Genomic DNA, 109,086 nt, shown 5'->3' with positions numbered 1-109,086 from the left:
ACGCACGTCGAGCAGGCGCAGCATCGCGGCGACGGTGCTGGGCTGGGAGTTGGTCTGGTCGTCGCCGATGGCCAACGGGCCGTCCTCGGCCGCACGGTGGCGCTCCCGCTCGGGCAGGAAGCCGGACCGCGGGGTGCGGGCGAAGGCCTGCTCGACGCGCTCGCTCACCTCGTCCATGGGGCCATCCTCGCCGTCGGACCACGCACCCGCAAGAGATTCTCCTACTCACGAGTAACCCTGTGTGGCATCGTGTCCGCCATGGACTCCGGACTGATCACCGTCGGCCTGCCGATCGCCCTGGCCATCATCATGTTCGGCCTCGGCCTGTCGCTGACCGTCGGCGACTTCGCCCGCATCGGCCGGGAGCCCAGGGCCGTCGTGCTCGCCCTGGCCGTGCAGGTGCTGGCCCTGCCGGTCGTGGCCTTCGGCCTGGTGAAGGCGTTCGGCCTGCCACCGCTGCTCGCGGTCGGCGTCATGCTGCTCGCGGCCTCCCCGGGCGGGACGACGGCGAGTCTCTTCAGCCACCTCTTCCGTGGTGACATCGCGCTGAACATCACGCTCACCGCCATCAACTCGGTGCTGGCGGCCTTCACGATCCCGCTCATCACGAACTTCGCGATCCGCCACTTCGGCGCGGAGGGCGAGCTCGGCCTGCAGTTCGGCAAGGTCGCCGGCGTCGTCGCCCTGGTGCTCGTGCCCGTCGCGATCGGCATGGCGGTGCGCGGCCGCCGGGCCGAGCTCGCCGCGCGGGCGGACAGGCCCGTGCGGATCTTCTCGATCGTCGTGCTCGTCCTGATCATCATCGGCGCGGTCCTGCAGGAGCGCGAGAACATCCTCGACTACCTCTCCCAGGTCGGACTGGTCACCGGGCTCTTCTGCCTGCTGAGCCTGACGATCGGTTACGGGTCGGCGCTCCTGCTTCGCCTGTCGCACGAGCAGGCCATCGCCGCCTCCATGGAGATCGGCATCCACAACACGACCATCGCCCTCACCATCGCCATCAGCATCCTCGGCAGCACGACGGTCGCGATGCCGAGCGCGGTCTACTCGCTGCTGATGTACCTGCTGGCCACCGCCTTCGGCTTCGCGATCACCCGCGGGAGGAAGGGTCCCGGCGCGGCGTCCACGCCGGCGCCGCTTCGCGCCTGACCCACCGTCGGTAGGATCACGACCATGTCGCGAGCGGGATCGGGGGCCACGTGACGAAGTGGTTCCTGCTCGCCGCCGCGATCGTGTGCGAGGTGACGGCCTCCCTCTCGCTGAAGGGCGCGCTCGAGCAGCCCCTGCTGTACGTCGTCGTCGCCGTGGGGTTCACCGCCGCCTTCGTGCTGCTGGCCGCCGTCCTGCGCCGCGGGATGGGCATCGGGGTGGCGTACGGGATCTGGTCGGCCACCGGTGTGGTGCTGACGACGGTCCTGTCGGCCCTGGTCTACGACGAGACCGTGACCGGCCTCATGGGCGCGGGGATCGTCCTGATCATCGGAGGCGTGCTGCTCGTGGAGCTCGGGTCGCACGAGGACGGCAGCGCACCCGGGGCGACCCCGTGACCGCGTGGCTCCTCCTCGTCGTGGCCGTCGTCGCGGAGGTCGCCGGGACGCTCTCCCTCCGCCTCGCCGCCACGGGTCGCCCGGTCTGGTACACGGCGGTCGGCGCCGGTTACCTCGTCGCCTTCACCGGGCTGGCCGCGACCCTGGGCCAGGGCATGCCGCTGGGGGTCGCGTACGGGATCTGGGCGGCCGCGGGCGTGGCGCTCACCGCGATCGGCTCACGGGTGTTCTTCGGCGAGCCACTCACCCGGGTCATGGTCCTGGGCATCGCGCTGATCATGGCCGGTGTCCTCCTCGTCGAGCTCGGCTCGGTGCGCTGAGGCCGCGACGACGACGACCGCCCGCCGGTCCGATTTCCGTGCACGTGGGCGCCGTCCTCCGCTAGCGTGACTGCTCCCGGCACCCTCGCCGGGTCGACCAGGAGGCACTCATGGCGAACAGGACGTACAACATCACCGAGATCGTCGGCACCTCGCCGGACGGTATCGACGCAGCGGTCGAGAACGCCATCGGCGAGGCGTCGCAGACGCTGCGCAACCTCGACTGGTTCGAGGTGCAGTCGATCCGTGGCCATGTCGACGGCGACGCCGTCGCGGACTGGCAGGTCACGATCAAGCTCGGCTTCCGGCACGAGGGCTGACCGGCCCCGGGCACGGATCGAGGGTCGGACACCGCTGCGGAGTCCGACCCTCGTGGTGCGCCCGGTCAGGCCGGGTTGAGCACACGGCCCCAGGTCGACTTGTTGCCCCAGATGTTCTGCCGCAGGCCTTCCAGCTGGAGAATCTGGCTGTGGTCGACGAAGAGGTTGACCTCGTTGCCGTAGTTCTTGATGTACCACTCGAAGACCGGACCGTCAGCCGCCTCGAACATGACGTTCTCGATACCCAGGCCGTTCATGATCGATGCTGCGGCGCCGGTGTTCCAGGTGCTCACGTTCTCCGTGATGCCCTCGGACTCGATCATGATGATCTCGGCGCCGGCCTCCAGGGTCTTCCTCCCCCGGTCGATGAGGTCGCCGATGTCCTTGGCGCCCTCGGCTGCGAGCTCGGCCTGCGAGGAGTCCCCGCCGGAGCCGATCTGGATGCCCAGCTCCGGCTTGGCCTTCAGGCCCGCCCGGGTGACCTTCTCGACGAGGCGCTGGAGTCCGGAGGTCGGCAGCATGATGAAGCCGGTCGAGATCTCGATGACGTCGAAGCCGACGTCCTTGGCCTCCCGGAGGTACTGGTCGACCGCGTCGTCGCCGTACCGCAGAACGGTCTCGATCCACCCTCCCGAGGAGACGTAGGCATCGTGCTCGTGGGCGATGTCGCTGAAGGCGCGCACCTGCTTCGGCGGGACCAGGGCGAAGGAACCCCCGGCCCACTTGATGCCGTCGACCCACTGGCCGGCGACGTCCATGACGTCCGCCAGGTGCCGGGTGCCGAAGCTGGAGTAGTACGGCGCGCGGATCTCGGTGATGCCGTGGGTGCGCGGCTTGGTCGGTCGCGCCGCTCGCGGCACGAAGTTGAACGCGGTGTCGAAGGGAATCTCGTTGCTCATGGCTCTTTCTCCTTCTCGTGCACGAGGGTCAGGCGGCGGAGTCCGCCGCCTCGGCGCGGGTCGTGCTCACCCGCGCGAGGGCCGCGGTGAGGTCCGCGACGGTGTGGGACTCGAGGTCGTGGACGATGCCGGCGACCTCGTCGCGCAGCCGCGTCCCGGCGAAGGGGGCGGCGAGCCCGTCGAACTTGCGTCGGGCTCCGTCCCAGTCGAGTGGGTCGGTGTGGAAGCCCCGGTAGGAGTCACGCGAGGCACGGAAGGTCGTGCCGTCGACGAGGGTGACCTCGAGGTCGGCCGGCATGGCCTGCGGGAACCGCTGCGAGAACTCGTCGCTGGGGACGATCTCCACCGTGCCCATCAGGCCCTGCACGTCCTCGGCGATGATCCGCTCGTGGTGGTACTGCGCCGGGGTCAGCTCGCCGTCGCAGAGCATGACGGCCAGCATCCACGGCAGGGAGTGATCAGCTTCCTCCTTGCTGCGGACGGTGCGCTTGTCGCCCTCCTCGCCGCCACCGATGATCGAGTGGGCCACGTCGAAGGTCGTCAGCCGCACCGAGGCGATGGCCTCGACGTTGAAGCCGTCCTGGGAGCGGACCTCCTGGGCCGCGTCGAGCGCGGACTGGGAGTGGATCTCGGCGTTGTGCCGCTTGATGATCGAGCGGCGCACGGCCTCGAGGTCCTCGGTGGACCAGTCGATCGTGAAGTCACCGGCGATGGACTGCTTGAAGCCCTTGTTGCCCTCGAAGACCTCCTCGGGGCCGGTGATGCCACGGCCGGCCAGGAGCGCCGCGAAGGTGCCCTCCTTGGCGACCTGGGGGTAGGCCAGCCCCTTCCAGTGACTGAGGTTGCCGGTGCGGGTGACGCGCAGGGCGTTGTTCGCGGTGCCCGAGATCGCGATCGCGTGGGCGATCTGCTCGACGGGCAGACCGAGCGCCTTCGCCGCACCTGCGGCCGCGGCGTACGCGCCCTGGGTCGTGTGGTCGAATCCGGCGCCACGCACGGGCGCCTCGTCGGACAGGCGTGACTGCACCTGGTAGGCCACCGCGAGCGCGGTGAGGAGGTCCCGGCCGCTGCCGCCGACGGACTCACTGGCGGCGAGCACCGCGCCGAGGTTGTCGGAGGGGTGCCCGGTCTCCCCCTTCGCCAGGTAGGAGTCCATGAAATCGAGGTAGCGGGACAGGGCGCTGGTGAGGAAGGCGGCGCGGTCGGGGGCGGCGTGACCGCCGCCGATGAGCGTGGCGGAGAGCCGGGGCGCCGGCTCCCCGGGCGCGCCGGCTCGAGAGGCGCCGAGGTCGTCCACGAGGCCGCGGACGGCCCGGATCGGCTCGGCGTCGAGCGCTCCGATGGCGACCCCGAGGGTGTCGAGCACGCGGATCTTCAGCTGCTCGAGGGCCTCGGGACCGATGTCCTCGAAGGCCGCCCGGTCGACGAACTCGGCGAGCTGCTGCACCTCGGTGCGCGGCGCGGTGTCGGAGACGGAGGTGGAGCTGGCGGTGGAGAGGGAGGTGGTCATGGGATCGTCCTTTCCTTGCGGTCCGTGACTAACCAAGCTGTAGGTAAGGGTTGCCTTACCTGACTCCGACACTACACCCATTTATCTTGATGTCAAGAGATTCTGCCGACGCGGCCGGCGCCCCTCCCCCTTCGCGCGGTGCCGGGTCAGCGTCGGTGGGCGGTCTCCCTGATGAAGAAGGAGCCGACGATCCCGACGACGCCCAGGACCCCGGCGACGACGAAGGAGACGTTCGCGCCGTGGATGAGGCCCGCCCTCCCGTAGATCTCGGGGTCGCGGACGGCCGTGGCCATGACGGTGACGAGGACGGCCGTCCCGACGGCGGCGGCGATCTGGCGCATGGTGTTGTTCAGCGCGGTGCCGTGCGGGATGAGCTTGGGCGGCAGCTGGTTCAGCGCGGCCGTGGTCACCGGCATGATGATCATGGCCGTGCCGATCATCCGCACCGTGTTGACGACCGCGATGTAGGTGAAGGTCGTGTCGACCTCCAGCCGCGCGAGCATGAAGGTCGTGATCGTCAGGAGGGTGAAGCCGGGGACGGCCAGCCACTTCGCACCGATGCGGTCGAAGATCCGCCCGGTGACCGGTGACATCAGACCCATGACCGCGGCGCCGGGCAGCAGCGCCAGACCGGACTCCATCGCCGTGTAGTCGCTCATGTTCTGCATGTAGAGCGGCAGGATCAGCATGCCGCCGATCATCACCATGAAGACACACATGCCCAGCGCGGTGTTGAGCGTGAACATCGGGTAGCGCAGGACCCGGAACTCCAGGATCGGCTCCGGCAACCACAGCTGGCGGCGGATGAAGACCACCAGCGTGCCGATGCCGATGACCAGCGGCAGGGCGACCTGCGGGCTGGTCCAGCTGGCGTTGCCGGCGGCACCGAGACCGAAGAGCAGCCCACCGAAGCCGATCGAGGACAGGACGATCGAGGCGATGTCGAGGCGCGGGTGTGTCTGCTCGGTGACGTTGCGCAGGATGAACCAGGCGACGGCCAGGTCGACCACCGCGAAGGGCAGCATCATCCAGAACAGCACGTGCCAGTCGACGTGGTCGACGATCCAGCCCGACAGGCTCGGCCCGATCGCGGGCGCGAAGGCGATGACCAGCCCGAAGGTGCCCATCGCCTGACCCCGCTTGCCCAGCGGGAAGATCGCGAAGAGGATCGTCTGCATCAGCGGGATGATGATGCCCGCGCCGCTCGCCTGGATGATCCGTCCGACGAGGAGCACGGGGAAGGTCGGGGCGATCGCGCAGGCGAGTGTCCCCACGATGAAGAGCCCCATGGCCGTGAAGAAGAGCGCGCGCGTCGTGAACTTGTTGATGAGGAACGCGGTGACCGGGATCATGATCCCGTTGACGAGCATGAAGATCGTCGTCAGCCACTGGGCCGTGCTCGCGGTGATCCCGAAGTCCGCCATGAACGCCGGCAGCGCCGTGTTCAGCAGCGTCTGGTTGAGGATCATGACGAAGGCGCCGGACACGAGCACGGCGAGCACCACGTTGCGGTTGATCGGCCGGGCGGGTACGTCACCGTCGGTGGCCTTCTCGGCGGTGGGAGCAGGGTCGGAGCGGGTGGCGTCCTTCGTCACGCGGGGCGCTCTCCTTCGGCGGGTCGTGCGCTGGCCCCGTCGGCACCCACGCCGTGCTGGAGCAGGTCGAAGCCGGCGGCGATGAGGTCGGTGGGCGACTGGGAGTCGTCGACCGTCCAGCGGCGGACGGCCACGCGCACGATCCCCAGCGCGAGTGCGGCGAGCGTCGCTGGACGCAGGTCGTCGGGTGCCAGCCCGGTGCGCTCGGCGACGCCCTCGGCGAAGGCCCGCTCGACCGTCGCGAACTGCGCCAGCTGGCGGGCGAGGAGGGCGGGATCGGACTGGATGAGGCGCTGGCGCTGCAGCATCTGCTCGCGACCCGACTCCATGCCGGCGACGAGGTCGCTGTCGATGACGGCGGCACGAAGGGAGTCGATCGGCGCCTCGTCGTGGGGTCGGCCGATGATCGCCTCACGCAGCTGCGCGCCCACGGCCGCGCCGTCGGTGACGAGCGCGTCCTCCTTGCAGGCGAAGTAGTTGAAGAAGGTCCGCGGCGCGATGTCGGCGGCCTCGCTGATCCGGGCCACCGTCAGGGCGTCGACGCCCGACTCCAGGGAGAGCGCGAGCGCGGCGTCACGGATGGCGCTGCGGGTCTCGACCTTCTTGCGCTCGCGGCGACCCGGCTGGTCGGGGGATGGCGGGGTCTGGTCAGGCACGTCGACCCACGATACGCGCCTTTTTGCAGTCAGTGCAAAAAGGCGCATATCCGTCGTCCGGGCCGCCGCCTTCCCTGGGGTCGTGCGACGTCCGGGCTACCCCTCGACGAGCTGGTAGTCACCTGCCCGGGCGAGCGTCTCGGCGATCAGGTCCCGGTCGGGGACCACGTCGTCCGTGTGCTTGATCCACAAGCGCGTCGGCTCGCCCGCCACGATCTCGAAGGTCGCCTGACCCAGGCCGTTCTCGGCAAAGATGTCGAACAGCGCTTGCAACGCCTTCTTGGTGTCGGCGTCGTCGTGGACGCCCTCCACCAGGAAGCGGGTCGAGACGATCCTCGTCACGCGTGATCAGATCCTTCCGTTGAACGCCTGCAGGGCGGAGTCCTCTCTGGTCCCGCCACGACCGTCACCGTACTCCGCGAAGTCGTGGACCCACATGATGCGCGAGACCCACTTCACGTGCTTGTAGCCGTGGTTGGACTCGACCCGCATGCGCGCGGGCGCGCCCAGGTGGTCCTCGAGCGGGAGGCCGTTGCGCTCGTAGGCGAGGATCGACTCCTCCTCCGCCATCGTCTCGAGGTCGATGGCCGCGTAGAAGGGCTCCCGCGGGCGGTTGTCGTACATCTTCTGCGCCAGGCCGTAGGACTCGGCGAGGAGGTAGCGGGCCCCCTCGGGACGCGGACCGAGCTGCTCCATCAGGTCGGTGAGGCGCACGCCGGTCCAGCGGGAGGTCGCCGACCAGCCCTGCATGCAGGTGTGCGTGGCGATGTAGGAGTGCCGGGGCAGGGCCTTGAGGTCGGCGACGGTCAGCACCTTCTCGACGTCGTTGATGTCGTCACGGAGCGTGATCGTCAGCCCCTCCCAGTCGTTGTCCCGGGCCTCGATCCACGCGGCCGACTCCTCCTGCGTCGGCGGGAGGCCGTTGGTCCAGTGGAACTCGGAGATGTCGTCGTCGGTGTAGGCCTTCTTCCGCGCACCGAGCGGCCGCATGCGATTGAGGAAGAGCTTGCGGCCGACCTCGGTGACCCCGGCGGTGAACTTCTGCGCACGGACCCGGTCGGCCAGCGACCAGTAGGACAACGCGATCCAGAAGATCGCGACCGCGACGATGGTGGCGATCATGATGACGAGGGCCTGCGCGGCCCGGGCCGTCGTGACCTCACCTCCGCCGAAGACCATGTTGATCATGTTGTGCTCGCGGTTGACGAGGAAAACGAGGGACACGTGCATCACGATGAAGCCCGAGAAGATGACCAGCCCGATGAAGTGCAGGGAACGCGCGCCCTGGTGACCGCCCCACATCTTGACGAACCACGGGTAGCGGGAGCGGATCGCCGGTGACATCGCGATGCCGGTGAGCATCTGGAAGGGGGCCAGCACGAAGATCACGAAGGTGTAGCCCAGCATCTGCAGCGAGTCGTAGGGCGTGAAGTGGCTGATGTCCGGAGCCGTGAAGTTCAGGTACATCAGCAGCGAGTCCCAGGCCTCGGGGAAGACCTCCCACGAGGTCGGCACGATGCGTCGCCACAGTCCGGTGGCGAAGAGCAGGGCGATGTAGACGACCCCGTTGAGCACCCAGAACATCACCGACAGGCCGTGCCAGTGGCGACCCAGGCCGATGTTCTCCCGACCGGGCAGTGAGAGCAGCGGATGCACGGACTTCTCGTCCATCAGTGAGGTGTAGACCCCCTCCTCCTTGGGCAGCTCACGCCTGGTGAACTTCAACCACTCCGTGCCGGGCGCGCAGTCCTTGCGCCACCACAGCCGGGGCAGGGAGGACAGCATCTCGATGCCCGATCGGATGAGCATGCCCATCAGGATGAAATTGAGGAGGTGCTGCGCCCGCAGCCACAGGGGGAAATCGACATCCATTGCCTTGCTCCACTTCTACGTGTGCCGTGACGTCCGTGCTGCGCGGGGACGTCGGGGACTGCTTGTTCGGGTCGTGCGGGTGGTCAGTCGCCGGCGGCCTCCCCCTTCGCAGCGGCCGCCGGGCGGGCACCCACCGTCGGCGAGCCCAACGCCCTGCCCGGGCGATCGAGGAAGTGGAAGATCGTCCAGTAGAGGACGCCGATCATCACGCCGCCGCCGACGATGTTGCCGAGGGTGACCGGCAGCAGGTTGTCGACGAGGAAGTTGGTCCAAGTGAGGTCGCCGTAGGCGCCCGCGTCCAGGCCCGAGGTGGCCCAGAACTCCTGGCCTGCGGTTGAACGCACGAGGATGCCGAGCGGGATCATGAACATGTTGGCGACCGAGTGCTCGAACCCGGTGGCGACGAAGAGGGCGATCGGCATCGTCACCGCGACCACCTTGTCCACGGTGGTCCGCCCGCTGTAGGCCGCCCAGATGGCGAGGCAGACCATGAGGTTGCACAGGACCCCGAGCACGAACGCGGTGAGGAAGTCGTGGTGGACCTTCTTCAACGCGACGTCCAGGACCACCGCGCCCCACCGGCCCTCCGCCTGCTCCCAGACCCGACCGAGGTGGATCAGCACGACGATGGTCAGGGCCCCGATGAAGTTGCCGACGAAGACGACCACCCAGTTGCGCAGGAGCTGCCACGTGGTGATGCGTCCACTCGCCCGGGCCGTGAGGGTCAGGGTCGAGGAGGTGAACAGCTCCGCGCCGGTGAGCACGACGAGCGCCAGTCCGGTGGCGAAGACGAGGCCACCCATGACCTTGGCGACCCCGAACGGCAGCTGCTCCGCACCCACCTGGCTCGTGGTGAAGAAGACGAAGCCGAGCGCGATGTAACCCCCTGCGGTGAGCGCGAGGAGGAAGGACTTCAGCTGGTTGCTCGTGGCCTTGCCGAAGGCGGCGTCCTCGGCGGCCCGGGCCATCTGGGAGGGGGTCGGGATCGCGCCGCTGCTGCCCCCCGGCGCCGCCTGCGCGGACACGTCGGTGTGGTCAGGCACCGGACTCGAACTCGTCGATCTCGCGGACCTTCGGCCCGTAGAAGCCGGACGGGTCGTGGCGCAGGTCGAGCCACAGGTCGACGAGCGCGCGTGCGTGGGCCGGGGCGATGACGTTCTGCCCCATGCACAGGATCTGGGCGTCGTAGTTCTCCACGGCCCCGCGCACCGTCACCAGGTCGTGCGCGGTCGCGGCCCGCGCGCCGGTGACCTTGGTCGCCGCGATCGCGGTACCGACCCCGGTCCCGCACACGAGGACGGCGCGGTCGGCGCTCCCGTCGACGACCTGCTGCGCGGCGGCGACGGAGACGGCCGGATAGGTGGTGTCCGGGCTGGAGATGTCGACGACCTCACTGACCCGGTCGTCCTTCTCGAGCAAGTCCTTGATCTCGTCCTTGAGTGCCACACCGTTGCTGGGTGCACCGACCACGATCCGCATGACTGGCAACTCCTTCATCGTCCAACCGATTTTCCACTACAAAGCATAGTAGATATTCGGGTGCCCCTCGGACGGGGGGTGGACCGACGCTCCGCCGCCTCGCGGCACGTGCACTCGCGCAGGGGTGTGATCGCGCCGTGCGACGGGGGTACCCCACAATGGGAACGATGCCTGCGTCAGAGATCTGGTACGTCAGCTACGGCTCCAACATGTCCCGCCGGCGCCTCGGGTGCTACATCGAAGGGGGCCGCCCACCCGGCTCCGCGGTGACCTACGGCGGCGCCCGCGACGCGACCATGCCGGTCGCCGACCTGGCGGTCACCCTCCCCGGGAGCCTGTACTTCGCGGGCGACTCGCCCACCTGGGGTGGTGGGGTGGCCTTCTACGACCACGACGCACCGAGCGGGACGCCGGCACGCGCGTACCGCATCACCGTCGGTCAGTTCGTCGATCTGGCGAACCAGGAGATGCACCGCATCCCCGACCCGGACGACCCGCTCGAGGAGGTGCTCCTCGCGGGCCTGCCGGACGCGCGTCACCACGCCGGCCCCGGGCACTACGAGACGCTCATCGAGGTGGGTCGTCACGAGGGCCTGCCGATGCTGACCTTCACCGCCCCCCACGGCCTGGACGCGGTGCCGCACACGCGGCCCGAGCCGGCGTACCTCGCCATGCTCGCGGAGGGCCTGCGTGAGGCGCACGGCTGGGACGAGGCGCAGGTGGCGGACTACTTCGCCTCCGTGGTCGGCCACGAGGATCTGCGGGTCGGCACGCCCATGTGACGCTGCGGACGACGGCGAAGGGGGTGCCCCCCCTTCGCCCTCACTCCGGCAGACGCATCGCGAGGGCCGCCAGGGAGTGCCCCGCTCCCGCATAGATGTTCAGGACCGCGTGCACCCCCTCCTCGGAGAGGTGGGCGACCTGGTCCGGGTGCTGCGCCACCGCGACGATCCGACCGGCGAACCCCGCGTCGTGCAGCCGCTCGAGGGCATAGGCGTTCGAGTCGTGGAAAGCCATCGCCAGGACGACGGTGGTGACGAACCCACCGGAGACCAGGCGGGTCCAGAACTCCAGATCGGTCGCGTCGCCCTCGAGCACGTTGAGCCCGTCCTCCTCCAGCCGGGTGATCACCGCGTGGTCGTTGTCGATGCCCAGGACCGCCATCTGCCCCTCGTGGGTGAGCCGCTCGTAGGCGGCCCTGCCCACACGGCCCATCCCGAGCACGACGACGTCGGATCCGCTCGTGTCGATCGGCCGGTCGGAGTGGCGCAGCCTTGCCGGGTCCTGGGCCGGGAGCAGGTCGCTCAGCGCAGTGGTGAGCCGGAGCCCGTGGGCGTTGAGCAGCGAGGAGACGACCATGCTCACCGCGACGGCGAAGGCCACGACCGTCAGCCAGCGCCCGGGCAGCAGGCCGCTGGTCACCCCGACGGCGGTGACGATGATGGAGAACTCGGAGAAGTTGCTGAGGACCAGCCCCATCCGGACCGTGGTCCGGTTGCGCAGGCCGAAGGCCCGGCCGAGGACCACGAAGCCGATGAACGTCAACGGCAACAGCACGAGGCACAGGACCACGGCCATGGTCGCGTCGGCCCAGGTCGGGGACGAGGTCATCCCGATCGTGAGGAAGAACCCGACGAGGAACAGCTCCTTGACGCTGAAGAGGGCCTTGGACATCTCGATGGCGCGAGGGTGACTCGCGAACAGCAGGCCCATCACCAGCGCTCCGAGATCACCCTTGATGCCCACGGCCTCGAACGCGAAGTAGCCGGGACCGAGCGCCATGGCGACACCGAAGAGCACGACGAGCTCGTCGTGCCCGATGCGGTCCAGGACGTGGCGCAGCAGCCACGCCAGAGGAAGGACGAGCACCAGCGCGAGGGCCCACGGGCTCAGCGGCTCGTCACCGGTGGCGGTGATGAACGCCACCGCCAGCAGGTCCTGGATCACCAGGATCGCGATCGCCGTCTGCCCGTAGAAGGACCCGTCGTCCGAGCGTTCCTCCAGGACCTTCATGCACAGCACGGTGGACGAGAAGGAAGGGCGAATCCCATCAGGACCAGGGTGCGCCATCCCTCGACGGCGGCGAAGCCCATGGCCCCCGCGGCCCCGACCGCACCGGCACCCACGAGCACGCTGAACACGAGATGCAGGGACGCGGTCCCGTACGCCTCGGGGCGCAGCAGGGACCGGACGTCGAACTTGAGCCCGATGGTGAACAGCAGGAGCGTGACACCGACCCCGGCCAGCTCCTCCAGTCCGGGGAAGGGCTCGACCGGCACGCCACCGAGCACGAAGCCCGCCGCGAGGAAGCCGACCAGCGCCGGTACGCGCAGCACGTGCGCGACCGTGCCGAACGCTGCGGCAGCGATCAGTGTCATCGCGATGTCGTTCACGGCGGCCTTCCCACGCTCCCGGGTCGACCCTATCCACCGCAGGCGGTGGGCACGGGGAGGCTCCGCACGCCGCCACCCCACGTCTCGCTGATTCGCCCCCTCCCCGCGGACCCCTCTGGGCAGTACGGTGCCATGGTGAGGACGTCACCACAGCCGACGCCCACGGGCACCAGCGTCGACCGCGCCGAGGGAGACCGGATCCGGCGCCGGGTGAAGTTGCTCGTCGACATCACCTCCCGGGTCGGCGAGTACCGCGACGGCCTGGAGCTCGCCGTCGACCGCCTCACCGACCACGAGGCGACGATCATCCAGGACCTCGAGCGGCACGGGCTCGACGTGCCACAGCTGCGCGAGGTCCTCTGGGGCGGGCACGTGCTCGTCGACGATCCCGACCTCTACGAGAGGTGGCGCTTCCCCACGTCCCGGGAGCGCCTGTCCAGCCACCACAAGACGATGGACAAGTCGCAGTACCCGGACCTGGGCATGAAGGGCCCGCTCGTGCGGGAGAAGCTGCACGGTCGCACGAGGACGGGGACGTGGCTGCAGTTCGAGAAGACCCCGGCGGCGATGGGGCACGGCTTCCGCCTGCCGACGTGGACCGACTTCCTGCACCTGTGCGACTTCGTCGTCTACCGCATCACCAAGAGCAACGTCGGCCCGTGGGGACTGTCGAAGCAGACCGAGCGGTGGCCGATGTACCTCTCCCCGGCCATCTCCTCGTCGCTCCCGGTGTCCCCGGCGGCTCTCGACGAGCTGACTGCCGCCCTGGAAAGGATCGAGGACGCGGACGACACCACGTCCGCCTCACCCGACCTCGCGCGGCACTTCCCGCCGCCGGACCGGGCGAGCACCACGGCCGAGCTCGTCTTCGATCCGGGGACGCGCAACGGGCGCGGCATGTTCGGCGCCGTCAACATCCACGTGCACACCGGGCAGGTCCAGGACGCGCGACGGGCGCTCGACCGGGCTCGTGGGGCCGGGCCGCCCCGATGGACCCTGCCGCCGGTCGCCGACACAGGAGGAACCATGACCAGCACGACGAGCTCGGCCGACATCCCGGCCGAGACCCTCGAGAACCTCGTGGACCTCGTGGGGACCGGCCCGGTCCTCCTCGGCGCCTACACCCTGGCCGAGATCGACGCCGTCGGCGCGATCGACCACCTCTTCGAGGAGAAGCCCGCCCCCGAGCTCATCGCCGAGGCCGTGCGCTCCCTCGCAGCCCGGGGCCTCATCTCGACCGACAGGGGCTCGGACACGCTGCAGGTGCGGGGCGACCTCGGCATCGGGACCGCCGTCCAGCACCGCTCACGGATCGCCATCGACGCTCGCGTCACGGGTACGGAGCCGGACCAGCCGTGGCGGTTCGTGCTCATGCCGCAGCCGGAGGGCATCACCCTCGAGGTGCTCATCGATGCGCTGGGCATCCACACCTACTCCCTGCGCGGCCACGAGGAGGCGCTGGAGCGGTTGTGGAAGCGCCTTCCCTCCGGCGGTCGTGGACCCGAGGGCGCCGATGCGGACACGCTCCTGGGCAGCAGCCCCTGCACGGCCCTGGTCACCGTCAACCGGTGGGACGACTCCGGTGGGCACACGAGCACGGACCTCGTCCTCGCGCAGGAGGGCGGCGACTGCCACGCCTTCGTCCGGGACGAGCAGGACCCCGACACCCTCGTCGCGACGGGCAAGGACGAGGACGAGTGGCGGCGGCTGATCGTGCAGGCCGCGTCCTGACTCCGAGCGGGGCCGAGGGGTGTGGGTCAGTCCCAGGCCTGCGCCAGCAGCTCGATCGAGCGCTCCCGGACGGATGGCTCGAAGGCATAGGTCACGGTGATGAGTTCGTCGGCGCCCGTACGCTCGACGAACTCCTCCAGCTGCCGCACGGCACGCGCGGGTGAGCCGATGGCCTTGACGGCAAGCATCGGGCTGTCGAGGCCCGGGGTGCCGGCGTCAACCGGAGGCCGCAGCCTGCCGCGCTCCCCACGCGCCATGCCGGCGAACATCTGGCCGACGGTGGTGAACTGCCGCTCGGCCTCGGCATCGCTGTCGGCCACCATCACGTTGACCCCGGCCATGACGTATGGCTGCTCGATCTGCGCGGTCGGCGCATCAGCGGTGAAGCTCTCCCGGTAGACCCTGATCGCATCATCGATCTGGTCCGGGGCGAAGTGCGAGGCCAGGGAGAAGGGCAGGCCCAGCTGTCCGGCGATCGAGGCTCCGTTGACGGTCGACCCGAGCACCCAGATGGGCACGTCCGTCCCGGCGGACACGACCGAGGCGATCGGCGTGCTGTGGCCGGTGCCCTCCGGGCCGAACCACCCCTGCAGGTCGTAGATGTTCTGCGCGAAGGCCTGGGGCTCCGCCGAGGAGCGGCTCAGCGCCTGGGCCGTCATCATGTCGGTGCCGGGGGCGCGGCCGAGGCCGAGGTCGATGCGGTCGCCGTGGACGTTGGCGAGGGTCCCGTACTGCTCGGCCACCATGAGCGGGGCGTGGTTGGGCAGCATGACCCCGCCGGCTCCGAGGCGAATCCGCTCGGTGGCGTGCGCCGCTTCGGCGATGACCAGTGACGTGGCGCTGGAGGCGATGCTCTCCGTGTTGTGGTGCTCGGCGTACCAGATCCGCGCATAACCGAGCCGGTCAGCGAGCCGTGCCGCCGACATGGCGTCGGCGATGGCCTCTCGGGCCGACGAGCCCTCCGAGATGGAGACGAGATCGAGGATGCTCAGGGGAACGCGCACGGCGGGTGGAACTCCTTGGTCGACGGAACGACCGGGGGCTCGATGGCTCCCGGTCCTCATCGGATGAAGCCCCTGGATGCCTGGGACTATTCCGGCCTCCACGTTGCACGGTCGCGTCGGGCCGTGGCGGCCTTGGCGTGGACCGATACGGTGGAGGACCACGTCCCCTGACAACGGAGTCCGCCATGGATCTGCTGATCACCCTTGCCATCGTCGCCGTCGTCGTGGCGGGGGTGGCGACCCTCGTTTTCGGTGGCCTGCGCACCAGCATCTTCTTCACGGTCAAGACGCAGGAGAACGTGATCGTGGAGCGCTTCGGCAAGTACAAGAAGGTCGCCAAGCCGGGCCTGAACGTCAAGACGCCCTTCATCGAGACCACGACGCGACCGATCTCGCTGCGCGTCCGCCAGCTCGAGGTCAACATCGAGACCAAGACCAAGGACAACGTCTTCGTCACCATCCCCGTGGCGGTGCAGTTCGTCATCGGCGAGGAGAACGTCGTCGACGCCTACTACAAGCTGGACAACCCGGAGGAGCAGATCCGCTCCTACGTCTTCGACACCGTCCGCTCGTCGCTGTCGTCGATGACCCTGGACACCTCCTTCGAGTCCAAGGACGACATCGCCTCGGCCGTGGAGAACCGGTTGTCGGAGTCCATGGCCCGTTACGGCTTCCAGATCGTCAACACCCTGGTCACCGACATCTCCCCCGACCAGAGGGTGCGGGACTCGATGAACTCCATCAACGCCGCCCAGCGGGACCGCGACGCCGCCCAGTCGCTGGCCGAGGCGGACAAGATCAAGCGGGTGACCCAGGCCGAGGCCGACGCCGATGCCCGGCGGCTGCAGGGTGAGGGCGTCGCCGCTCAGCGGAAGGCGATCGCCACCGGCATCGCCGAGCAGTACGAGATGCTCAAGCGAGCCGGCATCGAGGACACCGCCGAGCAGCTGCTGCTGATGAACCAGTACTTCGACACGCTGGGGGACGTGGCCCGCAACGGTAAGTCGAACGTGCTCTTCCTGCCGTCGAACCCGGGGTCGGTGGGCGACCTCTTCCAGGAGATCCGCAACTCGCTGCTGTCGGCACAGGAGGCGGGGAGGGCCTCTGACGCCGCCGACCCGGACGTCGGCTCCGGCTTCGAGGAGTACCGCCCCTGACGGCTCACCCTCGGCACCCGTCACGAGCGCGAGGGTGGGCCCGGGGGCTCACACGTTGAAGCGGAACTCCACCACGTCACCATCGGCCATGACGTAGTCCTTGCCCTCCATGCGCACCTTGCCGGCCGCCTTCGCCTCATTCATCGAGCCGAGCGTGTCCAGGTCCTCGTAGGAGACGACCTCGGCCTTGATGAACCCGCGCTCGAAGTCGGTGTGGATGACGCCGGCGGCCTGCGGCGCCTTGTCCCCGCGGTGGATCGTCCACGCGCGGGCCTCCTTGGGGCCGGCGGTGAGGTAGGTCTGCAGGCCGAGGGTGTTGAAGCCCTTGCGCGCGAGCTGGTCCAAACCCGGCTCGTCGATGCCGACGGCCTCGAGGAGCTCGCGGGCGTCCTCGTCGTCGAGCTCGGCGACCTCGGACTCGAGCTTGGCGTTGAGGAAGATCGCCTCGGCCGGCTCGACGAGGGCCTGCATGCGGTCTTGGAAGTCGGTGTCGGTCAGCTGGTCCTCGTCGACGTTGAAGACGTAGAGGAAGGGCTTGGTCGTCAGCAGGCCGAGCTGGCGGGCGATCCCGAGGTCGACGCCGGCCGCCTCCCCCTTCGCGAAGAGCGTGTCGCCGGCCTCGAGGACCTCGCGCGCGGCGAGCGCGGTGTCGAGGACCTCCTTCTCGGTCTTCTTCCCCTTGACCTCCTTCTCGAGGCGCGGGACGGCGGACTCGAGGGTCTGCAGGTCGGCGAGGACGAGCTCGGTGTTGATCGTCTCCATGTCGGAGGAGGGGTCGATCTTGCCATCGACGTGGGTGACGTCGTCGTCGACGAAGGCGCGCACCACCTGGCAGATCGCGTCCGACTCGCGGATGTTGGCGAGGAACTTGTTCCCCAGCCCCTCCCCTTCGCTCGCGCCGCGCACGATGCCGGCGATGTCGACGAAGGAGACCGTCGCCGGGAGGATCTTCTCGCTGCCGAAGATCTCGGCGAGCCGACCGAGCCGGGAGTCCGGCAACGGGACGACGCCGACGTTCGGCTCGATGGTCGCGAACGGGTAGTTCGCGGCGAGGACGCTGTTCTTGGTCAGTGCGTTGAACATCGTCGACTTGCCGACGTTGGGGAGACCGACGATTCCGATGGAGAGTGCCACGGGGACGAGAGTCTACCGGTGCGAAGGGGGGCGCTCACCCCGGTCCGTCCCCGCGGCCACCCACCGGCCCAGCACGAGACGCAGCATCAGCCAGTTCGCGACGGCGAGCACGAGGAGACCGAGCAGCGCCGGCCACGATCCACCGGAGGTGGCGAGGACCGGGACGTAGAGCAGGCACGCGAGCACGGGCACGGCAGCGACGAGCAGGACCATGTCCTTGACCGTCTCGCGTCCCCACAGGTCGAACAGCGACGGAGGCGGCCGACGGGGAGGTCGTTCGCCGGACGGGTCGCCGCTCACATGCCGTCCCGGTGTGCGGAGTTCTCGAGGAAGGCGGTGTCCTCGCGACCGTCGAGCGCAACCCCGGCGAGCATCTCGGCCGTGTACCCGGCGGTGCGCTCCTCGATCGTCTCCGCGTCCGCCCAGTGCACCGCCTTGATCTCGCGGCGCTGGAGGACCACCCGCTCGAGCGTGTCCTCGGCGACGCAGCCGAGGTCGAAGAGGCACAGCAGCGCGTCGTCCCACCCGCGGTAGGGCGGCAGCCAGTTGACAGCGAGCAGTCCCCGGACGCTCACGTCGAGGCCGAGCTCCTCACGCACCTCTCGCTCGACGCAGTCGGCCGGTGACTCGTCCGGGTCGACGATGCCGCCGGGCAGGTCCCAGTCCTTCTTGTAGACCAGCTCGCACAGGGCGATCCGCCCGTCCTCGGTCCGCAGGACACCCTGAGCGATGAGGCGCTTCTTCGGCATCCGGGCGTTGAGCACCCGGATGAACGCCCGGCGCCCCTGCTCCGACTCGAGATCGGGACGTCGGGTGGTCTCCATGACCTCGTTCTCGTTGAGCTCCTCTGACGCCATGTCACGAGGCTACCGGCCGCACCCGAGCGAGCCCGTCCGGCGCATGCCCGTTGGCTCCTCGAGGCGCCGTCGACCTCACACGTCGCGGATCCGGCCGTGCGCCAGTGCGCCCCAGAAGTCACCACGGACGTAGCGCTCCTGCGGGTGCGGGGTGAAGTCCCACGGCCGGCGTCGACCCTGCTCGAGCGCACCCGCCACGAACCGTCGCCGGGACTGGCTGGCCAGCACCTCCGCCTCGAGCAGCGCCAGGTCGTAGCGAACCTCCAGTGCCCCTCGCAGCGACTGCACGAGGTCGGCGCGCTCGGAGGCGATGTTGTGCTGCTCGTCCGGGTCGGCGCTCAGGTCGAAGAGCTGGTCGGGATCCCCGGGGCAGAGCACGTACTTGTACCGGCCGCGCACGAGGGTCAGCTGGGGCCGCAGCGTGCCCTCCGCGAGGTACTCGATGACGACATCGCGGTCCTCGGGCCCCGCCTCCCCGGCGGTTTCGCGTCGGGCGGACTCGAGCAGCGACAGGCCGCGGGGCAGCTCGTCGCGCCGTGGTGGTGCACCGGCCAGCTCGAGCAGAGTGGGCATGAGGTCCAGCAGGGAGACCGGGTTGGCATAGCGGCCCCTGGGGACGAGGTGGTCCGGCCCGTGGACGATGAGCGGCACCCGGGAGGACTGCTCGTACGGCGACATCTTGAACCACAGCCCCTTCTCCCCGAGCATGTCGCCGTGGTCGCTGGTGACGATGACGACCGTGTTCTCCCGCAGCCCGAGGCTCTCCAGCCGATCGAGGATGCGCCCCACGTGGTCGTCGATGTAGCTCACCGCGGCGTAGTACGACCGTCGGGCCCTGCGGATCTCCTCCATGGTCGGCTCGCGGCGGTCGAAGCCGCTCATGGCGCGCAGCCGGTGGCTGTGCGGGTCCTCGCTCGGGCTCGGCACCCGCGGATGCTTCGGGTCCGGGATGTCGACGTCGGCGAACCGGTCCCAGTGCTCCAGCGGCGGCTCGTACGGGTCGTGGGGGTGGATGAAGCTGGTGACCATGAGGAAGGGGACGGCCTCCCCCGCGCCCTGGTTGGCCCGGACCCGGTCGTTGAGGTGGCGCAGGGCGTGGAACCCCACCTCGTCGTCGAAGTCCTGCTGGACGGTCGCCTTGGAGACGCCGGCGGTGTAGACCGCGTCGGCGTCGTGGTACCACTGCAACCGGTCGTCCAGGGCGCGCTGCCAGTCGGGGACCATGTCCATGTCCGCCGGGTACACGTCGGTGGTGAGCCGCTCCTCGAAGCCGTGGTGCTGGTCCGGCCCGATGAAGTGCATCCGCCCGATGAGGGCCGTGTGGTACCCGGCGACGCGCAGGTGGTGGGCGAAGGTCGGGCTGGACGCCGGGAAGTCGTCACCGTTGTCGTAGCAGCCGAGCTCCGAGGGCATCTGACCGGTCATCATCGACGCGCGCGACGGGGCACACAACGGGGTGTTGCAGTAGGCGCGGTCGAAGACTGCGGACTCCTGCGCCAGAGCGTCGATGTGCGGTGTCCTGGCCGCCTCGTCCCCATAGGCTCCCAGTGCCTGCGGGGCCATCTGGTCGGCCTGGACGACGATGATGTTCGGTCTCACGATCTACGATTCCTTCCACGTGATGTCGGCTGAGGAGGAGTGCGATGGGTTCCTGCTGCGGACCGTCGCGGGCCGTCGACGCCGGGGGCGGCGAGAGCACCGGCGGCCCGGACCGCACCGGCCGGCAGGGCGCTGGGTCCACCGCTCTCGTGGAGCGGCTTGCCGCCCGAGCCCCCGGACAGCTGCCGTTCATCGGCCTTCCCGGCGGGGAGTTCCGCATGGGCAGCGACGCACCCGGGGCCTACCCCGAGGACGGTGAGGGGCCGGTTCGTGCGGTGGGGGTCGCCCCCTTCGCCATCGGTGCGACGACGGTGACCGTGGCCGAGTTCGCCGCGTTCGTGCTCGAGACCGGGCACCGCACCGACGCCGAGCTGCACGGCAACTCGTTGGTCTTCGCCGGCCTGCTCCCCCCGGAGGCGCGCGCTCGCTGCCCCGCCGTCCCGGAGACCCCCTGGTGGCGGCAGGTCGAGGGCGCCACGTGGTGCCACCCCGAGGGACCGGCCTCGTCCGCCGGGGACCGCGGGGACCATCCGGTCACCCACGTCTCGCACCGGGACGCGCTCGCCTACGCCGGCTGGGTGGGCGCGCGACTCCCGACCGAGGCGGAGTGGGAGTACGCCGCACGGGGCGGCCTGGACCAGCAGCCCTACCCCTGGGGGAGGTGATGGAGCCCGAGGGAGTGCCCCGGATGCAGACCTTCCACGGCACCTTCCCCCACGAGCCCACGGCTCCCGTGGGGACGGTCCCGGCGGATGCGTTCCCGGCCAATGCCTTCGGCCTGCACAACATGACCGGCAACGTGTGGGAGTGGACGGCCGCTCCGGGCGCCGCCGCGGACGACCCGCCCGCTCTCCGCGGGGGGTCGTACCTGTGCCACGCCTCCTACTGCCGGCGGTACCGCACGTCGGCCCGCACCATTGCCACCTCGGACACGTCCCTGGGACACACCGGGTTCCGCCTGGCGGTCGCGGGCCACTAGCGTCCTCCGTCGCCCTTCGGGTCGTCCTCTGCCGCGGGCCCCGGCACGTCCGTCCGCGACCGGCTCGACGCGCCGTTCTCGCCGCTCTCCTCCGTCTCCGGCTCCCAGCCGTCGGCCCACTCGCCGGTCTCGAAGTCGTACCCGACCGGCTCGCCGTGCTCGTCGGTGCGCTGGTACCAGCCGGTGTAGTCCTCGTGCATCGAGTCCACGCCCGCACCGGCCCCCTCGCCGGGGTCGGTCCTGACGACGTGGATGCGGAAGTCGTCGTTGTACCTGTCGACGCCGTCGACCACGGCGTTGCTCACGGCCGTCTCGGCGTACTGCTGCCGCAGGGTGTGCGGGTCGGTGCGCAGCTCCCGGACCCAGGCGACGATGATCAGGAGCATCACGAAGGCGAAGGGCACCGCGGTGATGATCACCAGCGACTGCAGTCCGGTGAGCGCCGACTCGTCACCGAGCAGGAGCATGACCACGGCGATCCCGGCCATGACCAGGCCCCAGAAGACCACGATCGGCTTGGGCGGGTCCTGGCTGCCCCGCGTGGTGAGGATCCCCATGACGACCGATGCGGAGTCGGCGGCCGTGATGAAGAAGATCGCCAGGATGACCATGATCAGCACCGGCAGCCACCCGGCGAAGGGGAGGTTCTCCACGATGGAGAACAGCACCTCGGGCGGGTTGATCTCCGAGCTGAACCCGGGCTTGTCGTCGCGGTACATCGAGATGGCCGTGCCGCCCATGATCCCGTAGGCGACGAAGAGCAGCGACGAGGGGATCAGGATGACCCCGAGCAGGAACTGGCGGATGGTCCGACCGCGGGAGATGCGGGCGATGAACGTCCCGACGAACGGGGACCAGGAGATCCACCAGGCCCAGTAGTAGACCGTCCACGCGGACTGGAACTCCAGCGTCTCCGGCCCCCAGGAGGCCGACCGGGCCATGAGGTCGAAGAGCGAGCCGACGTACTGGATGGTCGCCGAGGGCAGGAGGTTGAGCAGGAAGAGGCTCGGCCCCAGCAGGAAGACGAGTCCGGCGAAACCGATCGTGAGGACGATGTTGATGTTCGACAGGTAGCGGATGCCCCGGGAGATCCCGGACACGGCGGAGATCACGAAGCCGACCGACAGCACCGCGATGATGACCAGCAGCATCGTGTTGGTCAGGTCCGAGGCGCCGGAGACGATGACCGCGCCCTCACCGATCTGCAGCGCGGCGATCCCCAGTGCCGCGGCCGTGCCGAACAGGGTCGCGATGATGGCGAAGATGTCGACGAGGCGGCCGGCCCAGCCCTCGGTGTGCTTCTTGCCGAAGAGCCGCTCGAAGATCGAGGACATCAGCAGCGAGCGACCCCGTCGGTACGCGGCGTAGGCGACCGCACCGCCGATGAGCGCGTACATCGCCCAGGCGTGGATGCCCCAGTGGTAGTACGTCTGGGCCATGGCGTGGTGCAGGGCCTCCGTGGACTCCGCCTCGTTGGTCATCGGCGGCGGGTTGACGAAGTAGGTCAGCGGCTCGGAGGGGCCCCAGAACATCACGCCGATGCCGAGCCCGGCGGCGAAGAGCATCGCCACCCAGGCGAAGGTGCTGAACTCCGGCTCCTCGCCGTCCTTGCCGAGCGGGATGCGCCCGTAGCGCGAGAGGCTCAGCCAGATCAGGGAGACGAGCACCACGGTCGCCACGGCGTTGAAGAGCCACCCCAGGTGGCTCATCGTCCAGTCGTAGGCCACCCCGGACACCTCGCCCACGCTGGCCGGGGAGGCCAGGCCCCAGATGACGAAGGCGACCGTCAGCGCACCGGCGATGCCGAAGACGAACTTGTCCACGCTGTAGAGGCGCCGTTGCTCGTCGATGCCGATGCCCGGCACCAGTGCCGGATGGATGTTGTGCGGGTAACGGGGCCGTTGGTAGTCGAGGGTGGCCAGCGAGTCGCCCTTCCGTCGCTCTGCGGTGGTGGTCCTCTTCTCCCGGCCCGGCGGGTGCTCCTCGGACATGACGCGTGTCTCCCATGATCGACGGCTGTCCCTCGCACCAGTCGGTCACGACCCGTCGGGACCACTGGAGGAACCGAGCGTGGCGATGTCGTGACGCCCGGGCGACGGACGCGGAAATGTCGACCAGCGTACTCACGTGCCCATCGCGACCACCCGACCGCTGCCCGTCGCGGCCACGTCCCCGACGTTGTCGGCCGTCGCTGGTTGGCTGGAGCCATGGACATCGCGACCCTCCTGACCGGACTGCTCCTCGGGGTGCTCATCGGCGCACTCCTGGCCTGGCTGACGGTGCGCGCCCGCGTCGTGGGGCTGGGTGTCGAGCGCGACGGCCTGCGCGAGCGGGTGACCGATCTCGAGGCGAGCCTCGGCGAGGACGCCGAGACGGCGGCCGCGCTGGCGCCCATGGGCGAGGCGCTGCGCCGTGTCTCGCGCAAGGTCGAGCAGCTCGAGCGTGACCGGGTCGACCAGTTCGCGGTGGTCCGGGAGGCCCTCGGCCGGGTGGAGCAGACCACCACCCGAGTGGGCCACGAGGCGGCGTCCCTGGCCTCCTCCCTGCGCGTCTCCTCGGTGCGGGGGGCGTGGGGCGAGGTGCAGCTGCGGCGCGTCCTCGAGGTGTCCGGTCTCATGGCGCGGTGCGACTTCGAGGAGCAGGCGAAGGGGGTGACCCCCGCCGGTCGCGACGTGCGCCCCGACGTCGTGGTCCACCTGCCGGGCGAGAAGCATCTCGTCGTCGACGCGAAGGCCCCGATGAGCCACTGGTTGCAGGCGCAGGCCGAGGACCTGGCCCCGGATGAGCGCGCCCGCCTGCTGGAGGGGCACGCCGCGGCGCTGCGCAGCCACGTGGCGACCCTGGCGGGTAAGTCCTACTGGAGCGCCTTCGACCCCTCGCCCGAGATGGTCGTGTGCTTCGTCCCCTCGGACGCGACGCTCGCGACTGCCCTCTCGCAGGCTCCCGGCCTGCACGAGGAGGCGATGGCGAGCAAGGTCGTGCTCGCCTCCCCCGGCACGTTGCTGGCCCTGCTGCGCACGGTCGCGTTCACCTGGCAGCAGGACGCGGTGACCCAGGACGCGCGCGAGCTGCTGGCAGTCGGCCGCGAGCTGTACGCCCGGCTGGGGACCCTCGGCGACCACGCGACCCGGATGGGCCGCTCACTCCAGCGCTCGGTCGAGGACTACAACCGGCTCGTCGGCTCGCTGGAGTCGCGGGTGCTCGTCAGCGCCCGGCGGATGGGTGAGATCGGGCTGACCACCGATGCCATCGACGAGGTGCCGGCGGTGACCACCGCACCCCGTCCGCTCACCGCGCCCGAGCTCATCGACGCAGTCGCCGCCGAGGAGGGCCGCCCCGATCTCGACGTCGAGGGACTGGTGCACCGGGACCGGCGGCGCGAGGATGGAGTGTCCAGCCATCGCGAGGAGGCGTCATGAGCCAGGCGGGATCGCCACCGTGGGAGCCACCGCTGACCGGCACCGACGCGGAGCAGCTGGTGGCGGCCCTGGACCGGCAGCGGGCCACCTTCCGGTGGAAGGCCGACGGTCTCGATGCCGACGGCCTGCATGCGCGGTTGGGCGCCTCGTCCCTCACGCTCGCCGGCCTCCTCATGCACCTCGCCCTCGTCGAGGACCACTACTCGACGACGCGGCTGTCCGGCGCCGAGCTCGATCCCCGGTGGGACGACGTCGTGGCGGACGAGGACTCCGACTTCGCCCCGACGCAGCCCCCCGAGGAGCTGTACGCCCTGTACGACGAGACCGTCGCCACGGCCCGGAGGCGTTACGCCGACGCGGCGGCGGACGGGGGCCTCGACCGGCCGGTGAGCATGGGCATGCCCGACGTCGGCCAGGCGAACCTCCGCCGGCTCCTGCTCGACCTCCTCGAGGAGTACGGCCGCCACACCGGTCACGCAGACCTCCTCCGGGAGTCCGTCGACGGCCGCGTCGGCGAGGACCCGGCCGACGACTGGGTGCCGGCCTGGTACTGAGAGCGCCTCAGACCTCCAGCGCCCGCGCGATCGGCACGCCCGCGCGATAGCTGAGGTGCAGGTGGTTCGGCGCCTCGAGCACGGCCAGGTCCGCGCGGGCACCGACCTCGATCCGACCGATGTCCTCGCGTCGCAGCGCGCGTGCTCCACCCCGGGTCGCGGCGACGACGGCCTCGCTCGGCGTCATCCCCATCTCCCGCACGGCGAGCGCGACCATGAAGGGCATCGAGCTGCTGAAGCACGTCCCCGGGTTGCAGTCGCTGGCGATCGCCACCGACACCCCCGCGTCGAGGAGCGCCCGTGCGTCCGGGTAGGGCGACCGCGTGGAGAACTCCACACCCGGCAGCAGCGTCGCCGTCGTCGTCGCAGCGCTGTCCACCAGGGCGGCGACATCGTCGCTCGAGAGGTACGTGCAGTGGTCGACGCTCGCCGCACCGAGCTCGCAGGCGAGCTGGACCCCCGGCCCGTGGTCGATCTGGTTGCCGTGGACCCGCAGCTCCAGCCCGGCGTCGCGCCCGGCGGTCAGCACCCGGCGCGACTCCTCACCGGTGAAGGCGTGCGGTGAGGCCGGCTCGCAGAAGACGTCGATCCACCGGGCGTGCGGTGCGCAGGCGGCGAGCATCTCCCCGGTCACGAGATCGAGGTAGCCGTCCCGGTCCTCGCGCATCTCCGCCGGCACGAAGTGCGCCCCGAGGTAGGTCACCTCGTCGGTGACCTCGGCGGCGAGCCGCAGGGCGCGCACCTCGTGCTCGACGGCGAGCCCGTACCCGGACTTCACCTCGACGGTGGTCGTCCCCTGCGCGCGCATCTCGGCGACCCGGGCGGCCAGTGCGGCCCGCAGCCGCTCGTCGCCGGCCGCGCGGGTGGCCTCGACGGTCACCCCGATGCCGCCGCCGTCGTAGCGCTCCCCGGCCATCCGGGCGGCGAACTCGGCGGACCGGTCACCGTCGAAGACGAGGTGCGCGTGGCTGTCGACGAATCCCGGCAGGACGCACCGGCCCCCGACGTCCATGACCTCGTCCGCGGCGGGGGCCGACGCGACCGGACCGGTCCAGACGATGGTCCCGTCAACGACGACCAGGGCCTGGTCGGAGCGGGCGCCGACGCCCCCTTCGCCCGTCCCGTCACAGGTGACGAGCTCGCCGATGTTGGTGATGAGCGTGCTCACGATGACCTCCTGGCGGCTCGGGTGATGACGCGGTGGATGAGGCGGGCGGCGAGCTTCGCCGTCCGCTGGTCGACGTCGTGCCGCGGGTTGAGCTCGGTGACGTCGAGGTGGAGGAGTCGTCCGCTGTCGACGAGGGCGTCGCACACCGACTGGATGACGAAGGGGGGCACCCCCAGTGCCGCGGGTGCGCTCACCCCGGGCGCCGCAGCCGCGGGCAGCACGTCGAGGTCGATCGACAGGTGCACCCCGTCGACGCCGTCGAGGAAGCGCTGCACGAACTCGAGCGGCGCACCCCGGTCCTGGCAGTCGTCGTCGAGCAGCCACGGCGCACCGAGCTCCTCCGCCCGGGCGAAGAGCCGACCCGTGTTGCTCGTGCGGCTGATGCCCAGGACGGCGTAGTTCACGTCCAGCCCACGCTCCCGGCGATCGAGCGCCATCTGCAGGAAGGGCGTCCCCGACGTCGGACGCTCGGCCTCGCGCAGGTCGAAGTGCGCATCGAGGTTGAGCACCCCGAGGCGCGGGCCCTGCTCCAGGCCGAGGTGGCTGCCGTACGCGGTCTCGTGGCCGCCGCCGAGGACGACGGTCAACGGCGCTCCGCGACGCGCCGCCGCGATGGCCTCGCCGAGGCGCGCCTGCCCCCCTTCGAGGTCAGCGTCGTCGACCCGCACGTCCCCGTGGTCGACGACGGTGAGGTCCTCGTGCACGGCGAGCGAGGCCAGCGCGGCCCGCAGGGCGGTGGGCCCGTCGGCGGCACCGACACGACCGCCGTTGCGCCGCACCCCCTCGTCACTGGCGAAGCCGATGAGTGCGGCGTCGGCCGGTGGCCCGTCACCCGACGGCGATCCCTCGCCGGGCCGGGTCACGGTGTGGAAGAAGCGACGGTGCTCGGGGCCGGGGCCGTCGTCCCGGCCGGTCCACTCGAAGGCGGCACTCACGCCGGATCACCCCCGTCACGGACGGTCGGGGTCATCGGCACCCGGACACCGCGCTCGTCGGCCACCTCGACCGCCCGCGAGTAGCCGGAGTCGACGTGCCGCAGCACGCCCAGTCCGGGGTCGTTGGTGAGGAGCCGCTCGAGCTTCTGCGCGGCCAGGTCGGTGCCGTCGGCGACACCGACCTGGCCGGCGTGGATGGACCGGCCCATGCCGACGCCGCCACCGTGGTGGATCGAGACCCAGGTCGCGCCCGAGGAGGTCGCAGTCAGGGCGTTGAGCAGCGGCCAGTCGGCGACCGCGTCGGTCCCGTCGAGCATGCCCTCCGTCTCCCGGTAGGGCGAGGCGACGGAGCCGGAGTCGAGGTGGTCGCGGCCGATGACGATCGGCGCCTTGACCTTGCCGTCGCGGACGAGGTCGTTGAAGAGCATCCCGGCCCGGTGCCGCTCGCCGTAGCCGAGCCAGCAGATGCGCGCCGGCAGCCCCTCGAACTCGACGTACTCGGCGGCGGCGTCCAGCCACGAGTGCAGGTGCGCGTTGTCGGGGAAGAGCTCCTTGAGCGCCTCGTCGGTGACCCTGATGTCCTCCGGGTCGCCGGACAGGGCCACCCAGCGGAAGGGCCCCAGGCCTTCGCAGAAGAGCGGGCGGATGTAGGCCGGGACGAAGCCGGGGAACGCGAAGGCCCGGGTGTAGCCGGCGTGGCGGGCCTCGTCGCGGATGCTGTTGCCGTAGTCGAAGACCTCGGCGCCCTCGTCCTGGAACTCGACCATGGCCCGGACCTGGGCGGCCATCGCCTCGCGTGCCTTCTTGGTGAAGCCCTCCGGGTCGGCCTCGGCCTCGCGCTGCCACTCGTCCAGCGCGATCTCGGCGGGCAGGTAGCTCAACGGGTCGTGGGCGCTGGTCTGGTCGGTGACGACGTCGATCTCGACGTCGCCGGCGCGGTGCCGGCGCAGGATCTCGGGGAAGACCTCGGCGGCGTTGCCGACGAGCCCGACGGACAGGGCACGCTCCTCCCCCTTCGCCGCCGTGACCCGGGCCAGGGCCTCGTCGAGGTCCGTGGTGACCTCGTCGAGGTATCGCTTGGACCGCCGTCGCTGCAGGCGGGTCTCGTCGACGTCGACGACGAGGCAGGCGCCGCCGTTGAGGGTGACGGCGAGCGGCTGCGCGCCGCCCATGCCGCCGCAGCCCCCGGTGAGGGTGATGGTCCCGGCGAGGCTGCCGCCGAAGCGCTTGGCGGCGACGGCGGCGAAGGTCTCGAAGGTGCCCTGGAGGATGCCCTGCGTGGCGATGTAGATCCACGACCCGGCGGTCATCTGGCCGTACATCATCAGGCCCTCGGCCTCGAGTGTGCGGAAGTGCGGCCAGGTGGCCCAGTCACCGACGAGGTTGGAGTTGGCGATGAGCACGCGCGGCGCCCACTCGTGGGTGCGCAGGACGCCGACCGGCTTGCCGGACTGCACGAGCAGGGTCTCGTCGTCCTCGAGGTCCTCGAGCACCGTCACGATCGCGTCGAAGGCCTCCCACGACCGGGCCGCACGACCGGTGCCGCCGTAGACGACGAGGTCGTCGGGACGCTCGGCCACCTCGGGGTCGAGGTTGTTCTGCAGCATGCGCAGGGGCGCCTCGGTCTGCCAGCTCCTGGCGGTGATCTCGGTGCCGCGCGGCGCGCGGACGGGACGGGCTCCGTCCATGGGTCTCACTCCTTCGTGTATCCACGTTCCCTGAGGTGTGAGGCCGCTCGCGGCCGAGCCTCGAAGGGACGTGCGCGGGTTGTCTCGGTTCAGTTGAGGGGGCCGGTCGCCGACTCGGCGGCGGCGATGACGGCTCGGTCGAGGACGGCGCCGTGGGCGGCGGCCAGCTCGGGGGAGGTGACGCGGTCGGGTCCGGGGGCGACGTCCCCGCGCTCGGCGAGGGCCGCGATGACGGCCCCCGTGGCCGGTGCGGGGCGAAGGGGGGCGCGCAGCGCGATCCCCCGCGTTGCGGTGTACAGCTCGACGGCCACGACGCGGGAGAGGGCGTCGACGCTGCGGCGCAGCTTGCGGCCGGCGCCCCATCCCATCGACACGTGGTCCTCCTGCATCGCGCTGCTGGGGATGGAGTCGACGCTCGCCGGGGCGGCCAGGCGCTTCATCTCGCTGACCATGCCGGCGGCGGTGTACTGGGCGATCATCAGGCCGGAGTCGACGCCGGGATCATCGGCGAGGAAGGGCGGCAGCCCGTGGTTGCGCGCCGGGTCGAGGAAGCGGTCGGTGCGCCGCTCGCTCATGCTCGCCACGTCGGCGGCGACGATCGCCAGGAAGTCGAGGACGTAGGCGACGGGGGCGCCGTGGAAGTTCCCGTTGGACTCGACGCGACCGTCGGGGGTGACGACCGGGTTGTCGACGGCGGCGGCAAGCTCCTGCGCGGCGACGGTCGCGGCGTACTCGACGGTGTCGCGGGCGCCACCGTGCACCTGGGGCGAGCAGCGAAGGGAGTACGCGTCCTGGACCCGGGTGCAGGCCGCCGGGTCGCGGTGGCTGTCGCGGATCGGGCTGCCGGCGAGGACCGCACGCATGTTCTCCGCGGCGAGGGCCTGGCCGGGGTGCGGACGCAGCGCCTGCAGGTCGGCGGCGAAGACGTCGTCGGTGCCGAGTAGCCCCTCGATGCTCATCGCTGCCGAGATGTCGGCGGTCGTCAGCAGCGTGCGCAGGTCGTGGATGGCCAGGCACAGCATCCCGAGCATGCCGTCGGTGCCGTTGATGAGGGCCAGGCCCTCCTTCTCGAGCAGCTCGACCGGCGTGAGCCCGGCCGCCGCCAGCGCCTCACCCGCGTCGACCACGTCACCCCCGGCGACGCGCACGCTGCCCTCACCCATGAGCACGAGCGCACAGTGGCTCAGTGGCGACAGGTCGCCGGAGCAGCCGAGGGAGCCGTACTCGTGGACGACGGGGGTGATGTGCCCGGTCAGCAGGGCGAGGTAGAGACGCAGGGTCTCCTCGCGGATGCCGGTGCGGCCCGTGGCCAGGGTCTGGATGCGCAGCAGCATCAGCGCGCGCACGACCTCCTCCTCGACCTCGGGCCCGCTGCCCGCGGCGTGGCTGCGCACGAGCGAGCGCTGCAGCTGCGCGCGCTTCTCGTGGGGGATGTGCCTGGTCGCGAGCGCGCCGAAGCCGGTGGAGACGCCGTAGTGGGCGACCGTGTCCTCGGCGAGACCCTCGACGACGGTGCGGGCGGCGCGCACCCGCTCCCAGGCGGCATCGCTGATCTCCACGGGGGCGTGGTGGCGGGCCACGGCGACGACCTCGTCGACGGTCAGGGGTCGCTCGCCGATGGTCACGGTCCTGGTCTGCTGCTGCGTGGTCATGGGTCCCATGCAACTCCCTTCGCCCCCTCGCGGGGACCCACTCCGCCCGGTTAGTGTCTGGGATACGAGACGTCGACCAGGGAGTGGGCGAAGGGAGGGGTTTGGCCCGACTCAGGCCGAAGTCCGCACCGTGTCCATCGGTGAACGGATGCACCCGGTCGTGCGGACTTCGCGCCAAGGGCCATCCCCTCCCTTCGTCTGCTCCCACAACCGCAAGGACAGATCCATGGCGAACGCAACCGCAGCGGGGCACGCCCTGCGTGCGCTGACGCACCTGGCCAGTCGGGCCGAGCCGGTCCCGGCGGCGCACCTCGCACGCGCACTGGGTCTGCCCCGCAGCAGCACCTACCACCTGCTGACGGTGCTCGTGGAGCACGGCTACGTCGTGCACTACCCCGAGGAGCGCACCTACGGGCTCGGCTCGGCGGTGCACGAGCTGGGCGCCGGATACCAGCGGCAGGACCCGCTGCAGCGGTTGGCGCGGCCGCACGTCGAGCGCCTCGTCGACACGACGACGCACAACGCGCACCTCGCCGTGCTGACCGGTCGCGACGTCCTCTACGTCATCGAGGAGCGCGCCGCCGGTCGACCCTCGCTCGTGACCGATGTGGGGGTGCGCCTGCCGGCCGCGCTCACCGCGAGCGGGCTGGCGGTGCTCGCCGCCCTCCCCCGACGCCAGGTGACGGCGCTCTACCCCTCGGCGGCGGTGATGGTCGACGGCGGGCCCCGGACACCCTCGGCGCTGCGGCGCGAGCTCGTCGCGACGCGGGCCCGCGGGTACGCGCTCGAGGTGGGCAGCATCCAGCCGGAGCTGTCCTCGGTGGCCTCCGCGGTGCTCGACCGTGACAGTCACCCCGTCGCGGCGGTCGCGATCACCTTCCGCAACGAGGAGATCGGCGAGGCGGGCCAGGACGACCTCGCCTCGGCCACCAGGAGAGTGGCCGAGGCGATCGGGGCGAGACTCTGACCGCCGGCGGGCGGTCGGTGGATCAGTGCAGCTGGCCGGCGTCCGCGAGGGACCCGGCGTCGTGCTTCATCTTGTCGTCGCGACCGGCGGCCTTGAGGTCCTTGCGCAACTCCTTCGGCAGCGAGAAGACCACGCTCTCCTCCACCGCCGTGACCGGCTGCGGGTCGCCGTAGCCACGCTCGGCGAGGTAGTCGAGGACGCCGCGCACGAGGATCTCGGGCACGGAGGCACCCGAGGTGACACCGACGGTCCGCACACCGTCCAGCCAGGACTCGTCGATCTCGTCGGCGTAGTCGACCAGGTGCCCGTCGCGGGCACCGTGCTCGACGGCGACCTCGACCAGGCGCACGGAGTTGGAGGAGTTGCGCGAGCCGACGACGAGCATGAGGTCGCAGTGCTCGGCCATCTGCTTCACCGCGAGCTGGCGGTTCTGCGTGGCGTAGCAGATGTCATCGCTCGGCGGGTCCTGCAGTGCAGGGAACTTCTCCCGCAGACGACGAACGGTCTCCATCGTCTCGTCGACCGAGAGCGTCGTCTGGGAGAGCCACACGACCTTGTCCGGGTCCCGGACCTCGACGTTGTCGACGTCCTCCGGACTCTCGACGAGGGTGATGTTCTCGGGAGCCTCCCCGGAGGTGCCGACGACCTCCTCGTGGCCCTCGTGGCCGATGAGCAGGATGTCGTAGTCGTCGTCGGCGAAGCGCACGGCCTCGCGGTGGACCTTGGTCACCAGGGGACAGGTCGCGTCGATGGTCTTCAGGCTCAGGGCCTTGGCCTCGTCGTGGACGACGGGGGCGACGCCGTGCGCCGAGAAGACGACGGTGGCACCCTCGGGGACCTCGTCGGTCTCCTCGACGAAGATCGCGCCCCGCTGCTCCAGGGTGGCGACGACGTGCTTGTTGTGGACGATCTCCTTGCGCACGTAGACCGGCGGGCCGTAGAGCTCGAGGGCTCGCTCGACCGAGACGACGGCGCGGTCGACCCCGGCGCAGTAACCGCGGGGAGCGGCGAGCAGCACTCGCTTCGTGCTCTGCCCGGCGTCGGAGGCGGCGGACGTGGGTGCACTGGTGGTCATGCCCACCATCGTAGGTGAGGGCCCTGAACACCCGCTGATGGCGGCCTCCTCCCCCGCACCGTCGTCGGTGCGACCTGCTTGACTGTCCCGGGACACGGGCCGAGGACAGGAGGTCGACCGTGAGCAGCCCCCTTCCGGAGAAGGCCGCCGACACCTCGGCCGAGGCGCCGTGGCCGGTGCGCGTGCTCAGCATGAAGATCGCCGAGTACGTCGACCGGATGTCGGTGACCTGGATCGAGGGACAGGTCGTCCAGCTGCGGGTGCGCCCCGGGGCCCGCACCGCCTTCCTCACCCTCCGTGACCCCGACGTCGACATGTCCCTCTCGTGCTCCGTGCGGGTGACCGCCCTGGACGCCATGCCCACCCCGCTGAGCGAGGGTGCACGGGTGGTGGTCCAGGCGAAGCCGGACTACTGGACGCAACGCGGCTCGCTGACCATGGACGTGCGCCAGCTGCGCCCCGTCGGGGTGGGCGAGCTGCTCGCCCGGATCGAGTACCTCAAGCAGAACCTGCGCTCGGAGGGCCTCTTCGACGCCTCCCGCAAGAGCCACCTCCCCTTCCTGCCACGTCGCGTCGGGCTCGTCTGTGGGCGGGCCAGCGCCGCGGAGCGCGACGTCATCGAGAACGCCCACCGCCGGTGGCCGGGGCTGCCCTTCGCGATCCGGCAGGTCCCGGTCCAGGGTCCCCAGTCGGTGGCCGAGGTGAGCGCCGCCATCACCGAGCTCGACGCGATCGACGACGTCGACGTCATCATCGTCACGCGGGGCGGCGGATCGGTCGAGGACCTGCTGCCCTTCAGCAACGAGACGATGGTCCGCGCGGTGGCACGTGCCCGCACCCCCGTCGTCAGTGCCATCGGCCACGACGTCGACACCCCGCTGCTCGATCTGGTCGCCGACGTACGCGCCTCGACCCCGACGGACGCCGCCAAGCTGGTCTGCCCGGACGCCGCCGCCGAGCGCGACGGCATCGCCGATGCCCGGGCGCGGGCACGGACGAGCCTGGCGGGCTTCGTGCAGCGTGAGCGCAACCGCCTGGTGGAGCTGACCTCCCGGCCCGTGCTCACCGACCGCACCGCCTTCGTGCGGGCCCAGCGCGAGGTCATCCACTCGCTCCACCGGCGGGCCCACGGCCGGGTGGAGGCCCGCATGCACCGTGAGCGCGACCGGGTCACCCACCTGCGCTCCCAGGCCCGGGTCCTCTCCCCCGCGTCCACGCTCGAGCGCGGCTACGCGATCGTCCAGCGACCCGACGGTGAGGTCGTCGCCAGCCGCGAGGTCCTCGAGGTCGACGACCTGCTGCGGGTGACCGTCGCCGACGGTGACTTCGCCGCACGCGTCAGCGACTCCTGAGGCACCGACGCAGTCGGCCCCGACGCCTAGGGTGGTGGCCATGACCGAGCAGCCCGCGCACCCCGACACCACCGAGCCGGACGCCGACATCGCCGACCTCGGCTACGAGGAGGCCCGGCAGGAGCTGGTCGAGCTCGTCGCCCGGCTCGAAGGGGGTCAGGCCGGCCTCGAGGAGAGCATGCGCTTGTGGCAGCGCGGCGAGGCGCTCGCCGCGCACTGCGAGGCCTGGTTGGACAAGGCGGAGGCCAGCCTGTCGCAGGAGGCCCCTCCCGCAGGTGCGTCGGAGGACCCCTCCGGGACGCCCCCCACCGACGGCTGAGCCCGCGAGGACCAGGGCGAGACCCGCTCCCGGGCGGCTCAGCGCGCACAAGAGGGACGTCCGGCTACCGGCACCCCGAGGTTCTCGGGGGTTCTGCACCAGGAGTCCCTCGCGGGCACGCGATCAGGCGGGGGACTCCCCCTTCGCCCCGGTCGAGGCGGGGACCAGCCGCTCGGCGAACTCCTCCAGCTGGCCCCAGCTGCCCGACCCGGTCACAACAGTCGTCAGCCCGCCCCGCTCCCGCGGCTCGAGCACGAGGCTGCGCTGGCCACCGCCGTCGGCCACGCGCTTGGCCCATTCCCCGCCGTCGTCGGTCCGCAGCTCCCCGGCCGGGGCGCCACCGTGCGTCTGCACCCCGAGCCACTCCTCCTCGGGGTCGGCGGCCTGCTTGACCGAGACGTACTCGTCGTCGGGAGTGGTGTACCCGGCCTGCCAGGTCATGGCACCCTCGCTGCTCGCGTAGCGCACGCTCGAGGGGGTCCATCCCTCCGGCAGGTCCTCCGGGTAGGCGAAGGGGTGGCCCGACTGCTGGGCGTGGTGCTGGGCCGTGCCGACGACCTCGACCGTGTCGGGGACGGTGCCGTTGGTGCGGCCGGCGACGAGGTACAGGGCGATGACGATCGCGACGATGACGATCATGGACCGGGCCATGTTGGCCGCGGTGCCCTTGGCGTAGTGGCTCGCCCCGCGCGCCGGGACGCCCTGCTGCGCCGCCAGCTCGGCCGGTGAGGGCTCGACCGGGCGCTGCGGCGGAGGGGCTGACTCGGCGTGCTCGCCGGGCGTGGAACTCATGGACGACATGGTCGCACGCGCGCCCGGGCGCGACAGATAGGCTCGAGCGCGACGAGCACCACGCGGAGGAGACCCATGGACCAGCCCAGCACGCCCGCCCCCAGCCCCGGGGTCATGCACCCCGACCGGAACCTGGCGATGGAGCTGGTCCGGGTCACCGAGGCCGCTGCCCTCGCGGGCGGCCGGTGGGTCGGTCGCGGTGACAAGAACCGCGCCGACGGCGCCGCCGTCGACGCGATGCGCTCGATGATCGCCGGCGTGCGCATGTCCGGTGTCGTCGTCATCGGTGAGGGCGAGAAGGACGAGGCCCCGATGCTCTACAACGGCGAGCATGTCGGCGACGGCCACGGACCCGCCTGCGACGTCGCCGTCGACCCGATCGACGGGACGACGCTCACCGCCAAGGGCATGACCAACGCCGTCTCCGTCATGGCCGTCGCCGACCGCGGCACGATGTACGACCCGAGCGCGGTGTTCTACATGGACAAGCTCGTCACCGGTCCTGATGCCGCCGACGCCGTCGACATCCGCCTGCCCGTCGGGGAGAACATCCGGCGGATCGCCAAGGCCAAGTCGACGCACCCCGACGACGTCACCGTCGTCATGCTCGACCGTCCCCGGCACGCCGGGCTCGCCGAGGAGGTGCGCGCCGCCGGCGCCCGCATCCGCTTCATCTCCGACGGCGACGTCGCCGGCGCGATCATGGCCGCCCGCCCCGGGACCGGCATCGACCTGCTGCTCGGCGTCGGCGGCACCCCCGAGGGGATCATCACCGCCTGCGCCATCAAGTGCCTCGGTGGCGTCATCCAGGGGCGCCTGTGGCCGAGCGACGACGAGGAGCGCCAGCACGCCATCGACTCCGGCCACGACCTGGAGCAGGTCCTCACCACCGACGACCTCGTGCAGACGGACAACTGCTACTTCGTCGCGACCGGCATCACCGACGGCGAGCTGCTGCGCGGAGTGCGCTACCGCCCCGGTGGCGCCACCACGGAGTCCCTCGTCATGCGCAGCAAGTCCGGCACCACCAGGATCGTCGAGGCGCACCACAACCTCACCAAGGTCCAGCGCCTCTCCCCCCAGCTCAGCTCCTGACCATGCCCGGCCGCCGTGGGTCCCCGGGTGCGACGCTGGTCATCGGCGAGGCACTCATCGATGTCGTCCGTGCCCCCGACGGCACGAGCACCGAGCACGTCGGCGGCAGCCCGCTCAACGTCGCGGTCGGGCTCGCCCGCCTGGGCCACCCGGTCTCCCTGGCCACGCACATCGGGCGGGACCGCCACGGCGCCATGATCGGGGAGCACCTCTCCGAGGCGGGGGTGGGCCTCGTACCCCACAGCGACCGGGCCGAGGACACCCCGGTCGCCACCGCGACCCTCGACGAGCAGGGTCAGGCCGAGTACGACTTCGACGTCTCCTGGCGGGTGCCGGAGCTCTCCCAGCGGGCCGGTCACCTGCACACCGGGTCCTACGGTGCCCTGATGCGCCCCGGTGGTCTCGACGTGCTCGCGGCGATGAACGGCGGGCGGCGGACCGGCACCGTCTCCTACGACCCCAACATCCGCCCCGCGCTGGTCCCCGACCACGACCGGGCCCTCGCGGAGGTCGAGCGGCGAGTCGCCCTCAGCGATGTCGTCAAGGCGAGCGACGCGGACCTCGAGTGGCTCGCCGGTCGTCCCCTGGACGAGGACGCCCTCTTCGGCTGGTTGCGCACGTGGCAGGACCTCGGCCCGGTGCTGGCCGTGTGCACCCGCGGAGCGCACGGCGCACTGGCCGTGCTCCCGTCCGGGCGGCAGCTCTCCCTGCCCGGGACGAGCGTCGACGTCGCCGACACCGTGGGCGCCGGGGACTCGTTCATGTCCGGACTGCTGTCCGGGCTGCTCGACGCCGGCCTGCTCGGCGGGCCCGAAGCCCGCGCACGCCTGCGCAGGGCCCGCGGTCGGGCCGTCGTGCCCGCCCTCCAGCGCGGGCTCGACGCCGCGGCGGTCACCGTCACCCGGGTCGGCGCCCAGCCGCCGACCCGCGCCGACCTCGGGCTGCCGCCTCAGTCCGCGAAGCGCTGACCACCCCCACGGGGCCTCGCGACTAGGTGACGGCCTCGGCCTCGCGCTCGCGCGCACGCTCGAGCGCCCGCTGGCGGTCCTCCTCGGACTGGCGGGCGAGCTCGGCGGCTGCCTCGTCGTCCCGGGTGAGGCAGTCCTCGGTCTCCGGGTCGAAGACGTGCATCAGCGCCGGGTCGAAGACGAAGTGGGCGACGTCGCCCTCCCGGACCCGCGACCGGGGATCGAGGTTGACGACCATCTGCGTGCGCATCCCCTCACCATCGAGCTCCTGGTCCAGCTCGTCGAGCTTCTCCTTGACGCCACCGTCGACGTCGAAGGGGACGTAGGCGTACTGCTCGTTGCCCAACCACTCGGTCTGGTCGACGACCGCGTCGAAGCGCACCCCACCCGCCACCGCGTCGCCCAGGTCGGCGTCCTTGATGTGCTCCGGCCTGATCCCGACGAGCAGGAGCTTCTGATCGGTGAGCTGCTCCTTGACCCCGGCCGGCAGCGGCGCGGAGCAGAACGGCAGGACGAGCTCGTCACCGTCCACCTCCGCCGGCAGGAAGTTCATCGGGGGCGTGCCGATGAAGCCGGCGACGAAGAGGTTGACCGGCTGGTCGTAGAGCTCCCGCGGGCTCGCCACCTGCTGCAGCAGGCCCTTCCTGAGCACGGCGACCCGATCGCCCAGGGTCAGCGCCTCCGTCTGGTCGTGGGTGACGTAGATCGTCGTCGTGCCGAGGCGACGCTGCATCCGCGCGATCTCTGTGCGCATCTGGCCGCGCAGCTTCGCGTCCAGGTTGGACAGCGGCTCGTCGAAGAGGAAGGCATCCGCGTCACGCACGATCGCCCGCCCCATCGCCACCCGCTGCCGCTGGCCACCGGAGAGGTTGCTCGGCTTGCGCTGGAGGTGCTCGTCCAGCTCCAGCAGGGCGCTGGCCGTGTTGACCTTGTCCTTGATCTCGCTGTCGGAGTGCTTGCCCTTGGCCAGTCGCAGCGGGAAGGCGATGTTCTCGAACACCGTCAGGTGCGGGTAGAGGGCGTAGTTCTGGAAGACCATCGACAGGTTGCGGTCCTTCGGCGAGAGGTCGTTGACCCGCTTGCCGTCGATGTGCAGATCGCCGCTGGTGATGTCCTCGAGCCCGACGACCATCCGCAGCAGCGTCGACTTTCCGGAGCCGGACGGGCCGACGAAGATCATGAACTCGCCGTCCTTGATGTCCAGGCTCACGTCGTTGATGGCGGGGAAGCCGTCGCCGTACTTCTTCACGAGGTTGTTGAGGGTGATCTCAGCCATGGGGTTCTCCTGTTTCGAAAAGGCGGGGTCAGCCCTTGACGGCGCCCGAGGTCAGGCCGGCGACGATACGACGCTGGAAGAGCAGGACGAGGATGACCACGGGGATGGTCACGATGACCGAGGCCGCCATGATCGCGCCCGTCGGCTGCTCGAACTGGCTCGCCCCGGTGAAGAAGGCGAGCGCGGCGGGGACCGTCCGCGCCTGGTCCGAGGTGAGCGAGATCGCGAAGACGAAGTCGTTCCACGCGATGAAGAAGGTGATGATCGCCGTGGTGAAGACACCCGGAGCGGCGAGCGGGACGATGACCTTGCGGAAGGCCTGCCAGCTCGTCGCGCCGTCGACCTGGGCGGCCTGCTCCATCTCCCACGGGATCTGCTGGAAGAAGGCCGACATCGTCCAGATGGACAGCGGGAGGGTCAGCGCGAGGTACGGGATGACCAGACCGGGGATCGTGTCGAAGAGACCGGTCTTGCTCCAGATCTCGAACAGCGGCGTGACCATCGCGACGACGGGGAAGAAGCTGACCGCGAGCGCGGTCACGAGGATCATCTTCTTGCCCTTGAACTCCAACCGGGAGATCGCGTAGGCGCAGAACATCGCGAGCACCACGGAGATCAGGGTCGCCAGCAGGCAGACGATGAGCGAGTTGCGCAGCGCGGGCATGAACAGCTCGCTCGCGCCCCCGCTGAAGATCAGCTGGTAGTTCTCGAACGTCGGGTCCTTGGGCCAGAAGTTGCCGAGGACGCTCGCGTCCTTGTTCGCGAGGTCGTCGGCGCTCTTGAGCGAGAGCGAGAGCATCCACAGCAGCGGGACGGCGGTCCAGAGCATGATCGGGACGGCCAGGACGCTCCAGATGCCGGTCCCCTTGGTTGACTGCTTCATGTCAGCCCCTCCCTTCGGCGAGGTCGACCTTGAACGCCTTGACGAACACCGCCGCGATGACGAGCACGCAGAGGAAGAGGATCACCGACAGGGCCGATCCCAGCCCGATCTCCGTGCGGTCGATGGTCTGCCGGTAGATGAGCATCGACAGCGAGCTCGTCTCGTTGGCCCCACCGGTCATGATGAAGATGTTGTCGAAGATGCGGAACGCGTCGAGGGTGCGGAAGAGCAGTGCCACCATGACCGCCGCCTTCATGCTCGGCAAGATGACCTTGATCAGCACCTGCAGCCACGACGCCCCGTCCACCTTGGCCGCTTCCTCCATCGAGCTGTCGACCTGCGCCAGGCCGGCGAGGAGCAGCAGCGACATGAAGGGCGTCGTCTTCCAGATCTCCGACAGGGAGATGACGAAGAGCGAGGACCAGAAGCCACCGAACCAGTTGTAGTTCGCGTCGATGCCGGGCATCCACTGGATCCACTGGTTGACGAAGCCCGTGCCGGTCTGGAACGCGTACAGCCAGGTGAAGCCCGAGACCACGGTGATGATCGAGTAGGGGATGAGCACCAGGGTGCGCAGCGTCTTGCGCGGGATGACGATCCGGTGCATCACCAGGGCGATGATGAAGCCCAGGACGAGCTCGACGATCACCGTGATCACCGTGACGAGGACGGTCATCCACATCGCCGACCAGAAGACCTCGTCGGTGAAGGAGACGAGGTAGTTGTTCAGGCCGACGAAGCGACGGTTCTCCGGGTCGGTGAGCCGGTAGGCGAAGAAGCTGTTCCACACCGCCTGGAGGATCGGATACCCGGTGACCAGGACCATGACGACGAAGGCGGGCATCGCCAGCTTCCATCCCAGGCGCTGCTCGCTGCGGGATCGGTCGGACAGGGGTGTCTTGGCCCCCTTCGTCCGCTCCCGGGTGGGTGTCGAGGTACTCACAGCAACGCATCTCCCTTCAGCACCGCGTGCAGGAGCGACTCGGCCCGCTCCGGCGTCGTTTCGGGATCGACCGACCCGGGTGGGCTGTAGACCCGCTGGATGCCCGAGGAGACGTCACCGTAGTACTGGGTGAGCGGGCGCGGACCCGAGTCGGCCAGCGAGCTGCGGATCTGCTCGGCCATCGGGAACGCCTCCCGGATCTCCGGGTCGTCGTAGACCTTCGTGTGGGCGGCGGGGTTTCCCGTGCCGAGCATGTACGTCTTCTGGCTCTCGACCGAGGTGATGCACTCGACCGCGTCCCACGCGGCCTCCTTGTTGTCCGACGCCGAGTTGACACCCATCTCGATGCCGCCGAGCGGAGGCTTGGACTCCTCGCCCTCGATCGTCTGCGGGTAGCGGGTCCAAGCGAGGTCGTCCATCCACTTGACCTCGGCACCCTTGAGCGCGGCGTACACGTAGGGCCAGTTGAGCATGAAGGCCGCCCGCTCGTTCTGGAACATGTCCAACGAGGTGGTCTCGTTGGTGGAGCCGAGCGCGGGACCACCCACATTGGCATCCGCCAGCTTCTGGATCACGGCAGCGGCCTTCCTGCCACCCTCGGTGTCGAGCCCGAACTTCAGGTCCTCACCCGAAGCGCCGGGATTCTGCACGATCTGCGCGCCGGTCCCCTCGATCAGTGCGTTGATCCAGACCATGTAGCCCTCGTAGCGCGAGGCCTGCACGCCGATCTCGGTGTCCATCTTCTTGGCGGCCTCGATCAGCTGGTCCCAGGTGATCGGCTCCTCCATGTCGAGCCCGGCCTCCTCGGCCACGGACTCGCGGTACCAGAGCAGCTGCGTGTTCGCCCAGAACGGCGCCGCGTACAGCTGGTCGTCCCAGCGGGCATTCGTCACGGCCGGCGGGACGATGCCGTCGGTGAACGCGGACTTCTTGTCCTCCGGCACCTTCGCCAGGAAGCCTGCCTCGGCGAACTCGGCGACGAACACGGGGTCGATCGACATGATGTCGACACCCGTGTCGCTCGAGGCGAGCCGGCGCAGCAGCTGCTGGCGCTGGTCGCTGGCGCTGTTGGGCAGCATCTGGAAGTCGATGGTGTACGCGCCCTCGGACTTGTCGGTGCACTCCTTGGCCAGCTGGGCCTGCCCGCCGCCCTCCGGGTCCGATCCGCCACCGTCCGGGTTGATCCACCACGTCAGCTGCGTCCCGCCGCTGGCACTGCTGCCCCCGCCGCAGGCCGAGAGCCCGAGCGCCACAGCGGTGGTGGCGGCCGCCGCGAGGGCGGCCCTGCCTCGTCGTCGTGTCTCCACGTCGCTCCCTTCGTCCGCGGACGCGACGTGTCGGGTCACTGAACGTCGCCTCCCACAGGTCTGTCTACACCGCCCGCGTGGTCCATGACACACCAAGGACCTCACTATTTCGTGTCGGGACGAATTCGTGATGGGGAAACACCCGCCACCTCGCGCCGCGGGGTGACGCGGGACCCACGAACGGGTGTCTCGCCGGTCTCGGGTCAGGGCTACTGTGCAGGGACAACCGTCGAAAGGAATCCGATGCCCGCGACCCCGTCCGCCCCCGAGGACTTCGCCGACCTGCTGGCAGCCAACAAGACCTTCTCCGAGCGCTTCGAGCTCAGCGGTTTCGACGGCATCGCGCACGCCGGCGTCGCCATCGTGACCTGCATGGACAGCCGGATCGACCCGCTGGGCATGCTCGGCCTGGAGCCCGGGGACGCCAAGATCTTCCGCAACCCCGGTGGGCGCGTCACGTCCGCCGCGCTCGAGGCCCTCGTCCTTGGTGTCCACCTGCTCAAGGTCGAGCGGATCCTCGTCATCCCGCACACCCGGTGCGCCATGGGTAGCGCCACGGAGGACGAGTTCCGCGCGAAGGTCGGTGCCTCCGCGGGCCAGGACGCCTCGTGGCAGGGCTTCCACGTCGTGCACGACCAGGTCGACGCGCTGCGTCAGGACGTCGCCGCCGTGCGGACCCACCCGCTCATCGGCGAGCGCGCCAAGGTCGGCGGCTTCGTCTACGACGTCGACACCGGCCTGATCGAGCAGAAGTTCTGAGAGTCCGGCCCGCGTGACAGGGGTCACACGACCCCTGTCACGATGGGGGCCATGACCACCGTCACGACCCCCACCCCGATGTCGGACTCCATCGCCGAACCCTGGGCGAGCGAGCAGACCATCACCTGCCGCGACGAGCGCACCGGCCTCCGGGCGATCATCGCGATCGACGACACGACACTCGGCCCCGGCTTCGGCGGGGTGCGCTACCGCGCCTACCCCTCCACCACCGCCGCCGCGCGCGAGGCGCAGCGCCTCGCCGCCGCCATGACCCTCAAGCACGCCCTGGCCGAGCTGCCCTACGGCGGGGCGAAGTCCGTCGTGATGCTCGACGGCAGGACCCCCCTCGCCCCCGGATCGCCGGAACGCGGCGCGCTCTTCGCCCGCTTCGGGGAGATGATCGCCCGCACCGCCGGCACGTACATCCCGGGCGTCGACATGGGCACGCTCCTGGAGGACATGCAGACCATCCGTGACGAGGGCGGCGCACGTGCCTTCTGTGACGAGGTGAGCCCCTCCCCCTTCACCGCCCGGGGCGTCCATGCCGCCATGCGGGCCGCGGCGGTCCACCACCACGGCGTAGGGGGCCTGGCCGGGACGGAGGTCGTCGTCCAGGGCGTCGGCAGCGTCGGCGCCGAGGTCGCCCGCCTCGCCCACGCGGACGGCGCCAGGGTGACCGTGGCCGATGTCGACACCGTCCGCGCCGAGGCGCTGGCCGCCGAGCTGGGCGGTCGCACCGTCGACGCCCGGCAGGCCCCCTTCCACCCCGCCGACGTGTTCTCCCCGTGCGCCGTCGCGCGCGTGGTCACCCGCGAGAACATCGGCCGCATCCCCGCCCGGATCATCGCCGGGGCGGCCAACGACACCCTCGACGAGCCGGGCTGCGCCGAGGCGCTGCGCGAGGCGGGGATCACCTTCGTCCCCGACTTCGTCGCCAATGCCGGCGGGGTGGTGCAGGTCCACGGCGGCGTCTCCGGCTGGAGCGACGCGCAGACCCTGGCCGCGGTCGACCGGATCGGCGATCGCGTCACCGAGCTGCTCACGACGGCGGAGGCACAGGGGATCACGCCCCTGGCTGCCGCACTGCAGCGGGCCTCCGCTGCCCTGGGCCGGGAGATCCTCACGTGAGCGGGGCGGACACGGTGCGTCGGTACTACGAGCGCGTGGACGCCGGGGACGTCGAGGGGGCGCTCGACTGCTTCACCGACGACGCCGTCTACCACCGGCCCGGCTACGCCCCGATGGTCGGGCGGGAGTCACTCGCCGCCTTCTACGGGGGCGAGCGCGTCATCGCCGACGGGCGGCACGTGCTCGATGCGCTGCTCGTCGACGGCGACCAGGTCGCGGTGCGTGGCCGCTTCGAGGGCACGCTCAAGGACGGCAGCGCCGCGCGCGTCGGATTCTGTGACTTCTTCGTCCTCGACGGGCAGGGCCGCGCGCTCACCCGGCACTCCTACTTCGACGTGCCGGCGGTCTGACCCGCGGACCCCGGTGTCCGGCGGGACGCGGCCCCCCGCCGACCCTCGTCAGGCGGCCGCCCGCCGGGCCCCCGTCAGAGGGCCAGACGCTCCTTGACCACCCCGGAGAGGCGGTCGGCCGTGGTCCGGGCGCGCTCCTCGGTCGCGGCCTCGACCATGACCCGCACGACCGGTTCGGTGCCGGACTTGCGCAGCAGGACCCGCCCCTCGAGGCCCAGGGAGGACTCCTCGTCGGCGATGGCCGAGCGCACGCCCTCGTCGCCGTCCACGCGGTCCTTGTCGACGTCCTTGACGTTGATCAGCACCTGCGGCATCCGGGTCATGGCACCCGCCAGCTGCGCGAGCGACCGACCGGTCTCGGCGACCCGCGCCGCGAGCATCAGACCGGTGAGGACGCCGTCGCCCGTGGTCGCGTGCTCGAGCATGATGACGTGACCGGACTGCTCGCCGCCGAGGGAGTAGCCACCCCGACGCATCTCCTCGAGGACGTACCGGTCCCCCACCCCGGTCTGCTTGACCTCGATGCCGGCGGACTCCATGGCCCGCATCAGCCCGAGGTTGCTCATGACGGTCGCGACCAGGGTGTTCTCGGCGAGCTCGCCCTTCTCCTTGAGTGCGATCGCGAGGATCGCCATGATCTGGTCCCCGTCGATCGGCTCCCCGCTCGCGTCGACGGCCAGGCACCGGTCGGCGTCGCCGTCGTGGGCGATGCCCAAGTGCGCGCCGTGCTCGACGACGGCGGCCTGCAGGCTCTCGAGGTGCGTGGAGCCGCAGCCGTCGTTGATGTTGAGCCCGTCGGGGCGGGCGCCGATCGCGTGCACCTCGGCCCCGGCCAGCCGGAAGACCTCGGGCGACACCAGGCTCGCGGCACCGTGCGCGGCGTCGAGGACGATCGTCAGACCCCTGAGGTTCGGCTCGACGGCGTCCAGCAGGTGGCGCACGTAGCGGGCACCGGCGTCCTCCATGAAGGTGACCCGCCCCACGTCGATGCCCGTCGGGCGGTCCGGCTCGTCGTCCATGGCCGCCTGGATGGCGTCCTCGACCGCGTCGGGGAGCTTGTGGCCACCGACCGCGAAGAACTTGATGCCGTTGTCGGGCATCGCGTTGTGGGAGGCCGAGAGCATGACCCCGAAGTCCGCGTGCACCTCGGAGGTGAGGAAGGCCAGCGCCGGCGTCGGCACGACGCCTGCGTCGAGGACGTCGATGCCGCTGCTGGCCAGTCCCGCCACGACGGCCGCGGAGAGGAACTCCCCCGAGGCCCGCGGGTCCCGCCCGACGACGGCGACGGGGCGCCGGCCCTCCGTACCCTCCGGGTCGCGGAGGACGCGGGCGGCGGCCTGGGCGAGTCGGAGCGCGAAGTCGGCCGTGATGGTCTCGCCGTTGGCGAGACCGCGCACACCGTCGGTGCCGAAGAGTCGGGGCATTGTCGTGCAACCTTCCGTGGGGAACCGGTCCGGGATCGAACTCAGTGGACAGGCTCCGTCACGATACCCGGCCGGTAGGCTTGACCACCGTAGGTCGCGGCGTCGAGAGGCCCAGATGATCGAGTTCACGCCATCCGATGGCCCCACGCTCGGCGTCGAGTGGGAGATCGCGCTGCTCGACAAGGAGACGCTCGACCTCGTGCCGCTGGCCGAGGACGTCGTGGAGTCGCTCATCGCCGACGGCGGGGTCACCCCACGCGTGCACCGTGAGCTGCTCACCAACACCGTCGAGCTGGTCACCGACGTCTGCCAGAGCGTCCCCGAGGCCGTCGCCGACCTCACGGCGAGCCTGGATCGTCTCCGCGGCGTCACCGACGAGCTCGGGCTGGAGCTGCTGTCGGCCGGCACGCACCCCTTCGCCCGCTGGGAGAGCCAGCAGGTCAGCGAGGGAGAGCGTTACGCCACCCTCATCGACCGGACCCGTTGGTGGGGGCGGCAGATGCTCATCTACGGCCTGCACACCCACATCGGCGTCACCCACCGGGACAAGGTGCTGCCCCTGCTCGCCGGCATGCTCACCTATGCCCCGCACCTGCAGGCGCTGTCGGCCTCCTCCCCCTGGTGGGGTGGCGTGCCGACGGACTACGCGAGCAACCGGGCGCTGCTCTTCCAGCAGCTGCCGACGGCCGGACTGCCCTTCCAGTTCGAGCACTGGCACGAGTACGAGGGCTACATCGACGACCTGCTGGTCACCGGTGTCATCGACGAGCTGAAGGAGGTGCGCTGGGACCTGCGACCGGCCCCGCACCTGGGCACGCTCGAGGTCCGGGTGTGCGACGGCGTCCCCACGCTCACCGAGATCGCCGCGCTGACCGCCCTGACGCAGTGCCTGCTCGTCCACCTGGACGACCGGCTCACCGACGGCGGAACGGTCCCCTCCCTCCAGCCGTGGCACGTGCAGGAGAACAAGTGGCGCACCGCCCGCTACGGCATGGACGCGATCATCATCCTCGACTCCCGCAACCGGGAGCGGCTCGTCACCGACGAGCTGCACGACCTCCTCGAGCGCCTCACACCGGTCGCCCGCCGCCTGGGCTGCGAGGCAGAGCTCGCCGACGTGGAGCACATCATGCGCGTCGGCGCGAGCTACCAGCGTCAGCTCGCCGTGGCGGCCGAGCACGGGGGCGACCTCGTGGAGGTGACCCGCTCGCTCGTCGCCGAGATGCGCGCGGGGCGTCCGCTGCCGATCTCCGCGGACTCCGGCTGAGGCTCGCGAAGACGACGAAGGGCGGTTCCCACCATGGTGGGAACCGCCCTTCGCTCGCGGCGGCAGATCAGCGCTTGCTGTACTGCGGCGCCTTGCGGGCCTTCTTGAGACCGGCCTTCTTGCGCTCCGGGACGCGGGCGTCCCGGGTGAGGTAACCGGCCTTCTTCAGGGTCGGGCGGTTCAGCTCAGGGTCGACCCCGTTGAGCGAACGCGCGACACCGAGACGCACGGCACCGGCCTGGCCGGAGGGGCCACCGCCGTGGACGCGCACGAGCACGTCGTAGGCACCGTCGAGCTCGAGCGCGACGAGCGGCTCGTTGACGATCTGCTGGTGGACCTTGTTCGGGAAGTACTCCTCGAGCGGACGCCCGTTGACCTTCCACTCACCGGTGCCGGGGACGATCCGCACGCGGGCGATGGCCTGCTTGCGGCGTCCGGTGCCGGCGCCGGGCGCGGAGGCCGAGGGGCGGGCGACGGGCTCGGCGGTGCCGACCGGGCCCTCGGACTCGGAGGTGTAGGAGCTCAGCTCGGGCTCGTCGCCCTCGAGCACCTCTGGGTTTGTGTTGTCGGTGGTGTCAGCCACGGTATAAGCCTCTGATTCCTTCTCGGCAGCGCTTACTGCGCGACCTGCGAGATCGTGTAGGGGGTCGGCTGCTGGGCGGCGTGCGGGTGCTCGGCACCGGCGTACACCTTGAGCTTGCCCAGCTGCTCACGGCCCAGGCTGTTGCGGGGGAGCATGCCGCGGACGGCCTTCTCGACCGCACGGGTCGGGTGCTTCTCCAGCATCTCGGTGTAGTTCATCGAGGACAGACCGCCCGGGTGGCCCGAGTGGCGGTAGGCGCGCTTCTGCTCGGCCTTCGCGCCGGTCAGCGCGATCTTGTCCGCGTTGATGATGATGACGAAGTCGCCCATGTCCATGTGGGGGGCGAAGGTCGTCTTGTGCTTGCCGCGCAGCAGCGTGGCGGTCTGGCTCGCGAGGCGGCCGAGCACGACGTCGGTGGCGTCGATGATGTGCCACTGACGGGTGATCTCACCACCCTTGGGGGAGTACGTGCGCATGAGTGATGCCTTCTGCTCTCGTGTGGTGCTTCCGGCCCCTCTCCGCATGGCGAAGGGGGTGACGCTCCCCGGCCACGTGGTGGCGGGAGGTCGCTGCACACCATTCTACGGACTGGCACAGGTGGCCCGAAATCGCCAACGAGCCGGGAAACCCTTGATTTCATGGGCCTCTCGCGGTCTCCGCGGTGCGGTCGAACACGTCCTCGCCGGTGATTGCACAATAGTTGTGCAATCATCGGCGCATGGCTGATCGTGACGGTTCGGGCGCCTCCGCCTCCCCGACGCCGGACGCGTGGCGGCTGCTGGCCCACCCCCTTCGCTCCCGCATCCTCGCGCATCTGCGTCTGCACGGCGGGGCGACCGCCGCGGACCTCGCCCGCGCGCTGGGCAGCAACACCGGCGCGACGAGCTACCACTCACGCGTGCTCGCGGACGCCGGCCTGCTCGTCGACACCGGCCTGGGCGACGGTCGCTCACGGGTGTGGGCCGTCGCTGAGGACGAGGACGAGGAGGGTGTCGACACCTCGGTCGCCGTGAGCACCATCTCCGACGCGGACGATCTCGCCGACGCCCTCTGGCTCGCCCACGACCACGTCGACCACCACGCCCACCGTCTCCACGGCTGGATCGACGCGCAGGTCTCCTGGCCCATGGTCTGGCAGGAGGAGTGCGGCCTCGACGAGCGCGAGGTCCTCGTGGACGAGACCCAGCTGGCGGCGCTGCGTGCGGAGCTCGGCGCCGTCCTGGACCGTTACCGGCGCCGCGGCGCCGGCACCCCCGGCGCCCGGCGGGTCACGGCCGTGGTCGGCCTGACGCCGCTGCCCCGCCGGACCTGACACCCGGACCCTAGGCTGACCCGCGTGAGTCCCCGACGCGAGCGCCGCGAGCTGCCCCTGGGCCTCGGCGTCCTCGTGCGGCTCCTCATCGCCGTCGCCGTCCTCGCGCTGGTCACGCACACCCTGGTGCGTCCCTTCGTCGTCCCGTCCGGGTCGATGGAGCCGACGATCATGACCGGCGACCGGGTGACCACGCGGATCGTCGGCGTCGAGGGGGACGACCTGGACCGCGGTGACGTCATCGCCTTCGCCCACGGGCGGACCTGGGCGGACACGCGCCTCCGGGAGCCGGACCCGCTCAAGGACGCCGCGCGCACCGTCGGCGACGTCCTCGGTGTCGGACCGAGCCATCGCGCGCACACCCTCAAGCGCATCGTGGGGCTCCCCGGCGAGACCGTCTCGTGCTGCGACGAGCAGGGGCGGGTGCTCGTGGACGAAGAGCCCATCGACGAGCCGTACGTCGAGCACGAGATCCCCTTCGCGCCGGGCGAGCGGGACTGCACCGGCGGGGCTTCGCGCTCGGGCCGGTGCCTGCCCGAGATCACCGTGCCCGACGGCGCCTACCTCGTCATGGGCGACAACCGGGCCAGCAGCGCCGACTCCGTCTCCGCCTGCCGCGGGCAGACCGCGGAGCAGGACTGCACCCCCCGCTTCGTCCGTGCGGAGCAGGTGGTCGGCACCCTGTGGCTGCGGTGGTGGCCGTTGCCCCCGGGTGACGCCCTGCGCGACTGAGCGCGGGTCACTCCTCGCGGCGGGCCCGGGCCTGGTGCGCACGCTCGGCGAGCTGCGACGCCGGCGGGTAGGCCACCTCGACGAGCGTCAGGCCGTGCGCGGGCATGACCTTCACCCGCGGGTCGCGCACCCCGTGGGTGAGGACCTGCTCGGGCCACAGCGGGCCCTCCTCCCCCGTCCCGACCGGCACGAGCGCCCCGATCAGCGCCCGCACCATCGAGTGGCAGAAGGCGTCCGCGAGGACCGTCGCCTCGAGCATGCCGTCCTCGCGCCGCTGCCAGTCGTAGCGCAGCAGTGTGCGGGTGGTGCTCGCGCCCTCGCGCTTCTTGCAGAACGCCGCGAAGTTGCGCAGACCCAGCAGACGCGTGCTGGCGGCGTTCATCGCCGCCACGTCCAGCGGCGTGCGCAGCGGGACCACCTCGCGGCGACGAAGGGGGTCCAGCCGCGTCGGGTCGTCGCAGACGACGTAGCGGTAGCGCCGGCTCGTGGCGGAGAAGCGCGCGTCGAAGCCCTCGGGCGCCTCGACCGCGGAGTGGACGACGACGTCACCGGGCAGGACGCCACGCAGTCGCGTGACGAGGGTCGACAGCAGCGGCCGGTCGGAGTGCCCGCGGACCCGCTCGAGGTCGCTCGGGTCGACGTCGAGGTGGACGACCTGCCCCAGGGCGTGCACGCCGGCGTCGGTGCGCCCCGCCACCGTGACCCGCACCGGCTCCGGCGGGCGCATGATCCTCGTCAGACCGGCCGTCAGCTCCCCCTCGACCGTACGCAGCCCCGGCTGCGCCGCCCAGCCGTGGAAGTCGGTGCCGTCGTAGGCGAGGTCGAGTCGCAGCCGCATGCGGGCCAGCGTAGGCGAGGCCGGGTCCCCTCGGGATGGCCGGGAAATCGGGGGCTCACCGGGTCGTGCCGCGGTCATCCCACGACATGCCGGTCACCGCGGCGTCTCCCCGGTCATGACGAAGGGCGCCGCCCACCCGAGTGGGTGAGCGGCGCCCCTTCGAGGCTCCTGCGTCGCGCCTCAGGACATCGCCTTCGTCGTGCGCGGGTGAGGTCCCGTCAGGCCTTGTCCTCGGACTCCGCCTCGGGGGCCTCGGCGGTCTCCTCGGCCGGAGCCTCGGTGGCCTCCGTGGTGGTCTCCTCGGTCGTGGCCTCCTCGGCGGGGGCCTCGGCCGCGGCGGCCTCCTCGTCCTTGGCGGAGCGCTTGGTGGCACCCTCCGCCTCGGCGACGACGGCGCGCTTCGGCTTGGCGTTGACCGGCTCGCGGACGAGCTCGATGACGCACATCGGGGCGTTGTCGCCCTTGCGCGGGGCGATCTTGGTGATGCGGGTGTAGCCGCCGGGCCGGTCGGCCACGTCGGGCGCGATCTCGACGAAGAGGCGGTGGACGACGCCCTTGTCCTTGACGACGGTCATCACCTTGCGGCGCGCGGCGAGGTCGCCACGCTTGGCGAAGGTGATCAGGCGCTCGGCGAGCGGACGCAGCCGCTTGGCCTTGGCCTGCGTCGTCGTGATCTGGTCGAACTCGAAGAGCGACGTGGCCAGGTTCGCCAGGATGAGGCGCTCGTGGGCCGGGCCGCCCCCGATACGGGGACCCTTGGTCGGGGTGGGCATGGTGTTCTCCTTGGAGGTCTGACCTCACCGCGTACGGCGGTCAGGTCACGAATAACGGTGGGTCAGAGCTGCTCGTCCTCGGCGAACGAGGCGTCCTCGTCACCGGGCTCGTCGTACTCGTCGTTGTAGCCGGGGACGGCCGTCGGGTCGAACCCGGGAGGGCTGTCCTTGAGCGTCAGCCCCATCTCGTGCAGCTTCGCCTTGACCTCGTCGATCGACTTGGCACCGAAGTTACGGATGTCGAGCAGGTCCGCCTCGCTGCGACCGACGAGCTCACCCACGGTGTGGATGCCCTCGCGCTTGAGGCAGTTGTAGGAGCGGACCGTCAGGTCCAGGTCCTCGATCGGCAGCGCCATGTCGGCGGCGATCGCGGCGTCGGTCGGCGACGGGCCCATGTCGATGCCCTCGGCCTCGACGTTGAGCTCACGGGCCAGGCCGAAGAGCTCGACGAGGGTCTTGCCGGCGGAGGCCAGTGCGTCCCTGGGGGCCATCGAGTTCTTCGTCTCGACGTCGACGACCAGCTTGTCGAAGTCGGTGCGCTGCTCGACACGGGTCGCCTCGACCTTGTAGGTCACGGCGAGCACCGGCGAGTAGATGGAGTCGACCGGGATGCGACCGATCTCCTGGTCAGCGGACTTGTTCTGCTGGGCGGAGACGTACCCGCGACCGCGCTCGACGGTCAGCTCCATCTCGAGGGAGCCCTTGTCGTTGAGCGTGGCGATGTGCAGGTCCGGGTTGTGGACCTCGACACCGGCCGGCGGGTTGATGTCTGCGGCGGTGACCGCGCCGGCACCCGACTTGCGCAGGTACATCACGACCGGCTCGTCGTTCTCGCTGGAGACGACGAGGGACTTGATGTTGAGGATGATCTCGGTGACGTCCTCCTTGACCCCGGGGACGGTGGAGAACTCGTGGAGCACGCCGTCGATCCGGATCGAGGTCAGCGAGGCACCCGGGATGCTCGAGAGCAGGGTGCGACGCAGGGAGTTGCCGATGGTGTAGCCGAAGCCGGGCTCGAGGGGCTCGATGACGAACCGCGAACGGTTGTCGGCGAGGACCTCTTCGCTGAGGTTCGGGCGCTGTGCGATGAGCACGGTGTTCTTCCTTCCCACGGGCGACCGCTATATGACGCCTCGTGAAGGTGTCGGGGCGCGACCCCGACGGTGGCTCCCGCATCGGTCCGCAGGAGCCACCCTCGGTGGAACTGGATCAGTTCTTGGAGTACAGCTCGACGATCAGCTGCTCGGTGAGCGGCGTGTCGATCTGCTCGCGGGTCGGCTTCTGGTGCACCAGGATCTTCAGGCTGCCCGGGATGACGTGCAGCCACGCCGGGACCGGGCGCTCACCGAAGGTCTCGCGGGCGAGCTGGATCGGGAAGGCCTCGACCGACTGCTTGCGGACGGTGATGATGTCGTACTGCTCGACGCGCTGGCTGGGCACGTTGGTGCGCTTGCCGTTGACCTCGAAGTGGCCGTGCGTGACCAGCTGGCGGGCCTGACGACGCGTGCGGGCGAGCCCGGCGCGGTAGATGACGTTGTCGAGACGGGTCTCGAGGATCGTCAGCAGGTTGTGACCGGTCTGCCCGGGGCGGTTGGCCGCCTCCTTGTAGTACCGGAGGAACTGCTTCTCCATGACGCCGTAGGTGAAGCGGGCCTTCTGCTTCTCCTGCAGCTGGGTGAGGTACTCCTTCTCCTGGATCCGCCGACGGCCGTGCTGGCCGGGCGGGAAGGGACGGAGCTCGAAGTTCTTGTCGCCGCCGACGAGGTCGAGCTTGAGCCGACGGGACTTCTTGGTGATGGGGCCGGTGTAACGAGCCATGTTCTATCTGTCTCCCGTATCTCTGCTGCTCAGACGCGACGGCGCTTGGGCGGGCGGACACCGTTGTGCGGGCTGGGCGTGACGTCCTGGATCGCGCCGACCTCGAGGCCGGTGGCGGTCAGGGAGCGGATCGCGGTCTCACGACCGGAACCGGGGCCCTTGACGAAGACGTCGACCTTCTTCATGCCGTGCTCCATGGCGCGGCGGGCCGCGGCCTCGGCGGCCATCTGGGCGGCGTACGGGGTCGACTTGCGCGATCCCTTGAAGCCGACCTGGCCCGCGGAGGCCCAGGAGATCACGGCACCGGTGGGGTCGGTGATCGAGATGATGGTGTTGTTGAACGTGCTCTTGATGTGGGCCTGGCCCACGGACACATTCTTCTTGACCTTGCGGCGCACCTTGGTGGCGCGGGTCTTGGGGGGCATGTTTCTCCTACGAAGTGCTTCGGTGTGTGGTGCTCACCGCGCGCGGCTCGGCCGCGCCCGCGGATGAGGGATCAGGCCTTCTTCTTGCCTGCGACGGTGCGCTTGGGGCCCTTCCGGGTGCGCGCGTTGGTCTTGGTGCGCTGGCCGCGCACCGGGAGGCCACGGCGGTGGCGCAGACCCTCGTAGGTGCCGATCTCGACCTTGCGGCGGATGTCGGCAGCGACCTCGCGGCGGAGGTCTCCCTCGAGCTGGACGTTCTCCTCGAGCCAGTCGCGCAGGGCGACGAGCTGGTCGTCGCCGAGGTCCTTCACGCGGGTGCTCGGGTCGACCTCGGTTGCCGCGACTGCCTTCTGCGCAGTCGTGCGGCCCACACCGAAGATGTAGGTCAGGGCGACCTCGACGCGCTTCTCGCGCGGGAGGTCGACTCCAACAAGACGTGCCATGTGATGGCTTCCTTATCTTCTGTTCGGAGGTCTGGTACACCACCAGTCCGGCGGGTGGTCCCGCGTATGGTCGCGGGCCGCTCGGTCCCCGGCCTCCGAGCCGGGGGTGACGTCCTGCTCGCGGGGAGCAGGGGCCGGGTGGTGCGTGCTTCTTCAGTTGGCGTTGCTCGAGGATCTGGGCAAGTACCCGGTTCCCCGCCTCACCGGTCCTGGTGGACCGCGATCAGCCCTGGCGCTGCTTGTGGCGCAGGTTGTCGCAGATCACCATGACCCGGCCGTTGCGGCGGATCACCTTGCACTTGTCGCAGATCTTCTTGACGCTCGGCTGAACCTTCATTGCCGTCTCGCATCTGTCTCGATCTGTCCCGCCCCCGGTGCGTGGCGACGGGTCGTGCTCGTGGTGCCTCTCCCAGCGGTCACCGGCACGCGGTGACCGCCTGGATCAGCGGTAGCGGAAGACGATACGGCCGCGGGTCAGGTCGTACGGGCTGAGCTCCACCACGACCTTGTCCTCGGGGAGGATCCGGATGTAGTGCTGCCGCATCTTGCCCGAGATGTGGGCGAGAACCTTGTGACCATTGGTCAGCTCCACCCGAAAGTTCGCGTTCGGGAGCGCTTCGATGATCGTGCCCTCGACCTCGATGACACCGTCCTTCTTGGCCATACCCTCTCAATCCGTCGGTGGTCGTCCCCCGGATGGGGTCGACCCTCGTCCGGCCACACTGGCCCTGCCTCCCGGCACAGCAGGAAGGCAGACAGACGTGACCGACAGTCAAGAGTACGGCACGGGGCCTTCAGCAGCGAAATCGTCACGCTCTCGGGGTGCCAACCGCGTGATGTGGGTACTAGTGTCTCCGAGCACCAGACTCACCTCCGGCGCCTCGGGGTGAGTCCCAGTACGACTGGAAGGCCGACGATGGACGCCCTTGCCCGCAAACTCGGACTGCGGACCCAACCGACGATCTTCTTCGTGTCGGCGGGGCTCATGGTCACCTTCCTCATCGTTCTGCTGATCTTCCCCGACCAACTCAACAAGAGCTTCAGCGCCGGCCGCGAGTGGATCGTCACCAACCTCGGGTGGTACTTCATCTTCGGCGTCACCGCGTGGTTGATCATCCTCCTCGCCGTCGCCTTCAGCCCCTACGGGCAGGTCCAGCTCGGACGCAAGGACGAGCCGCCGGAGTACAGCTTCCCCTCGTGGTTCGCCATGCTCTTCGCCGGTGGCATCGGCACCATCCTGATGTTCTGGGGCGTGGCCGAGCCGATCTCGCACTTCTCGAACCCGCCGAAGGCAGGGGTGGAGCCGTACACCGTGGAGGCAGCCCAGGACGGGATGAACTTCGCCCTCTACCACCTGAGCCTGCACACCTGGGCGATCTTCTGCCTGCCCGGTCTCGCCTTCGCCTACTTCATCCACCGCTACGAGCTCCCGGTCCGGGTCAGCTCGGTTTTCTACCCCTTCCTCAAGGACGGCATCTACGGCCCGATCGGGCGGGCCATCGACATCCTCGCCATCCTCGGCACGCTCTTCGGTGTCGCGGTCTCCATCGGGCTGGGCACCTCGCAGATCGGCGCCGGTCTGGGCGAGCTCTTCGGGTGGGCCAACAACACGACGCTGCAGGTGGCCATCGTCATCGTCCTCACCACGGTGGCCGTCACCTCGATCGTCCGGGGCCTGGACAAGGGCGTGAAGCTCCTGTCGAACATCAACATCGCCATGGCGATCGGCCTGATGGTCTTCGTCTTCCTGACCGGCGGGATGACCCTCTTCCTGCTCCGGCAGCTCTTCGAGACCACCGGCAACTTCGTCTCCGAGCTCCCCCAGCTCATGCTCTGGAACGACGCCCTGGCCAACATCACCAAGGACGACGGCTGGGGCTGGCAAGGCGGCTGGACCGTCTTCTACTGGGCCTGGACGGTCAGCTGGGCCCCGTTCATGGGGATCTTCCTCGCCCGCATCTCCAAGGGGCGCACGGTGCGCGAGTTCGTCCTGGGTGTCCTCTTCGCGCCGAGCATCTTCACCATCATCTGGTTCGTCATCTTCGGTTGGTCGGCGCTGCGGATCGACGGCATGGACGGCTCGGAGGGACCGATCTCGGCGGCCGTGGCGGAGTCGATCCCGCTGTCGATGTTCGCCTTCTTCGAGAACTACCCGCTGACGACGCTCGTCCAGGGCCTCGCGGTGATCATCGTCGCGATCTTCTTCGCGACCAGCTCCGACTCCGCCTCCCTCGTCGTCGACATGCTGTGCACCGGTGACGGCGACTCGGGCCCGACCCGCCAGCGCGTCTTCTGGGGCGTCAGCGAGGGCGCTCTCGCGGCGCTGCTCATCGTGCTGGCCGGCGACGAGGGCCTCAATGCCCTCCAACAAGTGATCACCGTCATCGGGCTTCCCATGTTCACCCTGATGTTCCTCGCGGGCATCAGCTTCCTCGTCGCCCTGCAAAAGGAGAACCTGCAGTTCGTCACGAAGGTCCGCGGTGTCCCCGAGGAGGCGGTCTTCGCCGGCAGGGAGGCCCTCGACCGGGGTGAGGTCTCCGGTGAGCAGGCCGCGACGCAGCGGGACGAGACCACGGACGACCGGAGCGACGTCCCCGGCTGACCCGGCCGCGTGTCGCGTCTGCGGCGGTCGGCCCCACCACGGGGTCGACCGCCGCGGTCCGTACGATCGACCCATGACTGGTCCGCGCCTTGCCCTCGTCGGGGACCCGGAGTGGGCCGGCGTCGAGCACGCCCGCCGCGCCCTGGCCGCCGTCCTTCCCGAGGCCTCGGTCGAGCTGTTGCCCCCCGGAGCCGATCCCTCCCCCGACGTGGACGGCCTCTGGCTGCTCGCTCCCCCGGCCTCGGCCGACCCGCAGGTCCACGACACCACCACCGCGCGCGCCCTGGAGCTCCACGTCCCCCTCGTCGGGCCCGTGGCCGGCGAAGGGGGGTCCACCCCCTTCGTGCACGCGACGCCCGGCTCCCGACTGGCGGGGATCGTCGGGGATGGCCCGCTCGAGCTGCCGCAGACGGTCGCCGGCGGGCGAGCGGCGCGCGACTACGTCGACGCCCCGGGCACCGTGTGGTTCCCCGAGGCCCACCGGGGGTCGCAGCCGGCGACCGTGCGCGCGGCGGGCGCCCCCTTCGTCGCACTGACCGACTACCCGCTGGCCACGGACGCGGGGGTCCACCCGCTACTGCTGGACTTCGCCGCGGCCGTCCGCGGTCGGGCGGCCGGTCGACTCCCCTCGCTCCCGTACGGTCCCGCCGGCGCGCCGATGGCCCCACCCCGGCGCCGGAGGTCGCTGCGGGCACTGCCCGACGACGAACCACGCAGCTACGTGCACCAGATGCGCACGGAGGGCCACCGCTGGTGGCGACCGCTGCTCGCCCTGACGCTGGGCATCGGTGTCTTCGTCTTCGAGCTGCTCGCCCTGACCATCATCTGGCTGATCGTCGACCCCGCGATGCGGGACCCCGACCTGAGCATGGCGGAGATCGACCTCACCGCTCCCGTGACGATGCTCATGGGCAACCTCATGCTCATCGCGCTCATCCCGGCCACCCTCGTGGCGACCCGGCTGGGTCACTGGCGACCGATGGGCAAGCTGCTGTCGGTCACCGGCCGGATCCGGTGGCGGTGGCTGGGCCGCGCCAGCCTGGTCACCCTCGTCGTCTGGGGTGCGTACATCGTCCTGGGATGGTTCGTGGAGGGCGGCGAGGTCACCGAGCGCCCCGATCACTGGCCGTGGCTGATCCTCATCACCCTGCTCACCACGCCGTTCCAGGCCGCGGCCGAGGAGATCGCCTTCCGCGGCGGGCTGCTGCAGGGGGTCGGGGCCTGGATCAGGAAGCCGGTCGTCGCACTGGCCGTCGGTACCGCGCTGTCCGTGGTGCTCTTCGCCCTGGCCCACGCCTCGTTGGACCCGTGGGTCCTGCTGCAGCTGGGTGCCATGGGCTTCGCCACCTGCTACCTGACCTGGCGCACCGGCGGGCTGGAGGCGGCGATCGTGCTGCACACGGTCAACAACGTCGTCCTCATCGTCCTGCTCACCCTCGTCGGCGGGCTCGAGGGCGCCTACATCACCGACACGACGACCAGTGACGCCGCCGCGGGCGGGCTCGGCGGGATCGCCACGCTGATCATGATGGCGATCCTGCTCCACCAGGCCCGGCGCGCCGGGATCGCCCCTCGCACGATGGGTGCCCCGGCGGAGGGCTGAGGGATCAGTCCCGGTCGGCGAGGTCGGCCGAGAAGGCGGCGATGATGCGCTCGGCGCCCTCCACGGCAGTCACCCGGCCGGCGCGCACGCCGGGGGTGATCTCGGTGAGCAGCTCGCGCACCCGGGGCGAGTGCCGGACCGCGTCCCGCAGCTCGGCGTCGACCATCGCCCACATCCACTCGCGCTGCTGCTCGGCGCGGCGGCTCTGCAGCGAGCCCTGCGACTCGAGCCACGCGCGGTGCTCCAGGACGGCGTCCCAGACCTCGTCGAGCCCGTCACCGGTGTAGGCGCTGCACGTGAGGACCGGCGGACGACGAGCCTGCGGGTCCGGGTTCATCAGGCGCATCGCGCCGGACAGCTCGCGGGCGGCGACGCGCGCGTCACCGGCGTGCTCACCGTCGGCCTTGTTGACTGCGATGACGTCGGCCATCTCGAGGATGCCGCGCTTGATCCCCTGGAGCTGGTCGCCGCCGCGGGCGAGCGCCAGCATGAGGAAGGTGTCGACCATCTCCGCGACGGCGACTTCCGACTGCCCGACGCCGACCGTCTCGACGAGCACGACGTCGTGGCCGGCTGCCTCGAGGACGAGCATCGACTCGCGGGTCGCGCGGGCCACTCCCCCGAGGTGCGCCCCCGACGGGGACGGGCGCACGAAGGCGTCGTCGCTCGCCGTCAGCCGAGCCATCCGGGTCCGGTCACCGAGCACGGACCCGCCGGTGCGGGCGCTGCTCGGGTCCACGGCCACGACCGCGACGCGGTGCCCCTTCTCGATCAGCCGGATGCCGAGCGCATCGATGAAGGTCGACTTGCCGGCACCGGGGATGCCGGAGATGCCCACCCGCAACCCGTGGCCGGTGTCGGCGGCGAGCTCGGCGAGCAGTGCCTTCGAGCGCTCCCGGTGGTCCGGACGGGAGGACTCGACGAGCGTGATCGCCCGGGCGATGTGCGCCCGGGAGCGGGCGCGCACCCCCGCCGCGAGGTCGGCGACCGACTCAGCCATGGGCGGCGGCGGCCCGCTCCCGCAGCTGGTCGACCAGACCGCCCGCGGCGCTGGCGATGACGGTGCCCGGGGGGTAGATGTCGTCGGCACCGGCGGCCCGCAGCTCCTCGAAGTCCTGCTTCGGGATGACCCCGCCGACGACGATCATCAGGTCCTGACGGCCGAGCTCGTCGAGCTCGGCCCGCAGCGCCGGCACGAGGGACAGGTGCCCCGCGGCCAGCGAGGAGACCCCGACGACGTGCACGTCGCCCTCGACGGCCTGGCGTGCCACCTCGGCCGGGGTCTGGAAGAGCGGACCCACGTCGACGTCGAAGCCGAGGTCGGCGAAGGCGGTCGCGATGACCTTCTGGCCGCGGTCGTGCCCGTCCTGGCCCATCTTGGCCACGAGGATGCGCGGACGACGGCCCTCGGCCTGCTCGAACTCCTCGACCTTGGCCTGGACCTCCTCGACGGCTCCGCCCGCCCCTGCTTCGTCCCGGTACACACCCGAGATGGTACGGATCTGCGCGGTGTAGCGCCCGTAGACCTCCTCCAGCGCGGAGGAGATCTCACCGACGGTGGCCTTCGCGCGCGCGGCGTCGATGGCCAGCGCGAGCAGGTTGGTCTCCATGGTGCCGCCGTCGGCCCTCGCACCCTCGGTCAGGGCGGCGAGGGCGGACTGGGTCTGCTCCTCGTCGCGCTCGGCCCGCAGCCGCTCGATCCCGGCGATCTGCGACGCGCGCACGGCGGCGTTGTCCACCTTCAGGATCTCGATGGGCTCGTCCTCGTCGACGGGATAGGTGTTGATCCCGATCAACGGCTGCTGCCCCGAGTCGATCCGCGCCTGGGTCCGGGCGGCCGCCTCCTCGATGCGCATCTTCGGGATGCCGGCCTCGATGGCCTTGGCCATGCCGCCGGCCTTCTCCACCTCCTCGATGTGCGCGAGCGCGCGCTGCGCGAGGTCGTGGGTCAGCCGCTCGACGTAGGCGCTGCCACCCCACGGGTCGACGACCCTCGTCGTGCCCGACTCCTGCTGGAGCACCAGCTGGGTGTTGCGCGCGATCCGCGCAGAGAAGTCGGTCGGCAGGGCGATCGCCTCGTCGAGGGCGTTGGTGTGCAGGCTCTGGGTGTGCCCCTGGGTCGCGGCCATCGCCTCGACGCAGGTGCGCACGACGTTGTTGTAGACGTCCTGCGCGGTCAGGCTCCAGCCGGAGGTCTGCGAGTGGGTGCGCAGGGAGAGCGACTTCGGGTTCTCGGGGCCGAAGTTCTCCTTGACCAGACGCGCCCACAGCAGGCGGGCCGCTCGCAGCTTCGCGACCTCCATGTAGAAGTTCATCCCGATGGCCCAGAAGAACGACAGCCGCGGTGCGAACGCGTCGACGTCCAGCCCCGCCTCCTTCCCGGCCCGGATGTACTCGATGCCGTCGGCGAGGGTGTAGGCCAGCTCGAGGTCCTGCGTGGCCCCGGCCTCCTGCATGTGGTACCCGGAGATGGAGATCGAGTTGAACCGCGGCATCTTCGTGCTGGTGTAGGCGAAGATGTCGGAGATGATCCGCATCGAGGGCTGCGGGGGGTAGATGTAGGTGTTGCGGACCATGAACTCCTTGAGGATGTCGTTCTGGATGGTGCCGCTCAGCTGCTCGGGGCTCACCCCCTGCTCCTCGGCCGCGACGACGTAGAGCGCGAGGATCGGCAGCACCGCGCCGTTCATGGTCATCGACACGCTCATCCGGTCCAGCGGGATGCCGCTGAAGAGGGTGCGCATGTCGTAGATCGAGTCGATGGCCACACCGGCCATGCCGACGTCGCCGGCGACGCGTGGGTGGTCGCTGTCGTACCCGCGGTGCGTCGCGAGGTCGAAGGCGACCGAGAGGCCCTTCTGCCCGGCCGCGAGGTTGCGACGGTAGAACGCGTTGGACTCCTCGGCGGTGGAGAAGCCGGCGTACTGCCGGACCGTCCACGGCTGGTTGACGTACATGGTCGGGTACGGACCGCGGAGGAAGGGGGCCTTGCCCGGGACCGTGCGCAGGAAGTCCAGGTCGTCGGTGTCCTCCTCGGTGTACACGGGGGCGACCTCGATGTGCTCCGGGGTGGTCCAGCCGTCGGCGGCACCCGGGGTCGCCTCGAGCGCCTCCTGCCAGCGCTGCCGCCCGTCGGGGGCGGGTGCGCCGTCGCCGAGGTCGACGGTGTCGAAGGTGGGGATGGTGTGCGCGTCGCTCATGCGTTCGCTCCTGCCTGCGTGGCACCGACGTGATCGAGGAGGTCGCCCAGGAAGGCGACGATGTTCATGCCCGCGACGATCTCGCCGTCGACGGTGGTGTCGGGCGCCTCGCTCGCGGGCCCGGCGAGGACGACCTGCTCGACGCCCGCGGCGCGCAGCGCCTCGGCGGTCGGACCGGCCAGACCCTCGTAGCCCTTGCGTGAGGACGCGAGCACGGCGACCTTCGCCCCCTTCGCCGACTCGACCGCCGCGGCGATGTCGTCGGCGGTCGCCACCTCGACGGTCGCGGGGCGGACGCCGGCGACGCCGAGGAGGTTGGCGACGAAGCTGACCCGGGTGGTGTGCTCGCGCTGGGAGCCGAGAGCGAGGACCGGGACGGCGACGTCGCCGGCGGCGGCGGTGCGCGCACGCAGGTCCTCGAAGACCTGCCCGTCGCGCCGACGGGGCAGCCCGTCGGCGGTCACCTGCGCCCGCGGGGTGCGCTCGAGGAGCCGCTCCCCCGCCAGCGGGAAGGTCGAGGTGCCGGTCAGCGGCAGCTCACGGGTGGCCAGGTCGGCGTCCCGAGCAGCGCGCGTCGCCGCCAGGCGCTCGGCGACGGCGCCGGAGGCCAGCGCAGCAGCGGCCCCACCCGCGGCGTCGATCTCGCCGAACCAGGTCCACGCCGCCCGGGCGAGGTCGTCGGTGAGCGTCTCGACGTAGTTGGAGCCCCCGGCCGGGTCGGCGACCCGGCCGACGTTGGACTCGGCCGCGAGGATCGACTGGGTGTTGCGGGCGACCCTGCGGGAGAAGGGAGTCGGCAGCCCGAGCGCGTGGTCGTAGGGCAGCACGGTGATGGCATCGGCGCCCCCGGCGGAGGCCGCGAGACAGGCGATCGTGTCGCGCAGGATGTTCACCCACGGGTCGGTGCGGGTCTGCATGCGCCAGGAGGTCACGGCGTGGACCCATGCGCCACGATCGGCCTGCGGCACCTCGAGGACCTCGCCGATGCGCGCCCACGTGCGACGCAGCGCGCGCAGCTTGGCGATCGTGACGAACTGGTCTGCGGTCGCCGCGACGCGGAACTCGACCCGGCGGAAGACCTCGGCGGCCGGGACCCCGACGGCGGTCAGGTGGCGCACGTAGTCCAGTGCGGTCGCGAGGGCGAGGGCGATCTCGTCCTGGTCACTGGCTCCGGCGTCGTGGTGGACGCGGGTGTCGACGGTGATCGCCCGCACGCCCCTCCAGCGCTCGGCGCACAGCGTGACCGCGTCGGCGAGCGGGTCGAGGTCGGGGGTGCCGCCCACGGCAGCCGCCAGGCCGATCGGGTCGTGCCCGAGGCTGCCGCGCACGACGGCGGGGTCGACCCCTTCGCCTCCCACGCGGAGACGAGCGCGGCGGCCGCCGCCGCCTGGTCGGTCCACGAGGAGACCGTCACGGGGGCGAGATCGACCATGACGTCCTCGAGGACCTCCACGAGGTCGTCGGCAGCGATGCCGTCGTCACCGACGTGCAGCCAGACGGCGCTGACCCCCGCTCGAGGTCCTCGAGGACCGCCCTGCGGCTGGTCGTGGCGTCCGGGTCGTCGTGCAGCTGGCACACGTGCCACGGCAGCTCCGGGTCGCGCGGCCCCCGGCCGCGGGTGAAGGGCATCGCGCCGGGCAGACCCAGGCTGCGCTCCTGCGGCCAGTGGATCGGGTCGATCCGCAGACCGCCGGGCAGCTCGCTCGAGAGGGCGTCGACGGCACCGGCCCCGTCGACCGCGTCCTCGTCGGTACGGGACCTGTTGACCACCGCCGCGGCCATGTCGGCCCACGTGTCCGGATCGGCCGGCGGGAATCCCGCGGCCAGGCTCAGGACGTCATCGGCTCCGGAGGGACTGTCAGGGGGCATGGTCATCCTCGAGGTGCTCCTCATCGACACGACACCGTCGGCTCGGCAGACGGCATGACTGACTTCGCACCCTACCGATCGGCATGGCCGTGGGGAGGGGCCGTCCGCGTCACGTGCGCCACATCGGAGCACGTCGTGCCCGGGACCCGCAGGTGTTGCGCCCGGCCGCCGAGCGCGCCACCGTGGGAAGGGTGGTGGCGGTGGCTGCCCCACCACGAGCCACGAAGGAGAGCGATGGGACGACTGAGCTACGGGATGCTCGTCTCGCTCGACGGCTACGTCCGCGGCCCCGACGGATCCCTCGACTGGACCGAGCCGGACGCGCAGCTGCACGAGCACTTCAACCGGATCCAGGCCGCCAGCGCGCTGGAGGTCTACGGCCGCCACATGTGGGAGACGATGCGCTACTGGCAGGACCCACCGGCCGCCGATCTCGAGTCACCCCAGTACCGCGGTTTCGCGCAGGCCTGGCAGGACACCGACAAGGTGGTCGTCTCCCGCTCGCTCCCATCGGTCGACGCGCCCCGCACGCGACTGTGGTCGCGGCTGGACGGCGGTGCGCTGCGCGAGCTGGTCGCGTCCGCCGACGGTGATGTGTCGCTCAGCGGCCCGACACTCGCTGCCGGCGCCCTGCGAGCGGGCCTCGTCGACGAGGTCCGCGCCTACGTCGTCCCACACGTGCTCGGGGGCGGCCTGAGCTTCCTGCCGGATGGCTACACATCACCGCTGCGGCTGCGCAGCGAACGTCGGTTCGCCGGAGGGGTCGTCGAGCTGGTCTACGACGTCGGGTGAGGAGGCCGGTCAGTCCACGGGACCGAAGGGGGCGCCGCGAGCGGTCAGCTCGGCCTCGCCGCCGTCGAGGGCCGTGAGCACCCAGATGCCGTGCTCGGTCAGTGCGACCGAGTGCTCCCAGTGGGCGGCGGGCCGCCCGGAGTCGGTGACGACCGTCCAGTCGTCGGCCAGCACGTGGTTGGCCTCGGCACCGAGCGTGATCATCGGCTCGATGGCGATGGTGCTGCCCACCGGGGTGCCGGGCGCCCGACCACGGATGCGGTAGTTGGGCACCATGGGCGGCAGATGCATCTGCTCACCGATGCCGTGGCCGGTGTAGTCCGCGACGATGCCGTACTCGACGCCGTCGGCACGCGCGTCCGCGAGCACCGAGTCCTCCACCGCGCCGCCGACGTCGTTGAGGTCCCCACCGCGGCGGAGTGCGGCGATGCCGGCCCACAGGGAGCGGTGGGTGACCTCGGACAGGCGGGCCGCGGCCGGGTCACCGGCCTGCGCACCGCCGACGACCACGGTGATCGCCGCGTCACCGTTCCAGCCCTCGACCTCGGCACCGCAGTCGATGCTCAGCAGGTCGCCCTCGCGCAGCACCCGGTCACCGGGGATGCCGTGGACGATCTCCTCGTTGACCGAGGTGCACAGCGTGTGCTCGTAGCCGGGCACGAGCTGGAAGTTGGGGATCCCGCCGCCACTGCGGATGTGGTCCTCGGCGAGCGCGTCGAGCTGCCCCGTCGTCACCCCCGGGCGGATCTCCTCCCGGAGCATGGCCAGGGTGCGCCCGACGAGCAGCCCCGCCACGCGCATGGCCCGCAGCTGCTGCGGGGTGCGCGCGCGGACCCGCTCACGTGCGAAGAGACCCACCGGGACGACTCGACCGTCAGGACCCGAGCGCGTCGACGATGCGCCGGGCGACCTCGTCGACCTCGCCGACCCCGTCGACCCTGACCAGCAGCCCGCGCTGGTCGTAGGCGGACGACAGGGGCTGGGTCTCGCGGTGGTAGAGCGCCATCCGCTCCCGGATGACCTCCTCGGTGTCGTCGACGCGTCCCTCGACCTCGGCGCGCTTGAGCAGCCGGTCGACGACGACCTCGTCGTCGACGACGAGCTCGAGCACCTTGTCGACCTCCTGGCCGGACTCGGCGAGCATCTCGTCGAGAGCGGTCACCTGCGCGGTGGTGCGCGGGTAGCCGTCGAGCAGAAATCCGCGGGAGGCATCCTCCTGCTGCAGGCGGTCGGCCACGATCGCGTTGGTGACCTCGTCGGAGACGTAGCCGCCGGAAGCGAGGATCTCCTGGACCTGCTTGCCGAGCTCGGTCTCGTTCTTGATGTTGGCCCGGAAGATGTCGCCGGTCGAGATCGCCGGGATCTCGTAGTGCTCGGCGATCCGGCTGGCCTGGGTGCCCTTGCCGGCCCCGGGGGGGCCCAGAATGATCAGACGCATCAGCGCAGGAATCCTTCGTAGTGGTGTTGCTGGAGCTGGGACTCGATCTGCTTCACCGTGTCGAGACCGACGCCCACCATGATGAGGATAGACGCACCGCCGAACGGGAAGTCACGGTTGGCCCCGATCAGCACGAAGGCGATGAGCGGGATCAGTGAGACCAAGGCGAGGTAGATGGCACCCGGCACGGTGATGCGGGTGATGACGTACCTGAGGTACTCGGCCGTGGGTCGCCCGGCCCGGATACCGGGGATGAAACCCCCGTACTTCTTCATGTTGTCCGCGACCTCGTTCGGGTTGAACGTGATCGAGACGTAGAAGAACGTGAAGAACAGGATCATGACCGTGTAGACGGCCATGTAGATCGGGTGGTCGCCCTGCACCAGGTAGGTATTGATCCAGTCGACGTAGGCGGGGTTGTTGCCCTGGGGGTCCGACTGGAACTGGGCCACCATCTGCGGCAGCGCGAGCATCGAGCTGGCGAAGATGATCGGGATCACGTTGGCCATGTTGACCTTGATCGGGATGTAGGTGGAGGTCCCGCCGTACATCTGGCGACCGACCATCTTCTTCGCGTACTGCACGGGGACACGCCGCTGCGACTGCTCGACGAAGACGACGGCGGCCATGATCAGCAGCCCGATGATGATGACGAGGATGAAGAGGTCCCAGCGGTCGTCGCGCTGCTGGATGGCCCACAGCGAGCCGGGGAAGGTCGCGGTGATGGAGGTGAAGATCAGCAGGGACATGCCGTTGCCGACGCCCTTGTCCGTGATCAGCTCACCGAGCCACATGATCAGGCCCGTGCCGGCGGTCATCGTCAGGACCATGAAGATGGTGTCCACGACGTTGTCGCGGTAGAGGATCTGGGTGCAGTTGGCGTTGCCGAAGAGGGCAGCGGGGTTCTGCGCGAAGGTCACGAAGGTCGCGGACTGGAGCACGGCCAGCCCGATCGTCAGGTACCGCGTGTACTGGGTCATCTTGGCCTGACCCTGCTGGCCCTCCTGCTTCAGCGCCTCGAATCGGGGGATGACGACCGTGAGCAGCTGCACGATGATGCTCGCGGTGATGTAGGGCATGATCCCCAGCGCGAAGATCGACAGCTGCATCAGCGCGCCACCGCTGAAGAGGTTGGCCATGCCGAGCAGCTGGTTGCCGGCGTCACCCTGGCGGGCGCCGTCGATGCACTCCTGGACGGCCGAGTAGTTCACGTTCGGCGTCGGCACGAAGGTCCCCAGGCGGAAGAGCATGACGATGCCCAGCGTGAAGAGCAGCTTTCGCCGCAGATCGGGCGTCTTGAACGCCCGAGTGAAGACGGAGAGCACGTGGATCCTCCATGAACGGTGCCGTCGGTGCCGTGGGATGCAGTTGGCCGGTTGGGTATCGGCCGCCGTGCGGCGACACAACCTGACAGACGATACCTGCCGTGGGTCGGGGGTCGCGCGGGGACCCTGGTGGTCCGGGACACGCCGGCCGGAGACGCCTCGAGGCCGTCCCGTGAGCGGGACGGCCTCGAGGCAGGGACCGAAGGGGGTCAGCGTGCGGTGACGCTGCCGCCGGCCGCCTCGATCTTCTCCTTGGCGCTCGCGGAGAAGGCATCGACCGTGAGGTCGACCTTCACCGAGATCTCGCCGGAGCCGAGCACCTTGACCAGGTGGCCGTCGCGGACGGCTCCCTTGGCCACGAGCTCGTCGACGCCGATGGCGCCACCCTCCGGGAAGAGCGCCGAGATGCGGTCGAGGTTGACGACCTGGTACTCGGTCTTGAACTTGTTGTTGAAGCCGCGGAGCTTGGGCAGACGCATGTGCAGCGGCGTCTGACCGCCCTCGAAGCGGTCCGGCACCTGGTACCGGGCCTTGGTGCCCTTGGTACCGCGGCCGGCGGTCTTGCCCTTCGAGGCCTCACCGCGACCCACACGGGTCTTCGCGGTCTTCGCCCCGGGGGCCGGGCGCAGGTGGTGCACCTTCAGCGCGGGTGCGTCCGCCTGCTCCCCCGGCGTGGGGTTGGCCTTGGAGTCAGCCATGATCAGTCAACCTCCTCGACGGTCACCAGGTGGCGAACCGTCTGGACCATGCCGCGGAACTCCGGGCGGTCCTCCTTGACGACGATGTCGCCGATGCGCTTCAGACCGATGGTGCGCAGCGTGTCACGCTGACGCTGGGTACCACCGATCTCCGAACGGGTCTGGGTCACCTTCAGCTGAGCCATCAGGCACCCGCCTTCGCCTTGTCGGCAGCCTCTGCGCGGCCAGCGGCCTGGGCGCGCAGCATGGCGGCCGGGGCCACCTCGTCCAGGGGCAGACCGCGGCGGGCCGCGACGGCCTCCGGGCGCTCGAGGCCCTTCAGGGCCGCGACGACCGCGTGGACGATGTTGATCGCGTTGTCCGAGCCGAGCGACTTGCTCAGCACGTCGTGGATGCCGGCGCACTCGAGGACGGCGCGCACGGAACCACCGGCGATGACACCGGTACCGGGCGATGCCGGGCGGAGCATGACCACGCCGGCCGCGTCCTCGCCGACGATCGGGTGCGGGATGGTGCCCTGGATGCGCGGGACGGTGAAGAAGTTCTTCTTCGCCTCCTCGACACCCTTCGCGATCGCGGAGGGGACCTCCTTGGCCTTGCCGTAGCCGACGCCGACTGTGCCGTCACCGTCACCGACGACGACCAGGGCGGTGAAGCTGAAGCGACGACCACCCTTGACGACCTTGGCGACGCGGTTGATGGTCACAACCCGCTCGAGGTACTGGCTTTCGTTGCGGTCGCGGCCACCGCCGCGGCCTCCGCCGCCACGGTTGTCACGACGATCGTTGTTGGAGCGCTCGTTGGTGCCAGCGGCACCGGCGCCTCGACGCTGGGGTCCGGGCATCAGATGTTCCTCTTCTCGACGTTCTGGGTCTGCATCACAGCGCCAGACCCCCTTCGCGGGCACCATCGGCGATCGCGGCGACGCGACCGTGGTACCGGTTGCCGCCGCGGTCGAAGACGACGGCCTCGATGCCGGCGGACTTGGCCCGCTCGGCCACGAGCTCGCCGACCCTCTTGGCCCGCGCGGTCTTGTCGCCGTCCAGTGCACGCACGTCGGCCTCCATGGTCGATGCCGAGGCGACGGTCTTGCCGACGGTGTCGTCGACGACCTGGACGAAGACGTGGCGGCTGCTGCGGTTGACCACCAGGCGCGGACGCGCCGCGGTTCCGGTGACCTTCTTGCGCACGCGCAGGTGGCGACGACCACGAGCGGCGCTCTTGCCCTTGGCTCGCTTGACGATCATTGCCATGGCTTACTTACCAGCCTTTCCGACCTTGCGACGGATCTGCTCGCCCTCGTACCGAACACCCTTGCCCTTGTACGGGTCGGGGCGGCGGAGCTTGCGGATGTTGGCAGCGGTCTCACCGACCAGCTGCTTGTCGATGCCCTGCACGGCGAAGCGGGTCGGGTTCTCGACCGTGAAGCTGATCCCCTCGGGCGCCTCGACGACGACCGGGTGGCTGTACCCGAGCGCGAACTCCAGGGAGTTGCCCTTGTTCTGCACGCGGTAACCGGTGCCGTGGATCTCGAGCTTCTTCTCGTAGCCGTCGGTGACACCGACGACCATGTTGTTGATGAGGCTGCGGGAGAGCCCGTGGAGCGAACGCGACTCGCGCTCGTCGTCGGGGCGGGTGACCTCGACGCCGTCCTCGGTCCGGGCGACCGTGATCGGCTCGGTCACGGTCGTCTGCAGCTCACCCTTGGGGCCCTTGACCGTGACGGTCTGGCCATCGATGGTGACGTCGACACCGCTGGGGATGGCGACAGGGAGTCGTCCGATACGCGACATGTCTGCTTCCCCTTACCAGACGTAGGCGAGGACTTCCCCGCCCACACCCTTGGTTGCGGCCTGCTTGTCGGTCAGGAGGCCGGAGGACGTGGAGATGATCGCCACGCCCAGGCCACCGAGAACCTTCGGCAGGTTGGTGGACTTCGCGTACACGCGCAGACCGGGCTTGGACACCCGGCGCACGCCCGCGATGGAACGCTCACGGTTCGGGCCGTACTTGAGGGAGATCTCCAGCGTCTTGCCGACGGTGGCCTCCTCGACGGTCCACCCCGCGATGAAACCCTCCGCCTGGAGGATCTCCGCGATGTGCGACTTCAACTTGGAGTACGGCATGGAGACCTCGTCGTGGTGCGCCGAGTTGGCGTTCCGCACGCGGGTCAGCATGTCCGCAATCGGGTCGGTCATGGTCATGGGCTCTGCCTGCCCTCTCTCATCGCGGTTTCACCCCTGTGGGGCGACCTTCGATGTAGGAGTTCTTGGATGTGGCCCTTCGGACGAAGGGAGCCACGCGGGTTGTGGGGGTGCCTGGGGAGCGAGGCCCCCCGAGCGGGCGTCTACCAGCTGGACTTGGTCACGCCGGGGAGCTCACCGCGGTGAGCCATCTCGCGGAGGCACACGCGGCACAGGCCGAACTTGCGGTAGACCGAGTGCGGCCGGCCGCAGCGCTGGCACCGCGTGTAACCGCGGACCTTGAACTTCGGCTTCTTGTTCGCCTTGTTGATCAGGGCGGTCTTGGCCATCTCAGTTCTCCTTGAAGGGGAAGCCCAGCGCCTTCAGCAGCGCGCGGCCCTCGTCGTCGTTCGTGGCGGTCGTGACCACGGTGATGTCCATGCCACGGACGCGGTCGATCTTGTCCTGGTTGATCTCGTGGAACATCGACTGCTCGGTCAGACCGAAGGTGTAGTTGCCGTTGCCGTCGAACTGCTTCGGGCTCAGGCCGCGGAAGTCACGGATGCGGGGCAGCGCGACCGACGTGAGGCGGTCGAGGAACTCCCACATGCGCGCACCCCGGAGGGTGGTGTGCGCACCGATCGGCATGCCCTCACGCAGCTTGAACTGCGCGATGGACTTGCGGGCCTTGGTCACCTGCGGCTTCTGACCGGTGATGGCGGTCAGGTCGCGGATGGCGCCCTCGATCAGCTTGCTGTCCTTGGCGGCGTCACCGACGCCCATGTTCACGACGACCTTCACGACGCGGGGAACCTGCATCGGGTTGGTGTAGCCGAACTGGTCGTTCAGCGACGGCACGACCGTCTCGGCGTACTTCGTCTTCAGTCGCGGGGTCGCGGGGCTGGTCATGGTCTCAGTCATCTCAGAGGTCCTTGCCCGAGCGCACCGCAACGCGGGTGCGGCTCGCCTTGGTGCGTCCGTCACGCTCGACGGACTCGACGCGGGTCTTGACGCGGGTCGGCTTGTTGTCCTCCGGGTCGACGATGGCCACGTTGCTCACGTGGATCGGCGCCTCGGTGACGACCAGACCGCCGGCCTGACCGCCGAAGCCGGCCTTGGTGTGGCGGGTGACCCGCTGGACACCCTCGACCACGACGCGCTGGGTCTCGGTGTTGACCGAGATGACCTTGCCCTGCAGGCCCTTGTCCTTGCCGGACAGGACCTGGACGAGGTCGCCCTTCTTGATCTTGAGCTTGCTCATGGGTCAGATCACCTCCGGTGCGAGCGAGACGATCTTCATGAACTTCTTGTCGCGAAGCTCGCGACCGACCGGCCCGAAGATGCGTGTCCCGCGCGGCTCGCCATCAGCCTTGAGGATGACGGCAGCGTTCTCGTCGAACTTGATGTAGGAACCGTCGACGCGGCGGCTCTCCTTGGTCGTGCGGACGATGACCGCCTTGACGATGTCGCCCTTCTTGACGTTGCCGCCGGGGATGGCGTCCTTGACGGTGGCGACGATCGTGTCGCCGACGCCGGCGTACCGGCGGCCGGAGCCACCGAGCACGCGGATGCACAAGATCTGCTTGGCACCGGTGTTGTCGGCGACGCGCAGTCGCGACTCCTGCTGGATCACTTCTCACTCCTGTCGTCGTGCTGGTTCTCCTGCCCGGGCGAACCCGGACGGAGCCTTGCCGAACTGGACTTTCGGTCTGTGGGAGAGGGAACTCGTTCCCTCTCGGTCCCTGGAGGACCTACGCGGCGATACCACGCGGGACTCCGGGGGGCGTTCGGGGGACGGGGTCCCCCGAACGGATTACTTGGCCTTCTCGAGGATCTCGACCAGGCGCCAGCGCTTGGTCGCCGACAGCGGCCGCGTCTCCATGATGACGACGTGGTCGCCGATGCCGGCGGTGTTCTCCTCGTCGTGCGCCTTGACCTTCTCGGTCCGACGCATGACCTTGCCGTACAGGGCGTGCTTGACGCGGTCCTCGACCTCGACGACGACGGTCTTGTTCATCTTGTCGCTGACGACGTAGCCGCGACGCGTCTTGCGGTCGTTCCGCTCTGGGGTGGAGCTCACGGGGCCTTCTTTCACATTCTCGCTCATTTCGCGTCACCGGACCCAATGCTGCTTCCAATTCCAAGCTCGCGCTCACGCATCTCGGTGTAGATCCGGGCGATGTCCTTGCGGACCGCGCGCAGACGGCCGTGGTTGTCCAGCTGGCCGGTCGCCGACTGGAAGCGGAGGTTGAACAGCTCCTCCTTGCCCTTGCGCAGCTCGTCGACCAGACGGTCATCGGTCAGCTCACGCAGGTCCGCCGGGGTCAGGTCCTTCGATCCGACTGCCATCAGTTGTCACCACCCTCACGCGCGACGAAGCGGCACTTCATCGGCAACTTGTGCATCGCCAGGCGCATCGCCTCACGCGCCACGTCCTCGTCGACACCGGAGATCTCGAACATGATCCGGCCCGGCTTGACGTTGGCCACCCACCACTCGGGCGAGCCCTTGCCGGAACCCATGCGGGTCTCAGCCGGCTTCTTGGTCAGCGGACGGTCCGGGTAGATGTTGATCCAGACCTTGCCGCCACGCTTCATGTAACGCGTCATGGCGATACGAGCCGCCTCGATCTGACGGTTCGTGACGTAGGCCGGGTCCAGAGCCTGGAGGCCGTAGTCACCGAAGGAGACGGTGGTGCCGCCCTTCGACATGCCCGAGCGCTTCGGGTGGTGCTGCTTGCGGTGCTTGACCCGTCGGGGGATCAACATCTCAGGACTCTCCCTCGGTCTTGGCCGGAGCCTCGGCGGTGGGGGCCTCAGCCGGGGCGGCGGCCTGGGCCGGCGCCTCCTTGCTGCGGTCGCCACCACGCCGGGCGCGGGCGGGGCGGTCGTCACGTTCGCGACGCGGGCCACGACCACGCGGAGCGGCGGACGCCTGCTGGGCCGCGAACTCCTTCTCGGTCATGTCGCCCTTGTAGATCCAGACCTTGACGCCGATGCGGCCGAAGGTCGTGCGGGCCTCGTAGAAGCCGTAGTCGATGTTCGCGCGGAGGGTGTGCAGCGGCACGCGGCCCTCGCGGTAGAACTCGGAGCGGGACATCTCCGCACCACCGAGGCGACCGGAGCACTGGATCCGGATGCCCTTGGCACCGGCGCGAAGGGAGGACTGCATCCCCTTGCGCATGGCGCGACGGAAGGTGACGCGAGCAGCGAGCTGCTCGGCGATGCCCTGGGCGACGAGCTGGGCCTCGATCTCGGGGTTCTTCACCTCGAGGATGTTCAGCTGGACCTGCTTGCCGGTGAGCTTCTCGAGCTCACCGCGGATGCGGTCGGCCTCGGCGCCACGGCGACCGATGACGATCCCCGGACGCGCGGTGTGGATGTCCACCCGCACACGGTCCCGGGTGCGCTCGATCTCGACGCGGGCGATCCCGGCGCGCTCCATGCCTGTGGACAGGAGCTTGCGGATCGCCACGTCCTCCTTGACGTAGTCGCGGTAACGCTGACCCTCCTTGTTGGAGTCGGCGAACCAGCGGCTCTTGTGGTCGTTGGTGATGCCCAGACGGAAGCCGTGCGGGTTGATCTTCTGACCCATCAGCGGGTCCCTCCCTTCGCGGCCTTCTCAGGCTTGCTCGTCACGAGGACGGTGATGTGGCTGGTGCGCTTGTTGATCCGGCCGGCGCGGCCCTGGGCCCGCGGACGGAAACGCTTCATCGTCGGACCCTCGTCGACGTAGGCCGAGGTGACGAGGAGGTTGCGCTCGTCGAACGGCTCCCCCGCCTCGTCGGCCTTGACGCGCAGGTTGGCGATCGCGCTGTTGAGGACCTTCAGGGTCGGCTCGGCAGCACCCTGGGGGGCGAACTGCAGCGTGGCGATCGCGGTCTGGGTGTCCTTGCCGCGGATCAGGTCGACGACGCGGCGCGCCTTCATCGGCGTGACGCGCACGTGACGTGCGGAGGCACGGGCGACCAGGGCCTCCTGCTCGGTGGTGTCGGTGGCAGGCATCAGCGACGACGTCCCTTCTTGTCGTCCTTCACGTGGCCGCGGAAGGTGCGGGTCGGGGCGAACTCACCGAGCTTGTGGCCGACCATCGCCTCGGTGACGAACACCGGGACGTGCTTGCGGCCGTCGTGCACGGCGAGGGTGTGGCCGAGCATGTCCGGCGAGACCACCGAACGGCGCGACCAGGTCTTGATGACGTTCTTGCTGCCCGCTTCGTTCTGGGCGTCCACCTTCTTCTGGAGGTGGTCGTCGATGAAGGGGCCCTTCTTCAAACTACGAGGCATTTCCCAATGCTCCTATCAGCGCTTCTTGCCGGTGCGGCGGCGACGGACGATGAGCTTGTCGCTCGCCTTGCCGGGACGCCGGGTACGGCCCTCGGGCTGGCCCCAGGGCGAGACGGGGTGACGACCGCCGGACGTGCGGCCCTCGCCACCACCGTGCGGGTGGTCGACCGGGTTCATCACGACACCGCGGACGGTGGGGCGCTTGCCCTTCCACCGCATGCGGCCGGCCTTGCCCCAACGGATGTTGGTCTGCTCGGCGTTGCCGACCTGACCGATGGTCGCGCGGCAGCGGGCGTCGACACGACGGACCTCGCCGGAGGGCATGCGCAGCGTGGCGTACTGGCCCTCCTTGGCGAGCAGCTGGATGCTGGAACCGGCGGAGCGGGCCAGCTTGGCGCCGCCGCCCGGCCGCAGCTCGACCGCGTGGACGGTCGTACCGGCCGGGATGTTGCGCAGCGGCAGGTTGTTGCCGACCTTGATGTCCGCGCCCGGGCCGTTCTCGACGGCCGCGCCCTGACCGAGGCGGTTCGGCGCCAGGATGTAGCGCTTCTCCCCGTCGGCGTAGTGCAGCAGCGCGATGCGGGCGGTGCGGTTCGGGTCGTACTCGATGTGCGCGACCTTCGCGGGGACGCCGTCCTTGTCGTGGCGACGGAAGTCGATGACGCGGTAGGCACGCTTGTGGCCACCACCGATGTGACGGCTGGTGATGCGGCCGGAGGCGTTGCGGCCACCGGACTTGCTCAGCGGGCGGACCAGCGACTTCTCCGGCGTGTCACGCGTGACCTCGACGAAGTCGGCGACGGAGCTGGCGCGGCGACCGGGAGTGGTCGGCTTGTACTTGCGGATACCCATTGGTTCTTCCTTGTCCTCTCCGTCAGCCCTGGCCGCCGAAGATGTCGATCGTGCCCTCGCGGAGGGTGACGATCGCGCGCTTCGTGTCCTTGCGCTTACCGGTACCGAACCTCGTGCGCCGGGCCTTGCCGACACGGTTCATGGTGTGCACGGAGTCGACCTTGACGTCGAAGATCTGCTCGACGGCGATCTTGATCTCCGTCTTGTTCGCCCGCGGGTCGACGATGAAGGTGTACTTCCCCTCGTCGAGCAGGCCGTAGGACTTCTCGGACACGACGGGACGAATGAGGATGTCGCGCGGGTCCTTGGTCTGGGAACCTGAACTGATCTGGCTCACTTGGCAGTCCCCTCTGTCTTGGGCGCGAGGAAGCCCTCGAGCGCCGCCTGGGTGAAGACGATGTCGTCGGCGCAGAGCACGTCGTAGGTGTTGAGCTGGTCGGCGAAGAGGACGTGGACGTCGGCGAGGTTGCGCACCGACTTCCACGCGGTCTCGTTGCCGCGCTCGATCACGACGAGCAGGTTCTTGCGCTCGGTGATTCCGTCGAGGACGGACGTGACGCCCTTCGTCGACGGGGTGTCGCCCTCGACGAGCGAGCTGAGGACGTGGATGCGGCCGTGACGCGCCCGGTCGGAGAGGGCACCGCGCAGGGCGGCGGCCTTCATCTTCTTGGGGGTGCGCTGACCGTAGTCACGCGGCTGCGGGCCGTGGACGATGCCACCGCCGGCGAACTGCGGCGCACGGATCGAGCCCTGGCGGGCGCGGCCGGTCCCCTTCTGGCGGTAGGGCTTGATGCCACCGCCGCGGACCTCGGCCCGCGTCTTGGTCTTGTGCGTGCCCCGACGCGCGGCGGCGAGCTGGGCGACGACGACCTGGTGGATCAGCGGGACGTTGACCTGCACGTCGAAGATCTCGGCGGGCAGCTCGACGGTGCCGGAGGTCGAGCCCTGCGGGCTGATGATGTCGATGGTCGGCACGTCAGGCTCCCTTCGCTGCAGCGCGGACGAGGACGATGCCACCGCGGGGGCCGGGGACGGCGCCCTTGACGAGCAGCAGGCCCTTGTCAGCGTCGACCGCGTGGATCGTGAGGTTCTGGGTGGTCTGGCGCTCGCCGCCCATGCGGCCGGCCATGCGCATTCCCTTGAAGACGCGGCCCGGGGTGGCGCAGCCACCGATCGAGCCCGGCTTGCGGTGGTTGCGGTGAGCACCGTGGGAGGCACTGACACCGGCGAACCCGTGGCGCTTCATGACGCCCGCGAAGCCCTTGCCCTTGGTCGTGCCGGTGACGTCGACCTCCTGGCCGACCTCGAACAGCTCGACGGTGACTTCCTGACCGAGGCTGTACTCGGAGGCGTCGCTCGTGCGCAGCTCGACGAGGTGGCGGCGCGGGGTGGCACCGGCCTTGGCGAAGTGGCCGCTGGTGGGCTGGTTGACCTTGCGGGGGTCGATCGCGCCGTAGGCGAGCTGGACGGCCTCGTAGCCGTCGGTCTCGGTGGTGCGGATCTGGGTGACGACGCACGGCCCGGCCTGGACGACGGTCACGGGAACGAGGCGGTTCTCCTCGTCCCAGACCTGCGTCATGCCGAGCTTTTCGCCGAGGACGCCCTTGACGGTCTTGGTCATGGTGGTGGTCATGTCTCGTCTCTCCCGGATCAGAGCTTGATCTCGATGTTGACGTCAGCCGGGAGGTCGAGACGCATCAACGAGTCGACGGCCTTGGGCGTCGGGTCGATGATGTCGATGAGGCGCTTGTGGGTGCGCATCTCGAAGTGCTCGCGGCTGTCCTTGTACTTGTGCGGCGACCGGATGACGCAGAACACGTTCTTCTCCGTCGGCAGCGGCACGGGGCCGATAACCGTCGCGCCGGCACGGGTCACGGTGTCGACGATCTTTCGCGCCGAGTTGTCGATGACCTCGTGGTCATACGACTTCAACCGGATGCGGATCTTCTGTCCCGCCATCTGTGCTTCCGTCTCTCTCTCGCCGTCTTGCCTGGTCTGTGTGGGTCCCTCCGGGCCTCCGACCCACGCGGTCGGGTGTGTCGCACCCGCTCCGCGGCCCGACGACGAGCCCGAGGGCCATGTCGTGCGGTCTGGTCAGCGACCCGGTGGAACCGGATCATGCTCTCGTCCGATGTGTCGCCCCGCGCAGGACGCGGTTCGATGCGTTGTCATCGGGAGGGCGGCACCTCCATGACCAGGGCAAATCCGATCACGGCGTCACCGCTCAACAAGCAACCTGAACAGTGTGCCAGAGCGTGGGACCGCAGTCCAAATCGAGGGAGTCAGTCCCGTCGGATGTCCTCGTCGGCCAGCTTCGCTGCCGACCTGCCGTGGTCGTGCAGGCCCTGGATCCGCAGCGACCGGGCCTGCTCGAGGTCCGCCTCGTGCTTCTCGGCGGCGGCGTCGGACTTCGTCGTGTCGCGGACCTCGAGGACCAGCCCGCCCTCCACGGCCTCGCCGACACGCAGCTGGCGGGACCGCTCGAGCTCGGCATCGAACTCGGCACCGAGGAGCAGCACGTTGTTGAGGATCCACAACCACAGCAGGAAGACGATGACACCGGCCAGCGAGCCATAGGTGGCGTTGTACGAGCCGAAGTTCGAGACGTAGAAGAAGAAGCCCATCGAGGCGATGATCGCGACGATGATCGCCAGGGCGGCCCCCGGGCTGAGCCAGCGGAAGGGTCGCTGTACGTTCGGCGTCGCGAAGTAGAGCAGGCCGATCATGAAGATCGCCATGAGCAGGATGACCGGCCACTTCGCGAGGTTCCACGTCGTGACCGCGGCCTCCCCGAGACCGATGGTCTCTCCGATGGCGCGCGCCAGCCCGCCGCTGACGGCGATGCCCAGCACGGAGACCGCGGCGAGGAGCAGCAGCACGGCCGTGATGCCCAGCTGGGCGGGGCGCAGCTTGATGAAGCCACGGCCCTCCTCCACGCCGTACACCCTGTTCAGCGCGCGACCGAAGGCGCCGACGTACCCGGACGCCGTCCACAGGGCACCACCGAGACCGACGACGAGTCCGATGCCGGCCGCCGGGGAGTTGACCATCTGGTCCAGCGGCCCGGAGATCGTGTCGATCGCCTTGTCGCCATTGCCCTGGCTGAGCTGGGTGATGACGTCCAGCACGGTCTTCTTCGTCTCCTCCGGCTCACCGACGAGGCCGAGGATGGAGACGAGGGCCAGCATGGCCGGGAAGATCGAGAGCACCGAGAAATAGGTCAGGGACGCCGCGAGGTCCGTGCACCCGTCGCTCGAGAACTCCTTCAGCGCCCGCTTGGCCGCGAAGGCCCAGTGCCGCCGCGGCAGCTTGCGCAGCGGAGCGCGCTCGGGCAGCTCGGAGCTGACTGCGACATCGCCCCCCGTCCGGGGGGTGGGGACCTCAGGTGCCATGGTCGACGGAGACCTCCGTGATCGGGTGCGGCGTTCTGACCCACCCTACGGCGAAGGGGTCTCCCCCGCCGTGTCCGCGCACGGCGAAGGGCCCGCCTCCCCTGACGGGAAAGCGGGCCCTTCGAGATGCTGACCGAGGTCAGCCCGGGATCACTTGATGATCTTGGTGACGCGGCCGGCGCCGACGGTGCGGCCACCCTCGCGGATGTTGAACTGCAGGCCCTCCTCCATGGCGATCGGCTGGATCAGCTCGACCGTCATGTCGGTGTTGTCGCCCGGCATGACCATCTCGGTCCCCTCCGGCAGCGTGACGACGCCGGTGACGTCGGTCGTGCGGAAGTAGAACTGCGGGCGGTAGGAGTCGTAGAACGGCGTGTGACGGCCGCCCTCCTCCTTCGAGAGGATGTAGACCTGACCCTCGAACTGGGTGTGCGGGGTGATCGAACCCGGCTTGCAGACGACCTGGCCGCGCTCGACGTCCTCGCGCTTGGTGCCGCGCAGGAGCAGACCGACGTTCTCTCCGGCCTGGCCCTCGTCGAGGAGCTTGCGGAACATCTCCACGCCCGTGACGGTCGTGGTCTGCTTCTGCTCCTTGATGCCGACGATCTCGACCTCTTCGTTGACCTTGAGCACGCCGCGCTCGATACGGCCGGTGACGACCGTGCCACGACCGGTGATCGTGAAGACGTCCTCGATCGGCATCATGAACGGCTTGTCGAGGTCACGGACCGGCTCCGGCACGTAGCTGTCGACCGCGTCCATGAGCTCCATGATCGAGTTGGACCACTTCTCGTCGCCCTCGAGGGCCTTGAGAGCGGAGACCTTGACGACCGGGACGTCGTCGCCCGGGAACTCGTAGGCGGACAGCAGCTCGCGGACCTCCATCTCGACGAGCTCCATGATCTCCTCGTCCTCGACCATGTCCGACTTGTTGAGCGCGACGACGATGTAGGGGACGCCGACCTGGCGGGCCAGGAGGACGTGCTCCTTCGTCTGCGGCATCGGGCCGTCGGTGGCGGCGACCACGAGGATCGCACCGTCCATCTGGGCCGCGCCGGTGATCATGTTCTTGACGTAGTCAGCGTGACCCGGGCAGTCGACGTGCGCGTAGTGACGGGACTCGGTCTGGTACTCGATGTGCGAGACCGAGATCGTGATGCCGCGCTGCTTCTCCTCCGGCGCCTTGTCGATGGAGTCGAACGGGGAAGCCTCGTTCAACTCCGGGAGCTTGTCGTGGAGCACCTTGGAAATTGCAGCAGTCAGCGTCGTCTTGCCATGGTCGATGTGACCGATGGTGCCGATGTTGACGTGCGGCTTGCTCCGCTCGAACTTTGCCTTCGCCACTGTGTGTCCTCCTCAGGACGTCTTCTTGGTTACGCCTTTGCCCGGCAGGGTGGCGTGGATTGTGATGGGTCGTGCTATCGGGGTGGGGTTGCCGGTAATCCTACCGGTCACTCACCACGAACCTTCTTGATGATCTCCTCGGAGACGGTCTTGGGGACCTCGGCGTACGAGTCGAACTCCATGGAGTAGTTCGCCCGGCCCTGGGTCTTCGACCGCAGGTCGCCGACGTAGCCGAACATCTCCGACAGGGGGACGAGACCGGTGACGACCTTTGCACCGCTGACGTCCTCCATGGACTGGACCTGGCCACGACGCGAGTTGATGTCGCCGATGACGTCGCCCATGTAGTCCTCGGGCGTACGCACCTCGACGCGCATCATCGGCTCCATCAGGACCGGGTCGGCCTTGCGGGCGGCCTCCTTGAAGGCCATGGAGCCCGCGATCTTGAACGCCATCTCCGAGGAGTCGACGTCGTGGAACTGACCGTCGAGCAGCGTCGCCTTGACGCCCACGACAGGGTAGCCGGCGAGGATGCCGTACTGCATGGCGTCCTGGATGCCGGCGTCGACGCTCGGGATGTACTCACGCGGGATGCGACCACCGGTGACGGAGTTCTTGAACTCGTAGAGCTCGCCCTCCTCCGTGGTGTCCAGCGGCTCGAAGGTGATCTGGACCTTCGCGAACTGGCCGGAACCACCGGTCTGCTTCTTGTGCGTGTAGTCGTACTTCTCGACCGTCTTGCGGATGGTCTCGCGGTAGGCGACCTGCGGCTTGCCGATGTTCGCCTCGACCTTGAACTCGCGCTTCATCCGGTCGACGAAGACGTCCAGGTGGAGCTCGCCCATGCCGGCGATGATCGTCTGGCCGGTCTCCTCGTCGAGGGAGACCTGGAAGGTCGGGTCCTCGGCGACGAGCCGCTGGATCGCGCTGCCCAGCTTCTCCTGGTCACCCTTGGTCTTGGGCTCGATGGCCACCTGGATGACCGGCTCCGGGAAGGACATCGACTCGAGGATGACCTGGTCGTTGGCGTCGCTGAGGGTGTCACCCGTGGTGACCTCCTTCAGACCGATGACGGCGTAGATGTGACCCGCCATCGCCTCCTCGACCGGGTTCTCCTTGTTGGCGTGCATCTGGAAGAGCTTCCCGATGCGCTCCTTCTTGCCCTTGGTCGAGTTGACGATCTGCGTGCCCGGGACGATCTTGCCCGAGTAGACGCGGATGAAGGTCAGCGTGCCGAAGAAGGGGTGCGCCGCGATCTTGAACGCGAGCGCGGAGAAGGGCTCCTTGGTGCTGGGCTTGCGCAGGACGACCTCGTCCTCGTTGCCCGGGGCGTGGCCCTCCATCGCCGGCACGTCGAGCGGGCTCGGCAGGTAGTCGCGCACCGCGTCGAGGATCGGCTGGACGCCGCGGTTCTTGAAGGCGGAGCCGCAGAAGATCGGGTAGAGCTGCGAGGTGACGGTCAGGTGGCGGATGCCGGCCTTGAGCTCCTCGTTGGTGAGGTCCTCGCCACCGAGGTACTTCTCCATCAGCTCGTCGTCGGACTCGGCGACGCGCTCGACGAGGTGGTTGCGGTACTCCTCGGCCTTGGCCCGCAGGTCCTCGGGGACCTCCTGGGTCTCGTAGGAGGCACCCAGGGTCACGTCACCCTTGGCGTCGCCCGGCCACACGAGGGCCTTCATCGTGATCAGGTCGACGACACCGACGAAGTCGTTCTCGGCGCCGATCGGCAGCTGCATGACCAGCGGCTCCGCACCGAGGCGGTCCTTGATGGTCTGCACGGTGAAGTAGAAGTCGGCACCGAGCTTGTCCATCTTGTTGACGAAGGCGATGCGGGGGACGTCGTACTTGTCCGCCTGGCGCCACACCGTCTCGGACTGGGGCTCGACGCCCTCCTTGCCGTCGAAGACGGCGACGGCGCCGTCGAGGACGCGCAGCGAGCGCTCCACCTCGACGGTGAAGTCGACGTGGCCGGGGGTGTCGATGATGTTGATCTGGGTGTCGTCCCAGAAGGAGGTGACCGCGGCGGAGGTGATCGTGATGCCGCGCTCCTTCTCCTGCTCCATCCAGTCGGTGGTGGAGGCACCGTCGTGGGTCTCACCGAGCTTGTGGTTGACCCCGGTGTAGAAGAGGATGCGCTCAGTCGTCGTCGTCTTGCCGGCGTCGATGTGCGCCATGATGCCGATGTTTCGGACCTTGGTCAGGTCCGTCAGGACGTCCTGTGCCACTCGTTATCTCATCTCGCTCGTTGCGGTCGTGTCTGCCCGGGTCGGGCGGGTCTTTACTGCCCGGATCGGGCGGGTGGGTCGGGGCCGGCGGTGGAGCCGGCCCCGACCTGCTGTCACCAGCGGTAGTGCGCGAAGGCCTTGTTGGACTCGGCCATCTTGTGCGTGTCCTCGCGACGCTTCACCGCGGCACCGAGGCCGTTGCTCGCGTCGAGGATCTCGTTCATGAGGCGCTCGGTCATCGTCTTCTCCCGACGCTGACGCGAGTAGCCGACGAGCCAGCGCAGCGACAGGGTCGTGGCGCGACCGGGCTTGACCTCGATCGGGACCTGGTAGGTCGCACCACCGACGCGGCGGGACTTGACCTCCAGGGAGGGCTTGACGTTGTCCAGGGCGCGCTTGAGCGTCTGGACAGGATCGGTGCCGGTCTTCTCACGGCAGCCCTCGAGGGCGTCGTAGACGATGGCCTCGGCGATGGACTTCTTGCCGTCGACGAGGATCTTGTTGACCAGCTGGGTCACCAGCGGGGACTGGTAGACCGGGTCGATGACGAGCGGGCGCTTGGGAGCGGGACCCTTGCGAGGCATTACTTCTTCTCCTTCTTGGCGCCGTAACGGCTGCGGGCCTGCTGACGACCCTTGACGCCCTGGGTGTCGAGCGAACCGCGAACGATCTTGTAACGGACACCGGGGAGGTCCTTCACACGACCACCACGCACGAGCACGATCGAGTGCTCCTGCAGGTTGTGGCCGACGCCCGGGATGTAGGCCGTGACCTCGATGCCGCTCGTGAGGCGCACGCGGGCGACCTTGCGAAGGGCAGAGTTCGGCTTCTTCGGGGTGGTGGTGTAGACGCGCGTGCAGACACCACGACGCTGCGGCGAGCCCTTGAGGGCCGGCGTCGCATTCTTCGTCGTCTTGTCATGCCGGCCCTTGCGCACCAGCTGGTTGATGGTAGGCAACCTGTTGTCTCCGTAAGTTCGGTGATGTTGTCTGCGTCTGCCTGGTCGAGGACCCGGTCGACGCTCCTTGGATGCCGTCCCCGACCCCCGCACTCGGGTGTGTCCTGGACGGTGCTCCCCCCTGCACTCCCCGCCACGGACCAGTGGAGGTTCGTGGCAGGACGCCCGGCGAGAGGTTCGAGACCGACCATCTTCGGCCGTCCTCATGCGCGTCACGACGCGGTCGTACCACGCACGCGGATCAACGATACCGGGGCGTGGAAAGCCTCACAAATCCGAACCCCCGGAGGCTCACGGCCCTGGCGGGCCTGCGCCCCCGGGATCCCCCCGAATCCCACCCTCGATCGACGATCCCTACAGGCGCTCGAAGGCCGTCGCGTAGCGGAACGGCCCGGCCAGCTCCGGTCGCCAGGCGCGCAACGTCAAGGCCTGGAAGTACTGGTCGTCCCACGGCCCCGGGGAGGCGATCCCGTGCCGTGACGCGGGGACGAAGCCGAAGAACCCGTAGTACGCCGGGTCCCCCAGCAGCACGATCACCGGCTCGGCGAGGCGCTCGGCACTGGCCACGACCGACATGAGCAGAGCGGCCCCGATCCCCTGCTGCTGGTGCCCGGGCAGCACCGCGATGGGCCCCAGCCCCACCGAGGGCGCCTCACCGAGGGTGGCGCGGCTGCACACGACGTGTCCGACGACCTCGCCCTCGAGCTCGGCGACGAAGGTCAGCTCCTCGATGACCGAGCCGTCCGCTCGCAACCCGCGGACCAGCTCGCGCTCGAGCGACTCCCTTCGCCCCTCCGGGACGCCGAAGGCCACGTCGTGGAGCTGCAGGGTGGGTGCCCCGTCGTCCGGGTGCTCCCGGCGGATGACCAGGTCGTCGCGCATCAGTACCGGTCCGTGATCCACTCGCTGTTGCCGCTGAAGAAGGCGACGAGGAAGAACGCCGCGACGGCGAGCAGCACGACCGAGATGATCCCCGCGTCCGTGCGCGAGCGGCGGGCGAAGGTCGCCGCGGCGGCACCGGCGAGGACGAGGGCGAGCAGCTTGCTCAGACCACCCGGCTTCAGCAGCAGGGCCACCGCGCCCACGGCGAGGACGCTGCCCAGGGCCCAGCGGGCCGCGGTCGCCCGCAGCGTCATGGGCTTGTCGTCGGAGTCCGGCACGGGCTCCATCCTCTCATCGTCACCGGGCGCGTCCACGACGAAGGGGACCGGTCACCGCAGCGGTGACCGGCCCCCTTCGTGTGTGGTGGTACTCAGCCCTTGGCAGCGGACTTGAGGGCGCTGCCGGCGGACAGCTTGGCGGCGTAGCCACCCGGGATCGTCATCTCCTCGCCGGTCTGCGGGTTGCGGCCCTTGCGCTCCGCGCGCTCGACGCGCTCGAGGCTGAAGAAGCCGGGAACCGTCACCTTCTCACCCTTCGCGACGGACTCGGACAGGACCGCCTGGAGGGCGGTGATGACCTCGGAGGCCGAGGACGCGGACACGCCGGCCTTCTCGGCGACGGCGCTGGCGAGCTCAGACTTGTTCATGTGGTTCTCCATCTGTGAAGTTCGTGGTCTCGAACAGAGTCCAATCAACCACGAACGCGGTCCCGACGTCGACTTCGCGGACGGCGTGTTTCCCTTGATTTTCCGGCGATCCTGGGCGAAAGACCCGCCGTGGTGACCTCATTCGTCACACCAGCACCACCGGACGCGAAGGGGGGCCGGTCACCTGCACGGTGACCGGCCCCCCTTCCTTCGAGACGCGTGGCTCAGACGTCCAGGTCGAGGTCGTCGAGGCGGATCGCCTCGCCGGACCCCGGACCGAAGACCGGGTAGGCGTACTCGTCGTAGTTCGGCAGCGAGTACATCGCGGCCTTGGCCTCCTCGGTGGGCTCGACGTCCACGTTGCGGTAGCGGGGCAGCCCCGTACCGGCCGGGATGAGCTTACCGAGGATGACGTTCTCCTTCAGGCCCAGCAACGGGTCCGAACGACCCTCCATCGCGGCCTCGGTGAGGACGCGGGTCGTCTCCTGGAAGGAGGCGGCGGAGAGCCAGGAGTCCGTGGCCAGCGAGGCCTTGGTGATACCCATCAGCTCCGGACGACCCGAGGCCGGGCGACCGCCCTCGGAGACGACGCGACGGTTCTGCGTCTCGAACTGCGCCCGCTCGGCGAGCATGCCCGGGAGCAGACCGGTGTCACCCGACTCGAGGATCGTGATCCGGCGCAGCATCTGCCGGACGATGACCTCGATGTGCTTGTCGTGGATCGAGACACCCTGCTGGCGGTAGACGTTCTGGACCTCGTCGACCAGGTGCTTCTGCGCGTGGCGCGGGCCGAGGATGCGCAGGACCTGCTTCGGGTCGATGGCGCCCTGGACCAGCTGGGTACCGACCGGCACGCGCTGACCGTCCTCGACGAGCAGGCGCGAACGCTTGGTCACCGGGTAGGCGTGCTCCTCGCCGTCGCGGTCCGCGACGAGCAGGATGCGCCGACCCTTGTCGGTCTCCTCGATGGTCACCCGGCCGTCGGCCTCCGCGATCGGCGCGACGCCCTTGGGCGTGCGGGCCTCGAAGAGCTCGACGACGCGCGGCAGACCCTGCGTGATGTCGTCACCGGCCACACCACCGGTGTGGAAGGTGCGCATCGTCAGCTGGGTGCCGGGCTCACCGATCGACTGCGCCGCGACGATGCCGACGGCCTCGCCGATGTCGACGAGCTGCCCCGTGGCCAGCGAACGCCCGTAGCACTTGGCGCAGGTGCCGACCTTGGAGTCGCAGGTGAGGACCGAGCGGATCTTGACCTCGTCGACACCTGCCGCGTAGAGGCGGTCGATGACGACGTCACCGAGGTCCGAGCCGGCCTCGGCCATGACGGTGCCCTCGTGCTCCACGTCCGTGGCGACGCACCGGCCGTAGGCGGTGAACTCGACGTCGTCGTGGAGACGACGCGTGCCGGTCAGCTCGTCGAACTGCGCGATCGGCATGGCCAGGCCACGCGAGGTGCCGCAGTCCTCCTCACGCACGATGACGTCCTGGGAGACGTCGACGAGACGTCGGGTCAGGTACCCCGAGTCGGCCGTGCGCAGGGCGGTGTCGGCCAGACCCTTGCGGGCGCCGTGCGTGGAGATGAAGAACTCGACCACCGACAGGCCCTCACGGAAGTTCGTGCGGATCGGTCGGGGGATGATCTCGCCCTTCGGGTTGGCCATGAGGCCACGCATACCGGCGATCTGACGCAGCTGGAACCAGTTGCCTCGGGCACCCGAGGAGACCATCCGGTAGATCGGGTTGTCCGTCGGGAAGTTGCCCTGCATCTCGGCGGCGACCTCGTTCGTCGCCTGGGTCCAGATCTCGATCTGCTCCTGACGACGCTCGTCGTCGGTGATCAGACCGCGCTCATACTGCTTCTGGACCTTGGTCGCCTTCTCCTCGTAGATCGCGAGGATCTCCGGCTTGCGCTCGGGCGTGACGACGTCGGAGACGGCCACGGTCGTGCCGGAGCGGGAGGCCCAGTAGAAGCCGGCCTCCTTGAGGGCGTCGAGCGACGCGGCAACCTGCACCTTGGAGTAGCGCTCGGCGAGGTTGTTGACGATCGTCGACAGCTGCTTCTTGTCGACCGGCTCGTTGACGTAGGGGTAGTCCACCGGGAGCGTCGCGTTGAAGAGCGCGCGTCCCAGGGTCGTCTCCGTGGTCCACGTGGCCAGCTGACCGGCCTCGTTCGGCTCGGCACCCTCGGGCAGCTCGACACCGGGCGTCGGCACGATGTCCTCCAGGCGGATCCGGATCGGGCTCCCGACCTTGATCTCCCCGGCGTCCAGGGCCATCTGGGCCTCGGCGGTCGAGGTGAAGGACCGCAGGTGCTCACCCTCGCGCGCCACCTCGGAGGTGAGGTGGAACAAGCCGATGACCATGTCCTGGGTCGGCATGGTGACGGGGCGGCCGTCGGCCGGCTTGAGGATGTTGTTGCTCGAGAGCATCAGGATCCGCGCCTCGGCCTGGGCCTCCGCGCTCAGCGGGAGGTGGACGGCCATCTGGTCACCGTCGAAGTCCGCGTTGAAGGCGGTGCACACGAGCGGGTGGATCTGGATGGCCTTGCCCTCTACCAGCTGCGGCTCGAAGGCCTGGATGCCCAGACGGTGCAGCGTGGGCGCACGGTTGAGCATGACCGGGTGCTCGGTGATGACCTCTTCGAGGACGTCCCACACGACCGAGCGCTGACGCTCGACCATGCGCTTGGCCGACTTGATGTTCTGGGCGTGGTCGAGGTCGACCAGCCGCTTCATCACGAAGGGCTTGAACAGCTCCAGCGCCATCGCCTTGGGCAGACCGCACTGGTGCAGCTTCAGCTGCGGGCCGACGACGATGACCGAGCGGCCGGAGTAGTCGACGCGCTTGCCCAGGAGGTTCTGGCGGAAGCGCCCCTGCTTGCCCTTGAGCATGTCGGACAGGGACTTCAGCGGCCGGTTGCCCGGACCGGTGACCGCACGACCGCGACGACCGTTGTCGAAGAGGTTGTCGACGGACTCCTGCAGCATCCGCTTCTCGTTGTTGACGATGATCTCGGGCGCGCCGAGGTCGAGAAGTCGCTTGAGGCGGTTGTTGCGGTTGATGACGCGGCGGTACAGGTCGTTCAGGTCCGAGGTGGCGAAGCGGCCACCGTCGAGCTGGACCATCGGACGCAGGTCCGGCGGGATGACCGGGACGGCGTCCAGGACCATGCCGGCCGGCTTGTTGTCCGTGGTCTGGAAGGCGGTGACGACCTTGAGGCGCTTGAGGGCGCGGGTCTTCTTCTGGCCCTTGCCGGTCGCGATGATCTCGCGCAGCTTCTCGGCCTCGGCGTCCAGGTCGAAGGACTCCAGACGCTTCTGGAGCGCCGCGGCGCCCATGCCACCCTCGAAGTACAGACCGAAGCGGTCACGCATCTCGCGGTAGAGCATCTCGTCGCCCTCGAGGTCCTGGACCTTGAGGTTCTTGAACCGGTCCCAGACCTGGCTGAGGCGCTCGACCTGCTGGTCGGCGCGCTTGCGGATCTGGTTCATCTCGCGCTCGGCGGAGTCGCGGACCTTGCGCTTGGCGTCGGACTTGGCGCCCTCGGCCTCCAGGTCGGCGACGTCCTTCTCGAGCTTCTGCGCACGCTTCTCCACGTCCGCGTCGCGACGGTTCTCCAGCTCCTTCTTCTCGGCCTCGATCTGGGCCTCGAGCGAGGGCAGGTCCGTGTGGCGCTGCTCCTCGTCGACGCTGGTGATCATGTACGCCGCGAAGTAGATGACCTTCTCCAGGTCCTTCGGGGCGAGGTCGAGCAGGTAGCCCAGGCGCGACGGGACACCCTTGAAGTACCAGATGTGGGTGACCGGGGCGGCGAGCTCGATGTGGCCCATGCGCTCACGGCGCACGCCGGCGCGAGTGACCTCGACGCCGCACCGCTCGCAGATGATGCCCTTGAAGCGCACCCGCTTGTACTTGCCGCAGGAGCACTCCCAGTCCCGGGTGGGGCCGAAGATGCGCTCGCAGAAGAGGCCTTCCTTCTCCGGCTTCAGGGTGCGGTAGTTGATGGTCTCGGGCTTCTTGACCTCGCCGTGGCTCCAGGCGCGGATGTCCTCCGCAGTGGCGAGGCCGATGCGCAACTCGTCGAAGAAGTTGACGTCCAGCACTATGTGCTTCCTTACTCTCGTTCTCTCGAGGATGGCTCTCGATAAGTTCTGTTCCCGATGGGCCGACCGGGCCGGCCAGGCGGGTATTTCGAGGGGAGTCCGGGGGGCTTCCGGCCCGCAGGGGCCGGAAGCCTCCGGATGCTAGACCTCTTCGACGCTGCTCGGCTCGCGCCGGGACAGGTCGATGCCGAGCTCTTCGGCGGCGCGGAAGACGTCGTCCTCGTTGTCGCGCATCTCGATGGTGCCGCCCTCGGAGTTGAGCACCTCCACGTTCAGGCAGAGGGACTGCATCTCCTTGATGAGCACCTTGAAGGACTCGGGGATGCCGGGCTCGGGGATGTTGTCCCCCTTGACGATGGCCTCGTAGACCTTGACGCGACCGGTCACGTCGTCGGACTTGATCGTCAGCAGCTCCTGCAGGGCGTAGGAGGCGCCGTAGGCCTCGAGGGCCCACACCTCCATCTCGCCGAAGCGCTGGCCACCGAACTGGGCCTTACCGCCCAGGGGCTGCTGGGTGATCATCGAGTACGGACCCGTGCTGCGCGCGTGGATCTTGTCGTCCACGAGGTGGTGCAGCTTGAGGATGTACATGTAGCCCACGGACACCGGGTCCTCGTAGGGCTCACCGGTTCGGCCGTCGAAGAGGTGGGCCTTGCCGGAGGCACCGATGAGCCGGTCACCGTCGCGGGTCGGCAGCGTCGAGTCGAGGAGACCGGTGATCTCCTCCTCCTCGGCACCGTCGAAGACCGGGCTGGCGACGCGGGTGTTCGGCGGTGCCTGGCGCGCGTCCTGCGGGATCATCTCGGCCCACTCGGGGTTGCCGGCGATCTCCCAGCCGCGGCTGGCCGCCCAGCCGAGGTGCAGCTCGAGGATCTGGCCGATGTTCATGCGGCCGGGGACACCCAGCGGGTTGAGCACGACGTCGACCGGCGTGCCGTCCTCGAGGAAGGGCATGTCCTCGACCGGGAGGATCTTGGAGATGACGCCCTTGTTGCCGTGGCGGCCGGCGAGCTTGTCACCGTCGGTGATCTTGCGCTTGTTGGCCACGTAGACGCGGACCAGCTGGTTGACGCCCGGGGGCAGCTCGTCGCCCTCGTCCTTGTCGAAGACCTTGACGCCGATGACCGTGCCGGTCTCGCCGTGCGGGACCTTCATCGAGGTGTCGCGGACCTCGCGCGCCTTCTCACCGAAGATCGCGCGCAGCAGGCGCTCCTCCGGGGTCAGCTCGGTCTCGCCCTTCGGGGTGACCTTGCCGACGAGGAGGTCGCCGTCGCGGACCTCGGCACCGATGCGGATGATGCCGCGCTCGTCGAGGTCGGCGAGGACGTCGTCGGAGACGTTCGGGATGTCCCGGGTGATCTCCTCCGGACCGAGCTTGGTGTCGCGGGCGTCGACCTCGTGCTCCTCGATGTGGATCGAGGAGAGGACGTCGTCCTGGACCAGGCGCTGGCTGAGGATGATGGCGTCCTCGTAGTTGTAGCCCTCCCACGGCATGAACGCCACGAGCAGGTTACGACCCAGGGCCATCTCGCCACCGTCGGTCGCGGGACCGTCGGCGATCAGCTGGCCGGCCTCGAGGTGGTCACCCTCGGCGACCATGACGCGCTGGTTGTAGCTGTTCCCCTGGTTGGACCGGGAGAACTTCATCATCTTGTAGGTCCGGCTGCCGCCGTCGTCCTGGAGGACGGTCACGAGGTCGGCGGAGACCTCGGTGACGACACCGGCCTTGTCGGCGCGGACCACGTCACCGGAGTCGAGCGCGGCCCGGTGCTCCATGCCGGTCCCGACGAAGGGGGCCTCGGCCTGGACGAGCGGCACGGCCTGACGCTGCATGTTCGCGCCCATGAGGGCACGGTTGGCGTCGTCGTGCTCGAGGAAGGGGATCATCGCCGTCGCGGCAGAGACCATCTGCTGCGGCGAGACGTCCATGTAGTCGATGTCCTCGGCCGGGACCTGGTCGACCTCACCGCCGCGGGTGCGGGCGAGCACCCGCTCCTCGCGGAAGTGGCCGTCGTCCTGCAGGACGGCGTTCGCCTGGGCGACGACGACCTTGTCCTCCTCGTCCGCGGAGATGTAGACGATCTCGTCGGTGACGCGACCCTCCACGACCTTGCGGTAGGGGGTCTCGATGAAGCCGAAGGCGTTGATCCGCCCGTAGCTCGCGAGCGAGCCGATGAGACCGATGTTCGGCCCCTCGGGGGTCTCGATCGGGCACATGCGGCCGTAGTGCGAGGTGTGGACGTCACGGACCTCCATCTGGGCGCGGTCGCGGCTGATGCCGCCCGGGCCCAGCGCCGAGAGGCGACGCTTGTGCGTCAGGCCCGACAGCGGGTTGTTCTGGTCCATGAACTGCGACAGCTGGCTGGTGCCGAAGAACTCCTTGATGGAGGCGACGACCGGCCGGATGTTGATCAGGGTCTGCGGCGTGATCGCCTCGACGTCCTGGGTGGTCATCCGCTCACGGACGACGCGCTCCATCCGGGACAGACCCGTGCGGATCTGGTTCTGGATGAGCTCGCCGACACTGCGCAGGCGACGGTTGCCGAAGTGGTCGATGTCGTCGACCTCGACCGGCACCTCGACGCTCTCGCCGTCACGCACACCCGGGAGGGTGGGCTGGTCGGCGTGCAGGGCGACGAGGTACTTCAGCGTCGCGACGACGTCCTCGAGCGTGAGCACGGACTCGCTGAGCCCGACCTCGCGCCCGAGCTTGCGGTTCATCTTGTAGCGACCGACCTTGGCCAGGTCGTAGCGCTTGTGGTTGAAGTAGAGGTTGTCGAGCAGGTTCTGCGCGGCCTCACGGGTGGGCGGCTCGCCCGGGCGCAGCTTGCGGTACATGTCCAGCAGCGCGGCGTCCTGGTCCTCGACCGTGTCCTTCTCCAGCGTCGCCCGGATGGACTCGAAGTCACCGAACTCCTCGAGGATCTCCGAGGAGGTCATGCCCAGGGCCTTGAGCAGGACCGTGACCGACTGCTTGCGCTTGCGGTCGACGCGCACGCCGACCATGTCGCGCTTGTCGACCTCGAACTCGAGCCAGGCACCGCGGCTGGGGATGACCTTGGCCGAGTAGATGTCCTTGTCGGAGGTCTTGTCCGGGGTGCTCTCGAAGTAGACGCCCGGGCTGCGCACGAGCTGCGAGACGACGACGCGCTCGGTGCCGTTGATGATGAAGGTGCCGCGGTCGGTCATGAGCGGGAAGTCACCCATGAAGACCGTCTGGCTCTTGATCTCGCCGGTCTCGGCGTTCATGAACTCGGCGGTGACGAAGAGCGGGGCCGAGTAGGTCTGGTCGCGCTCCTTGCAGTCATCGACGGAGTACTTGGGCTCCTCGAAGCGGCTCTCCCGGAAGGAGAGGCTCATCGAGCCGGAGAAGTCCTCGATCGGCGAGATCTCCTCGAAGATCTCCTCCAGGCCCGAGCGCTCGGGCACGTCGCGGCGCCCGGCCTCGATGGCTTCGGCGACACGCTCCTGCCACTTCTCGTTGCCGAGGAGCCAGTCAAAGCTCTCGGTCTGCAGCGCAAGGAGATCGGGGACTTCGAGGGGCTCGCGGATCTTCGCGAAGGACAGACGGCCACTGGCAGTCTGTGCGGTGGACATCGGGGAAGCGGTGCGCGAGGCAGCCAAGGATGGATCCTTCCACGGGCCGAGAGAGTCGGGCGACGGTGCACAGCCACCAGTCACGACCTCGATCGACCGCTCCACACACCTCAGCGCTGAGGGGATTCGAGCGATCCGACGGGGGCCACGACAAGAGAAGGGCAGCGCAAAGCGACAGTCTAGATGCACAAGTGCACGGGTGTCCAACCCGGTCGAGCCGACGGCTCGAGGGTGGTCCACGGCGCCGAGCGCGCTGGAGGCGCTCCGCCGGATGATTCGACGCCATGAGAATGGACGACGACGAAGGCGACGTCAAGGGACACCTGCGGCGGGTCGCGACCGCGATCAGGGGCCCGGCCCCCTTCGCCCTCCGCCTAGGGTGGCACCCATGACCCCCCGTGCCGCTCTCCGACGACCTCGCAGAGCAAGCGCCCGCCGCTGGGTGCGACGGACCGCCGGCGCCGCCCTCGGCACCCAGCTGTTCACGGCCGCAGGGCTGCTCGCCCTCGACAGCATCCGCCGCCGCGGCCGTCCCGAGCGCGAGTTCCCGCGCGCTCCCGCCCGGGCACTGCCCGTGCCGGGAGGCGAGGTGCGGGTCTACACCTACGGCGAGGACCTCTTCGAGGACATGCTCGCCGACATCGACGCCGCGCAGGAACGCGTCTACTTCGAGACCTTCATCTGGAAGGGCGACGAGGTCGGCGGCCGCTTCCGCGATGCGCTGGTCGCCGCCCACGAGCGCGGCGTCGAGGTGTACGTCGTCTTCGACGAGTTCGCCAACCTCGTCGTCCCGCGTTCCTTCTACGCCTCCCTGCCCGACGGCATCCACGTCCTGCGCCATCCCCTGGTCTCCGGGGGGCCGGCCTTCTTCATGCCGCACAACTGGGGCCGCAACCACCGCAAGCTGCTCGTCGTCGACGACGAGGCCGCCTACGTCGGCGGGTACAACATCGGTGGCCTCTACGCCACGAAGTGGCGCGACACCCACGCCCGCTTCGCCGGCGAGATCGTCGTCGAGCTCGAGAACGCCTTCGTCGACTACTGGAACGAGCAGGGCGGCAAGCCCCTCCTCCCCCAGCCCCGCCGGCGCACGTGGAGTCGCACGACACGCGTGCACCGCAACGTCCCGGTCGACTACGTCTACCCGATCCGCAACATGTACCTCGAGGCGATCGACCGCGCCCAGGACCGCATCTACCTGACGCAGGCCTACTTCATCCCCGACACCGCCTTCACCCGCAGCCTCGTCAACGCGGCCCGCCGCGGCGTGGACGTGCGCATCATCGTGCCGCACTACAGCAACCACATCGTCGCCGACTGGCTCTCCCGAGTGGGGTACCACAAGCTGCTCCGGGCGGGTGTGCGCCTGCTGCGCTTCGAGAACGCCATGGTCCATGCGAAGACCGCCACGATCGACGGGGTGTGGTCGACGATCGGCACCGCCAACATCGACCGTCTCTCCCTCGCCGGCAACTTCGAGGTCAACATGGAGGTCCTCGATGCCTCGGTCGCCGAGCACCTGGAGCGGGTCTTCGCGCTGGACTCCGGCAACTGCACCGAGCTGACCCTGGAGGAGTGGACGGAGCGCCCGCTGATCAACCGGGTGACCGAGGGGATCCTCTCCCCCTGGCGACCCCTTCTCTAGGGCGTACGCGCGAAGGGCGGGTCGCACCGTGGTGCGACCCGCCCTTCGGCAGATCCGTGGTTCCCCGTCACAGACGGGGAGGGATCACTTGAGCTCGACGGTGGCGCCGGCGCCCTCGAGGGCCTCCTTGGCCTTCTCGGCGGCCTCCTTGTCGACCTTCTCCACAACGGCCTTGGGAGCGCCGTCGACGAGGTCCTTGGCCTCCTTGAGGCCGAGGCTGGTGAGCGCGCGGACCTCCTTGATGACCTGGATCTTCTTGTCGCCGGCCGACGCGAGGATGACGTCGAACTCGCTCTGCTCCTCGGCCTCGGCGCCGGCGTCGCCGCCGCCGGCCGCCGGGGCGGCACCCGCAACGGCAACCGGGGCCGCGGCGGTGACCTCGAAGGTCTCCTCGAACTGCTTGACGAACTCGGAGAGCTCGATCAGGGTCATCTCCTTGAAGGCCTCAAGGAGCTCGTCGGTGCTGAGCTTCGCCATGATGGGCGTCCTTTCTGCTGAGTTTTCCGCCGTGAGTGGCGTGATGTGGTTGGGCTCGAGGCGTCTGCCTCAGGCCTCGTCGCCACCCTCGGGGGTGGATTCGGTGGCAGGCGCGGCCTCGTCGGCCCATGCCTGCGGCCCCTGCTCCTCGACCTTCTGGCGCAGCGCGTCGACGACCCGAGCGGTCTGCGAGAGCGGTGCGTTGAAGAGCTGGGCTGCCTGGGTGAGCTGGGCCTTCATGGCGCCAGCAAGCTTGCCCAGGAGCACCTCGCGCGACTCGAGCTGCGCGAGCTGGTTGATCTGCTCCGGCGAGAGCGGGTTCCCGTCAAAGATCCCGCCCTTGATCACCAGGAGGGGGTGCTCCTTGGCGAAGTCACGCAGACCCTTTGCGGCCTCGACGGGGTCGCCCTCGACGAAGGCGATCGCGTTCGGGCCGACGAGCTGGCCCTCGAAGGCGGACTCGACGCCCGCCTCCTTGGCAGCGCGCGCGGTCAGCGTGTTCTTCACCACGGAGTAGGTGGCGTTGCCACGGAGGTTCTTGCGCAGCTCGGCGAGCTGGTCCACGGTCAGACCGCGGTACTCCGTGAGAACGGCCGCACCGGAGCTGCGGAACTTCTCCGTCAGCTCGGCGATGGCGGCGTCCTTCTGAGCGTTCGCCATGCGGGCCTCCCTTCTCGTGTGGTGCCACCGGGTCGGGCCCGGAACAAGAGAAGAGCCCCGGCACAGGGCACGGGGCTCGAGGGCGCACACGCATGGCGTGGCTCGCGAATCGTGGCCTGCGCTGGTCGCCCGCTCTCGGCGGAACCTTCAGCCACTCCTGCAAGCAGGTGCGGCAACCGGCGGTCAGTGGTCGAGGACAACGATAGGGGCCGCCGCCCCGCTGGTCAAAACGGGTCCGGCGGCCCCGACGTGTCAGCTCGAGGGCGAGGAACCGGGACCGGCGGAACCGCCGCCCTGGCTCGGCACCTTCAGCGTGCCCACCTTCTCCTTCGGTGGGGCCTCGATGGTGACGTCGTCACCCCAACCCGAGTATGCGACGTCCAGGGTGGCGTCCCCGGCCTTCGTCGTGGCCTTGACGGGGAGGTCGTCCTCGTCGACCACGAGCGTCGTCGTCGTCTTCTGGGCCTGCTGGGCGGCCATGGCGGCCCCCTGCTCGTTGCCGGCGTCCTTGGCCTGCTGCTCGAGCACCTTGCCCATCTCCTTCTTCGACAGGGCGATCTCGTAGGTGACCTTGCCGTCCTCGACCTTCGCCACCTTCGCATCCACGTCGTCCGCACCGCCGATCGCCGTGAGCGGATCGCTCAGGTCGGCCATGGCCTCCATCGAGCCGGCGAGCTGCTGGTCCTGCGGGTTCTTGCTCTCCGGGTCGGCCTTGATCCAGGTCTTGCCCTTCTGCGTGACCTCGGGCGAGGGCGCCTTGAGGTAGTGCAGCCCGTCGACCACCCGGACGTCGACGGGCTGCTCCCCCGTCGTGCCGGTGATGCTCGCCGCCTCGTTCTTCCCTAGCTCGAAGTCCCCCTTGAGGTCCACGTTGGTGGACGTCGCCTTCATCGAACCGGTCCCGGCGCCCTCCATCGCGGCGTTCACGTCCTTGCTGAGCGCGTCCAGCGTGACGCTGTCGCCCTCGCTGACGTCAGTGCCGGAGCCGGAACCGCACCCTGCCAGTGCGATGAGCGTGGCCGCGCCGAGGGTGGTCGCGGTCGTCGTCGTCTTCATCGTCGGATCGTCCTTTTCGTCGCGGATGGCCGCTGGGCGGCCGTACGCCGTCAGTGTGGACACCGCCGCTGGGCGGAACCTGACCGCCGCGTGCACGCCGCGTGCACAAGCGGGTGGACACGGCGAAGGGGCGCCGGTCCCGCAATCGGGACCGGCGCCCCCTTCGTCAGGGGTGGTGCTGGCTCACTCGGCGGCAGCCGACTCCAGGATCACCGGCGCGGACTCCTCGAGGAGGTCCTTGGTGCGCGAGGCGTCGAGCAGGATGCCCGGGCCCATCGTCGTGCTCAGGGTCGCCTTGGCGATGTAGCGGCCCTTGGCGGCCGAGGGCTTGAGCCGCAGGATCTCCTCGAACGCGGTCTGGTAGTTCTCCACCAGCGCCTTCTCGTCGAAGCTCGCCTTGCCGATGATGAAGTGCAGGTTGGCGTGCTTGTCGTTGCGGAACTCGATCTTGCCGCCCTTGATGTCGGAGACGGCCTTGGCCGTGTCCATCGTGACGGTGCCGGTCTTCGGGTTCGGCATCAGGCCACGGGGGCCCAGGACCTTGCCGAGACGACCGACCTTGCCCATGAGGTCCGGGGTGGCGACGACGGCGTCGAAGTCCATCCATCCGCCCTGGATCTTCTCGAGCATGTCGTCGGAACCGACGTGGTCGGCTCCGGCCTCACGAGCGGCCTCGGCCTTGTCGCCGGTGGCGAAGACGAGGACGCGAGCGGTCTTGCCCGTGCCGTGGGGGAGGTTGACCGTGCCGCGGACCATCTGGTCGGCCTTGCGGGGGTCGATGCCGAGACGGAAGACGACCTCGACGGTCTCGTCGTACGAGGTGCGTGCGGTCTCCTTGGCGAGGCGGACGGCCTCGAGGGGAGCGTAGACGGCGTCGTCGTTGATCTTCTCTGCTGCGGCGCGGTACGCCTTGCTGCGCTTCATGGTGCTCCTTGGTGGTGATGGAGGTGTGGTCGGGGCCAGCGCGGGCCCTCCCACGGGGTGATCTGTGGTGCTCAGACCTCGGTCTGTTGGTCGCTCTTCCTCGGCGTTCCGAGCCTCACTCGCTGGCGCTCGCTCGGATTCTCACCGCCGTCGTCAGAGCTCCGTCTCAATACCCATCTGACGAGCAGTCCCCGCGATGGTCTTCATCGCGGCGTCCATGTCGTGGGCGTTGAGGTCGGGCATCTTGGTCTCGGCGATCTCGCGGACCTGGTCCTTGGTGAGCTTGCCGACCTTGGTCTTGTGCGGCTCGCCGGAGGCCTTCTTGACGCCCGCGGCCTTCTTGATCAGCTCGGCGGCCGGCGGGGTCTTCGTGATGAAGGAGAAGGACCGGTCCTCGTAGACCGTGATCTCGACCGGGATGACGTTGCCGCGCATGTCCGCCGTGGCGTCGTTGTACGCCTTGACGAACTCCATGATGTTGACGCCGTGCTGACCCAGCGCCGGACCGACCGGCGGGGCCGGCGTGGCCGCGCCCGCCTGGATCTGGAGCTTGATGTAGCCGGAGACCTTCTTCTTGGGAGGCATGCGGTGTTCCTACTTTCGTCGGGTGGGCCCACGCCATGGGCGATGACCCGGTTGCAATGGATTCCTGACCGTCCGGGGGTGTCCCCCGGGGATCAGAGCTTGGCCACCTGGTTGAAGCCGAGCTCGACCGGGGTCTCCCGGCCGAAGATGGAGACGAGGACCTTCAGCTTCTGGGCCTCGGGAAGGATCTCGGAGATCGTCGCCGGCATGGTCTCGAAGGGACCCTCCATGACGGTGACGGACTCGCCGACCTCGAAGTCGACGTCGATGGGAGCCGAGGCCGACTGGCCGCCCTTGGCCGGGGCGGAGGCGGCCGCGGCGGCAGGCTTGTCGAGGTCGGCGGGCTTGAGCATGGTGAAGACCTCGTCGAGGCCCAGCGGCACCGGGTTGTGGGCGTTGCCGACGAAGCCGGTGACGCCGGGCGTGTGCCGGACGGCGCCCCACGACTCGTCGGTGAGGTCCATGCGCACGAGGCAGTAGCCGGGCATGCGCGGCTGCTTGCGCGTCTTCTTCTGGCCGTTCTTGATCTCGGTGACCTCGTCGATGGTCACGGCGACCTCGAAGATGTAGTCCTCCATGTCGAGGTTCGCGATGCGCGTCTCGAGGTTGTGCTTCACGCGGTTCTCGTAGCCCGCGTACGTGTGGATGACGTACCAGTCACCCCACCGCTCGGCGAGGTCGTCCTTGAAGGCCTGGACGGGGTCCTCGGTGTCCTCGGGAAGCAGGTCGCCGTCCTCGTCCTCGGATACCGGCGCGGCGGTCTCGGGCTCGTCGACCTCCGAGTCGTCGGACCCGGTCGCGTCGGTCTCAGAAACGTCGTCGGCGCCGGCCGGCTCGGAGGCCTCCTCGAGGGACTCCTCGGCGGCGCGGGCGTCGTCCGCCTCCTGCGCGGTGGGCAGGTCAGCCGGGGGCTGAGCGGCTCGCTCGGCCTGCTCGGCAGCGATCGCGCTCGAGCCCTCGGTCTCCTGGGGATCGGGGGTCTGAGCTGGGTCGGACATGACCTGTTTTCCTCACTTCGACTTCGAACGACGGCGCTCGGGGGCGCCCGGTAGTACGGCGTGTACCGGCGGCCTCAGCCGCCGAAGACCCAGAGCACGGCCCGGGTGAACACCGCATCCAGGCCCGAGATGTAGGCCATCATCACCACCACGAAGACGATGAGCACCAACGTGTAGTTGACCAGCTCCGAGCGCGTCGGCCGGACGACCTTGCGCAGCTCGTCGAGGACCTGGGCGACGAAGAGTCCGATCGAGCCGAAGAACCGTGAAACCGGGTTGCCGCCCTTCTGGCCGCGCCGCGCGTTGGTCGGCTGCGCTCCGAGCTGGCTCACGTCAATCTCTTCTCGTCCGGGTTCCGTCGTGCTCCGCACGCAGACATGTCGCGCGGCGCCCACCGTGGTGATGCACACCTGCGGGTGTTGCGAGTCGTGCAACGCAGGGCAGGAGGGACTCGAACCCCCAACCGCCGGTTTTGGAGACCGGTGCTCTACCAATTGAGCCACTGCCCTTCGGACCGCCACGGTTGGGGCGGCGGTCCGCGGAGCCTTCGGGTCGACGTCACCACGTGCGGGCACGACGGATAGTCTGACCGAAGTCAACCGAGGAACAACTGTACGTCACCGAACACCCGCACCGCGAACTCGGCGGAAGTGGAAGACTGTCGGCGTGACTTCCGCGAATGCTGAGCGCCCCCTGCCCGACCTGTCCGCCGAGGAGCTCGACGCCCTCGCCGGGAGCCTGCGTGAGGCCCACGCCGCCCAGGCAGCGAAGGGGGTGACGCTGGACGTGACCCGTGGCAAGCCGAGCGCGGCGCAGCTGGACCTCGCCGACGACATGCTCTCGCTCCCCCGGTCGACGAAGGACCGCGCCGGCACCGACGTGCGCAACTACGGGGGGCTGAGCGGCCTCGTCGAGCTGCGCGAGATCTTCGCCGAGCTGCTCGATGTCGACGTCGACCAGCTCATCGCCGGCGGCAACTCCTCCCTGACGATGATGCGCGACGTCCTGGTCGACCTGCTCCTCTTCGGTGCGATCGACTCCCCGCGCCCGTGGTCGCAGGAGGAGAAGATCACCTTCATCTGCCCGGTGCCCGGCTATGACCGCCACTTCGCGCTGCTCGAGGACCTCGGCATCGAGATGGTCACCGTCCCGATGACCCAGGACGGCCCGGACGTCGACGAGGTCGCCCGGATCGCCGCCTCCGACCCCTCGGTCAAGGGCATGTGGATCGTGCCCACCTACGCCAACCCCACCGGCGCGACGTGCACCCAGGAGGTCGCCAGTCGCCTGGTCGCCATGGAGACGGCCGCCCCCGACTTCAAGATCCTCTGGGACAACGCCTACGCGATCCACCACCTCACCGAGGACGAGACCAAGAGCGCCGACGTGCTGTCGCTGGCCTCCTCCGCCGGCAACCCGCACCGCGCGGTGCTGTTCGCCTCCACCTCCAAGGTCACCTGGGCCGGCGCGGGCGTGGCCTTCCTCGCCTCCTCGGTCGAGCAGGTGAAGTGGTACCTCGCGCACCTCGGCAAGGGGTCCATCGGCCCGGACAAGGTCAACCAGCTGCGGCACGTCGAGTTCTTCGGCGACGCCGACGGCGTGCGGGCGCACATGGCCAAGCACCGAGAGATCCTCGCGCCGAAGTTCGCCGAGGTCGACCGGGTGCTCTCCGAGCGCCTGGATGGTCGCGGGGTGGCCACGTGGAACACCCCCGCCGGCGGTTACTTCGTCAACCTCGACGTCCTGCCCGGCACCGCCTCGCGGGTCGTGGAGCTGGCCAAGGAGGCCGGGCTCTCGCTCACGCCGGCGGGCGCATCCTTCCCCTACGGTGAGGATCCTGACGACACCAACATCCGACTGGCCCCGACGATGCCGCCGATGGAGGAGCTGACCGAGGCGATGGAGACCGTCGCCACCTGCGTGCTCCTCGCGGCGACGGAGAAGCTCACCGCACGCGACTAGAAGGAGTTCCTCATGCCCGAGCCCGAGAACCTCGACACCGACCTCACGAGCTACAGCCTCGACGACGAGGACCAGCTCCAGCCGGAGGACACCCTCACCGGCTCGGGTGAGCCGGGCGAGGACGCGCTCGACTCCGGGTACTCACCCCCGGACTCCGCTCGGGGTTCGTACGCCCACGGCGTGACCGCCGGGGAGCAGGGCGACGAGGAGACGATCGACGAGCGCATCAAGCAGGAGGTCCCCGACCCGCACTCGGCCTACGGCGCCCCGGACAACGAGTCCGGGCTCGACCGCGAGCGGTCGGGCGGGGACGACCGGGACTCGATCGACGCCGACGACGACTGGCTCGGCGACGCCCAGATCGGGGATCAGCGCGCCGGACGCCTCGTGGGGCCGGACCAGGGCGGGGGCGACGACGACGAGTCCCAGTCCTGGGCCACCGACGCCGGGGTCGACGGCGGCGCGGCCTCTGCCGAGGAGGCCGCGGTCCACGTCATCGACGGCGACTCGACGGACCCCGGGGACCGCAGCTGAGCACCACGGGTCGGGATCTGCGGGCGCTGCCCAAGGCCCACCTGCACCTCCACTTCACCGGCTCGATGCGCGTCGAGTCGGTCCGCGACCTCGCCGCGCAGCAGGAGGTGCGCCTGCCGCACGTGCTCTACGAGGGCTACCCTCCCCAGCTGTCCGCGGCGGACGAGCGCGGGTGGTTCCGCTTCCAGCGCCTCTACGACTCGGCCAGGCACGTCGTGCGCGGCGAGGAGGCCATGCGCAGGGTGGTGCGCGAGGCCGCCCTCGACGACGGGGCCGAGGGCTCCCGCTGGCTGGAGATCCAGGTCGACCCGACCTCCTACGCCCCCTTCGTCGGCGGCATCACCCCCGCGATGGAGATCGTCCTCGACGAGGTCGCGTCGGTGAACGCGACCGCCGGGGCGACCGGCTCGGCCCGCGTCGGGGTCCTCATGGCGGCCAGCCGTACCCGGCACCAACTCGAGGCCCGCACCATCGCGCGCCTGGCCAAGAGGATGGCCGGTCCCGGGGGCGTGCTCGGCTTCGGGCTGTCCAACGACGAGCGAAGGGGGGACACGACCGACTTCGCGAAGGCCTTCCGCATCGCGGAGGACGCCGGGCTGCTGCTCGTGCCCCACGGCGGGGAGCTGCTCGGGGCCGACGCGGTCGCCGAGACCCTCGAGGCACTGCGTCCCCACCGTCTCGGGCACGGTGTGCGCAGCGTGGAGGACCCGCGGGTGCTGGCAGCCGTCGTCGAGGCGGGTGTGGCCCTGGAGGTCTGCCCCGGCTCCAACGTCTCGCTGGGCGTCTACGACGACCTGGCGGAGGTGCCGCTGCGCACGCTCATCGACGCCGGCGCGACGATCGCCCTCGGCGCCGACGACCCGCTGCTCTTCGACTCCCGCCTGCTCGACCAGTACGAGACCGCCCGCGCGGTCCACGGCCTCGACGACGCCCGGATCGCGGAGCTGGCCCGCAGCTCCTTCCGCGCCAGCGCGGCCCCGGCCGAGCTGGTGGCCACGGCGATGGCCGACATCGACGCGTGGCTGGCGGCGCCCCCACTCGCAGGAGCCTAAGCAGTTGCGGAGTAGCGGCGCCCCCACTTGCAGGAGCCTAAGCAGCTGCGAAGTAGCGGGGCCCCCACTTGCAGGAGCCTAAGCAGTTGCGGAGTAGCGGCGCCCCCACTTGCAGGAGCCTAAGCAGTTGCGGAGTAGCGGCGCCCCCACTCGCAGGAGCCTAAGCAGTTGCGAAGTGGCAGGCTCAGAGCGAGTGGCCGACAAAGACGGGCTCGTTGACGAGGGTGACCCCGAAGGCATCCCGCACGCCGTCGCGCACCTCGCGGGCCAGCGCGGCGATGTCCGCGGCGGTGGCGTCCCCGCGGTTGGTGACCGCAAGGGTGTGCTTCGTCGACAGCGCGGCCGGGCCGGGCATCGCGTAGCCCTTGGCGAAGCCCGCCTTGTCGATCAACCAGGCGGCACTGGTCTTGCTCCGTCCCTCGCCCGCGGCGAAGGTCGGCGGCACCGGACCGTCGGGCCCGAGCCGCTCGGCGGCACGCGCCAGGAGCGCGTCCATCTCCTCGGTCGGCAGGATCGGGTTGGTGAAGAACGAGCCACAGCTCCACGTGTCGTGGTCGGCGGCGTCGAGGACCATGCCGCGCTTGCGGCGCTGGGCGAGGACCGCCTCGCGGGCGTCGGCCAGCGGTACCCGCTCGCCCTGCTCCACGCCGAGGTGGGCGGCCAGGTCGGCGTACGCGATCGGCGCGGACAGGTCACCGAGGGCGAGCCGGAAGGTCACCTCGAGCACGACGTAGCGGCCGGTCTGCTTGAAGATCGAGTTGCGGTAGGTGAAGCCGCACTCGGCGCCGGTGAAGGTGCGCTCGCGCATCTCCTCGCGGTCCCACGTGACGACGCGGGAGATCGTCTGCGCGACCTCCTGGCCGTAGGCGCCGACGTTCTGCACCGGGGTGGCGCCGGTCAGGCCGGGGATCCCCGAGAGCGCCTCGATGCCGGACCAGCCCTCGGCGACGGCCCGGGCGACGACCTCGTCCCAGACCTCACCGGCGGCGACGGTCACCTCGACGGTGCCGTCGTCGGCGGGGGCCGCGCGGACCCCATTCGTCGCGATGCGCACGACGGTGCCGTCGAAGCCCCCGTCCGCGATGACGAGGTTGGACCCGCCCGAGACGAGCAGAAGGGGGGTCCCCGCCTCGTCCGTCGACCGCACCGCCTCGACGACCTCCTCGGCGGTCTTCGCGGTGACCAGGTGGGCGGCCGGGCCACCCACGCGCATGGTCGTCAGCGGCGCCAGCGGGGCGCCGGGCTCGCTCGTGGCCATCAGTCGAGCTGGACGGTCGCCCGGCAGCGGCCGAGGACCTTCTCGCCCGAGCTGGTCACGGCCAGCTCCACGACGGCCTGCTTGGTGTCGGCGTCGAGGGACTTCACGGTGCCGGTGACCTCGAGGCTCGCCCCGCCGTCGTGGGGGACGACGACGGGCTTGGTGAAGCGGGTGCCGTAGTCGAGCACCCGGCCCGCGTCGCCGACCCAGTCGGTGACGAGCTGGACGGCCGCCCCCATCGTCCACATGCCGTGGGCGATGACGTCGGGCAGGCCGACGGCCTGCGCGGTGCGCTCGTCCCAGTGGATGACGTTGCGGTCGCCGGAGGCGCCGGCGTAGTGGATCAGGTGGGCCCGGGTCACCGGGATGGTGCGGCTGGGCAGGCTCTCGCCCTCGGTGACCTCGTCGAAGCGGCGCACGGTGTGTGTCGTCATGGTCACTCCCCTCCCCTGATGACGATCGTCGACAGGCTCGTCGAGACCGGCTGCTCGTCGGCGTCGACGATCTCGCTGCGCATGGTCACCATCTGGTGGCCGCCGGCGGCGCGGATGGAGTCGATGTGCAGGATGCCGCGCAGCTCGTCACCGGCGACGATCGGACGGTGGTGGGTGAAGCGCTGCTCACCGTGCACGACGCGGGTGTAGTCGACGCCGGCCTCGGGGTCGGCGACGAACTGCCGGTCGGTGCGCTGCGCTGGGATGACCGCGAAGGTCGGCGGCGCCACGAGGTCCGCGTACCCGGCCTCCCGGGCCGCCTCGAGGTCGTGGTGGACCGGGTCGGTCGCGCCCACGGCCTCGGCGAAGTCGCGGATGTGCTCGCGGCCCACGGCGAAGGGTGGAGTGGGCGGATAGCTGCGCCCCTGGAAGTCCTCGTTCACGGCCATGCCGGTCAGTCTAGGTGCCGTCGTGGGGGTGTGACGCGGGAGTCCGGAAGGGTGGCCTGCCCGGACAGGACCCGCGCACCGACACGGAAGCGGCCGCCGAGCGTGTGCTCGACGGCCGCGACGTGGTGGTGCGGGGTGTCAGGACCTCAGCGGGTCTCGCGGTGCGGCGTGTGGGTGCGGCAGCGCGAGCAGAACTTCGCCAGCTCCAACCGGTCGGGGTTGTTGCGGCGGTTCTTCTTGGTGATGTAGTTCCGCTCCTTGCACTCCGTGCACGCCAGGGTGATCTTCGGGCGGACGTCGGCGCTCTTCGTGGCCACGGTAGGAACCTGCTCTCACACTTCATCGGTGGTACTCGCCAGCGCCGGTCTGCGCTGGGCGGGAGGTACGTGGTGCATGCCCACGTCAGCGGACACAACACATCGACGCACAAGAGTAATCCACGATGCGCCCGGACCAGAAATCGAATGATCGAGGCGCACCGTGGGATTGCGTAGCGGGAGGGGGACTCGATCCCCCGACCTCACGATTATGAGTCGTGCGCTCTAACCAGCTGAGCTACCCCGCCATGGCGGTCGACCCGTGCAACTGCACGAACCGGACCCGAGCCCCCTGTCGGAATCGAACCGACGACCTTTTCCTTACCATGGAAACGCTCTGCCGACTGAGCTAAGGGGGCGGGTCCACCGCCGGCTCGGTGCCGCGGTGGATGACCTCGGGAGAGATTACACGGCCCACCCTCAACTCATGAAATCGGGGGCCCGGCCGTCGCGCTCCGCCCGCTCCCCTGCGGGATCTCCTGCTCGGGGGTCCCGGTGACGAGCGCCTCCAGGTGCCGCCGCAGGGCCGTCGGGATCGCCGTGGGGCGCCGGGTGGTCGCGTCGACGAAGACGTGGGCCGAGGTGGCCAGCGCCACCAGCGCACCGTCGCTCTGCCGCACCAGGGCGCACTCCCAGCGCACGCTCGAGCGCCCGACCGACAGCGCCCGCAGCCCGGCCTCGAAGACGTCCGGGTAGGACATCTCGGCCAGGTAGCGGCAGCCGGTCTCGGGGATGAGGTTGATCGTGTCGCCGCCCTCCGCGACGTCGAAGTCGTGCGCCTTGAGCCAGTTGTTGATCGTCGTGTCCATCACGGAGTAGTGGACGGCGTTGTTGACGTGGCCGAACTGGTCGTTGTCGCTCCACCTCGTGGGCACCGCGACCCAGTGCGGGTAGGACTCACGTCGGAAGGTCTCGCTCATGTCAGCCATCCTGCACTGCGCCCCCGTCGGGCCGCCACAGACCCGAGGCCCCACGACGGTGGCTGTCGACCAGATGGGTGTCGACGATGCCGACGGCCTCCATGAGCGCGAAGGCCGTCGTGGGACCGACGAAGGAGAAGCCGCGACGCTTGAGCTCCCTGGCCATCGCCCGCGACTCGTCCGAGGTCGTGGGGACCTCCGCCATCGTCCGCGGCACCGGGGTCCGCTGCGGCCGGTACGACCAGATCAGGTGCGGCAGGCCCCCTTCGCCGCGAAGGGAGACCGTCGCCGCGGCATTGCGGATCGTCGCCTCGATCTTGGCCCGGTTGCGGATGATCCCCGCGTCCTGCAGCAGTCGCGCCCGGTCGTCCTCGTCGAAGGCGGCCACGGTGTCCGGGTCGAAGCCGGCGAAGGCGGCGCGGAAGTTCTCCCGCTTGCGCAGGATCGTCGCCCACGACAGCCCGGACTGGAAGGCCTCGAGGCTCAGCCGCTCGAAGAGCCCGCGCTCGTCGCGCACGGGCATGCCCCACTCGGTGTCGTAGTACTCCTGCAGCAGCGGGTCCGAGCTCGCCCAGGCGGGCCGGGCCAGCCCGTCCTCTCCCACGATGACGTCCATGCCCGCATCGTGCCCGACGACCCCGACCCTCGCCCGGTCGACCCGGGACGCCTGCCCGCCGGTGGGCCAATCCGCACGGTCCGTCCGCGACGAACTGGGGGTAGCGGTCCGAGCCCCGGGCCAGCGACAAAGGAGTCCGCCATGAAGTTCCGTCCCTTGAGTGTGGCCGTCGTGGTCGCCGCCTCGACCTTCGCCGCCTCGGGCGCAGCCGTCGCCGCGCACGACACCAATCCCTCCGACAAGGTCGGCACCTATGCCTACGACCTGTCCGCCGTCCAGTCCTCGGACGTGCCCGGCGCCGCGGCGGAGGGGTCCACCCGGATCACCTCCTTGCCCAACGGCAAGGTGCGGGTCCAGATCACCGCCGACGGGCTGTCCCCCGGCCTCCCCCACGCCATGCACCTGCACGGCGTCGACGGCCCGGCCACCGACATGGCCTGCCCGGGCCCGGAGGCCGACGCCGACGCCGACGGCTTCGTCTCCGTGCCGGAGGGCGCCCCCTTCTACGGCGGGATCCTCGCGTCGCTGACGACGTCGGGCGACACCACCGCCGCCAGCGCCCTGGCGCTGGATCGCTTCGCCGTCGCGGACGACGACGGCCACCTGGAGTACAGCCGGACCTTCCGCAACGACTCCGCGCTGGCCAACGCCGACACGGTCCAGGCCGTCGTCCACGGCGTCGACGTCAACGGCAGCGGCACCTATGACCTCGACGGCGCCGGCGAGGCCCCCCTCGCGCCCGGCTCCGGCATCCCCTTCGAGGCGACCATGCCCGTGCTGTGCGGAGGCATCGCCAACTGACGCAGCGCCCCGCGCCGCAGCGGCCCGGACATGACGAAGGCCCCCGGGAGTCCTCCCGGGGGCCTTCGTGCACTGGGTGGCAGGTGCAGGATTCGAACCTGCGTAGGGATAACCCGACGGATTTACAGTCCGTTTCCATTGGCCACTCGGACAACCTGCCGTGTGCGCATGGAACGATAGCAAGCCAACCCGGTCACGGAACAATCCGACCCGAGAGGAATCCCAGGACATGGCCAGCAGCAGCTTCGACATCGTCAGCAAGGTCGACCGGCAGGAGGTCGACAACGCGCTCAACCAGACCGCCAAGGAGGTCTCCCAGCGCTACGACTTCAAGGGGGTCGGCGCCTCGATCGAGTGGAGCGGGGAGAACGTCGTCATCAAGGCCAACAGCGCCGACCGCGTCCTCGCCGTGCTCGACGTCTTCGAGTCCAAGCTGGTCCGGCGCGGCGTCTCGCTGAAGAACATCGACTTCGGCGACAAGGAGCCGCAGGCCTCCGGCAAGGAGTACGTCCTCGCGGGGCCGACCAAGGAGGGCATCGACCAGGACAACGCGAAGAAGATCTCCAAGATCATCCGCGACGAGGGACCCAAGGGCATCAAGCCGCAGATCCAGGGCGACGAGCTGCGCGTGACCGGCAAGTCGCGCGACGACCTGCAAGAGGTCATCTCCCTGCTCAAGGGAAAGGACCTCGAGGTGGCGCTGCAGTTCACCAACTACCGCTGACGACAGGACGAAGGGGGGTCCCCACCGGCGGTGGGGACCCCCCTTCGTCATGGGTGGCTCAGGTGGGGCTGGGCACGCTCTCCTCGACCGGGCGCAGCGCGTGCTCCCGGTCGTGAGTGGCCAGCCGCCGCCGCAGCACCGGTACGAGCAGCAGGCCGAGCGCGGTCGCCGCGACGAGCACCCACAGTCCCGAGGAGGGCGATCCGGTCGCCTTCTCCGACAGGCCGAATGCGTAGGGCCCGACGAATGCGCCCGTGAGACCGATCGTGTTGACGAAGGCCAGGCCGGCGGCCGCCGCGACCCCACCGAGCCGGGCCATGAGGACCGACCAGTACAGCGGCTGGACTCCGACGATGAAGAGCATCGTCAGGCTGAGGATGATCATCTGCGCCACGGGGTCGGTCACGACGATGAAGGCCACGGCGCTCACGATGGCCGCTGCCGTGGTGATGCCGATGAGCCGCACCTCGCTGCCCGGGTCCTTCTTGAGCACCCGTGGGACGACGATGACGCCGATGACGGCACCGATCCCGACCACGCCCGAGATCAGCCCGATCATGAAGCTGTCGGTCACGTCCATCGCCTCGACGATCGATGGCACGAAGAAGATCACGCCGTAGGTCGCGATCTGGTTCATGAAGTAGATCGCGGCGATGGTGAGCAGGAAGGGCTTGGCCATCGCGTTGCGCACGATCGCCCCGGGGCGGGCCTCGACGTGGGCCTCCTCACCCACGGCCCGCCGGGTCAGCTCGGCCGCCTCCTCGGCGTCGAGCCACGGCGCCGTCTGCGGCGAGTTCGGCAGGAGGAAGAAGATCAGCACACCGAGCAGGACCGTGGGGATGCCCTCGAGGACGAAGAGCCACTGCCAGCCGTGGAGACCACCGATGCCGTCCATCTTCATCAGCGCGCCGCCGATCGGGTTGGCGACGATGAAGGCCACCGAGGACGCGGTGAGGATCAGGCCGACGACCGTGGCCCGGTCCTTCTGCGCGAACCACGTGGTGATGAGGTACATGATCCCCGGGTACAGACCGGCCTCGGCGGCACCGAGCAGGAGCCGGAGCACGTAGAAGACCGCCGGGCTGGAGATGAACATCATCGCCATGGTGATCAGGCCCCAGGTCACGGCGATGCGGCTGATCCAGACCTTCGCCCCGATCCGGTGCAGCAGCAGGTTGCTCGGCACCTCGAGCGCCGCGTAGGTGATGAAGAACAGCCCTGCGCCGAGGCCGTAGGCCGCGGCGTCGATCCCCGCGTCGACCTCGAGCGAGGTCTTCGCCAGCCCGACGTTGGTGCGGTCGACGAAGGCCATGAAGTAGGCCGCCATCAGCAGGGGCACCAGACGCAGGAAGGCCTTCCGCGTCGCCCGTGCGTGCACCATGTCCGACGTCGTTGTCGGTGATGTCATGGAGTCTCCTTAGTTGAATGCTGATTCGGGTTCATGTTGAGGTCGGCGCGTCCCCGTGTCAAGGGTCACGTTCGGCGGTGAGACGCGGGCGGCGCCGCCGTGCGGCGGGTGGCGCGGCCCGTCCGTCACGAGGGGTGCAGGCCGGGCGTCAGGAACGGGTCACGAGCGCCTCTGCGCGTCCGAGCAGCTCCGCCTTGCGGACCTTGCCGGTGTCGGTGAGCGGGAACTGCGCGAGCACCTCGACGAGCGGGACCTTGTAGCCGGCCATCTGGCCGCGCGCCCACTCCTCCAGCTCGTCAGCGGTGACCGACGACCCGTCACGCAGGCTGACGAAGGCGACCGGCCGTTGCCCGGTGATCTCGTCGTCGGCGGGGACCACGGCGACCGAGTCGAGCGCCGGGTGGCGGGCGAGCATCGTCTCCACCTCGGCCGGGAAGACGCTCATGCCCTTGACCTTGATCATCTCCTTGGTCCGGGCCAGGTAGTGCAGGCAGCCGTCCTCGTCGAGGTACCCGGTGTCCCCCGTGTGCAGCCACCCGTCGCGCAGCTGCTCGGCGGTCGCTGCGGGGTTGCGCCAGTAACCGGTCATGATCGACGGGCTGCGCAGGAGGATCTCCCCCGCCTCGCCGAAGGCCATCGGCTCCGTGGTCACCGGGTCGACGACGACCACGTCGGTGCCGGGCACGGGCAACCCGCAGAAGACCGGCTCGCTGAGCAGGTCGTGGTCGCCCTCGTGGAGGCCGTGGGGGACGACGTCGACGGTGTGGCTCTCGGTCATCCCGTAGGACCCCTCGCGCAGCACCGACCCCGCGCCGACCACCTGCGACCACGCGCGACGGATCTCGGGGGTGAGCTTGCGGATGAAGGACATCGCCATGGGCGCGGTGAAGGAGCTGAGATCACGCTCCGCGACCCCCGGCACCTCGAGGATGCCGAGATAGCTCTCCACGGTCGCGGCGGTCATCGTCACCC

At 69.7% G+C, this 109,086-nt stretch carries 120 protein-coding genes, 4 tRNA genes and 2 pseudogenes (2 of these 126 cut by a window edge); 31 read left to right on the top strand and 95 right to left on the bottom strand.

Annotation, left to right across the window (positions count from 1 at the left end):
* Positions 1–177: the beginning of a protein-L-isoaspartate O-methyltransferase gene (locus PVE36_RS03350; RefSeq protein WP_277454564.1), read on the bottom strand. It extends 396 nt beyond the left edge of the window; the window shows 177 of its 573 coding nt (coding positions 1–177); it begins with the start codon at positions 175–177; the stop codon falls past the left edge of the window.
* 81 nt (positions 178–258) lie between these two features.
* Between PVE36_RS03350 and PVE36_RS03345 the strand changes: the two genes are divergently transcribed.
* From PVE36_RS03345 to PVE36_RS03330, 4 genes are all read left to right on the top strand, one after another.
* On the top strand, positions 259–1,149 hold the full coding sequence (locus tag PVE36_RS03345) for a bile acid:sodium symporter family protein (RefSeq protein WP_277454563.1): 891 nt from the start codon (positions 259–261) through the stop codon (positions 1,147–1,149).
* Positions 1,150–1,199: 50 nt separating this feature from the next.
* Positions 1,200–1,547 (top strand): SMR family transporter, encoded by a 348-nt coding sequence (locus PVE36_RS03340; protein WP_277454562.1) that lies wholly within the window; start codon positions 1,200–1,202, stop codon positions 1,545–1,547.
* Entirely contained in the window at positions 1,544–1,867 is a 324-nt protein-coding gene (locus PVE36_RS03335; RefSeq protein WP_277454561.1) for an SMR family transporter, read from the top strand. Before PVE36_RS03340 ends, PVE36_RS03335 begins: the two co-directional genes overlap by 4 nt.
* Positions 1,868–1,977: 110 nt before the next feature.
* Entirely contained in the window at positions 1,978–2,187 is a 210-nt protein-coding gene (locus PVE36_RS03330) for a dodecin (RefSeq protein ID WP_277454559.1), read from the top strand.
* A gap of 65 nt (positions 2,188–2,252) precedes the next feature.
* On the opposite strand, the gene PVE36_RS03325 is transcribed toward PVE36_RS03330, so the two are convergent.
* The 8 genes from PVE36_RS03325 to PVE36_RS03290 form a co-directional block, all read right to left on the bottom strand.
* On the bottom strand, positions 2,253–3,086 hold the full coding sequence (locus PVE36_RS03325) for a phosphosulfolactate synthase (protein ID WP_277454557.1): 834 nt from the start codon (positions 3,084–3,086) through the stop codon (positions 2,253–2,255).
* Between the two features lie 28 nt (positions 3,087–3,114).
* Positions 3,115–4,596: an MmgE/PrpD family protein gene (locus PVE36_RS03320; RefSeq protein ID WP_277454555.1), complete on the bottom strand. Its 1,482-nt coding sequence runs from the start codon at positions 4,594–4,596 to the stop codon at positions 3,115–3,117.
* A gap of 146 nt (positions 4,597–4,742) precedes the next feature.
* Positions 4,743–6,191, bottom strand: a complete 1,449-nt coding sequence (locus PVE36_RS03315; protein ID WP_277454553.1) for an MDR family MFS transporter — start codon at positions 6,189–6,191, stop codon at positions 4,743–4,745.
* Positions 6,188–6,847 carry a TetR family transcriptional regulator gene (locus PVE36_RS03310; RefSeq protein WP_277454552.1) on the bottom strand — a complete coding sequence of 220 codons (660 nt, stop codon included), beginning with the start codon at positions 6,845–6,847 and terminating at the stop codon, positions 6,188–6,190. The genes PVE36_RS03315 and PVE36_RS03310 overlap by 4 nt, the downstream gene beginning before the upstream one ends.
* Before the next feature lie 96 nt (positions 6,848–6,943).
* Positions 6,944–7,189: a hypothetical protein gene (locus PVE36_RS03305; protein ID WP_277454551.1), complete on the bottom strand. Its 246-nt coding sequence runs from the start codon at positions 7,187–7,189 to the stop codon at positions 6,944–6,946.
* A 6-nt stretch (positions 7,190–7,195) separates the two neighbouring features.
* On the bottom strand, positions 7,196–8,719 hold the full coding sequence (locus tag PVE36_RS03300) for a molybdopterin-dependent oxidoreductase (RefSeq protein WP_277454550.1): 1,524 nt from the start codon (positions 8,717–8,719) through the stop codon (positions 7,196–7,198).
* 83 nt (positions 8,720–8,802) lie between these two features.
* Entirely contained in the window at positions 8,803–9,762 is a 960-nt protein-coding gene (gene focA, locus PVE36_RS03295; protein ID WP_277454549.1) for a formate transporter FocA, read from the bottom strand.
* Positions 9,755–10,198, bottom strand: coding sequence for an RpiB/LacA/LacB family sugar-phosphate isomerase (locus PVE36_RS03290; RefSeq protein ID WP_277454548.1), 444 nt, complete (start codon positions 10,196–10,198; stop codon positions 9,755–9,757). The genes focA and PVE36_RS03290 overlap by 8 nt, the downstream gene beginning before the upstream one ends.
* Before the next feature lie 167 nt (positions 10,199–10,365).
* Here PVE36_RS03290 and PVE36_RS03285 point away from each other — a divergent pair, with 167 nt between their 5' ends.
* Positions 10,366–10,980 (top strand): histone deacetylase, encoded by a 615-nt coding sequence (locus tag PVE36_RS03285; protein ID WP_277454547.1) that lies wholly within the window; start codon positions 10,366–10,368, stop codon positions 10,978–10,980.
* 40 nt (positions 10,981–11,020) lie between these two features.
* Here PVE36_RS03285 and PVE36_RS03280 read toward each other — a convergent pair whose 3' ends face one another.
* A complete protein-coding gene (locus PVE36_RS03280; protein WP_277455749.1) occupies positions 11,021–11,413 on the bottom strand; it encodes an NAD-binding protein in 393 nt (130 codons plus the stop codon).
* Positions 11,414–11,599: 186 nt separating this feature from the next.
* Positions 11,600–12,576 (bottom strand): annotated as a pseudogene (locus PVE36_RS03275) (cation:proton antiporter); the annotation flags it as partial.
* Positions 12,577–12,726: 150 nt separating this feature from the next.
* Here PVE36_RS03275 and PVE36_RS03270 point away from each other — a divergent pair.
* Positions 12,727–14,322 carry a hypothetical protein gene (locus PVE36_RS03270; protein ID WP_277454546.1) on the top strand — a complete coding sequence of 532 codons (1,596 nt, stop codon included), beginning with the start codon at positions 12,727–12,729 and terminating at the stop codon, positions 14,320–14,322.
* 26 nt (positions 14,323–14,348) lie between these two features.
* Here the strand turns inward: PVE36_RS03270 and PVE36_RS03265 are convergent, their stop codons facing one another.
* On the bottom strand, positions 14,349–15,326 hold the full coding sequence (locus tag PVE36_RS03265) for an LLM class flavin-dependent oxidoreductase (RefSeq protein ID WP_277454545.1): 978 nt from the start codon (positions 15,324–15,326) through the stop codon (positions 14,349–14,351).
* A gap of 185 nt (positions 15,327–15,511) precedes the next feature.
* Here PVE36_RS03265 and PVE36_RS03260 point away from each other — a divergent pair, with 185 nt between their 5' ends.
* A complete protein-coding gene (locus PVE36_RS03260) occupies positions 15,512–16,483 on the top strand; it encodes an SPFH domain-containing protein (protein ID WP_277454544.1) in 972 nt (323 codons plus the stop codon).
* Positions 16,484–16,531: 48 nt separating this feature from the next.
* On the opposite strand, the gene ychF is transcribed toward PVE36_RS03260, so the two are convergent.
* The 4 genes from ychF to betC all read right to left on the bottom strand — a co-directional run bounded on the left by ychF (position 16,532) and on the right by betC (position 20,073).
* Positions 16,532–17,617, bottom strand: a complete 1,086-nt coding sequence (ychF, locus tag PVE36_RS03255) for a redox-regulated ATPase YchF (protein ID WP_277454543.1) — start codon at positions 17,615–17,617, stop codon at positions 16,532–16,534.
* Between the two features lie 12 nt (positions 17,618–17,629).
* Entirely contained in the window at positions 17,630–17,917 is a 288-nt protein-coding gene (locus PVE36_RS03250) for a hypothetical protein (protein WP_277454542.1), read from the bottom strand.
* Complete coding sequence (locus PVE36_RS03245; protein ID WP_277454541.1) at positions 17,914–18,474, bottom strand: NUDIX hydrolase; 561 nt, start codon at positions 18,472–18,474, stop codon at positions 17,914–17,916. Before PVE36_RS03245 ends, PVE36_RS03250 begins: the two co-directional genes overlap by 4 nt.
* 75 nt (positions 18,475–18,549) lie before the next feature.
* Positions 18,550–20,073, bottom strand: a complete 1,524-nt coding sequence (gene betC, locus PVE36_RS03240) for a choline-sulfatase (RefSeq protein ID WP_277454540.1) — start codon at positions 20,071–20,073, stop codon at positions 18,550–18,552.
* 44 nt (positions 20,074–20,117) lie between these two features.
* Between betC and PVE36_RS03235 the strand changes: the two genes are divergently transcribed.
* Together PVE36_RS03235 and PVE36_RS03230 are read left to right on the top strand one after the other, a co-directional pair.
* Positions 20,118–20,738: an SUMF1/EgtB/PvdO family nonheme iron enzyme gene (locus tag PVE36_RS03235; protein ID WP_277454538.1), complete on the top strand. Its 621-nt coding sequence runs from the start codon at positions 20,118–20,120 to the stop codon at positions 20,736–20,738.
* A 23-nt stretch (positions 20,739–20,761) separates the two neighbouring features.
* Entirely contained in the window at positions 20,762–21,052 is a 291-nt protein-coding gene (locus tag PVE36_RS03230; RefSeq protein WP_277454537.1) for an SUMF1/EgtB/PvdO family nonheme iron enzyme, read from the top strand.
* On the opposite strand, the gene PVE36_RS03225 is transcribed toward PVE36_RS03230, so the two are convergent.
* Positions 21,049–23,043 (bottom strand): BCCT family transporter, encoded by a 1,995-nt coding sequence (locus PVE36_RS03225; RefSeq protein ID WP_277454536.1) that lies wholly within the window; start codon positions 23,041–23,043, stop codon positions 21,049–21,051. The genes PVE36_RS03230 and PVE36_RS03225 overlap by 4 nt on opposite strands.
* A 216-nt stretch (positions 23,044–23,259) precedes the next feature.
* On the opposite strand from PVE36_RS03225, the gene PVE36_RS03220 reads away from it, so the two are divergent.
* Both PVE36_RS03220 and PVE36_RS03215 read left to right on the top strand, forming a co-directional pair.
* Positions 23,260–24,471 carry a DNA recombination protein RmuC gene (locus PVE36_RS03220; protein ID WP_277454535.1) on the top strand — a complete coding sequence of 404 codons (1,212 nt, stop codon included), beginning with the start codon at positions 23,260–23,262 and terminating at the stop codon, positions 24,469–24,471.
* Positions 24,468–25,025, top strand: a complete 558-nt coding sequence (locus tag PVE36_RS03215; protein WP_277454534.1) for a DUF664 domain-containing protein — start codon at positions 24,468–24,470, stop codon at positions 25,023–25,025. The genes PVE36_RS03220 and PVE36_RS03215 overlap by 4 nt, the downstream gene beginning before the upstream one ends.
* 7 nt (positions 25,026–25,032) lie before the next feature.
* On the opposite strand, the gene hutI is transcribed toward PVE36_RS03215, so the two are convergent.
* The 4 genes from hutI to hutH all read right to left on the bottom strand — a co-directional run bounded on the left by hutI (position 25,033) and on the right by hutH (position 30,468).
* Entirely contained in the window at positions 25,033–26,193 is a 1,161-nt protein-coding gene (gene hutI, locus PVE36_RS03210; RefSeq protein ID WP_277454533.1) for an imidazolonepropionase, read from the bottom strand.
* Complete coding sequence (gene hutG / locus PVE36_RS03205; protein ID WP_277454532.1) at positions 26,190–27,128, bottom strand: formimidoylglutamase; 939 nt, start codon at positions 27,126–27,128, stop codon at positions 26,190–26,192. The genes hutI and hutG overlap by 4 nt, the downstream gene beginning before the upstream one ends.
* Positions 27,125–28,816, bottom strand: coding sequence for a urocanate hydratase (gene hutU, locus PVE36_RS03200; protein WP_277454531.1), 1,692 nt, complete (start codon positions 28,814–28,816; stop codon positions 27,125–27,127). Before hutU ends, hutG begins: the two co-directional genes overlap by 4 nt.
* 89 nt (positions 28,817–28,905) lie before the next feature.
* Positions 28,906–30,468 (bottom strand): histidine ammonia-lyase, encoded by a 1,563-nt coding sequence (gene hutH, locus PVE36_RS03195; protein WP_277454530.1) that lies wholly within the window; start codon positions 30,466–30,468, stop codon positions 28,906–28,908.
* Positions 30,469–30,694: 226 nt separating this feature from the next.
* On the opposite strand from hutH, the gene PVE36_RS03190 reads away from it, so the two are divergent.
* The gene (locus PVE36_RS03190) at positions 30,695–31,435 is read left to right on the top strand and encodes an IclR family transcriptional regulator (protein WP_277454529.1); all 741 of its coding nucleotides are present in this window, start codon (positions 30,695–30,697) and stop codon (positions 31,433–31,435) included.
* 22 nt (positions 31,436–31,457) lie between these two features.
* Here PVE36_RS03190 and PVE36_RS03185 read toward each other — a convergent pair whose 3' ends face one another.
* On the bottom strand, positions 31,458–32,510 hold the full coding sequence (locus tag PVE36_RS03185) for a 4-hydroxy-3-methylbut-2-enyl diphosphate reductase (protein ID WP_277454528.1): 1,053 nt from the start codon (positions 32,508–32,510) through the stop codon (positions 31,458–31,460).
* A gap of 119 nt (positions 32,511–32,629) precedes the next feature.
* Between PVE36_RS03185 and xseA the strand changes: the two genes are divergently transcribed.
* Entirely contained in the window at positions 32,630–33,862 is a 1,233-nt protein-coding gene (gene xseA / locus PVE36_RS03180; RefSeq protein ID WP_277454526.1) for an exodeoxyribonuclease VII large subunit, read from the top strand.
* Positions 33,863–33,902: 40 nt separating this feature from the next.
* Positions 33,903–34,181 (top strand): exodeoxyribonuclease VII small subunit, encoded by a 279-nt coding sequence (locus PVE36_RS03175; RefSeq protein ID WP_277454525.1) that lies wholly within the window; start codon positions 33,903–33,905, stop codon positions 34,179–34,181.
* Between the two features lie 123 nt (positions 34,182–34,304).
* Here PVE36_RS03175 and PVE36_RS03170 read toward each other — a convergent pair whose 3' ends face one another.
* Positions 34,305–34,973, bottom strand: a complete 669-nt coding sequence (locus PVE36_RS03170; protein WP_277454524.1) for a DUF4245 domain-containing protein — start codon at positions 34,971–34,973, stop codon at positions 34,305–34,307.
* 75 nt (positions 34,974–35,048) lie between these two features.
* On the opposite strand from PVE36_RS03170, the gene glpX reads away from it, so the two are divergent.
* Together glpX and PVE36_RS03160 are read left to right on the top strand one after the other, a co-directional pair.
* Positions 35,049–36,068, top strand: a complete 1,020-nt coding sequence (gene glpX, locus PVE36_RS03165) for a class II fructose-bisphosphatase (protein WP_277454522.1) — start codon at positions 35,049–35,051, stop codon at positions 36,066–36,068.
* A 2-nt stretch (positions 36,069–36,070) separates the two neighbouring features.
* The gene (locus PVE36_RS03160) at positions 36,071–37,036 is read left to right on the top strand and encodes a PfkB family carbohydrate kinase (protein WP_277454521.1); all 966 of its coding nucleotides are present in this window, start codon (positions 36,071–36,073) and stop codon (positions 37,034–37,036) included.
* Between the two features lie 22 nt (positions 37,037–37,058).
* Here the strand turns inward: PVE36_RS03160 and PVE36_RS03155 are convergent, their stop codons facing one another.
* The 4 genes from PVE36_RS03155 to PVE36_RS03140 form a co-directional block, all read right to left on the bottom strand.
* Positions 37,059–38,312: an ATP-binding cassette domain-containing protein gene (locus PVE36_RS03155; RefSeq protein ID WP_277454520.1), complete on the bottom strand. Its 1,254-nt coding sequence runs from the start codon at positions 38,310–38,312 to the stop codon at positions 37,059–37,061.
* 28 nt (positions 38,313–38,340) lie between these two features.
* Entirely contained in the window at positions 38,341–39,195 is an 855-nt protein-coding gene (locus PVE36_RS03150; RefSeq protein ID WP_277454519.1) for a carbohydrate ABC transporter permease, read from the bottom strand.
* 1 nt (position 39,196) lies between these two features.
* Entirely contained in the window at positions 39,197–40,039 is an 843-nt protein-coding gene (locus PVE36_RS03145) for a sugar ABC transporter permease (RefSeq protein WP_277455747.1), read from the bottom strand.
* Between the two features lie 95 nt (positions 40,040–40,134).
* Positions 40,135–41,484: an extracellular solute-binding protein gene (locus PVE36_RS03140; RefSeq protein WP_277454518.1), complete on the bottom strand. Its 1,350-nt coding sequence runs from the start codon at positions 41,482–41,484 to the stop codon at positions 40,135–40,137.
* A gap of 204 nt (positions 41,485–41,688) precedes the next feature.
* Here PVE36_RS03140 and PVE36_RS03135 point away from each other — a divergent pair, with 204 nt between their 5' ends.
* From PVE36_RS03135 to PVE36_RS03125, 3 genes are read left to right on the top strand one after another with little or no spacing between them, the layout of a single operon-like run.
* Positions 41,689–42,204 carry a carbonic anhydrase gene (locus tag PVE36_RS03135; protein ID WP_277454516.1) on the top strand — a complete coding sequence of 172 codons (516 nt, stop codon included), beginning with the start codon at positions 41,689–41,691 and terminating at the stop codon, positions 42,202–42,204.
* A gap of 51 nt (positions 42,205–42,255) precedes the next feature.
* Complete coding sequence (locus PVE36_RS03130) at positions 42,256–43,332, top strand: Glu/Leu/Phe/Val dehydrogenase dimerization domain-containing protein (protein ID WP_277454514.1); 1,077 nt, start codon at positions 42,256–42,258, stop codon at positions 43,330–43,332.
* On the top strand, positions 43,329–43,682 hold the full coding sequence (locus PVE36_RS03125; RefSeq protein WP_277454513.1) for a nuclear transport factor 2 family protein: 354 nt from the start codon (positions 43,329–43,331) through the stop codon (positions 43,680–43,682). The genes PVE36_RS03130 and PVE36_RS03125 overlap by 4 nt, the downstream gene beginning before the upstream one ends.
* A 74-nt stretch (positions 43,683–43,756) precedes the next feature.
* Here PVE36_RS03125 and glmM read toward each other — a convergent pair whose 3' ends face one another.
* A complete protein-coding gene (glmM, locus tag PVE36_RS03120) occupies positions 43,757–45,106 on the bottom strand; it encodes a phosphoglucosamine mutase (RefSeq protein WP_277454512.1) in 1,350 nt (449 codons plus the stop codon).
* A gap of 115 nt (positions 45,107–45,221) precedes the next feature.
* On the opposite strand from glmM, the gene PVE36_RS03115 reads away from it, so the two are divergent.
* The gene (locus PVE36_RS03115) at positions 45,222–46,373 is read left to right on the top strand and encodes a glutamate--cysteine ligase (RefSeq protein WP_277454511.1); all 1,152 of its coding nucleotides are present in this window, start codon (positions 45,222–45,224) and stop codon (positions 46,371–46,373) included.
* 67 nt (positions 46,374–46,440) lie between these two features.
* Here the strand turns inward: PVE36_RS03115 and rpsI are convergent, their stop codons facing one another.
* Together rpsI and rplM are read right to left on the bottom strand one after the other, a co-directional pair.
* The gene (gene rpsI / locus PVE36_RS03110) at positions 46,441–46,956 is read right to left on the bottom strand and encodes a 30S ribosomal protein S9 (RefSeq protein WP_277454509.1); all 516 of its coding nucleotides are present in this window, start codon (positions 46,954–46,956) and stop codon (positions 46,441–46,443) included.
* A gap of 32 nt (positions 46,957–46,988) precedes the next feature.
* The gene (rplM, locus tag PVE36_RS03105; RefSeq protein ID WP_277239348.1) at positions 46,989–47,432 is read right to left on the bottom strand and encodes a 50S ribosomal protein L13; all 444 of its coding nucleotides are present in this window, start codon (positions 47,430–47,432) and stop codon (positions 46,989–46,991) included.
* Positions 47,433–47,674: 242 nt separating this feature from the next.
* On the opposite strand from rplM, the gene PVE36_RS03100 reads away from it, so the two are divergent.
* Both PVE36_RS03100 and lepB read left to right on the top strand, forming a co-directional pair.
* Entirely contained in the window at positions 47,675–48,268 is a 594-nt protein-coding gene (locus tag PVE36_RS03100; protein ID WP_277454508.1) for a helix-turn-helix domain-containing protein, read from the top strand.
* A gap of 24 nt (positions 48,269–48,292) precedes the next feature.
* Positions 48,293–49,000: a signal peptidase I gene (gene lepB, locus PVE36_RS03095; protein WP_277454507.1), complete on the top strand. Its 708-nt coding sequence runs from the start codon at positions 48,293–48,295 to the stop codon at positions 48,998–49,000.
* A gap of 7 nt (positions 49,001–49,007) precedes the next feature.
* On the opposite strand, the gene truA is transcribed toward lepB, so the two are convergent.
* The 8 genes from truA to infA form a co-directional block, all read right to left on the bottom strand.
* Positions 49,008–49,838, bottom strand: a complete 831-nt coding sequence (gene truA, locus PVE36_RS03090) for a tRNA pseudouridine(38-40) synthase TruA (protein ID WP_277454505.1) — start codon at positions 49,836–49,838, stop codon at positions 49,008–49,010.
* Positions 49,839–50,056: 218 nt separating this feature from the next.
* Positions 50,057–50,611 (bottom strand): 50S ribosomal protein L17, encoded by a 555-nt coding sequence (gene rplQ / locus PVE36_RS03085; protein ID WP_277239344.1) that lies wholly within the window; start codon positions 50,609–50,611, stop codon positions 50,057–50,059.
* A 62-nt stretch (positions 50,612–50,673) separates the two neighbouring features.
* Complete coding sequence (locus PVE36_RS03080; RefSeq protein ID WP_277454503.1) at positions 50,674–51,705, bottom strand: DNA-directed RNA polymerase subunit alpha; 1,032 nt, start codon at positions 51,703–51,705, stop codon at positions 50,674–50,676.
* 115 nt (positions 51,706–51,820) lie between these two features.
* The gene (gene rpsD / locus PVE36_RS03075) at positions 51,821–52,429 is read right to left on the bottom strand and encodes a 30S ribosomal protein S4 (RefSeq protein ID WP_277454502.1); all 609 of its coding nucleotides are present in this window, start codon (positions 52,427–52,429) and stop codon (positions 51,821–51,823) included.
* A gap of 29 nt (positions 52,430–52,458) precedes the next feature.
* Entirely contained in the window at positions 52,459–52,854 is a 396-nt protein-coding gene (gene rpsK, locus PVE36_RS03070) for a 30S ribosomal protein S11 (protein WP_185990514.1), read from the bottom strand.
* 71 nt (positions 52,855–52,925) lie between these two features.
* Entirely contained in the window at positions 52,926–53,297 is a 372-nt protein-coding gene (rpsM, locus tag PVE36_RS03065) for a 30S ribosomal protein S13 (RefSeq protein WP_277239338.1), read from the bottom strand.
* Between the two features lie 223 nt (positions 53,298–53,520).
* Entirely contained in the window at positions 53,521–53,634 is a 114-nt protein-coding gene (gene rpmJ, locus PVE36_RS03060; RefSeq protein ID WP_007928044.1) for a 50S ribosomal protein L36, read from the bottom strand.
* 105 nt (positions 53,635–53,739) lie between these two features.
* Positions 53,740–53,961, bottom strand: coding sequence for a translation initiation factor IF-1 (infA, locus tag PVE36_RS03055; protein ID WP_277239334.1), 222 nt, complete (start codon positions 53,959–53,961; stop codon positions 53,740–53,742).
* Positions 53,962–54,213: 252 nt separating this feature from the next.
* Here infA and PVE36_RS03050 point away from each other — a divergent pair, with 252 nt between their 5' ends.
* The gene (locus PVE36_RS03050) at positions 54,214–55,899 is read left to right on the top strand and encodes a BCCT family transporter (RefSeq protein WP_277454483.1); all 1,686 of its coding nucleotides are present in this window, start codon (positions 54,214–54,216) and stop codon (positions 55,897–55,899) included.
* 73 nt (positions 55,900–55,972) lie between these two features.
* Positions 55,973–57,502: a type II CAAX endopeptidase family protein gene (locus tag PVE36_RS03045; RefSeq protein ID WP_277454482.1), complete on the top strand. Its 1,530-nt coding sequence runs from the start codon at positions 55,973–55,975 to the stop codon at positions 57,500–57,502.
* 4 nt (positions 57,503–57,506) lie between these two features.
* Here PVE36_RS03045 and meaB read toward each other — a convergent pair whose 3' ends face one another.
* From meaB to PVE36_RS03025, 4 genes are read right to left on the bottom strand one after another with little or no spacing between them, the layout of a single operon-like run.
* On the bottom strand, positions 57,507–58,502 hold the full coding sequence (gene meaB, locus PVE36_RS03040; protein WP_277454480.1) for a methylmalonyl Co-A mutase-associated GTPase MeaB: 996 nt from the start codon (positions 58,500–58,502) through the stop codon (positions 57,507–57,509).
* The gene (scpA, locus tag PVE36_RS03035) at positions 58,495–60,702 is read right to left on the bottom strand and encodes a methylmalonyl-CoA mutase (RefSeq protein WP_277454479.1); all 2,208 of its coding nucleotides are present in this window, start codon (positions 60,700–60,702) and stop codon (positions 58,495–58,497) included. The genes meaB and scpA overlap by 8 nt, the downstream gene beginning before the upstream one ends.
* Positions 60,699–62,102, bottom strand: a complete 1,404-nt coding sequence (locus tag PVE36_RS03030; RefSeq protein WP_277454477.1) for a methylmalonyl-CoA mutase family protein — start codon at positions 62,100–62,102, stop codon at positions 60,699–60,701. Before PVE36_RS03030 ends, scpA begins: the two co-directional genes overlap by 4 nt.
* A 10-nt stretch (positions 62,103–62,112) precedes the next feature.
* Positions 62,113–62,577: a methylmalonyl-CoA mutase family protein gene (locus tag PVE36_RS03025; protein ID WP_277454476.1), complete on the bottom strand. Its 465-nt coding sequence runs from the start codon at positions 62,575–62,577 to the stop codon at positions 62,113–62,115.
* A 228-nt stretch (positions 62,578–62,805) separates the two neighbouring features.
* Between PVE36_RS03025 and PVE36_RS03020 the strand changes: the two genes are divergently transcribed.
* A complete protein-coding gene (locus tag PVE36_RS03020) occupies positions 62,806–63,363 on the top strand; it encodes a dihydrofolate reductase family protein (RefSeq protein WP_277454475.1) in 558 nt (185 codons plus the stop codon).
* 9 nt (positions 63,364–63,372) lie between these two features.
* Here the strand turns inward: PVE36_RS03020 and map are convergent, their stop codons facing one another.
* The 34 genes and pseudogenes from map to rpoB all read right to left on the bottom strand — a co-directional run bounded on the left by map (position 63,373) and on the right by rpoB (position 91,321).
* Positions 63,373–64,221 carry a type I methionyl aminopeptidase gene (gene map, locus PVE36_RS03015; RefSeq protein ID WP_277454474.1) on the bottom strand — a complete coding sequence of 283 codons (849 nt, stop codon included), beginning with the start codon at positions 64,219–64,221 and terminating at the stop codon, positions 63,373–63,375.
* 16 nt (positions 64,222–64,237) lie between these two features.
* The gene (locus tag PVE36_RS03010) at positions 64,238–64,801 is read right to left on the bottom strand and encodes an adenylate kinase (RefSeq protein ID WP_277454473.1); all 564 of its coding nucleotides are present in this window, start codon (positions 64,799–64,801) and stop codon (positions 64,238–64,240) included.
* Positions 64,801–66,126, bottom strand: coding sequence for a preprotein translocase subunit SecY (gene secY / locus PVE36_RS03005; RefSeq protein WP_277454471.1), 1,326 nt, complete (start codon positions 66,124–66,126; stop codon positions 64,801–64,803). Before secY ends, PVE36_RS03010 begins: the two co-directional genes overlap by 1 nt.
* 209 nt (positions 66,127–66,335) lie before the next feature.
* Positions 66,336–66,824, bottom strand: a complete 489-nt coding sequence (gene rplO / locus PVE36_RS03000) for a 50S ribosomal protein L15 (RefSeq protein ID WP_277454470.1) — start codon at positions 66,822–66,824, stop codon at positions 66,336–66,338.
* Positions 66,825–66,826: 2 nt separating this feature from the next.
* Entirely contained in the window at positions 66,827–67,009 is a 183-nt protein-coding gene (gene rpmD, locus PVE36_RS02995; RefSeq protein WP_277454469.1) for a 50S ribosomal protein L30, read from the bottom strand.
* Positions 67,009–67,668 carry a 30S ribosomal protein S5 gene (gene rpsE / locus PVE36_RS02990; protein ID WP_277239308.1) on the bottom strand — a complete coding sequence of 220 codons (660 nt, stop codon included), beginning with the start codon at positions 67,666–67,668 and terminating at the stop codon, positions 67,009–67,011. Before rpsE ends, rpmD begins: the two co-directional genes overlap by 1 nt.
* A gap of 34 nt (positions 67,669–67,702) precedes the next feature.
* The gene (gene rplR / locus PVE36_RS02985; protein ID WP_277454468.1) at positions 67,703–68,077 is read right to left on the bottom strand and encodes a 50S ribosomal protein L18; all 375 of its coding nucleotides are present in this window, start codon (positions 68,075–68,077) and stop codon (positions 67,703–67,705) included.
* A 3-nt stretch (positions 68,078–68,080) separates the two neighbouring features.
* Complete coding sequence (gene rplF / locus PVE36_RS02980) at positions 68,081–68,617, bottom strand: 50S ribosomal protein L6 (protein ID WP_277454466.1); 537 nt, start codon at positions 68,615–68,617, stop codon at positions 68,081–68,083.
* Between the two features lie 12 nt (positions 68,618–68,629).
* A complete protein-coding gene (rpsH, locus tag PVE36_RS02975; RefSeq protein ID WP_277239304.1) occupies positions 68,630–69,028 on the bottom strand; it encodes a 30S ribosomal protein S8 in 399 nt (132 codons plus the stop codon).
* A 143-nt stretch (positions 69,029–69,171) separates the two neighbouring features.
* Positions 69,172–69,357 carry a type Z 30S ribosomal protein S14 gene (locus PVE36_RS02970; protein WP_007924699.1) on the bottom strand — a complete coding sequence of 62 codons (186 nt, stop codon included), beginning with the start codon at positions 69,355–69,357 and terminating at the stop codon, positions 69,172–69,174.
* Between the two features lies 1 nt (position 69,358).
* A complete protein-coding gene (rplE, locus tag PVE36_RS02965; protein ID WP_277239300.1) occupies positions 69,359–69,928 on the bottom strand; it encodes a 50S ribosomal protein L5 in 570 nt (189 codons plus the stop codon).
* Position 69,929: 1 nt separating this feature from the next.
* Positions 69,930–70,268, bottom strand: coding sequence for a 50S ribosomal protein L24 (gene rplX, locus PVE36_RS02960; protein WP_277454461.1), 339 nt, complete (start codon positions 70,266–70,268; stop codon positions 69,930–69,932).
* Positions 70,269–70,271: 3 nt separating this feature from the next.
* Positions 70,272–70,640 (bottom strand): 50S ribosomal protein L14, encoded by a 369-nt coding sequence (gene rplN / locus PVE36_RS02955; RefSeq protein ID WP_277239297.1) that lies wholly within the window; start codon positions 70,638–70,640, stop codon positions 70,272–70,274.
* A 180-nt stretch (positions 70,641–70,820) separates the two neighbouring features.
* Positions 70,821–71,114: a 30S ribosomal protein S17 gene (gene rpsQ / locus PVE36_RS02950; protein WP_277454459.1), complete on the bottom strand. Its 294-nt coding sequence runs from the start codon at positions 71,112–71,114 to the stop codon at positions 70,821–70,823.
* A gap of 29 nt (positions 71,115–71,143) precedes the next feature.
* Positions 71,144–71,356: pseudogene (gene rpmC, locus PVE36_RS02945) on the bottom strand (50S ribosomal protein L29); the annotation flags it as partial.
* Complete coding sequence (gene rplP / locus PVE36_RS02940) at positions 71,356–71,775, bottom strand: 50S ribosomal protein L16 (protein ID WP_277454457.1); 420 nt, start codon at positions 71,773–71,775, stop codon at positions 71,356–71,358. The gene rplP and the pseudogene rpmC, both read right to left, overlap by 1 nt.
* 1 nt (position 71,776) lies before the next feature.
* Entirely contained in the window at positions 71,777–72,601 is an 825-nt protein-coding gene (gene rpsC, locus PVE36_RS02935) for a 30S ribosomal protein S3 (protein WP_277454456.1), read from the bottom strand.
* A complete protein-coding gene (gene rplV, locus PVE36_RS02930) occupies positions 72,601–72,978 on the bottom strand; it encodes a 50S ribosomal protein L22 (RefSeq protein ID WP_277455745.1) in 378 nt (125 codons plus the stop codon). The genes rpsC and rplV overlap by 1 nt, the downstream gene beginning before the upstream one ends.
* A 32-nt stretch (positions 72,979–73,010) precedes the next feature.
* On the bottom strand, positions 73,011–73,292 hold the full coding sequence (gene rpsS / locus PVE36_RS02925; protein WP_277239287.1) for a 30S ribosomal protein S19: 282 nt from the start codon (positions 73,290–73,292) through the stop codon (positions 73,011–73,013).
* 15 nt (positions 73,293–73,307) lie between these two features.
* Positions 73,308–74,144 (bottom strand): 50S ribosomal protein L2, encoded by an 837-nt coding sequence (gene rplB / locus PVE36_RS02920; protein ID WP_277454455.1) that lies wholly within the window; start codon positions 74,142–74,144, stop codon positions 73,308–73,310.
* Positions 74,145–74,166: 22 nt separating this feature from the next.
* Positions 74,167–74,472, bottom strand: coding sequence for a 50S ribosomal protein L23 (gene rplW / locus PVE36_RS02915; protein ID WP_277242339.1), 306 nt, complete (start codon positions 74,470–74,472; stop codon positions 74,167–74,169).
* A 5-nt stretch (positions 74,473–74,477) separates the two neighbouring features.
* Positions 74,478–75,119 carry a 50S ribosomal protein L4 gene (gene rplD, locus PVE36_RS02910; RefSeq protein WP_277454454.1) on the bottom strand — a complete coding sequence of 214 codons (642 nt, stop codon included), beginning with the start codon at positions 75,117–75,119 and terminating at the stop codon, positions 74,478–74,480.
* A 1-nt stretch (position 75,120) separates the two neighbouring features.
* Positions 75,121–75,765 (bottom strand): 50S ribosomal protein L3, encoded by a 645-nt coding sequence (gene rplC, locus PVE36_RS02905; RefSeq protein ID WP_346771050.1) that lies wholly within the window; start codon positions 75,763–75,765, stop codon positions 75,121–75,123.
* Positions 75,766–75,794: 29 nt separating this feature from the next.
* Entirely contained in the window at positions 75,795–76,103 is a 309-nt protein-coding gene (rpsJ, locus tag PVE36_RS02900) for a 30S ribosomal protein S10 (protein WP_185990536.1), read from the bottom strand.
* Between the two features lie 323 nt (positions 76,104–76,426).
* Positions 76,427–77,536: a YihY/virulence factor BrkB family protein gene (locus PVE36_RS02895; protein WP_277454451.1), complete on the bottom strand. Its 1,110-nt coding sequence runs from the start codon at positions 77,534–77,536 to the stop codon at positions 76,427–76,429.
* Positions 77,537–77,686: 150 nt separating this feature from the next.
* Complete coding sequence (gene tuf / locus PVE36_RS02890; protein WP_277454449.1) at positions 77,687–78,880, bottom strand: elongation factor Tu; 1,194 nt, start codon at positions 78,878–78,880, stop codon at positions 77,687–77,689.
* 107 nt (positions 78,881–78,987) lie between these two features.
* A complete protein-coding gene (gene fusA / locus PVE36_RS02885; protein WP_277454448.1) occupies positions 78,988–81,105 on the bottom strand; it encodes an elongation factor G in 2,118 nt (705 codons plus the stop codon).
* 113 nt (positions 81,106–81,218) lie between these two features.
* A complete protein-coding gene (gene rpsG, locus PVE36_RS02880; RefSeq protein ID WP_277239277.1) occupies positions 81,219–81,689 on the bottom strand; it encodes a 30S ribosomal protein S7 in 471 nt (156 codons plus the stop codon).
* Positions 81,689–82,063 carry a 30S ribosomal protein S12 gene (gene rpsL, locus PVE36_RS02875; RefSeq protein ID WP_185990544.1) on the bottom strand — a complete coding sequence of 125 codons (375 nt, stop codon included), beginning with the start codon at positions 82,061–82,063 and terminating at the stop codon, positions 81,689–81,691. Before rpsL ends, rpsG begins: the two co-directional genes overlap by 1 nt.
* A 354-nt stretch (positions 82,064–82,417) precedes the next feature.
* Positions 82,418–82,945, bottom strand: a complete 528-nt coding sequence (locus tag PVE36_RS02870) for an N-acetyltransferase (protein WP_277454447.1) — start codon at positions 82,943–82,945, stop codon at positions 82,418–82,420.
* Positions 82,945–83,232: a hypothetical protein gene (locus PVE36_RS02865; protein WP_277454446.1), complete on the bottom strand. Its 288-nt coding sequence runs from the start codon at positions 83,230–83,232 to the stop codon at positions 82,945–82,947. The genes PVE36_RS02870 and PVE36_RS02865 overlap by 1 nt, the downstream gene beginning before the upstream one ends.
* An 83-nt stretch (positions 83,233–83,315) precedes the next feature.
* Positions 83,316–83,591 carry an HU family DNA-binding protein gene (locus PVE36_RS02860; protein WP_277239273.1) on the bottom strand — a complete coding sequence of 92 codons (276 nt, stop codon included), beginning with the start codon at positions 83,589–83,591 and terminating at the stop codon, positions 83,316–83,318.
* 224 nt (positions 83,592–83,815) lie between these two features.
* Positions 83,816–87,697: a DNA-directed RNA polymerase subunit beta' gene (locus tag PVE36_RS02855; protein ID WP_277454443.1), complete on the bottom strand. Its 3,882-nt coding sequence runs from the start codon at positions 87,695–87,697 to the stop codon at positions 83,816–83,818.
* Between the two features lie 141 nt (positions 87,698–87,838).
* Complete coding sequence (gene rpoB / locus PVE36_RS02850) at positions 87,839–91,321, bottom strand: DNA-directed RNA polymerase subunit beta (RefSeq protein ID WP_277454442.1); 3,483 nt, start codon at positions 91,319–91,321, stop codon at positions 87,839–87,841.
* A 361-nt stretch (positions 91,322–91,682) separates the two neighbouring features.
* On the opposite strand from rpoB, the gene PVE36_RS02845 reads away from it, so the two are divergent.
* A complete protein-coding gene (locus tag PVE36_RS02845; RefSeq protein WP_277454441.1) occupies positions 91,683–92,939 on the top strand; it encodes a phospholipase D-like domain-containing protein in 1,257 nt (418 codons plus the stop codon).
* An 84-nt stretch (positions 92,940–93,023) separates the two neighbouring features.
* Here PVE36_RS02845 and rplL read toward each other — a convergent pair whose 3' ends face one another.
* The 8 genes from rplL to PVE36_RS02805 form a co-directional block, all read right to left on the bottom strand.
* Complete coding sequence (rplL, locus tag PVE36_RS02840) at positions 93,024–93,416, bottom strand: 50S ribosomal protein L7/L12 (protein ID WP_277454440.1); 393 nt, start codon at positions 93,414–93,416, stop codon at positions 93,024–93,026.
* Positions 93,417–93,485: 69 nt separating this feature from the next.
* Complete coding sequence (gene rplJ, locus PVE36_RS02835) at positions 93,486–94,076, bottom strand: 50S ribosomal protein L10 (RefSeq protein ID WP_277454439.1); 591 nt, start codon at positions 94,074–94,076, stop codon at positions 93,486–93,488.
* Positions 94,077–94,328: 252 nt separating this feature from the next.
* Complete coding sequence (locus PVE36_RS02830; RefSeq protein ID WP_277454438.1) at positions 94,329–95,132, bottom strand: hypothetical protein; 804 nt, start codon at positions 95,130–95,132, stop codon at positions 94,329–94,331.
* A 183-nt stretch (positions 95,133–95,315) separates the two neighbouring features.
* Positions 95,316–96,056, bottom strand: a complete 741-nt coding sequence (rplA, locus tag PVE36_RS02825) for a 50S ribosomal protein L1 (RefSeq protein WP_277454436.1) — start codon at positions 96,054–96,056, stop codon at positions 95,316–95,318.
* A 153-nt stretch (positions 96,057–96,209) separates the two neighbouring features.
* The gene (gene rplK / locus PVE36_RS02820) at positions 96,210–96,641 is read right to left on the bottom strand and encodes a 50S ribosomal protein L11 (RefSeq protein WP_277454435.1); all 432 of its coding nucleotides are present in this window, start codon (positions 96,639–96,641) and stop codon (positions 96,210–96,212) included.
* A gap of 92 nt (positions 96,642–96,733) precedes the next feature.
* Complete coding sequence (gene nusG, locus PVE36_RS02815) at positions 96,734–97,639, bottom strand: transcription termination/antitermination protein NusG (protein WP_277454433.1); 906 nt, start codon at positions 97,637–97,639, stop codon at positions 96,734–96,736.
* Positions 97,640–97,713: 74 nt separating this feature from the next.
* Complete coding sequence (gene secE, locus PVE36_RS02810) at positions 97,714–97,971, bottom strand: preprotein translocase subunit SecE (protein ID WP_277239255.1); 258 nt, start codon at positions 97,969–97,971, stop codon at positions 97,714–97,716.
* A 104-nt stretch (positions 97,972–98,075) separates the two neighbouring features.
* Positions 98,076–98,148 (bottom strand) — tRNA-Trp (locus PVE36_RS02805).
* A 157-nt stretch (positions 98,149–98,305) separates the two neighbouring features.
* Between PVE36_RS02805 and PVE36_RS02800 the strand changes: the two genes are divergently transcribed.
* The 3 genes from PVE36_RS02800 to PVE36_RS02790 are packed head-to-tail and all read left to right on the top strand — an operon-like array spanning position 98,306 to position 101,187.
* Positions 98,306–99,601: an aminotransferase gene (locus tag PVE36_RS02800; RefSeq protein ID WP_277454430.1), complete on the top strand. Its 1,296-nt coding sequence runs from the start codon at positions 98,306–98,308 to the stop codon at positions 99,599–99,601.
* Positions 99,602–99,613: 12 nt separating this feature from the next.
* Positions 99,614–100,135 (top strand): DUF5709 domain-containing protein, encoded by a 522-nt coding sequence (locus PVE36_RS02795; RefSeq protein ID WP_277454429.1) that lies wholly within the window; start codon positions 99,614–99,616, stop codon positions 100,133–100,135.
* Positions 100,132–101,187: an adenosine deaminase gene (locus PVE36_RS02790; protein ID WP_277455742.1), complete on the top strand. Its 1,056-nt coding sequence runs from the start codon at positions 100,132–100,134 to the stop codon at positions 101,185–101,187. Before PVE36_RS02795 ends, PVE36_RS02790 begins: the two co-directional genes overlap by 4 nt.
* Before the next feature lie 184 nt (positions 101,188–101,371).
* Here the strand turns inward: PVE36_RS02790 and PVE36_RS02785 are convergent, their stop codons facing one another.
* The 8 genes from PVE36_RS02785 to PVE36_RS02750 form a co-directional block, all read right to left on the bottom strand.
* A complete protein-coding gene (locus PVE36_RS02785) occupies positions 101,372–102,445 on the bottom strand; it encodes a UDP-N-acetylmuramate dehydrogenase (protein ID WP_277454428.1) in 1,074 nt (357 codons plus the stop codon).
* Positions 102,445–102,879, bottom strand: coding sequence for a MaoC family dehydratase (locus PVE36_RS02780; protein ID WP_277454427.1), 435 nt, complete (start codon positions 102,877–102,879; stop codon positions 102,445–102,447). Before PVE36_RS02780 ends, PVE36_RS02785 begins: the two co-directional genes overlap by 1 nt.
* Positions 102,880–102,881: 2 nt before the next feature.
* A complete protein-coding gene (locus tag PVE36_RS02775; protein ID WP_277454426.1) occupies positions 102,882–103,328 on the bottom strand; it encodes a MaoC family dehydratase N-terminal domain-containing protein in 447 nt (148 codons plus the stop codon).
* 146 nt (positions 103,329–103,474) lie between these two features.
* Positions 103,475–103,645, bottom strand: a complete 171-nt coding sequence (gene rpmG / locus PVE36_RS02770) for a 50S ribosomal protein L33 (RefSeq protein ID WP_185990562.1) — start codon at positions 103,643–103,645, stop codon at positions 103,475–103,477.
* 174 nt (positions 103,646–103,819) lie between these two features.
* A tRNA-Met gene (locus PVE36_RS02765) sits at positions 103,820–103,893 on the bottom strand.
* A 38-nt stretch (positions 103,894–103,931) separates the two neighbouring features.
* Positions 103,932–104,004, bottom strand: a tRNA-Thr gene (locus PVE36_RS02760).
* A gap of 66 nt (positions 104,005–104,070) precedes the next feature.
* On the bottom strand, positions 104,071–104,565 hold the full coding sequence (locus PVE36_RS02755) for a thioesterase family protein (RefSeq protein WP_277454425.1): 495 nt from the start codon (positions 104,563–104,565) through the stop codon (positions 104,071–104,073).
* A 1-nt stretch (position 104,566) separates the two neighbouring features.
* Positions 104,567–105,181 (bottom strand): DNA-3-methyladenine glycosylase I, encoded by a 615-nt coding sequence (locus tag PVE36_RS02750; protein ID WP_277454424.1) that lies wholly within the window; start codon positions 105,179–105,181, stop codon positions 104,567–104,569.
* Between the two features lie 141 nt (positions 105,182–105,322).
* Between PVE36_RS02750 and PVE36_RS02745 the strand changes: the two genes are divergently transcribed.
* Entirely contained in the window at positions 105,323–105,982 is a 660-nt protein-coding gene (locus PVE36_RS02745; RefSeq protein ID WP_277454423.1) for a hypothetical protein, read from the top strand.
* Between the two features lie 77 nt (positions 105,983–106,059).
* On the opposite strand, the gene PVE36_RS02740 is transcribed toward PVE36_RS02745, so the two are convergent.
* Positions 106,060–106,142 (bottom strand) — tRNA-Tyr (locus PVE36_RS02740).
* Between the two features lie 69 nt (positions 106,143–106,211).
* Between PVE36_RS02740 and PVE36_RS02735 the strand changes: the two genes are divergently transcribed.
* Complete coding sequence (locus PVE36_RS02735; protein ID WP_277239240.1) at positions 106,212–106,706, top strand: YajQ family cyclic di-GMP-binding protein; 495 nt, start codon at positions 106,212–106,214, stop codon at positions 106,704–106,706.
* Positions 106,707–106,764: 58 nt separating this feature from the next.
* Here PVE36_RS02735 and PVE36_RS02730 read toward each other — a convergent pair whose 3' ends face one another.
* Positions 106,765–108,114: an MFS transporter gene (locus PVE36_RS02730; RefSeq protein ID WP_277454422.1), complete on the bottom strand. Its 1,350-nt coding sequence runs from the start codon at positions 108,112–108,114 to the stop codon at positions 106,765–106,767.
* Positions 108,115–108,262: 148 nt separating this feature from the next.
* A protein-coding gene (locus PVE36_RS02725; protein WP_277454421.1) for an AMP-binding protein crosses the window boundary here: on the bottom strand, positions 108,263–109,086 show its final stretch. 850 nt of this gene lie beyond the right edge of the window; 824 of the gene's 1,674 nt are visible here — the last part of the coding sequence; the start codon falls outside the window, past its right edge — the gene reads right to left on this strand; it ends in the stop codon at positions 108,263–108,265.

The sequence above is a fragment of the Janibacter sp. DB-40 genome (assembly GCF_029510815.1).
GTDB lineage: Bacteria > Actinomycetota > Actinomycetes > Actinomycetales > Dermatophilaceae > Janibacter.
The sequence above is the reverse complement of the archived record's forward strand: the minus strand, read 5'-3'. Positions and strand labels throughout refer to the sequence as shown.

Excerpts from the sequence above, each read along its gene's own strand:
- PVE36_RS03345 (WP_277454563.1), top strand. The coding sequence starts at position 259 with ATGGACTCCGGACTGATCACCGTCGGCCTGCCGATCGCCCTGGCCATC.
- PVE36_RS03330 (WP_277454559.1), top strand. The coding sequence starts at position 1,978 with ATGGCGAACAGGACGTACAACATCACCGAGATCGTCGGCACCTCGCCG.
- PVE36_RS03325 (WP_277454557.1), bottom strand. The coding sequence starts at position 3,086 with ATGAGCAACGAGATTCCCTTCGACACCGCGTTCAACTTCGTGCCGCGA.
- PVE36_RS03320 (WP_277454555.1), bottom strand. The coding sequence starts at position 4,596 with ATGACCACCTCCCTCTCCACCGCCAGCTCCACCTCCGTCTCCGACACC.
- PVE36_RS03300 (WP_277454550.1), bottom strand. The coding sequence starts at position 8,719 with ATGGATGTCGATTTCCCCCTGTGGCTGCGGGCGCAGCACCTCCTCAAT.
- PVE36_RS03290 (WP_277454548.1), bottom strand. The coding sequence starts at position 10,198 with ATGCGGATCGTGGTCGGTGCACCCAGCAACGGTGTGGCACTCAAGGAC.
- PVE36_RS03285 (WP_277454547.1), top strand. The coding sequence starts at position 10,366 with ATGCCTGCGTCAGAGATCTGGTACGTCAGCTACGGCTCCAACATGTCC.
- PVE36_RS03280 (WP_277455749.1), bottom strand. The coding sequence starts at position 11,413 with ATGGGCCGTGTGGGCAGGGCCGCCTACGAGCGGCTCACCCACGAGGGG.
- PVE36_RS03260 (WP_277454544.1), top strand. The coding sequence starts at position 15,512 with ATGGATCTGCTGATCACCCTTGCCATCGTCGCCGTCGTCGTGGCGGGG.
- PVE36_RS03245 (WP_277454541.1), bottom strand. The coding sequence starts at position 18,474 with ATGGCGTCAGAGGAGCTCAACGAGAACGAGGTCATGGAGACCACCCGA.
- PVE36_RS03235 (WP_277454538.1), top strand. The coding sequence starts at position 20,118 with ATGGGTTCCTGCTGCGGACCGTCGCGGGCCGTCGACGCCGGGGGCGGC.
- PVE36_RS03230 (WP_277454537.1), top strand. The coding sequence starts at position 20,762 with ATGCAGACCTTCCACGGCACCTTCCCCCACGAGCCCACGGCTCCCGTG.
- PVE36_RS03225 (WP_277454536.1), bottom strand. The coding sequence starts at position 23,043 with ATGTCCGAGGAGCACCCGCCGGGCCGGGAGAAGAGGACCACCACCGCA.
- PVE36_RS03220 (WP_277454535.1), top strand. The coding sequence starts at position 23,260 with ATGGACATCGCGACCCTCCTGACCGGACTGCTCCTCGGGGTGCTCATC.
- PVE36_RS03215 (WP_277454534.1), top strand. The coding sequence starts at position 24,468 with ATGAGCCAGGCGGGATCGCCACCGTGGGAGCCACCGCTGACCGGCACC.
- hutU (WP_277454531.1), bottom strand. The coding sequence starts at position 28,816 with ATGGACGGAGCCCGTCCCGTCCGCGCGCCGCGCGGCACCGAGATCACC.
- hutH (WP_277454530.1), bottom strand. The coding sequence starts at position 30,468 with ATGACCACGCAGCAGCAGACCAGGACCGTGACCATCGGCGAGCGACCC.
- PVE36_RS03190 (WP_277454529.1), top strand. The coding sequence starts at position 30,695 with ATGGCGAACGCAACCGCAGCGGGGCACGCCCTGCGTGCGCTGACGCAC.
- PVE36_RS03185 (WP_277454528.1), bottom strand. The coding sequence starts at position 32,510 with ATGACCACCAGTGCACCCACGTCCGCCGCCTCCGACGCCGGGCAGAGC.
- PVE36_RS03175 (WP_277454525.1), top strand. The coding sequence starts at position 33,903 with ATGACCGAGCAGCCCGCGCACCCCGACACCACCGAGCCGGACGCCGAC.
- PVE36_RS03170 (WP_277454524.1), bottom strand. The coding sequence starts at position 34,973 with ATGAGTTCCACGCCCGGCGAGCACGCCGAGTCAGCCCCTCCGCCGCAG.
- glpX (WP_277454522.1), top strand. The coding sequence starts at position 35,049 with ATGGACCAGCCCAGCACGCCCGCCCCCAGCCCCGGGGTCATGCACCCC.
- PVE36_RS03160 (WP_277454521.1), top strand. The coding sequence starts at position 36,071 with ATGCCCGGCCGCCGTGGGTCCCCGGGTGCGACGCTGGTCATCGGCGAG.
- PVE36_RS03155 (WP_277454520.1), bottom strand. The coding sequence starts at position 38,312 with ATGGCTGAGATCACCCTCAACAACCTCGTGAAGAAGTACGGCGACGGC.
- PVE36_RS03150 (WP_277454519.1), bottom strand. The coding sequence starts at position 39,195 with ATGAAGCAGTCAACCAAGGGGACCGGCATCTGGAGCGTCCTGGCCGTC.
- PVE36_RS03145 (WP_277455747.1), bottom strand. The coding sequence starts at position 40,039 with ATGCCCGCCTTCGTCGTCATGGTCCTGGTCACCGGGTATCCGATCCTC.
- PVE36_RS03135 (WP_277454516.1), top strand. The coding sequence starts at position 41,689 with ATGCCCGCGACCCCGTCCGCCCCCGAGGACTTCGCCGACCTGCTGGCA.
- PVE36_RS03130 (WP_277454514.1), top strand. The coding sequence starts at position 42,256 with ATGACCACCGTCACGACCCCCACCCCGATGTCGGACTCCATCGCCGAA.
- glmM (WP_277454512.1), bottom strand. The coding sequence starts at position 45,106 with ATGCCCCGACTCTTCGGCACCGACGGTGTGCGCGGTCTCGCCAACGGC.
- PVE36_RS03115 (WP_277454511.1), top strand. The coding sequence starts at position 45,222 with ATGATCGAGTTCACGCCATCCGATGGCCCCACGCTCGGCGTCGAGTGG.
- rplM (WP_277239348.1), bottom strand. The coding sequence starts at position 47,432 with ATGCGCACGTACTCCCCCAAGGGTGGTGAGATCACCCGTCAGTGGCAC.
- PVE36_RS03100 (WP_277454508.1), top strand. The coding sequence starts at position 47,675 with ATGGCTGATCGTGACGGTTCGGGCGCCTCCGCCTCCCCGACGCCGGAC.
- truA (WP_277454505.1), bottom strand. The coding sequence starts at position 49,838 with ATGCGGCTGCGACTCGACCTCGCCTACGACGGCACCGACTTCCACGGC.
- rplQ (WP_277239344.1), bottom strand. The coding sequence starts at position 50,611 with ATGCCCACCCCGACCAAGGGTCCCCGTATCGGGGGCGGCCCGGCCCAC.
- rpsD (WP_277454502.1), bottom strand. The coding sequence starts at position 52,429 with ATGGCTCGTTACACCGGCCCCATCACCAAGAAGTCCCGTCGGCTCAAG.
- rpsK (WP_185990514.1), bottom strand. The coding sequence starts at position 52,854 with ATGCCCCCCAAGACCCGCGCCACCAAGGTGCGCCGCAAGGTCAAGAAG.
- rpsM (WP_277239338.1), bottom strand. The coding sequence starts at position 53,297 with ATGGCACGTCTTGTTGGAGTCGACCTCCCGCGCGAGAAGCGCGTCGAG.
- rpmJ (WP_007928044.1), bottom strand. The coding sequence starts at position 53,634 with ATGAAGGTTCAGCCGAGCGTCAAGAAGATCTGCGACAAGTGCAAGGTG.
- infA (WP_277239334.1), bottom strand. The coding sequence starts at position 53,961 with ATGGCCAAGAAGGACGGTGTCATCGAGGTCGAGGGCACGATCATCGAA.
- PVE36_RS03050 (WP_277454483.1), top strand. The coding sequence starts at position 54,214 with ATGGACGCCCTTGCCCGCAAACTCGGACTGCGGACCCAACCGACGATC.
- PVE36_RS03045 (WP_277454482.1), top strand. The coding sequence starts at position 55,973 with ATGACTGGTCCGCGCCTTGCCCTCGTCGGGGACCCGGAGTGGGCCGGC.
- meaB (WP_277454480.1), bottom strand. The coding sequence starts at position 58,502 with ATGGCTGAGTCGGTCGCCGACCTCGCGGCGGGGGTGCGCGCCCGCTCC.
- scpA (WP_277454479.1), bottom strand. The coding sequence starts at position 60,702 with ATGAGCGACGCGCACACCATCCCCACCTTCGACACCGTCGACCTCGGC.
- PVE36_RS03025 (WP_277454476.1), bottom strand. The coding sequence starts at position 62,577 with ATGACCATGCCCCCTGACAGTCCCTCCGGAGCCGATGACGTCCTGAGC.
- PVE36_RS03020 (WP_277454475.1), top strand. The coding sequence starts at position 62,806 with ATGGGACGACTGAGCTACGGGATGCTCGTCTCGCTCGACGGCTACGTC.
- PVE36_RS03010 (WP_277454473.1), bottom strand. The coding sequence starts at position 64,801 with ATGCGTCTGATCATTCTGGGCCCCCCCGGGGCCGGCAAGGGCACCCAG.
- rplO (WP_277454470.1), bottom strand. The coding sequence starts at position 66,824 with ATGGCTGACTCCAAGGCCAACCCCACGCCGGGGGAGCAGGCGGACGCA.
- rpmD (WP_277454469.1), bottom strand. The coding sequence starts at position 67,009 with ATGGCTCAGCTGAAGGTGACCCAGACCCGTTCGGAGATCGGTGGTACC.
- rpsE (WP_277239308.1), bottom strand. The coding sequence starts at position 67,668 with ATGCCCGGACCCCAGCGTCGAGGCGCCGGTGCCGCTGGCACCAACGAG.
- rplR (WP_277454468.1), bottom strand. The coding sequence starts at position 68,077 with ATGGCAATGATCGTCAAGCGAGCCAAGGGCAAGAGCGCCGCTCGTGGT.
- rplF (WP_277454466.1), bottom strand. The coding sequence starts at position 68,617 with ATGTCGCGTATCGGACGACTCCCTGTCGCCATCCCCAGCGGTGTCGAC.
- rpsH (WP_277239304.1), bottom strand. The coding sequence starts at position 69,028 with ATGACCATGACCGACCCGATTGCGGACATGCTGACCCGCGTGCGGAAC.
- PVE36_RS02970 (WP_007924699.1), bottom strand. The coding sequence starts at position 69,357 with ATGGCCAAGACCGCCCTGATCAACAAGGCGAACAAGAAGCCGAAGTTC.
- rplE (WP_277239300.1), bottom strand. The coding sequence starts at position 69,928 with ATGACTGAGACCATGACCAGCCCCGCGACCCCGCGACTGAAGACGAAG.
- rplX (WP_277454461.1), bottom strand. The coding sequence starts at position 70,268 with ATGAGCAAGCTCAAGATCAAGAAGGGCGACCTCGTCCAGGTCCTGTCC.
- rpsQ (WP_277454459.1), bottom strand. The coding sequence starts at position 71,114 with ATGAGCGAGAATGTGAAAGAAGGCCCCGTGAGCTCCACCCCAGAGCGG.
- rplP (WP_277454457.1), bottom strand. The coding sequence starts at position 71,775 with ATGTTGATCCCCCGACGGGTCAAGCACCGCAAGCAGCACCACCCGAAG.
- rpsC (WP_277454456.1), bottom strand. The coding sequence starts at position 72,601 with ATGGGTCAGAAGATCAACCCGCACGGCTTCCGTCTGGGCATCACCAAC.
- rpsS (WP_277239287.1), bottom strand. The coding sequence starts at position 73,292 with ATGCCTCGTAGTTTGAAGAAGGGCCCCTTCATCGACGACCACCTCCAG.
- rplB (WP_277454455.1), bottom strand. The coding sequence starts at position 74,144 with ATGGGTATCCGCAAGTACAAGCCGACCACTCCCGGTCGCCGCGCCAGC.
- rplC (WP_346771050.1), bottom strand. The coding sequence starts at position 75,765 with ATGACCAAGACCGTCAAGGGCGTCCTCGGCGAAAAGCTCGGCATGACG.
- rpsJ (WP_185990536.1), bottom strand. The coding sequence starts at position 76,103 with ATGGCGGGACAGAAGATCCGCATCCGGTTGAAGTCGTATGACCACGAG.
- PVE36_RS02895 (WP_277454451.1), bottom strand. The coding sequence starts at position 77,536 with ATGGCACCTGAGGTCCCCACCCCCCGGACGGGGGGCGATGTCGCAGTC.
- rpsG (WP_277239277.1), bottom strand. The coding sequence starts at position 81,689 with ATGCCTCGCAAGGGTCCCGCTCCCAAGCGCCCGCTCGTCATCGACCCG.
- PVE36_RS02870 (WP_277454447.1), bottom strand. The coding sequence starts at position 82,945 with ATGCGCGACGACCTGGTCATCCGCCGGGAGCACCCGGACGACGGGGCA.
- PVE36_RS02865 (WP_277454446.1), bottom strand. The coding sequence starts at position 83,232 with ATGGAGCCCGTGCCGGACTCCGACGACAAGCCCATGACGCTGCGGGCG.
- PVE36_RS02860 (WP_277239273.1), bottom strand. The coding sequence starts at position 83,591 with ATGAACAAGTCTGAGCTCGCCAGCGCCGTCGCCGAGAAGGCCGGCGTG.
- PVE36_RS02845 (WP_277454441.1), top strand. The coding sequence starts at position 91,683 with ATGACCCCCCGTGCCGCTCTCCGACGACCTCGCAGAGCAAGCGCCCGC.
- rplL (WP_277454440.1), bottom strand. The coding sequence starts at position 93,416 with ATGGCGAAGCTCAGCACCGACGAGCTCCTTGAGGCCTTCAAGGAGATG.
- rplJ (WP_277454439.1), bottom strand. The coding sequence starts at position 94,076 with ATGGCGAACGCTCAGAAGGACGCCGCCATCGCCGAGCTGACGGAGAAG.
- PVE36_RS02830 (WP_277454438.1), bottom strand. The coding sequence starts at position 95,132 with ATGAAGACGACGACGACCGCGACCACCCTCGGCGCGGCCACGCTCATC.
- rplA (WP_277454436.1), bottom strand. The coding sequence starts at position 96,056 with ATGAAGCGCAGCAAGGCGTACCGCGCCGCAGCAGAGAAGATCAACGAC.
- rplK (WP_277454435.1), bottom strand. The coding sequence starts at position 96,641 with ATGCCTCCCAAGAAGAAGGTCTCCGGCTACATCAAGCTCCAGATCCAG.
- nusG (WP_277454433.1), bottom strand. The coding sequence starts at position 97,639 with ATGTCCGACCCAGCTCAGACCCCCGATCCCCAGGAGACCGAGGGCTCG.
- PVE36_RS02795 (WP_277454429.1), top strand. The coding sequence starts at position 99,614 with ATGCCCGAGCCCGAGAACCTCGACACCGACCTCACGAGCTACAGCCTC.
- PVE36_RS02785 (WP_277454428.1), bottom strand. The coding sequence starts at position 102,445 with ATGGCCACGAGCGAGCCCGGCGCCCCGCTGGCGCCGCTGACGACCATG.
- PVE36_RS02780 (WP_277454427.1), bottom strand. The coding sequence starts at position 102,879 with ATGACGACACACACCGTGCGCCGCTTCGACGAGGTCACCGAGGGCGAG.
- PVE36_RS02775 (WP_277454426.1), bottom strand. The coding sequence starts at position 103,328 with ATGGCCGTGAACGAGGACTTCCAGGGGCGCAGCTATCCGCCCACTCCA.
- PVE36_RS02755 (WP_277454425.1), bottom strand. The coding sequence starts at position 104,565 with ATGAGCGAGACCTTCCGACGTGAGTCCTACCCGCACTGGGTCGCGGTG.
- PVE36_RS02750 (WP_277454424.1), bottom strand. The coding sequence starts at position 105,181 with ATGGACGTCATCGTGGGAGAGGACGGGCTGGCCCGGCCCGCCTGGGCG.
- PVE36_RS02745 (WP_277454423.1), top strand. The coding sequence starts at position 105,323 with ATGAAGTTCCGTCCCTTGAGTGTGGCCGTCGTGGTCGCCGCCTCGACC.
- PVE36_RS02735 (WP_277239240.1), top strand. The coding sequence starts at position 106,212 with ATGGCCAGCAGCAGCTTCGACATCGTCAGCAAGGTCGACCGGCAGGAG.
- PVE36_RS02730 (WP_277454422.1), bottom strand. The coding sequence starts at position 108,114 with ATGACATCACCGACAACGACGTCGGACATGGTGCACGCACGGGCGACG.